117 protein-coding genes (2 of these 117 cut by a window edge) are annotated in these 112,664 nt (G+C 69.3%); 70 read left to right on the forward strand and 47 right to left on the reverse strand.

The features are described from left to right. Together AC2D10_RS14360 and AC2D10_RS14365 are read left to right on the forward strand one after the other, a co-directional pair. On the forward strand, window positions 1–120 hold the 3' end of the coding sequence (locus tag AC2D10_RS14360) for an arsenate reductase/protein-tyrosine-phosphatase family protein (protein ID WP_484708644.1). Its footprint begins 609 nt before the window's first position; the window shows 120 of its 729 coding nt (coding positions 610–729); its start codon lies beyond the left edge, outside the window; the stop codon is at window positions 118–120. Between the two features lie 21 nt (window positions 121–141). Then, on the forward strand, window positions 142–540 hold the full coding sequence (locus AC2D10_RS14365; RefSeq protein WP_484708645.1) for an arsenate-mycothiol transferase ArsC: 399 nt from the start codon (window positions 142–144) through the stop codon (window positions 538–540). A gap of 15 nt (window positions 541–555) precedes the next feature. Here AC2D10_RS14365 and AC2D10_RS14370 read toward each other — a convergent pair whose 3' ends face one another. Continuing rightward, complete coding sequence (locus AC2D10_RS14370) at window positions 556–1,872, reverse strand: NAD(P)-binding domain-containing protein (protein WP_484708646.1); 1,317 nt, start codon at window positions 1,870–1,872, stop codon at window positions 556–558. 81 nt (window positions 1,873–1,953) lie between these two features. Here AC2D10_RS14370 and AC2D10_RS14375 point away from each other — a divergent pair, with 81 nt between their 5' ends. Then, a complete protein-coding gene (locus AC2D10_RS14375) occupies window positions 1,954–2,295 on the forward strand; it encodes an ArsR/SmtB family transcription factor (RefSeq protein ID WP_484708647.1) in 342 nt (113 codons plus the stop codon). A gap of 73 nt (window positions 2,296–2,368) precedes the next feature. Continuing rightward, a complete protein-coding gene (locus AC2D10_RS14380; protein ID WP_484708648.1) occupies window positions 2,369–3,004 on the forward strand; it encodes a DUF1684 domain-containing protein in 636 nt (211 codons plus the stop codon). Here the strand turns inward: AC2D10_RS14380 and AC2D10_RS14385 are convergent. The 3 genes from AC2D10_RS14385 to AC2D10_RS14395 form a co-directional block, all read right to left on the reverse strand. Next, complete coding sequence (locus AC2D10_RS14385; RefSeq protein WP_484711855.1) at window positions 2,955–3,950, reverse strand: bile acid:sodium symporter; 996 nt, start codon at window positions 3,948–3,950, stop codon at window positions 2,955–2,957. The genes AC2D10_RS14380 and AC2D10_RS14385 overlap by 50 nt on opposite strands. Then, entirely contained in the window at window positions 3,947–4,411 is a 465-nt protein-coding gene (locus AC2D10_RS14390) for a hypothetical protein (RefSeq protein WP_484708650.1), read from the reverse strand. The genes AC2D10_RS14385 and AC2D10_RS14390 overlap by 4 nt, the downstream gene beginning before the upstream one ends. Before the next feature lie 95 nt (window positions 4,412–4,506). Next, a complete protein-coding gene (locus tag AC2D10_RS14395; RefSeq protein ID WP_484708652.1) occupies window positions 4,507–6,870 on the reverse strand; it encodes an Ig-like domain-containing protein in 2,364 nt (787 codons plus the stop codon). A gap of 246 nt (window positions 6,871–7,116) precedes the next feature. Between AC2D10_RS14395 and AC2D10_RS14400 the strand changes: the two genes are divergently transcribed. The 4 genes from AC2D10_RS14400 to AC2D10_RS14415 are packed head-to-tail and all read left to right on the forward strand — an operon-like array spanning window position 7,117 to window position 10,779. Then, on the forward strand, window positions 7,117–8,046 hold the full coding sequence (locus AC2D10_RS14400) for an ABC transporter ATP-binding protein (protein ID WP_484708653.1): 930 nt from the start codon (window positions 7,117–7,119) through the stop codon (window positions 8,044–8,046). Next, window positions 8,043–8,888 (forward strand): ABC transporter permease, encoded by an 846-nt coding sequence (locus AC2D10_RS14405; RefSeq protein WP_484708655.1) that lies wholly within the window; start codon window positions 8,043–8,045, stop codon window positions 8,886–8,888. The genes AC2D10_RS14400 and AC2D10_RS14405 overlap by 4 nt, the downstream gene beginning before the upstream one ends. Continuing rightward, window positions 8,885–10,114: a sensor histidine kinase gene (locus AC2D10_RS14410; protein ID WP_484708658.1), complete on the forward strand. Its 1,230-nt coding sequence runs from the start codon at window positions 8,885–8,887 to the stop codon at window positions 10,112–10,114. The genes AC2D10_RS14405 and AC2D10_RS14410 overlap by 4 nt, the downstream gene beginning before the upstream one ends. Then, window positions 10,111–10,779, forward strand: coding sequence for a response regulator (locus tag AC2D10_RS14415; RefSeq protein ID WP_484708659.1), 669 nt, complete (start codon window positions 10,111–10,113; stop codon window positions 10,777–10,779). The genes AC2D10_RS14410 and AC2D10_RS14415 overlap by 4 nt, the downstream gene beginning before the upstream one ends. 32 nt (window positions 10,780–10,811) lie before the next feature. On the opposite strand, the gene AC2D10_RS14420 is transcribed toward AC2D10_RS14415, so the two are convergent. Together AC2D10_RS14420 and AC2D10_RS14425 are read right to left on the reverse strand one after the other, a co-directional pair. Next, window positions 10,812–11,990: a 4-hydroxybenzoate 3-monooxygenase gene (locus AC2D10_RS14420; RefSeq protein ID WP_484708661.1), complete on the reverse strand. Its 1,179-nt coding sequence runs from the start codon at window positions 11,988–11,990 to the stop codon at window positions 10,812–10,814. A gap of 90 nt (window positions 11,991–12,080) precedes the next feature. After that, window positions 12,081–12,833, reverse strand: a complete 753-nt coding sequence (locus tag AC2D10_RS14425) for an IclR family transcriptional regulator (RefSeq protein WP_484708663.1) — start codon at window positions 12,831–12,833, stop codon at window positions 12,081–12,083. A gap of 117 nt (window positions 12,834–12,950) precedes the next feature. Here AC2D10_RS14425 and pcaH point away from each other — a divergent pair, with 117 nt between their 5' ends. From pcaH to AC2D10_RS14480, 11 genes are all read left to right on the forward strand, one after another. Beyond that, complete coding sequence (gene pcaH, locus AC2D10_RS14430) at window positions 12,951–13,769, forward strand: protocatechuate 3,4-dioxygenase subunit beta (RefSeq protein WP_484708664.1); 819 nt, start codon at window positions 12,951–12,953, stop codon at window positions 13,767–13,769. Window positions 13,770–13,771: 2 nt separating this feature from the next. Then, window positions 13,772–14,332, forward strand: coding sequence for a protocatechuate 3,4-dioxygenase subunit alpha (gene pcaG / locus AC2D10_RS14435; RefSeq protein WP_484708665.1), 561 nt, complete (start codon window positions 13,772–13,774; stop codon window positions 14,330–14,332). Next, window positions 14,322–15,662 (forward strand): lyase family protein, encoded by a 1,341-nt coding sequence (locus AC2D10_RS14440; protein WP_484708667.1) that lies wholly within the window; start codon window positions 14,322–14,324, stop codon window positions 15,660–15,662. The genes pcaG and AC2D10_RS14440 overlap by 11 nt, the downstream gene beginning before the upstream one ends. Further along, entirely contained in the window at window positions 15,659–16,135 is a 477-nt protein-coding gene (locus AC2D10_RS14445; RefSeq protein ID WP_484708668.1) for an alpha/beta fold hydrolase, read from the forward strand. The genes AC2D10_RS14440 and AC2D10_RS14445 overlap by 4 nt, the downstream gene beginning before the upstream one ends. Before the next feature lie 17 nt (window positions 16,136–16,152). After that, window positions 16,153–16,431: an alpha/beta fold hydrolase gene (locus tag AC2D10_RS14450; RefSeq protein ID WP_484708669.1), complete on the forward strand. Its 279-nt coding sequence runs from the start codon at window positions 16,153–16,155 to the stop codon at window positions 16,429–16,431. Continuing rightward, window positions 16,431–16,823, forward strand: a complete 393-nt coding sequence (pcaC, locus tag AC2D10_RS14455) for a 4-carboxymuconolactone decarboxylase (protein ID WP_484708670.1) — start codon at window positions 16,431–16,433, stop codon at window positions 16,821–16,823. Before AC2D10_RS14450 ends, pcaC begins: the two co-directional genes overlap by 1 nt. Then, the gene (locus AC2D10_RS14460) at window positions 16,820–17,572 is read left to right on the forward strand and encodes a 3-oxoacid CoA-transferase subunit A (protein ID WP_484708673.1); all 753 of its coding nucleotides are present in this window, start codon (window positions 16,820–16,822) and stop codon (window positions 17,570–17,572) included. Before pcaC ends, AC2D10_RS14460 begins: the two co-directional genes overlap by 4 nt. After that, a complete protein-coding gene (locus AC2D10_RS14465) occupies window positions 17,569–18,204 on the forward strand; it encodes a 3-oxoacid CoA-transferase subunit B (RefSeq protein WP_484708674.1) in 636 nt (211 codons plus the stop codon). Before AC2D10_RS14460 ends, AC2D10_RS14465 begins: the two co-directional genes overlap by 4 nt. After that, window positions 18,201–19,370 carry a thiolase family protein gene (locus tag AC2D10_RS14470; protein WP_484708676.1) on the forward strand — a complete coding sequence of 390 codons (1,170 nt, stop codon included), beginning with the start codon at window positions 18,201–18,203 and terminating at the stop codon, window positions 19,368–19,370. The genes AC2D10_RS14465 and AC2D10_RS14470 overlap by 4 nt, the downstream gene beginning before the upstream one ends. 114 nt (window positions 19,371–19,484) lie before the next feature. Beyond that, window positions 19,485–20,786 carry a C-glycoside deglycosidase beta subunit domain-containing protein gene (locus AC2D10_RS14475; protein ID WP_484708677.1) on the forward strand — a complete coding sequence of 434 codons (1,302 nt, stop codon included), beginning with the start codon at window positions 19,485–19,487 and terminating at the stop codon, window positions 20,784–20,786. 9 nt (window positions 20,787–20,795) lie between these two features. Further along, window positions 20,796–22,274 carry a C-glycoside deglycosidase beta subunit domain-containing protein gene (locus AC2D10_RS14480; protein WP_484708678.1) on the forward strand — a complete coding sequence of 493 codons (1,479 nt, stop codon included), beginning with the start codon at window positions 20,796–20,798 and terminating at the stop codon, window positions 22,272–22,274. Window position 22,275: 1 nt separating this feature from the next. On the opposite strand, the gene AC2D10_RS14485 is transcribed toward AC2D10_RS14480, so the two are convergent. Next, window positions 22,276–23,220 (reverse strand): LysR family transcriptional regulator, encoded by a 945-nt coding sequence (locus AC2D10_RS14485; RefSeq protein ID WP_484708680.1) that lies wholly within the window; start codon window positions 23,218–23,220, stop codon window positions 22,276–22,278. A gap of 223 nt (window positions 23,221–23,443) precedes the next feature. Here AC2D10_RS14485 and AC2D10_RS14490 point away from each other — a divergent pair, with 223 nt between their 5' ends. From AC2D10_RS14490 to AC2D10_RS14555, 14 genes are all read left to right on the forward strand, one after another. Continuing rightward, complete coding sequence (locus AC2D10_RS14490; protein ID WP_484708683.1) at window positions 23,444–24,742, forward strand: ABC transporter substrate-binding protein; 1,299 nt, start codon at window positions 23,444–23,446, stop codon at window positions 24,740–24,742. An 86-nt stretch (window positions 24,743–24,828) separates the two neighbouring features. Next, window positions 24,829–25,788, forward strand: coding sequence for a carbohydrate ABC transporter permease (locus AC2D10_RS14495; RefSeq protein ID WP_484708684.1), 960 nt, complete (start codon window positions 24,829–24,831; stop codon window positions 25,786–25,788). A gap of 1 nt (window position 25,789) precedes the next feature. Continuing rightward, on the forward strand, window positions 25,790–26,626 hold the full coding sequence (locus AC2D10_RS14500) for a carbohydrate ABC transporter permease (RefSeq protein ID WP_484708685.1): 837 nt from the start codon (window positions 25,790–25,792) through the stop codon (window positions 26,624–26,626). Window positions 26,627–26,715: 89 nt separating this feature from the next. Then, window positions 26,716–27,510, forward strand: coding sequence for a TIM barrel protein (locus AC2D10_RS14505; RefSeq protein ID WP_484708687.1), 795 nt, complete (start codon window positions 26,716–26,718; stop codon window positions 27,508–27,510). Then, complete coding sequence (locus AC2D10_RS14510) at window positions 27,507–29,027, forward strand: GMC oxidoreductase (protein ID WP_484708688.1); 1,521 nt, start codon at window positions 27,507–27,509, stop codon at window positions 29,025–29,027. Before AC2D10_RS14505 ends, AC2D10_RS14510 begins: the two co-directional genes overlap by 4 nt. Window positions 29,028–29,105: 78 nt before the next feature. Beyond that, entirely contained in the window at window positions 29,106–29,522 is a 417-nt protein-coding gene (locus AC2D10_RS14515; protein ID WP_484708689.1) for a C-glycoside deglycosidase beta subunit domain-containing protein, read from the forward strand. Next, window positions 29,519–30,646, forward strand: coding sequence for a sugar phosphate isomerase/epimerase family protein (locus AC2D10_RS14520; protein ID WP_484708690.1), 1,128 nt, complete (start codon window positions 29,519–29,521; stop codon window positions 30,644–30,646). Before AC2D10_RS14515 ends, AC2D10_RS14520 begins: the two co-directional genes overlap by 4 nt. Continuing rightward, on the forward strand, window positions 30,643–31,668 hold the full coding sequence (locus AC2D10_RS14525) for a sugar phosphate isomerase/epimerase family protein (RefSeq protein WP_484708692.1): 1,026 nt from the start codon (window positions 30,643–30,645) through the stop codon (window positions 31,666–31,668). Before AC2D10_RS14520 ends, AC2D10_RS14525 begins: the two co-directional genes overlap by 4 nt. 13 nt (window positions 31,669–31,681) lie before the next feature. Further along, window positions 31,682–32,098: a C-glycoside deglycosidase beta subunit domain-containing protein gene (locus AC2D10_RS14530; RefSeq protein WP_484708693.1), complete on the forward strand. Its 417-nt coding sequence runs from the start codon at window positions 31,682–31,684 to the stop codon at window positions 32,096–32,098. A 38-nt stretch (window positions 32,099–32,136) separates the two neighbouring features. Further along, a complete protein-coding gene (locus AC2D10_RS14535; RefSeq protein ID WP_484711856.1) occupies window positions 32,137–33,303 on the forward strand; it encodes a Gfo/Idh/MocA family protein in 1,167 nt (388 codons plus the stop codon). A gap of 50 nt (window positions 33,304–33,353) precedes the next feature. Then, window positions 33,354–34,370 carry a sugar phosphate isomerase/epimerase family protein gene (locus AC2D10_RS14540; RefSeq protein WP_484708694.1) on the forward strand — a complete coding sequence of 339 codons (1,017 nt, stop codon included), beginning with the start codon at window positions 33,354–33,356 and terminating at the stop codon, window positions 34,368–34,370. Continuing rightward, on the forward strand, window positions 34,370–35,239 hold the full coding sequence (locus AC2D10_RS14545; RefSeq protein ID WP_484708695.1) for a ThuA domain-containing protein: 870 nt from the start codon (window positions 34,370–34,372) through the stop codon (window positions 35,237–35,239). The genes AC2D10_RS14540 and AC2D10_RS14545 overlap by 1 nt, the downstream gene beginning before the upstream one ends. 628 nt (window positions 35,240–35,867) lie before the next feature. After that, window positions 35,868–36,074, forward strand: a complete 207-nt coding sequence (locus AC2D10_RS14550; RefSeq protein WP_484708696.1) for a hypothetical protein — start codon at window positions 35,868–35,870, stop codon at window positions 36,072–36,074. 36 nt (window positions 36,075–36,110) lie between these two features. Next, window positions 36,111–36,896 carry a hypothetical protein gene (locus AC2D10_RS14555; RefSeq protein WP_484708697.1) on the forward strand — a complete coding sequence of 262 codons (786 nt, stop codon included), beginning with the start codon at window positions 36,111–36,113 and terminating at the stop codon, window positions 36,894–36,896. A gap of 383 nt (window positions 36,897–37,279) precedes the next feature. Here AC2D10_RS14555 and AC2D10_RS14560 read toward each other — a convergent pair whose 3' ends face one another. Beyond that, window positions 37,280–38,092, reverse strand: coding sequence for a hypothetical protein (locus tag AC2D10_RS14560; RefSeq protein WP_484708698.1), 813 nt, complete (start codon window positions 38,090–38,092; stop codon window positions 37,280–37,282). A gap of 165 nt (window positions 38,093–38,257) precedes the next feature. Here AC2D10_RS14560 and AC2D10_RS14565 point away from each other — a divergent pair, with 165 nt between their 5' ends. Beyond that, the gene (locus tag AC2D10_RS14565) at window positions 38,258–38,395 is read left to right on the forward strand and encodes a hypothetical protein (protein WP_484708700.1); all 138 of its coding nucleotides are present in this window, start codon (window positions 38,258–38,260) and stop codon (window positions 38,393–38,395) included. A gap of 13 nt (window positions 38,396–38,408) precedes the next feature. Then, window positions 38,409–38,630 carry a hypothetical protein gene (locus AC2D10_RS14570; protein WP_484708701.1) on the forward strand — a complete coding sequence of 74 codons (222 nt, stop codon included), beginning with the start codon at window positions 38,409–38,411 and terminating at the stop codon, window positions 38,628–38,630. Window positions 38,631–38,725: 95 nt separating this feature from the next. On the opposite strand, the gene AC2D10_RS14575 is transcribed toward AC2D10_RS14570, so the two are convergent. The 15 genes from AC2D10_RS14575 to AC2D10_RS14645 all read right to left on the reverse strand — a co-directional run bounded on the left by AC2D10_RS14575 (window position 38,726) and on the right by AC2D10_RS14645 (window position 49,006). After that, a complete protein-coding gene (locus AC2D10_RS14575; RefSeq protein WP_484708703.1) occupies window positions 38,726–39,073 on the reverse strand; it encodes a hypothetical protein in 348 nt (115 codons plus the stop codon). A gap of 151 nt (window positions 39,074–39,224) precedes the next feature. Further along, entirely contained in the window at window positions 39,225–39,995 is a 771-nt protein-coding gene (locus tag AC2D10_RS14580; RefSeq protein WP_484708704.1) for a tyrosine-protein phosphatase, read from the reverse strand. Window positions 39,996–40,182: 187 nt separating this feature from the next. Further along, the gene (locus AC2D10_RS14585; RefSeq protein ID WP_484708705.1) at window positions 40,183–40,884 is read right to left on the reverse strand and encodes a hypothetical protein; all 702 of its coding nucleotides are present in this window, start codon (window positions 40,882–40,884) and stop codon (window positions 40,183–40,185) included. A 113-nt stretch (window positions 40,885–40,997) separates the two neighbouring features. Beyond that, the gene (locus AC2D10_RS14590; protein WP_484708706.1) at window positions 40,998–41,243 is read right to left on the reverse strand and encodes a hypothetical protein; all 246 of its coding nucleotides are present in this window, start codon (window positions 41,241–41,243) and stop codon (window positions 40,998–41,000) included. Between the two features lie 92 nt (window positions 41,244–41,335). After that, a complete protein-coding gene (locus AC2D10_RS14595; protein WP_484708707.1) occupies window positions 41,336–41,851 on the reverse strand; it encodes a hypothetical protein in 516 nt (171 codons plus the stop codon). A gap of 60 nt (window positions 41,852–41,911) precedes the next feature. Then, complete coding sequence (locus AC2D10_RS14600; RefSeq protein ID WP_484708709.1) at window positions 41,912–42,121, reverse strand: hypothetical protein; 210 nt, start codon at window positions 42,119–42,121, stop codon at window positions 41,912–41,914. An 11-nt stretch (window positions 42,122–42,132) separates the two neighbouring features. Then, the gene (locus tag AC2D10_RS14605) at window positions 42,133–43,284 is read right to left on the reverse strand and encodes a hypothetical protein (protein WP_484708710.1); all 1,152 of its coding nucleotides are present in this window, start codon (window positions 43,282–43,284) and stop codon (window positions 42,133–42,135) included. Further along, window positions 43,250–43,843: an RNA polymerase sigma factor gene (locus AC2D10_RS14610; protein WP_484708711.1), complete on the reverse strand. Its 594-nt coding sequence runs from the start codon at window positions 43,841–43,843 to the stop codon at window positions 43,250–43,252. The genes AC2D10_RS14605 and AC2D10_RS14610 overlap by 35 nt, the downstream gene beginning before the upstream one ends. A gap of 108 nt (window positions 43,844–43,951) precedes the next feature. After that, window positions 43,952–44,365 carry a GNAT family N-acetyltransferase gene (locus tag AC2D10_RS14615; RefSeq protein ID WP_484708712.1) on the reverse strand — a complete coding sequence of 138 codons (414 nt, stop codon included), beginning with the start codon at window positions 44,363–44,365 and terminating at the stop codon, window positions 43,952–43,954. A gap of 90 nt (window positions 44,366–44,455) precedes the next feature. Then, entirely contained in the window at window positions 44,456–45,193 is a 738-nt protein-coding gene (locus tag AC2D10_RS14620; RefSeq protein ID WP_484708714.1) for a nucleoside/nucleotide kinase family protein, read from the reverse strand. A gap of 23 nt (window positions 45,194–45,216) precedes the next feature. Then, entirely contained in the window at window positions 45,217–45,648 is a 432-nt protein-coding gene (locus tag AC2D10_RS14625) for a MepB family protein (RefSeq protein WP_484708715.1), read from the reverse strand. Window positions 45,649–45,670: 22 nt separating this feature from the next. Next, window positions 45,671–46,099 carry a hypothetical protein gene (locus AC2D10_RS14630; protein WP_484708716.1) on the reverse strand — a complete coding sequence of 143 codons (429 nt, stop codon included), beginning with the start codon at window positions 46,097–46,099 and terminating at the stop codon, window positions 45,671–45,673. Between the two features lie 44 nt (window positions 46,100–46,143). Further along, window positions 46,144–47,163, reverse strand: a complete 1,020-nt coding sequence (locus AC2D10_RS14635; protein WP_484708717.1) for a restriction endonuclease subunit R — start codon at window positions 47,161–47,163, stop codon at window positions 46,144–46,146. Window positions 47,164–47,178: 15 nt separating this feature from the next. After that, window positions 47,179–47,589: a hypothetical protein gene (locus AC2D10_RS14640; protein ID WP_484708718.1), complete on the reverse strand. Its 411-nt coding sequence runs from the start codon at window positions 47,587–47,589 to the stop codon at window positions 47,179–47,181. Between the two features lie 151 nt (window positions 47,590–47,740). Beyond that, window positions 47,741–49,006: an ROK family protein gene (locus AC2D10_RS14645; protein ID WP_484708719.1), complete on the reverse strand. Its 1,266-nt coding sequence runs from the start codon at window positions 49,004–49,006 to the stop codon at window positions 47,741–47,743. Between the two features lie 112 nt (window positions 49,007–49,118). Between AC2D10_RS14645 and AC2D10_RS14650 the strand changes: the two genes are divergently transcribed. The 10 genes from AC2D10_RS14650 to AC2D10_RS14695 all read left to right on the forward strand — a co-directional run bounded on the left by AC2D10_RS14650 (window position 49,119) and on the right by AC2D10_RS14695 (window position 60,554). Next, window positions 49,119–50,159, forward strand: coding sequence for a Gfo/Idh/MocA family protein (locus tag AC2D10_RS14650; RefSeq protein WP_484708721.1), 1,041 nt, complete (start codon window positions 49,119–49,121; stop codon window positions 50,157–50,159). Beyond that, the gene (locus AC2D10_RS14655; RefSeq protein WP_484708722.1) at window positions 50,156–50,947 is read left to right on the forward strand and encodes a hypothetical protein; all 792 of its coding nucleotides are present in this window, start codon (window positions 50,156–50,158) and stop codon (window positions 50,945–50,947) included. Before AC2D10_RS14650 ends, AC2D10_RS14655 begins: the two co-directional genes overlap by 4 nt. Before the next feature lie 105 nt (window positions 50,948–51,052). Beyond that, window positions 51,053–52,072, forward strand: coding sequence for a VOC family protein (locus tag AC2D10_RS14660; RefSeq protein ID WP_484708723.1), 1,020 nt, complete (start codon window positions 51,053–51,055; stop codon window positions 52,070–52,072). A gap of 80 nt (window positions 52,073–52,152) precedes the next feature. After that, window positions 52,153–53,124 (forward strand): fumarylacetoacetate hydrolase family protein, encoded by a 972-nt coding sequence (locus tag AC2D10_RS14665; protein ID WP_484708724.1) that lies wholly within the window; start codon window positions 52,153–52,155, stop codon window positions 53,122–53,124. Beyond that, window positions 53,124–54,122: a cyclase family protein gene (locus tag AC2D10_RS14670; RefSeq protein WP_484708725.1), complete on the forward strand. Its 999-nt coding sequence runs from the start codon at window positions 53,124–53,126 to the stop codon at window positions 54,120–54,122. Before AC2D10_RS14665 ends, AC2D10_RS14670 begins: the two co-directional genes overlap by 1 nt. A gap of 42 nt (window positions 54,123–54,164) precedes the next feature. Then, complete coding sequence (locus AC2D10_RS14675; protein WP_484708726.1) at window positions 54,165–55,301, forward strand: FAD-dependent monooxygenase; 1,137 nt, start codon at window positions 54,165–54,167, stop codon at window positions 55,299–55,301. After that, the gene (locus AC2D10_RS14680; RefSeq protein WP_484708727.1) at window positions 55,298–56,302 is read left to right on the forward strand and encodes an amidohydrolase family protein; all 1,005 of its coding nucleotides are present in this window, start codon (window positions 55,298–55,300) and stop codon (window positions 56,300–56,302) included. Before AC2D10_RS14675 ends, AC2D10_RS14680 begins: the two co-directional genes overlap by 4 nt. Then, window positions 56,299–57,276, forward strand: a complete 978-nt coding sequence (locus AC2D10_RS14685; RefSeq protein ID WP_484708728.1) for a fumarylacetoacetate hydrolase family protein — start codon at window positions 56,299–56,301, stop codon at window positions 57,274–57,276. Before AC2D10_RS14680 ends, AC2D10_RS14685 begins: the two co-directional genes overlap by 4 nt. Before the next feature lie 159 nt (window positions 57,277–57,435). Further along, on the forward strand, window positions 57,436–58,926 hold the full coding sequence (locus tag AC2D10_RS14690; RefSeq protein WP_484708729.1) for an MFS transporter: 1,491 nt from the start codon (window positions 57,436–57,438) through the stop codon (window positions 58,924–58,926). Between the two features lie 62 nt (window positions 58,927–58,988). Further along, window positions 58,989–60,554, forward strand: a complete 1,566-nt coding sequence (locus tag AC2D10_RS14695) for a GMC oxidoreductase (protein ID WP_484708731.1) — start codon at window positions 58,989–58,991, stop codon at window positions 60,552–60,554. Window positions 60,555–60,599: 45 nt separating this feature from the next. On the opposite strand, the gene AC2D10_RS14700 is transcribed toward AC2D10_RS14695, so the two are convergent. From AC2D10_RS14700 to aztB, 8 genes are all read right to left on the reverse strand, one after another. Beyond that, window positions 60,600–60,740, reverse strand: coding sequence for a hypothetical protein (locus tag AC2D10_RS14700; protein ID WP_484708732.1), 141 nt, complete (start codon window positions 60,738–60,740; stop codon window positions 60,600–60,602). Window positions 60,741–60,762: 22 nt separating this feature from the next. Continuing rightward, on the reverse strand, window positions 60,763–61,101 hold the full coding sequence (locus tag AC2D10_RS14705; RefSeq protein WP_484708733.1) for a DUF7882 family protein: 339 nt from the start codon (window positions 61,099–61,101) through the stop codon (window positions 60,763–60,765). Window positions 61,102–61,252: 151 nt separating this feature from the next. Further along, on the reverse strand, window positions 61,253–61,588 hold the full coding sequence (locus tag AC2D10_RS14710) for a DUF7882 family protein (RefSeq protein WP_484708734.1): 336 nt from the start codon (window positions 61,586–61,588) through the stop codon (window positions 61,253–61,255). A 215-nt stretch (window positions 61,589–61,803) separates the two neighbouring features. Continuing rightward, window positions 61,804–62,412: a hypothetical protein gene (locus AC2D10_RS14715; RefSeq protein WP_484708735.1), complete on the reverse strand. Its 609-nt coding sequence runs from the start codon at window positions 62,410–62,412 to the stop codon at window positions 61,804–61,806. 668 nt (window positions 62,413–63,080) lie between these two features. After that, on the reverse strand, window positions 63,081–64,700 hold the full coding sequence (locus tag AC2D10_RS14720) for a helix-turn-helix transcriptional regulator (RefSeq protein ID WP_484708736.1): 1,620 nt from the start codon (window positions 64,698–64,700) through the stop codon (window positions 63,081–63,083). Between the two features lie 274 nt (window positions 64,701–64,974). Beyond that, complete coding sequence (gene aztC / locus AC2D10_RS14725) at window positions 64,975–65,919, reverse strand: zinc ABC transporter substrate-binding protein AztC (RefSeq protein ID WP_484708738.1); 945 nt, start codon at window positions 65,917–65,919, stop codon at window positions 64,975–64,977. Window position 65,920: 1 nt separating this feature from the next. Next, entirely contained in the window at window positions 65,921–67,147 is a 1,227-nt protein-coding gene (locus tag AC2D10_RS14730; protein WP_484708739.1) for an ABC transporter, read from the reverse strand. A gap of 21 nt (window positions 67,148–67,168) precedes the next feature. Continuing rightward, window positions 67,169–68,014 carry a zinc ABC transporter permease AztB gene (aztB, locus tag AC2D10_RS14735; RefSeq protein ID WP_484708740.1) on the reverse strand — a complete coding sequence of 282 codons (846 nt, stop codon included), beginning with the start codon at window positions 68,012–68,014 and terminating at the stop codon, window positions 67,169–67,171. Window positions 68,015–68,069: 55 nt separating this feature from the next. Here aztB and aztA point away from each other — a divergent pair, with 55 nt between their 5' ends. Next, a complete protein-coding gene (aztA, locus tag AC2D10_RS14740; protein ID WP_484708741.1) occupies window positions 68,070–68,717 on the forward strand; it encodes a zinc ABC transporter ATP-binding protein AztA in 648 nt (215 codons plus the stop codon). Between the two features lie 7 nt (window positions 68,718–68,724). On the opposite strand, the gene AC2D10_RS14745 is transcribed toward aztA, so the two are convergent. Then, the gene (locus AC2D10_RS14745) at window positions 68,725–70,125 is read right to left on the reverse strand and encodes a threonine/serine exporter family protein (RefSeq protein ID WP_484708742.1); all 1,401 of its coding nucleotides are present in this window, start codon (window positions 70,123–70,125) and stop codon (window positions 68,725–68,727) included. 121 nt (window positions 70,126–70,246) lie between these two features. Between AC2D10_RS14745 and AC2D10_RS14750 the strand changes: the two genes are divergently transcribed. Beyond that, entirely contained in the window at window positions 70,247–71,254 is a 1,008-nt protein-coding gene (locus AC2D10_RS14750; RefSeq protein WP_484708743.1) for a hypothetical protein, read from the forward strand. Between the two features lie 4 nt (window positions 71,255–71,258). Here the strand turns inward: AC2D10_RS14750 and AC2D10_RS14755 are convergent, their stop codons facing one another. Continuing rightward, window positions 71,259–72,113: a helix-turn-helix transcriptional regulator gene (locus tag AC2D10_RS14755; protein WP_484708744.1), complete on the reverse strand. Its 855-nt coding sequence runs from the start codon at window positions 72,111–72,113 to the stop codon at window positions 71,259–71,261. A gap of 99 nt (window positions 72,114–72,212) precedes the next feature. Here AC2D10_RS14755 and hxlB point away from each other — a divergent pair, with 99 nt between their 5' ends. From hxlB to AC2D10_RS14775, 4 genes are all read left to right on the forward strand, one after another. Then, complete coding sequence (hxlB, locus tag AC2D10_RS14760; protein ID WP_484708746.1) at window positions 72,213–72,791, forward strand: 6-phospho-3-hexuloisomerase; 579 nt, start codon at window positions 72,213–72,215, stop codon at window positions 72,789–72,791. 38 nt (window positions 72,792–72,829) lie between these two features. After that, window positions 72,830–73,453 carry a 3-hexulose-6-phosphate synthase gene (gene hxlA / locus AC2D10_RS14765; protein WP_484708747.1) on the forward strand — a complete coding sequence of 208 codons (624 nt, stop codon included), beginning with the start codon at window positions 72,830–72,832 and terminating at the stop codon, window positions 73,451–73,453. 360 nt (window positions 73,454–73,813) lie between these two features. Then, a complete protein-coding gene (locus tag AC2D10_RS14770; protein WP_484708748.1) occupies window positions 73,814–74,668 on the forward strand; it encodes a hypothetical protein in 855 nt (284 codons plus the stop codon). A 79-nt stretch (window positions 74,669–74,747) separates the two neighbouring features. Next, window positions 74,748–75,653: a hypothetical protein gene (locus tag AC2D10_RS14775; protein ID WP_484708749.1), complete on the forward strand. Its 906-nt coding sequence runs from the start codon at window positions 74,748–74,750 to the stop codon at window positions 75,651–75,653. Between the two features lie 253 nt (window positions 75,654–75,906). On the opposite strand, the gene AC2D10_RS14780 is transcribed toward AC2D10_RS14775, so the two are convergent. Next, window positions 75,907–76,164 (reverse strand): hypothetical protein, encoded by a 258-nt coding sequence (locus AC2D10_RS14780; protein ID WP_484708750.1) that lies wholly within the window; start codon window positions 76,162–76,164, stop codon window positions 75,907–75,909. A gap of 136 nt (window positions 76,165–76,300) precedes the next feature. Further along, the gene (locus AC2D10_RS14785) at window positions 76,301–77,623 is read right to left on the reverse strand and encodes a right-handed parallel beta-helix repeat-containing protein (protein ID WP_484708751.1); all 1,323 of its coding nucleotides are present in this window, start codon (window positions 77,621–77,623) and stop codon (window positions 76,301–76,303) included. 68 nt (window positions 77,624–77,691) lie between these two features. Between AC2D10_RS14785 and AC2D10_RS14790 the strand changes: the two genes are divergently transcribed. From AC2D10_RS14790 to AC2D10_RS14800, 3 genes are all read left to right on the forward strand, one after another. Continuing rightward, window positions 77,692–78,858 carry a Dyp-type peroxidase gene (locus AC2D10_RS14790; RefSeq protein ID WP_484708752.1) on the forward strand — a complete coding sequence of 389 codons (1,167 nt, stop codon included), beginning with the start codon at window positions 77,692–77,694 and terminating at the stop codon, window positions 78,856–78,858. After that, window positions 78,855–79,601: a hypothetical protein gene (locus tag AC2D10_RS14795; protein ID WP_484708754.1), complete on the forward strand. Its 747-nt coding sequence runs from the start codon at window positions 78,855–78,857 to the stop codon at window positions 79,599–79,601. The genes AC2D10_RS14790 and AC2D10_RS14795 overlap by 4 nt, the downstream gene beginning before the upstream one ends. Window positions 79,602–79,707: 106 nt before the next feature. After that, entirely contained in the window at window positions 79,708–85,347 is a 5,640-nt protein-coding gene (locus AC2D10_RS14800) for an SdrD B-like domain-containing protein (RefSeq protein ID WP_484708755.1), read from the forward strand. A gap of 90 nt (window positions 85,348–85,437) precedes the next feature. On the opposite strand, the gene AC2D10_RS14805 is transcribed toward AC2D10_RS14800, so the two are convergent. The 4 genes from AC2D10_RS14805 to AC2D10_RS14820 form a co-directional block, all read right to left on the reverse strand. Then, on the reverse strand, window positions 85,438–86,295 hold the full coding sequence (locus tag AC2D10_RS14805) for an endo alpha-1,4 polygalactosaminidase (protein ID WP_484708757.1): 858 nt from the start codon (window positions 86,293–86,295) through the stop codon (window positions 85,438–85,440). Further along, entirely contained in the window at window positions 86,292–87,698 is a 1,407-nt protein-coding gene (locus AC2D10_RS14810; RefSeq protein ID WP_484708758.1) for an MFS transporter, read from the reverse strand. The genes AC2D10_RS14805 and AC2D10_RS14810 overlap by 4 nt, the downstream gene beginning before the upstream one ends. Before the next feature lie 66 nt (window positions 87,699–87,764). Then, the gene (locus AC2D10_RS14815; protein WP_484708760.1) at window positions 87,765–88,862 is read right to left on the reverse strand and encodes a carboxylate-amine ligase; all 1,098 of its coding nucleotides are present in this window, start codon (window positions 88,860–88,862) and stop codon (window positions 87,765–87,767) included. Between the two features lie 10 nt (window positions 88,863–88,872). Then, window positions 88,873–89,139: a DUF7218 family protein gene (locus tag AC2D10_RS14820; RefSeq protein WP_484708761.1), complete on the reverse strand. Its 267-nt coding sequence runs from the start codon at window positions 89,137–89,139 to the stop codon at window positions 88,873–88,875. Between the two features lie 121 nt (window positions 89,140–89,260). Here AC2D10_RS14820 and AC2D10_RS14825 point away from each other — a divergent pair, with 121 nt between their 5' ends. Next, on the forward strand, window positions 89,261–89,425 hold the full coding sequence (locus tag AC2D10_RS14825; RefSeq protein WP_484708762.1) for a hypothetical protein: 165 nt from the start codon (window positions 89,261–89,263) through the stop codon (window positions 89,423–89,425). Window positions 89,426–89,505: 80 nt separating this feature from the next. Here the strand turns inward: AC2D10_RS14825 and AC2D10_RS14830 are convergent, their stop codons facing one another. Continuing rightward, a complete protein-coding gene (locus AC2D10_RS14830) occupies window positions 89,506–89,712 on the reverse strand; it encodes a CsbD family protein (protein ID WP_484708764.1) in 207 nt (68 codons plus the stop codon). Window positions 89,713–89,994: 282 nt separating this feature from the next. On the opposite strand from AC2D10_RS14830, the gene solA reads away from it, so the two are divergent. The 8 genes from solA to AC2D10_RS14870 all read left to right on the forward strand — a co-directional run bounded on the left by solA (window position 89,995) and on the right by AC2D10_RS14870 (window position 98,657). After that, a complete protein-coding gene (gene solA / locus AC2D10_RS14835; RefSeq protein ID WP_484708766.1) occupies window positions 89,995–91,158 on the forward strand; it encodes an N-methyl-L-tryptophan oxidase in 1,164 nt (387 codons plus the stop codon). A gap of 37 nt (window positions 91,159–91,195) precedes the next feature. Further along, on the forward strand, window positions 91,196–92,146 hold the full coding sequence (locus AC2D10_RS14840) for an ABC transporter permease (protein WP_484708767.1): 951 nt from the start codon (window positions 91,196–91,198) through the stop codon (window positions 92,144–92,146). Then, window positions 92,143–93,132 (forward strand): ABC transporter permease, encoded by a 990-nt coding sequence (locus tag AC2D10_RS14845; protein ID WP_484708768.1) that lies wholly within the window; start codon window positions 92,143–92,145, stop codon window positions 93,130–93,132. Before AC2D10_RS14840 ends, AC2D10_RS14845 begins: the two co-directional genes overlap by 4 nt. Further along, window positions 93,129–94,703, forward strand: coding sequence for an ABC transporter substrate-binding protein (locus AC2D10_RS14850; protein ID WP_484708769.1), 1,575 nt, complete (start codon window positions 93,129–93,131; stop codon window positions 94,701–94,703). Before AC2D10_RS14845 ends, AC2D10_RS14850 begins: the two co-directional genes overlap by 4 nt. A gap of 124 nt (window positions 94,704–94,827) precedes the next feature. Next, a complete protein-coding gene (locus AC2D10_RS14855) occupies window positions 94,828–95,688 on the forward strand; it encodes an ABC transporter ATP-binding protein (RefSeq protein ID WP_484708771.1) in 861 nt (286 codons plus the stop codon). After that, window positions 95,685–96,497: an ATP-binding cassette domain-containing protein gene (locus AC2D10_RS14860; protein ID WP_484708772.1), complete on the forward strand. Its 813-nt coding sequence runs from the start codon at window positions 95,685–95,687 to the stop codon at window positions 96,495–96,497. Before AC2D10_RS14855 ends, AC2D10_RS14860 begins: the two co-directional genes overlap by 4 nt. Window positions 96,498–96,564: 67 nt before the next feature. Continuing rightward, window positions 96,565–97,752: an NAD(P)/FAD-dependent oxidoreductase gene (locus tag AC2D10_RS14865; protein ID WP_484708773.1), complete on the forward strand. Its 1,188-nt coding sequence runs from the start codon at window positions 96,565–96,567 to the stop codon at window positions 97,750–97,752. 131 nt (window positions 97,753–97,883) lie between these two features. Continuing rightward, window positions 97,884–98,657 (forward strand): hypothetical protein, encoded by a 774-nt coding sequence (locus AC2D10_RS14870; RefSeq protein WP_484708774.1) that lies wholly within the window; start codon window positions 97,884–97,886, stop codon window positions 98,655–98,657. A gap of 53 nt (window positions 98,658–98,710) precedes the next feature. Here the strand turns inward: AC2D10_RS14870 and AC2D10_RS14875 are convergent, their stop codons facing one another. The 7 genes from AC2D10_RS14875 to AC2D10_RS14905 form a co-directional block, all read right to left on the reverse strand. Continuing rightward, the gene (locus AC2D10_RS14875; protein ID WP_484708775.1) at window positions 98,711–99,121 is read right to left on the reverse strand and encodes an HNH endonuclease; all 411 of its coding nucleotides are present in this window, start codon (window positions 99,119–99,121) and stop codon (window positions 98,711–98,713) included. 171 nt (window positions 99,122–99,292) lie between these two features. After that, window positions 99,293–99,568, reverse strand: a complete 276-nt coding sequence (locus AC2D10_RS14880; protein ID WP_484708776.1) for a winged helix-turn-helix transcriptional regulator — start codon at window positions 99,566–99,568, stop codon at window positions 99,293–99,295. Next, on the reverse strand, window positions 99,565–99,969 hold the full coding sequence (locus AC2D10_RS14885; protein ID WP_484708778.1) for a VOC family protein: 405 nt from the start codon (window positions 99,967–99,969) through the stop codon (window positions 99,565–99,567). Before AC2D10_RS14885 ends, AC2D10_RS14880 begins: the two co-directional genes overlap by 4 nt. Window positions 99,970–100,000: 31 nt before the next feature. Further along, the gene (locus tag AC2D10_RS14890; RefSeq protein ID WP_484708779.1) at window positions 100,001–100,795 is read right to left on the reverse strand and encodes a hypothetical protein; all 795 of its coding nucleotides are present in this window, start codon (window positions 100,793–100,795) and stop codon (window positions 100,001–100,003) included. Between the two features lie 54 nt (window positions 100,796–100,849). After that, window positions 100,850–102,331: an HNH endonuclease signature motif containing protein gene (locus AC2D10_RS14895; RefSeq protein WP_484708780.1), complete on the reverse strand. Its 1,482-nt coding sequence runs from the start codon at window positions 102,329–102,331 to the stop codon at window positions 100,850–100,852. 142 nt (window positions 102,332–102,473) lie between these two features. After that, entirely contained in the window at window positions 102,474–103,091 is a 618-nt protein-coding gene (locus AC2D10_RS14900) for a class I SAM-dependent methyltransferase (protein ID WP_484708781.1), read from the reverse strand. Between the two features lie 35 nt (window positions 103,092–103,126). After that, a complete protein-coding gene (locus AC2D10_RS14905) occupies window positions 103,127–105,031 on the reverse strand; it encodes a helix-turn-helix domain-containing protein (protein WP_484708782.1) in 1,905 nt (634 codons plus the stop codon). A 210-nt stretch (window positions 105,032–105,241) separates the two neighbouring features. On the opposite strand from AC2D10_RS14905, the gene AC2D10_RS14910 reads away from it, so the two are divergent. The 7 genes in view from AC2D10_RS14910 to AC2D10_RS14940 are tightly spaced (at most 10 nt apart) and all read left to right on the forward strand, a layout consistent with a single transcriptional unit that may run on beyond the window. After that, window positions 105,242–106,522 (forward strand): hydroxymethylglutaryl-CoA reductase, degradative, encoded by a 1,281-nt coding sequence (locus AC2D10_RS14910; protein WP_484708783.1) that lies wholly within the window; start codon window positions 105,242–105,244, stop codon window positions 106,520–106,522. Further along, window positions 106,519–107,511: a hydroxymethylglutaryl-CoA lyase gene (locus tag AC2D10_RS14915; RefSeq protein ID WP_484708784.1), complete on the forward strand. Its 993-nt coding sequence runs from the start codon at window positions 106,519–106,521 to the stop codon at window positions 107,509–107,511. Before AC2D10_RS14910 ends, AC2D10_RS14915 begins: the two co-directional genes overlap by 4 nt. Beyond that, a complete protein-coding gene (locus AC2D10_RS14920; RefSeq protein WP_484708785.1) occupies window positions 107,508–108,737 on the forward strand; it encodes a CaiB/BaiF CoA transferase family protein in 1,230 nt (409 codons plus the stop codon). The genes AC2D10_RS14915 and AC2D10_RS14920 overlap by 4 nt, the downstream gene beginning before the upstream one ends. Continuing rightward, complete coding sequence (locus AC2D10_RS14925) at window positions 108,734–109,567, forward strand: FAS1-like dehydratase domain-containing protein (RefSeq protein WP_484708786.1); 834 nt, start codon at window positions 108,734–108,736, stop codon at window positions 109,565–109,567. The genes AC2D10_RS14920 and AC2D10_RS14925 overlap by 4 nt, the downstream gene beginning before the upstream one ends. After that, window positions 109,564–110,202, forward strand: a complete 639-nt coding sequence (locus tag AC2D10_RS14930; RefSeq protein ID WP_484708787.1) for an FMN-binding negative transcriptional regulator — start codon at window positions 109,564–109,566, stop codon at window positions 110,200–110,202. Before AC2D10_RS14925 ends, AC2D10_RS14930 begins: the two co-directional genes overlap by 4 nt. Continuing rightward, a complete protein-coding gene (locus AC2D10_RS14935) occupies window positions 110,199–111,227 on the forward strand; it encodes an ornithine cyclodeaminase (RefSeq protein WP_484708789.1) in 1,029 nt (342 codons plus the stop codon). The genes AC2D10_RS14930 and AC2D10_RS14935 overlap by 4 nt, the downstream gene beginning before the upstream one ends. A gap of 10 nt (window positions 111,228–111,237) precedes the next feature. Continuing rightward, a protein-coding gene (locus AC2D10_RS14940; RefSeq protein ID WP_484708790.1) for an amidohydrolase crosses the window boundary here: on the forward strand, window positions 111,238–112,664 show its 5' portion. It continues 40 nt past the right edge of the window; only the first 1,427 of its 1,467 coding nucleotides appear in the window; its start codon is at window positions 111,238–111,240; its stop codon lies off the right edge, out of view.

Below are 112,664 nucleotides of genomic sequence, written 5' to 3' on the forward strand. Positions count from 1 at the left end.
CGCCTGCACTGGTCCGTCCCCGACCCTGTGCGGGTGGGCACCGATGCCGCCTTCGACGCCGCCTATGACGAGCTGGAGCGCCGCATCGCGCAACTCGTGCCCCGCCTCGCCGCCCGCTGACCCCGCCTCAGAAAGATGCTCATGACCGACACCACTCCCACCGTCCTGTTCCTCTGCCAGCACAACGCCGGTCGCTCGCAACTGGGCGCGGCCCTCCTCGCGCATCTCGCCGGCGACCGGTTCGCGGTGGACTCCGCGGGCCTGTCTCCGGCGGCCGAGGTCAACCCGGCCGTGGCGGCCACGGTCGCTGAACTCGGCATCGACATCACGGACCGGGTCCCGCGCGCGGTCACGGCCGAGGACCTCGATGCGGCCGACATCGTCGTGTTGATGAAGCCGGGCCTCACTCTGCCGTCCACGCCGCGGGGCGAGGTGCTGGAGTGGTCGTTCCCGAACCCGGAGTCGTGGGATGCTGCGGCCGTGCGACCGCTGCGTGAGGCGGTCGCCGAGAAGATCCGCACGGCGCTGCTCGATCGCTGAGCGCGCGGGTCGCGGTCAGACGGTCGCCGGCGCGCGCCCGATCTGCAGCACCTGCACGGGAGGGGCGCAGCAGGATGCGCCGGCCGTCGCCCCGGGTGCGTCGAACAGGCCCGCTCCGCCGCAGACGCCGGTGTCGGGCAGCACGAGCTCCACGCGTCGGGCGGCCTCGTGGTCGCCGGCGAGTTCGGCGACCACGCTGCGCACCTGCTCGTATCCGGTGAGCGCGAGGAAGGTCGGCGCGCGCCCGTACGACTTGGCGCCGACGAGGTAGAAGTCGGGTTCGGGCTGCGCCAGGTCGGCCGCCCCGGTCGCGGCGACGGAGCCGCACGAGTGCAGGTTCGGATCGACCTCGGCCGCGATGCGCACCGGCGCCTGCAGTGTGGGATCCAGCTCGAGCCGCAGCTCCGACAGGAACGACAGATCGGGGCGGAAGCCGGTGAGCGCCACGACGCGATCGGCGCGAAGGGTGCGCCCGTCCTCGGCGATCAGCACCGGGCGATCGTCTTCACGGGTGATGCGCTCGACGCGGAACCCGGTGACGAGGGAGACGAGCCCCGAGTCGACGTACCGCTGTGCCGTGGCTCCGAGCGCTCCGCGGGCGGGCAGTTCGTCGGCCGCGCCACCGCCGAAGGCGTTCCCCGCCGAGGCGCGGCGCAGTGCCCACGTCACGGTGGTGCGCGGATCGCGGCGCGCCATGCGAGCCAGCGCCAACACGGCGGTCACCGCCGAGTGACCGGAGCCGATGACGACCGTGTGCCTGCCCTCGAAGCCTGCGCGGTCGCGCGCGTCGGGGATTCGGTAGGACAGCAGGTCGGCGGCCGACCGCTCGCCCAGGGCCGGCAGCCCGTCTGCTCCTGCCGGGTTCGGAGACGACCACGTGCCCGAGGCGTCGATGACCCCGCGGGCGTGCACGCGGTACTCCTCGCCCTCCGCGGGTCGGACGTGCACCGTGAACGGCTGCAGCGCCCGGTCGGCGTCGACGAGCCGGTCGCGGCCGAGCCGTGACACTCCCACGACCTGCGTGCCGTACCGGATGTGCTCACCCAGAGTCGCAGCGAGGGGTGCGAGGTAACCGCTGATCCACTGCGCTCCGGTGGGGTAGCCGGTCGTCGGCGCCGTCCACCCGGTGGGTGCGAGCAGGCGGGCGCTCGCCCCATCGATCAGCTCAGGCCACTCCGAGAAGAGCCGCACGTGCCCCCACTCCGCCACGGCCGCCGCCGGCGCGTTCCTCGCTTCGAGCACCATCACCGGGATGCCGCGTTCGACCAGATGTGCGGCAGCGGCGAGCCCCTGGGGGCCGGCTCCGATCACGACGACAGGAAGCTCGGGCATCACATCTCCTCGGATTGAAAGTCTTCAATGTGAACCCTCAACCATCTATCGATGAATGTCAATACGTGCGACACTGTCGGTGTGACCCTTCCCGCCACGATCGACCAGACCGGCTGCTGCGTTCCCCGCATCACGTCGACACTCACGGCCGAGAGCGCCGCGCAGGTCGCGCGTGTGTTCAAGGCGCTCGGTGACCCCACCCGCGTGATGCTGCTGTCGCTCATCGCCGCCGGCGAGGGCGGAGAAGCATGCATCTGCGACCTGACCGAGCCGGTCGGACTCTCGCAGGGCACAGTCTCGCATCACATGAAACTGCTCGCCGACGCGGGCCTGGTCACGCGCGAGCAGCGGGGCAAGTGGGCGTACTTCGCGGTCGACGCCGGTTCGCTGGAGGCCGCGGCGGACGCACTCCGCGTGGGCTGACCGCGGCACCCGCCCCGCCGTACCCGAACCCGACCCGCACCGCACCTGCACCGCACCCGCGTACTCTGGCGGCATGACGAACACGAACGCCCGCACCGCCGTCGAGGTCGTCGACTGGCGACGCCGCGTCTTCGCCCTGTACGACGCCGTGCGTCAGGAGGAGTCGCCCGAGGACGCGCACGAACTCTGGCGCATCGAACGCGACGACCTGATGATGCGGCATGCGGCGACGCCGATGCCGCCGGGCGATCGGCTGATGTTCGAGGGGCTGCCCGTCGCTCCGTACGACGCGGCCTGGCGGTTCGAGCTGCCGATCCTCGAGGCCGAGCCGGCGGAGTTCGAGTTCGCGACCGGGACCGACGGCGTCGTGCCGTTCGAGCGGATCGGCACGGTCGAGGTCCCCGACACCGGCTCGCTCGACGTCTGGCGGCTGCGGTCGTACGGCGGCGGCCTGTTCATCCCCGTGCGCGACGGGCTCGCGGGCCGCCCGGGCGGCACCTACGGGGGAGGGCGCTACCTGATCGATACGATCAAGGGCGCGGATCTCGGGTCGGATGCCGCGGGCGGCACGATCGTGCTCGACTTCAACTTCGCCTACAACCCCTCGTGCGCGTACGACCCGGCGTGGGCGTGCCCGCTCGCTCCCGCGGGCAATGTGCTCACGACCGCGGTGCCGGTGGGAGAGCTGTACTTCGGTCACGCGGAGTGAGGCGCGGAACGACCCGCACCAGCACGACCATCGCGACGAGTTCGACGAGCGTCTGCGTGACCACCGCCAGGGGTGCGATGCCGAGCTCTGCGGGCAGGGCGAGCGCGAGCGGCAGCACGACGAGGGAGTTGCGCGTGGTCGCCGAGAACATCACGGCGCGGGTCGCGGCGATGTCGAGCCGCGCGACTCGCGCGGCGAGCAGGCCGATGAACACCGCGATGATCACGAACGCGACGTAGAGCGGGATCACCCGCACCAGCGACGACAGCTCCGACCCCACGGCGGCGATCTGCGAGGCGACGACGACCGCCAGCGTGAGGCACATCAGCGGCACCATCGCGCCCGCCATGACCCCCTCGATCGCGCGGCCCGCACGATGCCGACGCGCGATCGCCTGCACCAGTGCCGCGGCGGCGAGCGGCACGACGATGAGCAGCACCAGCGCGCGCACGAACGGTGCGACGTCGACGACTGCGACCGCCTCCGCGCCCGCGAAGAGGAGCAGATACAGCGGAAGCAGCACGATCTGCACGAGCATCAGCAGCGGTGCCGCGGCGAGCAGCCGGGCTCGCGCGCCACCGGCGAGGCCCGTGAAGACGATCACGTAGTCGATGCAGGGCGTCAGCAGAACGAGCAGCACGCCGAGCAGCAGGCCGCGGTCATCGGCGACGAACCGCGACAGCGCCCCGGCGATCACCGGCACCACGACGAAGTTCGCCACCAGCACGGTGGCGAGGAAGCGGACGTCGAGGAACGCGCGGCCGACCTCGATCAGCGGCACGGCGAGGAAGGTCGCGAAGAGCAGCAGCGCGAGCACGGGCTCGATCGCGTGCTCGAACGCGGGCGCGGCCTGCGGCAGAGTCAGGCCGACCGCACCCCCGGCCGCGATGGCCAGGAGGTACAGCGCGACCTGGTGCTTCTGCCACCCGGCGACCGAAGCGGTCAGGGGCGGGTTCCGTTGCCGCCGCCCAGATCGTCGATGTACACGAGATACCCGGTGGTCGAGATGTGCGCAGTGCTGTCACGCAGCAGCAGATCGGTGAGTTCCTCGACGGTCTTGCCGCTGCGCTTCGCGGCGATCGCGATGTTCTCGCCGAGCGCGTCGATGGCTTTCTGACCGTTCATCGGCTCGGGGAGCAGGGGGCCGGTGGGGGTGCTGATGCCGGGCACGTCGTCGCCTTCCGTGGCAGGGGTGTCGGTGGGGGTGCCCGGGGGCGGGGGAGTGGAGGTCGCCGTCGTTGATGTGGCAGACGGCGACGGGGTCGAGACGGCATCGCCTCCCGTGCTGCGGTTGAACTGGAGCAGCGCCACGATGAGCACGGCGACGACAGCGGCGGCGGCCGCGGTCAGGATCAGGATGCGGCCCCAGCGTGGCTGCTGCGGCTGCTCGGTGGTGTTCTCGGTCATGCGTCCTCCTCAGCCGGATATGCGGATGGGGCGGGAATCACTCGCGTGATCCCCGCCCCATCTCATCAGAACATTCTCATGTCCGTCTCACGGATTCAGCTCTCGATGAGCTGCTTCCGACGCTGCTGGCGAAGGCCGAACGCTGCCGCGCCGCCGCCGAGCACGAGGATCGAAGCCACGAGGGCCGTGATCAGCATCGCGGACGAGTCGCCACCGGTGTTGGCGAGGTTGTCGCCGTCGCCGTCACCCGTTCCGGTGCCGGTGCCGGTGCCGTCTCCGCCACCGCCGCCGGTCGTGGGTGCGTTCACCGTGAAGGAGATCGCACCGGATGCGCCGGAGGTGGCGCCGTTGATGGTCTGGCTCGCCGAAACCGAGTGCGCGCCGTTGGGGAGCGCGTCGCCCGGGATGAGCTCCCAGGTGCCGCCGACGGTGACCGTCGCGGAGCCGGTCCACGTGGTGCCGTCTGCGAGCGTGACGGTCACGTTCACCGTCGCGCCCGGGATGCCCGAGCCTGCGATGGTGGGCGTGGTGTCCTCGGTGGTCGAGTCCTCAACCGGCTTGGTGATGGCGGGTGCCGAGACCGGAGCGGTCACGGTGACCGTGTCGGTCTCCGGAACCGGGGCGCCGTCGACAGCCTGCGAGGCGACGATCACGGTGTTGCCGTAGTCCTTCGCCGTGACGGTGCCGGTCCAGGCGCCGCTGGCGGCGACCACTGCGGTGTCGATGACAGTGCCGTCGACGGTCAGCGAGACGGTCGCCTCGGGGGTGGCCGTACCGGTCACGTCGACATCGGAGCCGCCTTCGACCGCAGCGCCGTCAGCCGGCGTCACGATGACGATGGGCTGCTCGGCGATGCCGGGCACTGCTGCGCCCGTCAGGGTGTAGTTGCCGAGGCTGCCGTAGTCGGTGTATCCGTTGGCGTTGACCGGGGTGGCGGTGGTCGGATCGCCCGAACCCACGCCGTCGACCGTCAGGTAGTAGACGCCCTTTTCGACCGTCGCGGTCACGGAGGCGTTCAGGCCTGCGGCGACGTCGGTGGAGGTCGCAGTGGCGGCCGGGTCGTTCTCGGTGACGACGACACCAGCGGAGTCCGTGAGGGTCAGCTTGGCGTCGAGGTTCGGTCCGACGTTCGCCACGGCGACCGTCGCGGTGAGCGGGCCACCGTTGGTCGAGACGCGGAAGACGTCGACATCGGCAGCGTTGATGATGACGCCGGCGCCGGTGAAGGAGCCCGTCGCGTTGTCGAGCGTCGCGGCCGTCTCCGGCGTGTTGCCCACCGTGTCAGCGGCGGCGTCAGCGCGGTCCACGAACGTGAACGTCAGGACGAGCTGTTCCGTGGCTCCGTTGCAGTTGCCGTCGACCGGGATCAGGAAGACGTCGCCCGGCTTCGGGTCGCTGGCGACTGCCGGGGGAACCGGGCAGACGTTTCCGGAGTAGGGAGTGCCGTCGGCGGTGGTCACGCTCAGCAGGTCGTAGGCGGCAGCCGAGCGATCCGTGATGACGGCGAGGTCATCCTCGGTGTTGGTCGCGCCGGCGTAGCTGCCGTTCGACCACTGGCTCAGCGGCACGTCGTAGGTGGCGCCCATGATCGGGCCCCAGACGCCGCCACGCGGGTAGTAGTACTCGCCGGTCGGCGAGTTCGCGATGCCGTCGTGCTCGAGGCCGAAGTTGTGGGCGGCCTCGTGCGATGCCGTGTCGGCGACGCTCTTGGCCGAGGCGTCAGCGGAGTTTCCGCCTCCGACGCCCTGGGTGAAGACGAACGCACCGGTCAGGTAGTCCGATCCGGTGCCGCCGCCGAAGGCGAGCCCGGAAGTGTTGTTCGCAGACGGAAGCACCTCGTCGTAGGAGTCGGTGATGATCACGTGCGAGGCGTAGCGAGTGTCATCGACGGCCGTCTTGTACAGGTCGTCGTCGCTCGGACGCGTGGTCGTGACGTTGACGTTGAACGGCGCGAAGTCCTCGGCGACGGCGGCCCACACCTGGGCGCGGAATGCCGCGTCGGCCGCTGCAGCGCCGACGAAGTTGAGCGAGGCGGAGCCTGCGTCCTCGTTCCAGGCGGTGTTCGTGAGAACCTCGCCGTCGAAGTCGAGGTACACCGTGACGGGGGCCTCGGGCTTGGAGCCGTCGGTCGGCGTGCCGGGGATCGCCGCTCCGGAGGGCGCGGCGCGGAGGCTGAAGGTCTCGGCGGTCACGCCGGACTTCGCGTCATCGATGTGGAGGACGAAGCCCCGCTCGGTGACCTTGATGGCACCCGCGGCCTCGAGCTGCTTGAGCTCGTCGGCCGAGCTGTTCGTGTAAGCCTCAGCGGCCTCGTACTTGTTGGCCGCCGCGTTGATCGCGACCGGCCCGTTCGGCGATTCCTCAGCGGCAGCGGGAAGAACCGCTCCACCGAAGGTCAGCGCGCCTGCGCCGATGGTCGCCACGGCAGCACTGAGCCACCGACGCTGTGTATTTCTCACTTCGTTTATCCCCCGTATCGATATATGGATATATCGGTCACGCTAACAGTTCTCAGGAAAATGACAGGGTGCCTCTCAGCTTTTTCCCAGGAAAGGTTCACGCCACCGTCGAAGGCCCCGATCAAAAACCGGTTCTCTTCGGAGTCAGTACCTGGGTACCGGTCGCGCCCGGAGGTGTGGACGTGCGTCCGATGTGCCGCCCTCGCCTCCCGCCATAACGTCTCGGCAGAGACAGAGAGGCTGGACATGATCAGAGCAGAAGCGCTCACCAAGCGCTACAAGGAGAAGGTGGCCGTCGATGGCATCGACTTCGCGGTGGAGCCGGGCAGGGTGACCGGATTCCTCGGGCCCAACGGCGCCGGGAAGTCGACGACGATGCGCATGATCGTCGGGCTCGATCGCCCGAGCGGCGGCGCGGTCACGGTCAACGGACACCCGTATGCGGAGCACGCGGCACCGCTGCGCGAGGTCGGCACACTGCTCGATGCGAAGGCGGCTCATCGGGGTCGGACGGCATACAAGCACCTGCTGTCGCTCGGGGCCACGCACGGCATCGGTCCGCAGCGGGTGCGCGAGGTGATCGGCATGGCCGGACTCGACTCCGTCGCGCACAAGCGCGTCGGCGGCTTCTCGCTCGGGATGGGGCAGCGGCTGGGCATCGCCGCGGCGCTGATCGGCGACCCGGCGACCGTCATCCTCGACGAGCCGGTGAACGGGCTCGACCCCGAGGGCGTGCTGTGGGTGCGCACGCTCATGCGCCGGCTCGCCGCCGAGGGGCGGACCGTGCTGCTCTCGTCGCACCTGATGAGCGAGATGGCGCAGACGGCCGACCACCTGATCGTGATCGGTCGCGGGCGGATCCTCGCCGACGGACCGCTGGCCGAGGTGATCGCCGGCGCGACGCGCTCGGTGGTCCGCGTGCGCACGCACGACGTGGCGCTGCTCTCGCAGGCGCTCGCGGCACCGGACGTGGTGATCACCACCCTGCCCGACGGCGCGGTGGAGGTCGCGGGCCGGAGCGCGGAGCAGATCGCGATCGCCGCATCCGGTGCCGGCGTCGTGCTGCACGAGGTCGTCGCCCTCACCGGCAGTCTCGAAGACGCCTACCTGGCCCTGACCTCGCACGAGGTCGAATACCGAGCGACGAACGCCGGAACGATCGGAGCAGACCGATGAGCGCGCCCCTGACCCAGCGGACCACCTTCGTGCAGAGCCCCGACCGCCTGCGCTTCGCGCACATCGTGCGATCCGAGATCATCAAGCTCACGAGCCTGCGCTCGACCGGATTCCTTCTCGCAGCGCTCCTCGTCTTCGGCATCGGGGTGAGCGTGCTGTTCGCGATCACCGCGGAGCAGGGCGGCATCCCCGACGCTCCGTCGACGCGGTACTCGCTCGACGCCGTCACGATCGGCACCGTGCTCTTCGGCCAGATCATCGCCGGGGTGCTCGGTGTGCTGGCGATCACCGCGGAGTACTCGTCGGGCACGATCCAGCCGACGCTCGCGGCCGTCCCGCGACGGATGCCGGTGCTCGCCGCCAAGGCACTGGTGCTGTTCCCGCTGACGGCCGGAACGGCGCTCGTCGCGCTGGTCGGGTCGTGGGCGCTGACGTATCCGTTCTTCCAGCAGCTCGGCATCCAGACCGAGCTCATCGCCCCCGGCTTCCTGTTCGCCCTGGTCGGAGGCGCCGTCTATGTTGGAACGTGCTCCGTGTTCGGGCTGGGTATCGGGACCCTGCTCCGCTCCGCGGCGGGAGGGTCGATCGTGGTCATCTGCACGACGCTCCTCGCGCCCGTGCTCACGTCGGTGCTCCCGACGTCGGAGGTCGTCCGCACGATCCGCCTGTACCTGCTCTCGCACGCCGGCGACTCGATGGTGCGGCTCGGCGAACCGGCGCTGGGGTTCGCGAATGCCGCGCAGCAGTACCTCAGTCCTGCGGGCGGGTGGGTGACGGCGATCCTCTGGGCGGTCGTCGCGCTGGCCGCCGGTGCTCTGGCGCTCCGTCGGAGGGATGCGTGACCGCACCCCGCCCGCTGCCTCTGCGCAGGCCGTGGCTCGCCGACGCATTCGCGTTCGCGGGCTACGGCCTCGTGGCCCTCTGCCTCGGGCTGATCTCGCTCGAGCCGCGCTTCGGCACGCCCGGGTGGATCCCGCTCGTGCTCGGCGTCGCCGGGGTGGCGGTCCTCGCAGTGCGCGCCCGACTCCCGCTCGTCGCTCTGGGCGCCGCCATCGCCGTCGCCCTGCTCTCGCTGGCCGTCGGCACCGGAGCGGAATGCCTGCTCGTGCTGATCGTGCTGTCGGGGATCGGGGTGCGGCGCTCGCCGATGACCGCCTGGGTGTCGGCCGTGGTCACGGTGGCGTTCGGCGTGCTCGGGGCGTGGATCTTCACGATGCGTCTGTCGCGGGGGCCGTCGCTCTGGGGATCGCCGCCGGTGACCCCGCGCGACCTGACGCTCGACTGGGCGCTCGCATCGGCGGTGGTGGTGGTGTTCGTGCTCGTCACCGCGCAGCTCGCGACCGCGGCGGGGCAGCGTCGGCGGTCGGTTGCGGCGTTGCAGGAGCGGGCCGCGCAGCTCGCCCGCGAACGCGATCAGCAGGCCGAGATCGCCGGCGCCCGTGAGCGCGAGCGCATCGCGCGCGAGATGCACGACGTGATCGCCCACAGCCTGTCGGTCATGATCGCGATCGCCGACGGCGCCCACGCCGTGGCCGACGAGCGCCCCGAGGAGTCGAAGGCCGCGATCGCCCGCGTCGCCGAGACCGGGCGTCGCACGCTGGGTGAGGTGCGCCGCCTGCTCGGGTCGGTCCGCGGCGACCTCGCAGCGGGCGACCGGGCGCACGCGCCCCAGCCCGACGCGACACAGCTGCCCGCGCTCGTGCAGGAGTTCCGCGACGCCGGCCTTCCGGTGCGGCTCACCGCGAGCGGCATCCCCTCCGCTGACCCGGCGATCGGCCTCACGGTGTACCGCCTCGCGCAGGAGTCGCTGACCAACGTGCTCCGCCATGCGCGCGGCGTCGAGGAGGTGACGGTCGCCGTGTCATGGACTGCGACCGATGTGCGCATCACGGTGCGCGACCGCGGCGGGGTGGCGAGCGGGGTGGCGAGCGGGGGCGGGCAGACCGGCCGTGGCATCCTCGGAATGAGGGAGCGGGTGGCCCTCTTCGACGGATCGGTCGAGGCCGGCCCGCACGCCGAGGGCGGGTGGCAGGTCGCCGCACATCTGCGAGGGGAGAGCACCCGATGACCACGGACACCGTTCGCGTGCTCCTCGTCGACGACCAGGAGCTCGTCCGCTACGGACTGCGCCTGGTGCTCGAGGCTTCGGTGGGGCTGACCGTCGTGGGTGAGGCCGGCGACGGTCTGCAGGCGATCGGGGCCGCCGAGCGGCTGCGGCCCGACGTCGTGCTCATGGACGTGCGGATGCCGGGCATGAGCGGCATCGACGCGACTCGACGCATCACGACGCTGGTGCCCGAGGCCCGCGTGCTGGTGCTCACGACCTACGACCTCGACGACGCGGCGTTCGGGGCGCTCGATGCCGGAGCCGCCGGGTTCCTGCTCAAGGACACCCGCCCCGACGACCTGGTCGCCGCGATCCACGCGGTCGCCTCGGGCGATGCCGTCGTGTCGCCGCGGCTCACCGCCAAGCTCATCGAGATCGCGGCCCCCCACCTCGGCATGCGTCACCGGGGCGATGCCGCAGCCGCGCTGGCCGAGCTCTCGCCGCGCGAACGTGAGATCTTCGTGCTCATCGGGCGGGGGGAGACGAACGGCGAGATCGCCGCCGCGCTCCACGTCAGCGAGTCGACCGTCAAGGCGCACGTGGGCAAGGTGCTGCAGAAGCTCGAGCTGCGCAACCGCGTGCAGGCGGTGATCCGGGCGTACGAGCTCGGTCTCGTCCGTCCCTGAGCACGCGGAGCGCCCTGAGCGCCGGAGCGGGCTCACGCGTCGTGCGGCCAGCCCGTGTACGCCTCGGCGAGGAACGTGCGCCCGGCCTCGGACTCGACCACTGAGCGGAGCTCGCCGACCTGGCGGCGGCGGTCGAAGTCGCTCGCGTCGGTCGCGGTGTGCAGCATGCTCGTCATCCACCACGAGAAGTGCTGCGCCTTCCAGATGCGGCGCAGCGCGGTCTCGGCGAAGGTGTCGATCAGGCGCGCGTCGTTCTCGAGCAGCAGCGCGCGCAGCGCCCGGTCGAGCAGCACCACGTCGGCCACGGCGAGGTTCATGCCCTTGGCTCCCGTGGGCGGCACGGTGTGGGCCGCGTCGCCGGCGAGCACGGCGCGTCCGCGGCGGAGCTCGTGGGCGACGAAGCTGCGGAACCGCAGCACATCGCGCTGCACGATCGGGCCCGGGGTCAGGGTCGTGCCGGGGACTCGTGCCTGCAGGGCATCCCAGATCTGCGCCTCCGACAGGGCCTGCGGATCGGCGTCCGGGTCGCACTGGAAGTACATCCGCTGGATCGTGGGGCTGCGCTGACTGATCAGGGCGAAGCCGTCGGGGGAGTTGCTGTAGATCAGCTCGTCGGAGCTGGGCGGCGCCTCGCAGAGGATGCCGAACCAGGCGAACGGGTACTCGCGGAAGTATCCGCCGCTCGACCCGGTGACCGCCGGGCGCACGACGCTGCGCGAGCCATCGGCGCCGACCACGAACTCGGCCTCGATGCGCAGGTCCGCTCCGTCGGCCGTGGTGGCCGTGACCCAGGGTCGGTCGGTCTCGACATCGCCGACCCCGGTGACCGTGGTCTCGAACCGCACGTCCTGGCCGGCGGCGAGACGCGCGGCGACGAGGTCCTTCAGTACCTCGTGCTGCGGGTAGAGCCACACGCTGCGGCCCACGAGTGACGGGAAGTCGATGCGGTGGCCCTCGCCCTCGAAGCGCAGCTCGATGCCGTCGTGACGGTTCCCGGTGGTGAGTACGCGGTCGCTGGCACCCGTCTCGCTCAGTACGCGCACGGTCTCCTGCTCGAGGATGCCGGCGCGGATCGTCGATTCGATCTCGGCCCGGCTGCGACGATCCAGGACGATCGAGTCGATCCCGGCGTCGGCCAGCAGGTGCGACAGCAGCAGGCCGGCGGGTCCTGCGCCGACGATGGCGACTCGGGTGCGGACGGTGAGGGTCATGGCGTCTCCTTCGACGGACGTGTGTCGTCAGTCAGTGTCGACGGGGGCCTCTCTCCTCAGGCGATGTCTCCCGTTGAATGGGAGGTGGCGTCAGCGGCGCCCGCCGAGTGCACGCTCGATGTCGCGGGCGGCGGCGAGCAGTTCGCGCAGCGCCGGCTCGACGGCATCCTCGCGGCGGAGCACGACCGAGAGCGCCGCGGCGACATCGCCCGTCTCGTCGTGCACGGGCACGGCCACCCCGGTCGACACCGTCTCGATGTACCCGGGTGCCCTCGCATGCCCGATCGCGCGCACCTCGGCGAGCTTGCGGCGAAGGGCGGCGGGGTCGGTGATCGTCTCGGCCGAGACAGCCCCGAGCGGGCCTGCCAGGATGCGCTCCTGCAGGGCGCGCTCCGCGTAGGCGAGCAGCACGAGGCCCGACGACGAGGCGTGCAGGGGGAGTCGGCCCGCGACCCGGGTGACGTTCGAGCCGGAATCCGGGCTGCTCAGCCGCTCGAGGAACAGCGCCTCGTCCTGCTCGAGGATCGCGAGCTGCGTGTGCTCGCGCACGCGGGCCTGCACCCGCTCCATGAACGGCAGCGCGGCCTGGCGCAGTCGCAGGGCGTGGGATGACCTGGTCGCCAGTTCCCACAGGCGCATGCCGATGCGGATGCGGCGGTCGTCGTCGCGCTCGAGCATGCCGGCATCCACCAGCTCCCCGACGATGCGGTGCGCCGTCGAGGCGGGCAGGCCCGCACGGCGACCGATGTCGGCGGCGCTCTGCACCGTGCGCGCGGGCGTGAACGTCTCGAGCACGCGGATCAGCCGTTCGGTGACCGAGTCGCCGGAGGAGGAGTTGGCCATGCGGCGATCCTCCCACACGAGGTGACTGGATTCCCATTGAGTGGGAATCGACGTCCGTATCGGCATCGGCGAGGTGAGAATGCTGTGAACGCCCGCTCCGTGTCGAAGGAGACGCACATGACCGCCACGTCCGGAACCCTCGCCGCGGCGCCCGAGACGCTGCTCGCCCCGCCCGTGCAGGTCGCGCAGTCCGTCATCACGGCCGAGATCACCGATCTGCACGCGTCGCTCGCGCGCCGAGAGGCCGCGGGGGAGCCGCTGCCCGCGACCGTGCACGACTTTCCGCCGTACCGCTCGAGCCTTCTGCGGCATCCGACCAAGAATCCGAAGCTGGTCGACCCCGAGACGATCGAGCTGCTCTCCCCGGCGTTCGGGCAGCGCGACGTCGCCGCCATCGAGTCCGACCTGACGATCCAGCACGCCGGCGAGCCGCTGGGCGAGCGCATGACGGTGCGCGGACGACTGCTCGACTCGTGGGGGCGGCCGATACCGAACCAGCTGATCGAGCTGTGGCAGGCGAACTCCGCTGGCCGCTACATCCATCAGCGTGACCAGCATCCGGCTCCGCTGGACCCGAACTTCACCGGGGCGGGTCGGGCGATCACGAACGATCGCGGCGAGTACCTCTTCACGACGATCAAGCCCGGACCGTACCCGTGGAAGAACCACGTCAACGCCTGGCGCCCGGCGCACATCCACTTCTCGGTGTTCGGATCGTCGTTCACGCAGCGCCTGGTGACGCAGATGTACTTCCCGGGCGACCCGCTGTTCGCGCTCGACCCGATCTACAACACGATCTGGCGTCAGAAGGATCGCGACGCACTGGTCGGCGTCTACGATCACGAGCTGACATCGCCCGAGTGGGCCACCGGGTACCGGTTCGACATCGTGGTCGACGGACCCGATGCCACCTGGTTCGAGCAGGAGGAGGACTGACCATGCCCGCACCCGCCAAGACGCACCGGCCCACACCCGGGCAGACGGTCGGCCCGTTCTTCGCCTACGGCGTCGAGTATCCGAAGATGCACGAGATCGCGTTCCCGCACTCGCCCGGCGCTGTCCTGCTGGGCGGCACCGTGCGCGACGGTGCCGGACACCCGATCCCGGACGCCTTCATCGAGATCTTCGGAGCGGATGCCGACGGCTCGGTGCCCCGCGCCCGCGGCTCGTTCCGCCGTGATGATCACACCTTCACCGGCTTCGGTCGGGCGTTCACGAACGATGAGGGGCACTACGAGTTCTGGACGCGCGACCCCGGCGCCGCCGCCGGACGTGCCCCGTTCTTCGCCGCGATCGTCTACGCCCGCGGCCTGCCCGACAAGCTGCACACCCGCATCTATCTGCCCGACGATTCCACAGCGCTCGCCGCCGATGCGTTCCTCGCGTCACTGACGCCCGCCGAGCGTGCCACCCTCATCGCCACGCGCACACCCCGCGGCGATCTCACGCACGACATCCGGCTGCAGGGCGACGATGAGACGGTGTTCCTTGTCTATTGAGCGCGCGACCCCCGCACCCCGCACGACCGCCTTCGACACCGGACTCCTGTCGCCCGTGTCGGCGGGGCACGATGACCTCGTCGACGACGCCGCCTCCCTCGACGCGCTCGTGCGCGCCGAGCACGCACTCGCCGCGGCCTACGGTGACATCGGGATGCTGTCGTCGGCGGACCTCACCCGCATGGAGCCGGCGTTCGACGCGGCGGACATCGACCTGCCTGCGCTCGCGGCCGCGGCGGTGCCGGGCGGGAACCCCGTGATCCCCCTGGTCGCGCACCTCCGGGAGCGCGTGCCCGATGACCTGCGAGTCTGGGTGCATCGGGGCGCGACGAGTCAGGACATCGTCGACACGGCCCTGATGTCTCTCGCGCAGGGCGCCGTCGCGCGGATCCGCGTCTCGCTCGACGAAACGCTCGTCGGCCTGGCGCGTGTGACGGCCGAGCACGGCGACGACGTGGTGGCTGCCCGCACGCTCACGCAGCACGCGGTGCCGACGACCGTGGGTGCGCGCGTCGCCTCGTGGACGGCGGGCATCGTGCGCGCCGGGGAGCGCCTCGACGGGCTGCGGCTGCCGGCACAGCTCGCCGGAGCGGCGGGCACCCGGGCCTCGTTCGTCGAGATCACCGGGTCGGCTTCCGCCGTCGGCGAGCTGGTCGCGGCGTTCGCTCGGCGCACGGGGCTGTCGGCGCCGTCGGACTCCTGGCACGTCGTGCGCTGGCCGGTGACGGAACTCGGCGATGCCCTCGTGCAGACGCTCGACGCGCTCGGCAAGCTCGCCACGGATGTCGCGACACTCAGCCGTACCGAGATCGCTGAGGTCGCGGAAGGTGCGGGCGGAGGGTCGTCGGCAATGCCGCAGAAGCGGAACCCGGTCGCGGCGACGCTGATCCGCTCGGCCGCGTTGCGCGCGCCGCACCTCGGAGCCACGCTCCACCTCGCCGCAGCGCTCGCGGCGGACGAGCGGCCGGACGGCCCCTGGCACGCCGAATGGCCGACCCTGCGCGAGCTGCTGCGGGTGGCGCTCGGCGCATCAGCGCAGGCGGCCGCGCTCACCGCGGGGCTGCAGGTCGATGCGGACGCCGGTGCCCGCAACCGCGCGCTCACGGGCGGCCTGCTCGTGAGCGAACGTCTCGCGATCGTGCTCACGCCGCTCATCGGACGGACGCGCCTCGATGAACTCGTGGCGTCCGCATCGGCGGGGGCCGACCTCGCCGCGCTCGTCCGCGCGCTGCCCGAGGCGGCCGACCTCGACGTCGGCGCGCTGCTCGACCCGGCGAATTACACCGGCGACGCCGACGAGCCGCGGATATCGTCGAAGGACGTCCGGTGATCACGCTCTCGTTCACCGAACCTGTGGGCCCAGCCGATGCGCCGGTGCTCGTGCTCGGGCCCTCGCTCGGCACCTCGACGATACTCTGGGAGACGGTGATCCCGGCGCTCGCCGCCTCGCATCGGGTGGTCGCGTGGGATCTGCCCGGCCACGGCGCATCGGCGGCCGCATCCGACCCGTTCTCCGTCGACGACTTGGCCGACGCGGTCGCCGCGGCCGCAGAGGAACTCAGTGCCGACCGCATCCGGTACGCCGGGGTCTCGCTCGGCGGGGCGGTCGGACTCGCGCTGCTGCTGCGGCATCCGTGTCTCGTCGAGCGCGCCGCGATCCTCTGCTCCGGCGCCGCGATCGGCCGTCCCGACGACTGGCATGCCCGTGCGGCCCAGGTGCGGGCGCAATCGACCTCGTCGCTGATCGTCGGGTCCGCGCAGCGGTGGTTCGCCCCGGGTCGATCGCCGAGCATCCTCATCTGACGGGACGCCTGCTGCACGTGCTGCAGAACACCGACGACGAGAGCTACGCCCGGTGCTGCGAAGCGCTCGCCGCGTTCGACGTGCGCGGGCGGCTGGGAGAGATCGCCGCACCCGTGCTCGCGGTGTGGGGCGAACACGATGCGGTGACGCCCGAGGCGTCTGCCCGCGAGATCGCCGACGGGGTGCGCGCCGGGCGGACGGCGCGGATCGCGGATGCCGCCCACCTCGCCCCCGTCGATGCTCCTGCCGCGGTCGCCGCCGCTGTGCATGACTTCCTCACCGAGAGGAACCGCTGATGACCGGTCTCACCGATGACGAGCGTCGCGCGCAGGGCTTCGCCGTGCGCCGGGAGGTGCTGTCGGACGCCCATGTCGACCGGGCCATGGAGGCGACGACCGAGTTGACGGCCGACTTCCAGGACTTCATCACCCGCGTCGCCTGGGGCGATGTGTGGTCGCGCCCCGGACTCGACCGACGATCCCGCTCGATCGCGGTGCTCTCGTCGCTGATCGCCCACGGGCATCACGAGGAGTTGGCGATGCACCTGCGCGCGGCGCGGCGCAACGGCCTGACGATCGACGAGATCCGTGAGGTGATCCTGCAGTCCGCGATCTACTCCGGCGTGCCCGCGGCGAACACCGCGTTCCGTATCGCCGGTGACGTGTTCCGAGAGGAGGGCGAGTCATGATCGACAAGACGGTGCCGGATGCCGCGGCTGCCGTCGCGGGCATCGCCGACGGCTCGACGGTCATGATCGGCGGATTCGGTCGGGCGGGGCAGCCCGTCGAGCTCATCGACGCCCTCATCGCGCAGGGGGCGGGGGAGCTGACGATCGTCGCCAACAACGCGGGCAACGGCGACACCGGTCTGGCGGCATTGCTCGCCGAACGCCGTGTGCGCCGCATCGTCTGCTCGTTCCCCCGCCAGCACGACTCCTGGGTGTTCGACGGGCTCTATCGCGCCGGCGAGATCGAGCTCGAGATCGTGCCGCAGGGCAATCTCGCCGAGCGCATCCGTGCCGCGGGCGCCGGGATCGGCGCCTTCTTCTCGCCCACGGGCGTGGGGACTCCGCTGGCCGAGGGCAAGGAGGAGCGGACCATCAACGGTCGCCGCTACGTGCTCGAGTACCCGATCACCGCCGACGTGGCCCTGATCAGTGCGCGCTCGGCCGACCGATGGGGAAATCTCGTCTATCGCGAGACCGCCCGAAACTTCGGGCCGGTGATGGCTTCCGCAGCCGCGACCACGATCGTGCAGGTCGACGAGGTCGTGCCGCTCGGCGCGATCGATCCCGAGACGGTGGTCACGCCCGGGCTCTTCGTCGACCGCGTCGTCGCGGTGGGGCGGCGTGCGTGGCTCGACGCCGACGGGTTCATCGGCGGCGTCGACATCGAGGGACGCCCGCTGGCCGGAGCGGATGCAGAGGGAACACGATGAGCACCCGGATCACCCGCGACGAACTCGCCGCCCGCGTCGCCGCCGACATCCCCGAGGGGGCCGTGGTCAACCTCGGCATCGGAGCGCCCACGCGGGTCGCCGACTTCCTCCCCGCGGGACTCGAGATCATCCTGCACACCGAGAACGGCCTGCTGGGTATGGGCCCCTCGCCCGCATCCGACCGCATCGACCCCGACCTCATCAACGCCGGCAAGCAGCCGGTGACCGCTCTGCCGGGAGCGGCGTACTTCCACCACGCCGACTCGTTCGCGATGATGCGCGGCGGTCACCTCGACATCTGCGTCCTCGGAGCCTTCCAGGTCGCCCAGAACGGCGACCTCGCCAACTGGTCGACCGGGGCGCCGGGCGCGATCCCCGCCGTCGGCGGTGCGATGGACCTCGCGATCGGCGCGAAGCAGGTGTTCGTGATGACCGACCTGCTGGCGAAGGACGGATCATCGAAGCTGGTGGGCGCGTGCTCGTATCCGCTCACGGGCGTCGGCTGCGTGACCCGCGTGTACACCGACCACGCGATCTTCGACGTGTCGGACGGACGATTCCGTGTTCGCGACGCGTTCGGCGACAACACCCTCGCGTCACTGCGATCGCTGACTGATCTGGAGCTCTCATGACCGCATCCTTCATCTACGACGCCGTCCGCACCCCGTTCGGCCGCGCCGGTGGTGCGCTCGCAGGCGTGCGACCCGACGACCTCGCAGCCATCACGCTGCGTGCGATCGTGGACCGCGTCGGCATCGACCCCGCGCGCATCGACGACGTGCTGCTGGGCGACGCCAACCAGGCGGGGGAGGACAACCGCGACGTCGCCCGGTTCGCCGCGCTCCTGGCCGGATTCCCCACCTCCGTTCCCGGCGCGACGGTCAACCGCCTGTGCGGATCGAGCCTCGAAGCGGTCATCCAGGGCTCGCGGGCGATCGAGGTCGGCGATGCCGACGTCATCCTCGCCGGCGGTGTCGAATCGATGAGTCGAGCGCCGTACGTCGTCGAGAAGTCGGCCAAGCCCTGGCCCGCCGTCGGCAACAGCACGATGTGGAACACGGCCATCGGCTGGCGGATGACGAACCCGGCGCTGCCCGCGGAGTGGACGATCTCGAACGGCGAATCGGCCGAGAAGCTGGCCACGCTCTTCGAGATCACGCGCGAGGAGCAGGATGCGTACGCGCTCCGCAGCCACCGCCGTGCCGCCGACGCGTGGGCGGCCGGGGTGTTCGATGACGAGATCGTCGCCGTGCCGGGCGTCACGCTGTCACGTGACGAGGGCATCCGCGACGACACGACGCTCGAGAAGCTCGGTGGACTGCGCGCTCTGTTCGCGACGGACGGCACGGTCACCGCTGGCAACTCGTCGTCGATCAACGACGGCGCCTCGGCCGTGCTGCTCGGCGCCGAAGGCGCGATCGACACCGAGCCGCTCGCGCGCATCGCGGGCCGCGGGGTCTTCGGCAACGACCCCGACGTGTTCGGGATCGCGCCGGTCGAGGCCGCGAACCGGGCACTCGCGCGCGCGGGCCGCACCTGGGCCGACGTGGATCTGGTCGAGCTCAACGAGGCGTTCGCCGCGCAGACCCTGGCCTGCCTCGCAGGATGGCCGGACCTCGATCCCGAGCTCCTGAACGCGCACGGCGGGGCCCTCGCGATCGGCCACCCGCTCGGCGCCTCGGGCGGTCGGGTCATCGCTCGCGCCGCGCACGAGCTGCGTCGTCGCGGTGGCGGGGTGGCCGTGGTCGCGCTGTGCATCGGTGTCGGGCAGGGCATCGCGCTCGTGCTCGAGCGCTAGACAACGCACGTCAGCATCGCTTATGCCCGCATACGCATCGCTTATGCATGAATCAGGCTAAAGCCCGGTAGCCTCGAGGTGCGGCGCAAGAGCGCGCCCGGGAAGGAAGCGCTGATGCTTCTCGAGAGAGACCTGATCCAGTCCGTCGGATTCCGCAACGTGCACGACGGCGACGAGATCACCGGGTTCCAGTTCCGGGTCCGCATGCCGTCGTACCGGGGAATGGCCGCCTCGCTGATCGACGGCATCGCCGTCTCGATCCCCGGCCTCGTCGATGTCGCGGCCGACGTGCCGACCTGGACGCTGCAGGGGACCACCTGCACGCTCGCCGAGCTGTGGACGAGCGAGAACGTGCGCTGGCAGCTCGACGAGGCCGCCGTCGTCACGGTGCCGCTCGCGGGCGGTCTGCCCGACGGCATCCATGAACTCTCGATCGACCTGCGTCTGCGCATGTCGTACATTCCGCAGGAGCATCAGCCCAGCCGATATCAGGTGACACGGGCGATCACGCTCTCACCCGAGGCGTCCGGGGCGCCCTTCCGCTACGGCGTCTCGCTCTACAGCTTCATGGGTGACTACGGCACCTGCCTCGACCTCGAGACCGCGCTGCACCAGATCGCCGACCTCGGCGCGACCGGCGTCGAGATCCTCGGCGAGGGGCACGTACCCAACTACCCGGATCCGCCGCAGGAGTGGGTGGATGACTGGTTCCGCCTGCTGGAGAAGTACGGCCTCGAACCGACCAACATGGGGTCGTGGATCGACACGCGGCTGCACTCGAGCGGACCCAACGCTCGCGAGATGACAGCCGAGGAGGGCGCGGCGATCCTGCAGCGCGACCTGCGACTGGCCCAGCGGCTGGGCTTCCGGTTCCTGCGACCCAAGATCGGCGTCGTCTCGAGCGACCTCGTGCCGCACCCGATCTGGACCGAGGCGGTGGAGCAGAGCCTCGCGCTCGCCGCCGAGCTCGACGTGATCATCTGCCCCGAGATCCACTCGCCGACCCCGATCAAGCACGAGGTCGTCGACGACTACATCGACCTGATCCGCCGCACGGGCACGAAGCACTTCGGGCTGCTGCTCGACACCGGCATCTTCCAGGACCGACCCATCCCGCTCAAGCCGGGCGAGCTGCCCGGGCGGCGACCGGCGTTCCTCGATGGCATCGGGGTCGACCCCGCCGACGTGTTCGACATCATCGAGCACGTGGTGTTCATCCAGGCGAAGTTCCACGACATCGACGACGCGCTGGTCGACCAGCAGATTCCGTGGGAGCCCGTGCTGCGGGCGCTCCGCGACGCGGGCTACACCGGCTACCTCTCGAGCGAGTACGAGGGCGACCGCATCCCGTGGCGCTCGGTCGAGCAGGTCCGTCGTCAGCACTCCCTCATCCGCCAGACCGTCGACGCTCTCTGAGGAGACATCATGCCCAACGGACTCATCCACGCCGACAGCCTCCGCCCCCACCCCGACGGGCTCGCGCTGCGGCTCACCCTTCCCTGGTACCGGAGCCTCTGGCTGTCGTCGGTCACGAGCCTCGCCCTCACGGTCGACGGCGAAGAAGTGGCTCCCGACGATCTGCGGTTCGAGCTGCACGGCCGCTCCTACGCGCTCGACGAGCTCGGCGCGCAGAGCGAGACCCTCTGGTTCCTGCAGGAGCACCCGCTGCTGGTGGCGCGCCGCGAGACGCCCGTCCTGCTGGGCGAACAGCACGAGGTGACGCTGCTCGGCCAGCTGCGGCTCCCGTATATGCAGATCGCTCCGGGCGACGACGGCGGCCCCGGCATGTACGTGCCGAACGTGGTGCGCGACGTGCACACGCTGACGGTGACCGATGCCGACGCCCCACCCGCCGCGCTGGTGACCGACGTGACGGCTCCTGCGCCCGCGACCGCCGAGGACCCGTTCCAGCTCGGCCTCACCCTGTACTCGGCCAGCGCCGAGTTCCGCGCCGGCTGGTACGACTTCGACGGTCTGCTCGACCGCGTCGCCGAGCTGGGCATCGGGCCCGGCATCGAGATCGTCGCCTCGCAGATGGTGCCGACGTATCCGGTCGTGTCGGATGACTTCGTCACCCGGTGGCGTGCGGCGTTCGACCGGCACGGGTTCGATGCCAGCTCGTTCGGTGCGAACCTCGACATGGGGCGTCGCCGCGACCGCGACATGACCCCGGACGAGGAGTTCGAGTTCTCGCAGCTCATGTCCGCCGGGGCGAAGCGTCTCGGTTTCCCGCTCGTGCGCATCCAGTCGGCGAAGCCCGAGCTGCTGCGTCGCCTGCTGCCCATCGCTGAGGACCTCGAGCTGAAGCTCGCCTACGAGATCCACGCCCCGATGGGGCCGAACTCCGAGCCGATCATGAAGGTCCGCGAGACCTACGCCGAACTCGACAGCCCGTTGCTGGGCTTCGTCGCCGACTTCTCCTCGACCATGCACGCGATGTCGCCGACGCTGCTGCGCGCGGTCCGGCGTGCCGGGCTCGACGACGAGGCGATCGCCCGGTTGCAGGAGATCTGGGGGACGGATGCCACGATGCGCGAACGGCAGGAGGAGTTCATCGGCTACCTCCGCGGGCGCGACTTCGACCCGGGACGCCTCGGCTCCTTCGCACACCTGGCCTTCAACATGCACGGGCACGTCCCGACGCGGGAGTGGGCCGACGTCATGCCGCAGATCTTCCACGTGCACGCGAAGTTCTACGACATCGACGAGCACGGCCAGGAGCCGGCGATCGACTACCCCGACCTCGTGCGGGTGTTCGTCGAGGGCGGGTACCGCGGCTACTGGTCGAGCGAGTGGGAAGGTCACGCGTTCGCGGAGCTGGGCGAGGTCGACCCGCTCGTTCTGGTGCGCCGTCAGCACGACCTGATCCGCGCGAGCATGCGCGCGGTCGCAGCCCCCGTCTGACTCAGTCGTCGGCGTGCGCGCCCGACTCGACGATGCGCCCGGCCTCCTCGAACAGCTCCACCATCCAGGCGTGCTCGGGGTCGCGGGCGTGCACGGGGTGCCACCACAGCGCGTGCACGAGCGGCGTGGGCTCGAACGGCAGCTCCACGATGCGCACCCCGCCCAGGCGTGCGGCGAGCGGGGCGAGCGCGCGCTGGATCAGGCCGATGCGGCGCGTGCCGGCGACGTACAGCGGCAGTGCCAGGAAGCTCTCGACCACAGCGTCGATGCGTGGCTCGACGCCCAGCTGCTGGATCTGCCGGCTGGCCGAGGTGAACGCCGTGCGCGACTGATACGTCATCACGTAGGGGCGGTCGGCGAGATCCTCCATCGTGAGGTCGCCCTCGATGCCGTGCTCGCCGTCGGCCACGAGCGCCACCCACTCGTCGCGCCAGAGGTCGGCGTACGACAGGTCGGTGAGGAAGCCGTGGGGGATGATCATGCCGTCGGCGGAGCGCAGGCGGTTGGGAGCGTCTTCGACGACCGTCGGGTTGTGCAGCATGAAGCGGAAGCGCACCCCGAGCCCGCGTTCGGCGGCGAGCCGTGAGACGACCGCGCCGATGGTGGCGAAGCCGTAGTCCGAGCCGTAGATCGAGAACTCGCGCGTCGACTCGGCGGGGGTCCAGGTCGCCTGGCTCTCGAACACCCGCCGCGCGGCCTCCAGCGCGGTGGTGGTGTGTTCGGCGAGGCGCAGCGCGAACGGGGTCAGCTCGTACGTGTTGCCGCGGCGGGCGAGGATGGGGTCGTTGAAGTGCGTGCGCAGGCGCGAGAGCGAGGCGCTGAGCGCGGGCTGGCTCAGGTGCAGCCGCTCGGCGGCCCGCGTGACGCTGCGCTCGGTGAGCAGGGCGTCGAGGGAGACGAGCAGGTTCAGGTCGAGTCGAGACAGCAGTGCATGGTCGGTCACCACGGTGTGATCCTTCGGCGTCGGTTCGGGTGACTCGATCCTATCGACGCCGCCTATCCGACGCACCGGTGTCATTCCCCCGGTGGATGCCGATGCAGGCCGTCAGGGCGACTTATGCCATGCATCCAAAGCACTTATGTGTGTTTCCGGCCAATCCGGTCGATACTGGCAGAACAGCACGGACTCAGGCCCTGAGTCCCCGACAACGTAGTCAGAAAGGCTGGACATGTCACAGCACTCTCGATCTCGCGTCCTTCGCACCGGCATCCTCGCCGCAGCGACCGCGAGCGTCGTCCTCCTCGCCGGTTGCTCCGGGTCCGCACCCGAAGGAGGCTCGGGCGGCTCCGATGGCGAGGCGTTCAGCTTCACCTTCGCCACCTCCAACAACCTCGAGAGCCCGTACGAATCGCTCGCGAACGCGTACATGGAGGCGAACCCCGACACCAAGATCACGCTCAACCCGACGCCGAACGACAAGTACGGCGAGACGATCCGCACCCAGCTGCAGGCGGGCAACGCCTCTGATGTCATCCAGACCACACCCGGCTCCGGTGACGCGCGCGGCCTCATCCCCCTCGCCGAGGCGGGCTTCCTCGAGCCGCTCGGCGACACCGCGACCGGCCTCGTCCCCGCAGGCAGCGAACTGATCTTCGAGATCGACGGCGAGACCTACGGACAGCCGATGGACTTCACCATCGCCGGCGTCGTCGCCAGCATGGGCACCGCCGCGCAGAACGGGCTGGAGGAGTGGCCGACCGACGAGGAGTCGTTCTTCGCCGCATGCGAGGCGCTCGCCGCCGACGGCAAGTCGCTCCTCGCGCTCGCCGGCGCCGCCGGTCCGAACGCCGGTCTCACCGCGCAGGGCATCGCAGCGACGCGCGTGTACGCCGAGGACCCGGACTGGAACACCAAGCGCGCCGACGGCGACACCACGTTCGCCGAGTCGGAGGGCTGGAAGGACACCCTGCAGACCCTCGTCGACCTGAAGGACGGCGGCTGCTTCCAGCCCGGTGCCGAGGGAGGCGGTTTCGACGCGATCACCAACGGTCTCGCCCAGGGCATGTCGGTCGGCAGCTTCATCCCGTCCGGATCCGCGGTCGAGATCGCCACGGCCGCCCCACCGGAGGCCGACTTCAAGGTGCAGCCGTTCCCGGCAGCCGATGGCGGCGACCCCTACATCCTCGCCAGCTCGAACTACACGATCTCCATCAACGCGGCCTCGAAGGTGAAGCCGGCGGCGGAGGCCTTCGTCGAGTGGCTCGCGACCGACGAGGCACAGGAGCTGTACTACGAGAAGTCGGGACTGCTCCCGATCTCGGGCTACCAGAACCTCGAGCTGGATGACACGATCTACTCGCCCGTGGTCGACCTGATCGCCGACGGCTCGTACGCGACGCTGCCGAACAACATCTGGCCCAACCCGTCGGTCTACGAGGCGCTGCAGGTCGGCGTCCAGGGACTGCTGACCGGTCAGAAGACCATCGACCAGGTGCTCCAGGACATGGACAACGCCTGGGGCGACTGACACCGAGGGCCGTCCGGGTGGAGCTTCGGCGCACCCGGACGGCCACTCCCATTTCTCGCACGACGACGTACGAACATGAGGGAATCATGAGCCTGAGGACAGAGTCCGAGACCGAGTTGGTGATCGTTCCGAAGAGCTCGCCGACGCGCCGACGCCGCCCGCCCGCACCGCGGCGCCCCGGCCTGCTGAAGTTCGGCCACTGGTGGTGGGCGCTGCCCGGCATCATCCTCGTGCTCGCGGTGCACTACGTCGCCACGACCATCGGCGGGTTCTTCGCCTTCACCGACTGGTCGGGCATCGGCTCGTTCGCGTGGATCGGCCTCGACAACTTCGTGAAGATCTTCGGGGATCCCACCCAGATCGGCTCGCTGGGCAACACGCTGTTCCTGGCCTTCGTCTCGGTGATCCTCAGCAACATCGCCGGCCTCGGGCTCGCCCTCGCGCTGAACCGCGGACTCAAGACCCGCTACGCGCTGCGGGTGCTGTTCTTCATGCCGGTGGTGCTCAGCCCGCTGGCCGTGGCGTACGTGTGGAAGTTCATCTTCGACTACAACGGACCCATCAACGCGTTCCTGCGGGCCCTCGGGTTCGACGAGTTCGCCCGCGCCTGGGTCGCCGACCCGATGTGGGCCATCTGGACCATCCTGATCGTGGTCGTGTGGCAGAACATCGGCTTCGCGATGGTCATCTACATGGCCGGCCTCGCCGCCGTGCCGGTGGAGATCGAAGAGGCCGCCGCCATCGACGGCGCGAACCTGTGGCAGCGCTTCTGGCATGTCACCCTCCCGTCGATCCGACCTGCCGTCGCGATCGCCACCACACTGGGGCTGGTCAACGGCCTCCGCATCTTCGACCAGATCATGGCGATGACCGGGGGAGGCCCCGCCGGTGCGACCGAGACCCTGGCCACCCAGGTCTACAAGGAGTCCTTCGCCCTCGGCAACTTCGGCTACGGTGCCGCGCTCGCGCTGCTGCTCACCGTCATCATCCTGGTGTTCGCCATCATCCAGCAGCGCCTGACCAACGGCCGCCCCGAGGAGGACTGAGATGTTCCGCTACACGAAGTTCACCGCACTGCGCGAGGTCGTCATCTGGCTGATCGCCATCGTCTTCCTCGCTCCCTTCTACTTCCTCGTCACCACGGCGCTGAAGTCGGATCAGGAGGTCATCACCTCCTCCAACCTCGCCCCGCCCACCAGCCCCGACCTCGGCAACTTCGTCGAGGTGCTCACCGCACAGGGCAACTCGAACGTGGTGCTCGGGCTCGTCAACAGCATCGTCATCACCGCCGGCAGCATCCTGTGCCTGGTGCTGCTGGGCGCGATCACCGGGTACGTGATCTCGCGCAGCACCCGCCGCTGGAGCCGCACCGCGTACATGCTGTTCCTGATCGCGATCGTGCTGCCGACGCAGCTCGGCACCGTGCCGCTGTACATCGGCGCCCGCACGCTCGGCCTCACCGGCTCGCTGTGGGGCATGGTCATCCTCTACACCGGGATGCTGCTGCCGCTGTCGATCTTCCTGTACGCCGGCTTCTTCCGCAGCCTCGGCACCGAGTACGAAGAGGCGGCGACGATCGACGGGGCATCGCGCACGCAGATCTTCTTCCGCATCGTGCTGCCGCTGATGTCACCCGCCACCGGAACCGTGGCGATCCTCGCCGGCCTCATCGTCTGGAACGACTTCTTCACGTCGCTGATCTTCCTCGGCGGCTCGGCCAACCAGACCCTGCCGGTCGCGATGTACTACTACATCGGTTCGCTGGTGTCGTCGTGGAACAAGATCTTCGCGATCGTCATCGTGTCGATGATCCCGATCCTGATCTTCTACCTCTTCGCCCAGAAGCGCTTCATCCAGGGCTTCGCCGGCGGCCTTAAAGGCTGAGCCGCGCGGGGTGCTCCGGCATCCACCGCCCTTCATCGACCCCTCTTCACCGATTCCTCTCCCCGACGTCACGTCGAGAAACGAGCATCATGTACGTTCTTGCGCCCAACATCGAGCTGCTCTTCACCGAGGCCGGCGACTACCACGACCGGGTCCGTGCCGCCGCGGCGGCCGGGTTCACCGCCGTCGAGATGTGGGGTCCGACCGGGGTCGACGCTCCCGCGAAGCCGAAGGACATCCCCGCCCTCAAGGCCGCGCTGGACGAGACCGGCGTGCAGCTGACCGCACAGCTGGCCGAGCCCCGCACGCAGTTCATGATCCCGCCGTGGGACCACACCGAGTTCTTCCGCAAGCTCGACGAGGGCGTCGAGATCGCCCACGCGCTGGGCACTCCGCGCCTCGTCGTCGGCAGCGGCACCGGCTTCGGCGGATGGAAGCGGCAGGTGCAGCTCGACAAGCTCGTCGAGATCTACCAGAAGGCGATCGCGCAGATCGACGGATCCGGGATCACCCTCGTGCTCGAGCCGGTCAACGTGCGGGTCGATCACCCCGGCTCCCTGCTCGACCGCACGGCCGAGGCCGTGTTCGTCGCCCGCGGCGTCGACTCGGAGCACTTCGGTGTGCTGTACGACATCTACCACTCCGCGGTCGAGGGGGAGGACATGGCCGCCGAGCTCGAGAACGCCGGCGACATCGTCAAGTACGTGCAGCTGGCCGACGCTCCCGGTCGCGGCGAGCCCGGCACCGGCACCCTGGACTGGACTGAGCGCCTCGGCATCCTCCGTGCCTCCGGCTACGACGGCCCGATCGGTCTCGAGTACTACCCGCAGACCGTCTCCGAGGAATCCGTCCGACTCATCCGAGAGGTCGCGGCGACGGCATGAGCGAGCGGAGCTATCCCGTATCCGCCGACGTGGTCATCGTCGGCAGTGGACCGAACGGCGCGGCCTACGCCCGCATCCTGAGTGAACTCGCGCCCGAGGCGTCGATCGCGATGTTCGAGGTGGGGCCGACCGTGTCGAACCCGCCGGGTGCGCATGTGAAGAACCTCGAGGATGCCGCGTTACGGGCCCAGGCCCAGGCGCAGTCCGAGGGGCCTGGGGAGCGCGCGGCGACGATCACCGATCCCGGCGCGGCGAAATCCGGGCAGCGCCGCGGACGTGCGGGCACCTATCTGCTGCCCGACGGCTACCGCGTCGACGGCGAGGACGGCATGCCCGTCGCCGCCTTCTCGAGCAACGTCGGAGGGATGGGAGCGCACTGGACTGCCGCGTGTCCCCGCCCGAACGACAGCGAGCGCATCGACTTCCTCCCCGACCTCGACGAGCTGCTGACGCAGGCCGAGCGTCTGCTGGGCGTCACCACCGACGCCTTCGACGCCTCGCCCTTCGCGACCATCGTGCGCGAACGGCTCTCGCGGGCGGTCGACGCGCAGCGCGATCACGCCCATCGCGCGCAGCGGATGCCGCTGGCCGTGCACCGGCGCGAGGACGGGCGCCTGGTGTGGTCGGGCTCCGACATCGTGTTCGGCGACGTCACCCGCGACAACCCCCGGTTCCACCTGTTCGACGAGTCGCTGGTGACGCGGGTCCTCACCGACGGCGGGCAGGCCTCGGGCGTCGAGGTGCGCGACCTGCGCACCGATCGCGTCCACACCGTCGCCGCCCGCTTCGTGGTAGTGGCGGCCGACGGTCTGCGCACCCCGCAGGTGCTCTGGGCCTCGGGCATCCGACCGGCCGCGCTCGGTCGCATGCTCAACGATCAGACCCAGATCGTGTTCGCCTCACGGCTGCGCAACGTGCACGCGGGCGGCGAGGACCCGGTCGCCGCATCGGGAGCGCTGAGTGAGCAGAGCGGCGTCACCTGGGTGCCGTTCACCGACGAGATGCCCTTTCACGGGCAGATCATGCAGCTCGACGCTTCTCCGGTGCCGCTCGCCGAGGATGATCCGGTCGTGCCGGGCTCGATCGTGGGGCTCGGTCTCTTCTGCGCAAAGGAGCTGCAGTGGGAGGACCGCGTGGAGTTCTCGGATGACACGCGTGATGCCTACGGGATGCCGGCGATGACCATCCACTACACGCTCACCCCGCGCGACCACGCGGTGATGGATCGTGCGCGTGAGGAGATCGTGCGACTCGGCCGCGCGGTGGGGGACCCGCTCGACGAGCGCCCGTTCACGATGCCTCCCGGGGCGTCGCTGCACTATCAGGGCAGCACTCGCATGGGCACGAGCGACGACGGCACGAGCGTCTGCTCGCCCGACAGCGAGGTCTGGGGAGTGCCGGGTCTCTTCGTCGCGGGCAACAACGTGATCCCCACGGCGACGGCCTGCAACCCGACGCTCACCTCGGTCGCGCTGGCCGTGCGCGGGGCCCGACGGATCGCGCAGAAGCTCGCCTGATCCGCATCCGATTCTTGCTTATGTAGGAAAAAGACATTAGTCTGTCTAAACAAGGACAAAGTAGTCAAGGAGAAGCACGTGATCCCCGATCGCATCATCGAACAAGGCACGCTCGTCACCGACGGCGCCCGTGCGTCCGTCGAGGTCCGACTGCCCTGGTACCGCGCGCTTCCGGGCTCGTGCATCGCCGGCGCGACGCTCACCGTCGACGGCGTCACAGCGCCGACCGACTCGCTGCGCTGGCGCATGAACGACCGTGAGTTCCGCTTCGACGAGCTCGTCGACGAGACCGTGGAGTGGTGGTTCCCCGTCGACTCCGCCGTGCTCTCGGGCGAGGTGGCTGTGACCGGCGACGGCGAGCACGAGGTGCGCGTCGATCTCACGCTCTACATCCCCTACATCATCATCTCGGACTCCGAGACGCTCCACATCGAGGAGCACGACACCAAGACCATGACCGCTCGACAGGTTCAGGAAGCACAGGTGACGGCATGACCGCTCAGGGCACACTCGGGAAGGGCACGCCCATCCAGGGCGTCACGCTCTACAGCTACACCCGCGCGTTCCACGGACGCGAATACGACCTCGAGCAGCTGATCCGCAAGGTCGCCGCCGAGGGGCACGGCCCGGGACTCGAGATCATCGGGTTCTCGAGCTTCCGCGGCTTCCCGCACATCGACGACGCGTATGCCGGCCAGTTCCGCGACCTCGTCGACGAGGTCGGGCTGGTCACCACGTCGCTCGCCGTGAACGCCGACATCGGCATCCACCGCGACCGCCTGCTGACGCAGGACGAACTGATCGACTACATGACGCTGCAGATCAAGGCGGCGGCGAAGCTCGGGTTCCCGATCGCCCGCGTGCAGATCTCCATCACGCCCGACTCGATGGAAGCTCTCGCGCCCATCGCTGAAGAGCACGGTGTCACGCTCGCCCTCGAGGTGCACGCCGACCAGTACGCCTCGCACCCCCGCATCCTGGCGCTCCGCGACCGGTACGAGAAGGTCGGATCGCCCTTCCTCGGCTTCACCATGGACTGGGGCGCGACGGTCTCGGGCTTCGCGCCGTCGCTGATCGAGGCCTACCGCCGTCGCGGCGCCTCGGAAGAGCTGCTCGGCAAGGTCGTCGACCTCTGGAACACGTACTACGAGCAGGGACCGCCCGCCGACCAGGCGGTGCACGGCCAGCGCTTTGGATCGTTCATCGGCCTCGCCGCCCAGAACGGCCGCCCGGACCTCGGCATCGACTTCGGCATCAACGGCACCGGCCTGTTCGGTCCGGCCCGCGTCGACGACTGGCTCGAGATCATGCCCTGGGTCAAGCACGTGCACGGCAAGTTCTTCGGCATCGACGAGAACGGCGAAGAGCCCTCCGTCCCCGTGCGCGACCTCATCACCCTGCTCGTCGAGAACGGCTACTCCGGCGCCGTGTCGAGCGAGTACGAGGGGTGGCACTGGAACCACTGGCAGAGCCCGTTCGACATCATCGCCGGCGAGCAGGCCGTGCAGCGCTCCGCCGCCGAGAACGCCGGCAGCCGCATGATCACCGATGCGGCCGAGGCGCAGCGCGCGCTGGCCGCCCACCTCCCGCACTCCGTCTCGAAGGGAATCCCCGCATGAGCGATGGCATCGCCGGCACCGGCATCAAGCTCGGCATCACCCTGTACTCGCTGACCTCCGAGTTCGCCGCGGGGCTGTACACGCCCGAGACGCTCATCAAGGCGGCCGCCGACCACGGTCTGGGCCCCGGCATCGAGTTCAACATCGCGCAGATGCTGCGCAGCTACCCCGACGTCGACGACGACTTCGTGCGTCTGTGGCGCGACAGCATGGACCGCTACGGGTTCGAGCCGAGTGCGATCGGCACGAACCTCGACATGGGCCGGCGCAAGGATCGCGACATGACGCCCGACGAGGAGCACGAGTTCCTCGCCCGGCAGCTGAAGACCGCGCACACGCTCGGCTTCAAGAACATCGTCATCCGCTCGCACGGCAAGGAGCTGCTGCGCAGCCTGTTGCCGCTCGCCGAGAAGTACGACCAGAAGCTCGGGTACGAGATCCACGCACCGTCGGGTCCGAACAACCCGCAGGTGCTGCAGATGCGCGAGATGTACGACGAGCTGCAGTCCGATCGTCTGGGCTTCACCGCCGACTTCTCGTCGACGATGCACTCGCTCTCTCCCACACTGCTGCGCACGATGCGGCAGATGGGCATGCCCGAGGAGTACTTCACGGTCATGGACGAGATCTGGCACGAGCCGACGCCCATGCATGTGCGCAACCAGAAGTTCGAGGACTTCCTCACCTCTGAGAACTTCGACTTCGCCCGGCTCGGACCGTTCACGCGGCTCGCGTTCAACATGCACGGGCTCGTGCCGCCCGAGGAGTGGCTCGACATCATGCCGCAGATCTTCCACGTGCACGCGAAGTTCTACGACATCGCAGCCGACGGTGAGGAGCCGGCCATGGACATCCCGCGCATCGTGCGGCAGTTCGTCGTGGGCGGATACCAGGGCTACCTCTCGAGCGAGTGGGAGGGGCATGCGTTCTCCGACCTCGGCGAGAGCGACCCGATCGACCTCGTTCAAAAGCAGCACGACCTCATGCGTCGTGCGATCGAAGAGACCGCAGTCGCGGTCTGAACCGGAGACAGTCATGGCCACTCACAACTCCCTGTTCTCCGAGAAGGACGTCCGCCGCACCGACACCGGCATCGCCGTCTCGGTGCAGCTGCCCTGGTACCGGAGCCTCTGGCTGTCGGCCGTCGACGGCGTCGCCGCCACAGTCAACGGCGTCGCCATCCCGACCGCCTCGCTGCGATTCGAGCTCGAGGGGCGCACCTACCGCGTCGACGAGCTGCCCGAGCAGCACGAGACCCTGTGGTTCGTCGCCGAACGGCCCGAGGTCCTCATCGACCTCGATCCGGTGCCGCAGGCCGGCGACACGCTCACCGTCGAGGTCGTGCTGACGATGCGTCTGCTCTACATGCAGATCATGCCCGGGGTCGACGGCGGACCCGGTCGGTACGTCACCAACCGTGTTCCCGTGCAGCGCGAGGTCGTGCTCGCATGAGCCTCGGCGCAGGTCACGGCAGGCCCCTGCGGGTCGCGATGATCGGCCACGGCTTCATGGGCGCGGCGCATTCGGTCGGATGGCGGCAGGCGCCGCACGTGTTCGACCTGCCCGCGGGCGTCGAGATGGCCGTGCTGGTCGGCCGAAAGCCCGACGCCGTGCGCGACGCCGCGGATCGGTGGGGGTGGAGCGAGACGTCGACGGACTGGCGTGAGGTGATCGCGCGCGACGACATCGACATCGTCGACATCGTCACCCCCGGCGACTCGCACGCCGAGATCGCGATCGCCGCGCTCGACGCCGGCAAGCACGTGCTGTGCGAGAAGCCGCTGGCGAACACGGTGGCCGAGGCAGAGGCCATGGCGGATGCCGCGGCGCGCGCCGCCGCGCACGGCGTGGTCTCGATGGTCGGCTTCACCTACCGCCGCGTGCCCGCCGCCACGTTCCTGCGTGACCTCATCGCCGAAGGGGTGATCGGCCGCGTGCAGCAGGTGCGGGCCGCATACCGGCAGGACTGGCTCGTCGACCCCGAGATGCCGCTCGCCTGGCGGCTGCAGAAGGAGCACGCCGGCTCCGGAGCGCTGGGCGACATCGGTGCGCACATCATCGACCTGACGCAGTTCGTGACCGGTCAGACCGTCGACTCGGTGACCGGCGTCGTCGAGACGATCGTGTCGCAGCGGCCGCTCAGCGCCGGGGGCTCCGGCCTCTCGGGCACCGCCGCGGCCGGCTACGGCGACGTCACCGTCGACGATCTCGCGCTGTTCACGGGCCGACTCTCGGGCGGGGCGCTGGCGTCGTTCGAGGCGACGCGTTTCGCGACCGGTCGAAAGAACGCCCTCACGATCGAGGTGTCGGGCGACAAGGGCGCGCTCGCCTTCGACCTCGAAGACCTCAACAGTCTGCAGTTCTACGACCGCACGGTGGCCGATGACCGGCAGGGATTCACGAAGATCCTCGTCACCGAGGCATCCCACCCCTACGTCGGCGCCTGGTGGCCCGCCGGACACATGCTCGGCTACGAGCACGGCTTCACGCACCAGGTCGTCGACCTCGTGCGCGCGATCCACGACGGCACGACCCCGCACCCCAGCTTCGCCGAAGGTCTCGGCGTGCAGAGGGTGCTCGACGCTGTCGAGCGCAGCGCCGCCGACGACTCGGCCTGGGTGCGCGTGCGCACCGAGGCGCCGGTCGGCGTGCGCTGACCGCTCATCCGCATCTCAACGCAGCGCCAGTTTCTACGAAGGAGTCGATCATGGCACGACCGATCACGCTGTTCACCGGCCAGTGGGCCGACCTCCCGTTCGAGGAGGTCGCCCGGCTCGCGGGGGAGTGGGGATACGACGGATTGGAGATCGCCTGCTGGGGCGATCACATCGACGTGTCCCGCTGGGACGACGAAGCCTACGTGCAGAGTCGGCGCGACATCCTCGCGCGTAACGGCCTGCAGGTGTGGGCGATCTCGAATCACCTCACCGGTCAGGCGGTCTGCGATGACCCCATCGACGTGCGTCACCGCGACATCCTGTCGGACCGCGTCTGGGGTGACGGCCACCCCGAGGGCGTCCGTCGCCGCGCGGCCGAAGACCTGAAGGACACCGCGCGGTTCGCCGCGAAGCTCGGTGTGACCACGGTCAACGGATTCACCGGGTCGAGCATCTGGAAGGCCGTCGCGATGTTCCCGCCGGCCTCCGACGAGTTCATCGCGGCCGGGTACCAGGACTTCGCCGACCGCTGGAACCCGATCCTCGACGTGTTCGAGGAGGTCGCGGTGCGGTTCGCGCTCGAGGTGCACCCCTCCGAGATCGCGTACGACTACTGGACGGCGAAGGCCACGCTCGAGGCGATCGGGCATCGGAAGAGCTTCGGCTTCAACTTCGACCCCTCCCACTTCGTGTGGCAGCAGCTCGACTCGGTCGCGTTCGTCCTCGACTTCGCCGACCACATCTTCCATGTGCATGTGAAGGAGTCGATCACCAATCTCGACGGGCGCAACGGCGTGCTGGGTTCGCACCTGCCGTGGGCCAATCCCCGCCGCGGGTGGACGTTCGTGTCGACCGGTCACGGGGCGGTGAAGTGGGAGCCGCTGTTCCGCGCCCTCAACGCGATCGGCTACTCCGGGCCCACCAGCGTCGAGTGGGAGGACGCCGGGATGGATCGTCTGCACGGCGCGCCGGAGGCTTTGGCGTTCGTGCAGAAGCTCGCCGCGATCACGCCGCCTGAGGCCGCGTTCGACTCGGCATTCTCGACGAAGACCGACGAGGCCGTCTGATGGCCGGTGTGCTGAACGTGCTGATCCTGTCGGGGCACATGACGATCGAGCACGACAACGCGCATCGCAGCTTCCGCACCCACAACCAGTGGCTCACGACGCTGCTCGAGGACACCGGGCGTTTTCGCGTGCGCGTCGTCGAGGACCCGCGGGGGCTGGGCGCCGAGATCATCGACAAGTACGACGTGATCATCGTGGTCTTCGAAGGACGCGACGGCTACCACGACAAGGCGGTCGGCTTCGGCACTGAGACGGATGCCGCGCTGCTGAGGTTCGTGCACGACCACGGCAAGGGCATCGTCTGGTTCCACGGCTCGGCCGTGCAGGAGGACGACTGGGGTTACCCCGAGGAGTACAACGTCATGCGCGGCGCGAAGCTCAGCGTGCCCACCGGCATCCGTCCCCGCCCGTGGGGCGAGGCGCAGCTGCGCACGACTGAACCGCGCCACGCGATCACCGAGGGCATCAACGACACGTGGACCGTCACCGGCGACGACATCCTCGTCGGCGTGGAGTTGTACGACGGCGCGCAGGTGCTGCTGACGACATTTGACGATCTCGAGTCGTATGAGAAGGCGCCCGTCTGGCCGATGTCGCACTACCCCGTGGCGATCCCGCCCGCGGGCATCGCGGCGCTTCCCGGTATGAACACCGATCAGCCCATCGCGTGGATCAACGAATACGGCGCCGGCCGCTCCTTCACGATCACGATCGGCCACGACATCGACACGTTCCGCCGCATCGAGTTCATCCGCATGTTCCCCCGCGGCGTCGAATGGGCCGCCACCGGAGAGATCACGCTCGAGGGGCCCGATCGCCGCGGCGAACGGCGCTTCCTGCCCTGGCCGTACTACAACGGCGAGGGGTAGACGGGGCAGGCGAGTGCCTTGCCGGAAACGCGTCGGCGGGGGTTCCGGCGGGTGCGGTTTCGGCAGGGGGTTTCGGCGGGTGGGCGTCGGCGTGTCGAGGGAGGCTTTGTCGATGCTGGGCGGGTTGCCGGAAACGATCGTTTGCGGTGGACGCGCTTATAGACCGGAAAAGAACGCGTGGACTGAGTCGGCGACGCCTGGATGATCCTGCGGTCTGTGGTTCGTGCCGGCAAGCTGAACGTGTTTTGCACCTTCTCCTGGTCGCTCGAGGACGAGCCTCGGTGGGCGCAGGCCCCGTGCCCGAAGTGCGAGCTGATGGCCGTCCGTGTTCAGCCTGGCAGCAACGGTCGCCCGAGCCGCTACCGCTGCACGACCATGACGTGCGACTGGGAGGCGAACTCGTGGGGTGACGACGGCCTGTGTGCGTCGGTGTTCGCCGAGCCCGCGCCGCCAGAGACCCGCGCTCACGACCCGCGATGGCTGACCCTCGTCGATGCGGCTCGCCTGGTTGAGAGGACCACGGGCACGGTGCGCGGTTGGATGGCGCAGGACTCCTCGAGCCGCAGCTCGGCCGCTACTGGCAAGACGACGTGCTCGCCGTCGCGGCGGCCAAGAGGGGAGAATTCACATGAAGACGTGGCTGACTCTCACGGAAGCGGCGGAGCGTATCCGGGCAGAGGACACGGCGATAGCGTCGGCCGAGCGCCGCATCCGTCGGTGGGTGGAGGCAGGCGAGCTTAGCTCGCTCGCCGGCCGCTACCGCCTCGCCGATGCCCTAGCAGCAGAGAAGACGATGCGGAGCCGCCGCGGGCGCCCGAGCAAGAGCGCGCGCTGACCAAACCTTCCGGGGTGATGGCGATACAGTTCGAGAATGGATGTTGGACGAATTTTCGGGCTCAGGTACCGGGAAATACCGGCAAGCGCGGGGCTGCATCTCCGGGGAATAATCCTAGATATCGAGGATCTCCTAGACGCTCTCAATGCAACGATCGATCGCTGGGACCCGTCGGCAGCGCTTCGGAGCGAAGGTGCGGTCGTGCGCGATATTCATTCGTCCCTGATTCGCGGTCCAGTTTCGGAGGAGCAGGCGATGGCGTTCGGTGTTTATGATCGAAGCCATCTGGAGCTGGGGCGTGTGCTTAAGTTGCCCGAGGGCACTGAACGTAGGGTCACGATCAGCTGCGCAGATGCGGCGGTGCGAGTTTCCGTGAGCGGGATGGGGCAAGATGTCATTGCGCTGACGGAGCAGAGCTCTAGTGACGAGCGGTTCATTGCCGACTTCCTGCTCAAGAGCGGGACATCGCGCCCCACGTGGGGCCGACTTCGCTTTCTGCTTCCCCTCATTGCAGTGCCGTTCATCATGATCGGTTACGTTGGCGTGCTGGTCACGACCCAGCTCAATGGTTTCGCTCAGCTCCTTCTCCTTGCGGGGGTGGTGCTCTCGCTCACGGGCGTTGCTGTCTGGTCGAGAAAGCTCGCGACCGGCTTCGCGTACATGCGGAGCACAATCCTTGTGCGAGGACAATCCAGGCGCGAGACGTACGCCGATCGAGCGAACAGGAACGCCAACTTCAAGGTGGCGGTTATCACAGCGCCCGTTACGATCGTCGCTACGTTGATTGCTGCTTGGCTCACAGGGCTAGTGCGGTTGGGGTGAGTCTCATGAACTAACTGTCAAATGTGTCCGCGCGGCATGTTAAGGTGTGCTTGCAGCTGAACTATGACCGAAGCCTCGCCGATACGGCGGGGCTTTCGTCGCGTCTGGTGTCGATTCGGAGTGGGCGGCGCGGCCTGGAAAGGGCCCGGGTGCGCGGTACCCAGCCCGCAAGGGCGCCCCGGCATGAGTAAGCCGCCGCTCACGTCCGATTGAGTCCTTCGCCCCGCGGCCACACGCTCACATCCCTCTGCAAGCGGCGTGCTGCCATGACCTCGCATGGATAGTCCCGCTGAGATCGGGTCGGTGTCTGAGCGAGCAGCCTTAGGCGGCCGAATGATGCGCACACTCGAGCGGTGATGGGCGGCGGGCGTAGTCTTCCTCGCTTACGGAGCGATAGACTCGCTGACGCGGACACGATGTTCGTGGAATCCTGACAGCGTTGCCGATGACGGTGCGCACTGGTCGCCCGTGAAGATCAGTGTGCCGCCCAGATGCCCACGAAAGTCATCAATCCAGTACGTAGAATCGCCAGGTGCAACCCACTGCGCTGGGAACGAACGTTCTTGGAGAGTCGAACTCGAACTGTTCTTGTCGACCTCCAGCCGGAGCACGCGAATCGATGGCGCCGCGCGCAGGTTTGGATCAGGCTTTCCTATGTTTCGTACTCCGTGGGCGTACGAATGCCGGTACTTAAGGCTCTGGTAGGGACCTGAAATGGCGACATCGCGGAGGACTTGTGGTTTCAACATTGCGCCCGTCCACATCGGCCCAATCCCCTTGTCCACCCATGAATGGCCGTTGAGTGCCTGGTCGCCAGGATCTGGCGTGCTCGGCCCGGCCACAAGCTTGTTCACCGAAGCGATCCCAAGTTCGGCGAGGATAGTACCGGCCGCTGCCTGACCGATCCTCTCCAGATCCTTCTGGCCAGCAAGCAACGTCGCCGCATCACTCACGACAGCATCTAGCTCATCGAAGTGAGCCTCCCACCAGTTCATCACCTGGCGCTGTTGGGCCCGCGACAACTTCGGCCCGGCACCTAACTCCGAATCAAGCCACGCTTGCATTATGCCGACTTGGTAGGCGATATCTTGCCGGTGCGTCGCCGAGCGAGAGATGACCTTAAGCGCGTCTATGCCATCCGTGACAGGGGACTTCCGACGAATAGCCGCTACGACGGTACGGCTTGGCGACTCCATGGCCGAATTCTATCGGTCAGGTCTCTGATGTCTTCACTCGCAATCGGCGCCAGCAGGGCGTGCTGAAGCGTCGCACGCGAGCGCATGACCTCCCCTGCGGTCACGGGTCTCCTTCGGGATGGGCTGTGGGAGAGCATCGACACGACGTTGCCCGACACTCACCGGATGTCGTTCACCGCTGACCAACACCAGGCGATCGCGAACGGCGGCCGCCTGGTCGGCCAAATTCTGGTCCCGATGCACCGCTCCTGCAACAGCCGCAAGTCGAACCACGCAGCGACCGAGATCTGGTCCGCGTCCTGACCGAGAAGGCACCATGGCCCGCGAGGTAGGCACAAGCACCACGACGGCCGTCCGCCTCCTCCTGGCTGTCGGCTATGCGATGAAGCCGATTGAGATGGCGACCGTCGAGCTGCCGCTCGTCGCGGTCGGCGATGGTCGCCTGCCGGATGGGTCAGTGGGTGTACTCCGCGTGGGTAAGCGTGGCCTGCGGCGGGAGCTGAGGCGGGCGCTCCGCAAGGCCGCACGAGCGCTCTGATCGTCACGCAGGCCATCGCACGTCGCTCGCATACGTCGAGGCCCGCACGGGCGAGCTCGCGCTATTCACCCAAGATCGGGGCCCGCCCTGGATCGTCAGAAACTGGGTCGGCCCCAGGCTGCCAGCATCCCGCTCGGGATCTTCTGCGCGATCCCCGCTATCTCCCCACTCGAGAACGGCGCCCCGAGCGCCACGCGTGGCGTCTCCTCGGTCCTGATTGCCGCATAAGCAACGGAACGACCAGCCAGAATACGACGTCCACGGGGCGGCCCCGGAACGTCTGGCTCGCCCTCGCAGTCGTCGCCTTCTATGTCGCTCTCGCGGCTCTTTTTGGTAACTTTCTGAGCGGACTCGTCGATGACGACCAGTTCGTCACACAATTCGCGCTCGGACACTTCATCCCTCTCGCTATCGGGATCACCATGCTGCTCCTCTTCATCCACTGGACCGGATGGGGCATGGACGTTTGGCGGGAGAGCCCCACACCGACGCTCACCTCGCGCCGGTGGTGGTTGCTGTCCATCCCGATCCTTGCCTGCCGGCAACGATCGATATCGGCGGCCCGCAATGGGCGCTCATGAGCCTGCTGGGTGATCAGCTTCGGTCGGCTGAGGCAGCGGCTCCGCGCCATGTCTCGATGGCCACTCGCGTCGAGGGTTCGACATTCGATTCACTGAACCAAAGATCGAGGTCCAAGTTCGCGTACATATCCCGGAACGCTGACTCTGCGGTATGTCCGAAGCGACTGAGGATCTGCTGCCGTTCTTCGACCTCGAAGGACCGTTCATGTAGCGCTGACATGGCGTCGGCGTTCGCGAAGGAGTCAAGGTAGTCGGCTACTGCGGCGTCCTCGGTGACATCGAGCGCGCGCAAGAGGACCGCGGCGACGAGGCCGGTCCGGTCCCATCCCGCCGCGCAGTGAAACAGAATCGCACCTTCATCAGCGGCGGCGATCGCGTCCAGCACAAGCGCAAGGCGGTGTGGAAGTGCCTGGAGGTGGGCGCGATAGTAGAGCGGCGTCGCCCACCGTCCATCTGCTTCGTACTCGGCCCAGAAATCCGTCTCGTCGCCGCCGTCGAGGTCTACGTGAACATGCGTGATCGAGGCGGGGACCTGTCCCGTGCGCTCATCTGGCCGACGAAGATCGATCACCGTGCGCACTCCGTACGCGTGGAGCGCTTGCCACCCGTCGGAATTCACCCGTTCCAGCCGTTCCGATCGAACAAACACGCCCTCCGGCGAGGAGGTTCCGTCCGTGCGGTCTCGACCACCGAGATCGCGGATGTTCGCGAGGCCGTCGATGTGGATCGCGCGTTTCATGGTTACCAGTCTCGCCGAAGTGAGACACGCGGCGATCGGCTCCACGCGAGGCTCCTCGGATCAGCGAAACGCTCGACTGATCGCGCCGGCCGTCGAGTGCAGGGTCACCCACAGGAGGAACTTCTGGGCGGGGCGCAGCGGCAGTGCAACGAGCCTCCGCCATCCCTCGCGTCGAGCCCAAGACGTGGTGATGCGCACCCGCGTGCCGCCGGTCGTTTCGACCAGGAACAGTTCATTTGCGGACCGGGGCGCTTCGGGGCGCATCGGGGTAGGTGAAGCTCCACACGATGCTCTCCGGTCTGCGTGCTGCGACCAGTTGGATGCTGCGGCGCTGGAACTCGGCTTTGCGCTTCACCGGCTTCCCGTTGGGGTGCCTCACGGGCGCGAGGCCTTGCCACATCGTTCCCTCCGTCGCGTCTGGGCCCGGGAGTTCAACGGAGCCGACGCTCAACTCCCAGTCGGGAATGCGCATCGGATCCGACAGGAACTGCCACACCTGTTCCCGTGGTGCAGGGACGAACGTGTCCATCGACCCGAACGCTCGCCCTTTCACTTCGGCTGCGGTGGGGGCTGTCGCTTCCCCGGGGGAGTCGAGCTCGCTGAGGCGGTCGAGCACGGCATCGGGTGTCGTATCCAGACGTTCCAGGATCTCGGCGATCAGGCCGCTGGGCTCCGAAACGAGTTCGCGAAGCACTGCCGCGGCATCCCCGGCCTTGTGTCGGCTGACAGAGCGGGCGATGAGGTCGGAAGCGCGCGTGCTCCACTCGTAGCCGTCCGTCTCGTGAAAGACGATGCGCCCTGCCTCGGGGAAGGATGTCGCGATGCCCAACGACGTCAATTGCGCTTGGTGCTGTTCCTCAACGGCACGTCGGGCGACGTCGAGATCGATGCCGATATCGCGCAGCGCGCGTCCGGCGGACTGGTCACTGACCACGAGAGCGAGGAACAGGTGCTCGATGTCTGCTGTGCGAAGCCCCAGCCGAGACGCCTCCTCCATGGCGACAAGGGAGAGCGATTGACTGGTCTGAGCGGCGCGAACGAACTTGCTCATGCGTTCCTCCTGAGGATGGGGATCGTGGGGTCGATGCGTTTGGCGTACTTCTTGTGGACGGCTTGGCGCGTCACCCCGAGCGCGTCGGCGATGTCCTGCCACTTCATTCCTGCACGCAGTGCGGCCTCGACTTGTCGGAGCTCCAGGGTGTCGGCCAGCACGCGCAAGGTCGCCACCGCTCGCAACCCCGCTCTCGGGTCGCTGGTGTCGGCTGCCACCGCCGCGATCTGTGAGGACTCCATGTCCGTCAACCTACGTTGCTTACAGACGCTGTGTCAACCTAGGTTGCGCTCCCGGTGGCGGTGGGAGTGCGCTGCGCCCGGTCAGGGTGACGTCAGGGCAGGACCTCTACCGAGTACGTATTCGTCGCCGTGTCGCACATGGTGACCTGCCAGCTGCTCTCGCTGCCTTCCCTCGTTCGCACCATCTCGATGATCAGTGGACTCGGCCACTCTTCACCTGAACGCTGAGCTGCATCGAGGATGCCGCTTCCGGAGAGCTGCTCGGCCTCAGTGAGCTCCACCTCGTGTGAGGCGAGGGTCTCGAGGGTCCGAACATCGACGATCGACTCTCGGCCGTCACTCGGGTCGCTTTCCTGCTCGCCGAACATGTCGTGTCGGGAGTCGACGCTGCGAAGTCGCCAGACCCATCGCGAATCGACGTACTCGAGTCTCAGACCGACGATGCTCCCACCCACAGCGTCCGACTCGCTCGGCAGGGACTCCAAGAAGTCCGTCGGCCACGAGAACTCGGGCGGCAGGCAGGTCCCGGGGTAGTTCTCGCCAACGGTCGTCGGAGCGGCGGGAACTGTCGCGCATCCGGAGCATCCGACGAGTACCGCCACAGTCACAGCAACGGGAAGAATCCTTCGGCTGATCATCGTTCCCCCTCTCATCGTGCGAATGCGAGCCTACCCACGCTGGTCGATGTCGCTTTCTTGCGCTGTGCGACCGTCGACGTCTTGCGATTGGATAGTGCCACCGGCGTGGTCCAGTTCTGTATAACAGCTCGATCTGGTGTGGGAGGCGTCGAGGTGGAGCTCGTCGAAATGTGGCGTGATCTTGATGGATTGGGTCGGTGGCAACACGAGTGCGGCTGGGTCGATCTCGTAGACGTTCACGTCGTTGCTCCTTAGCCGTCGCATGTTGCTGTGTCGGTCGGTGCGGACTCGACGACTGATGTGGTCACGGCAGTCCAAGCCGTGATGGTGCCCGCGGGGAAGCTGGCGTACCCGTCCATGGTGATCGCTCGCTCTCCGATGAACTGCCCTGTCTCGGGGTCGATGATGATGTCGTAACGGACGTTGTCGGCCGGTTCCAGCCGTCCGATCGCGATACCTGTCGTTCCGTTGAGTGTCGCCTGTTGGTCCGTGATCTTCACGCCGGGAATTCCTGCGGCTGCTTTGTAGAGCGCCGCGCGAAAATCGGCGGGTGCTGTCCCGTGTCGGAGGGCACTGGTGATCCATTCGAGAGCCTGCCCATCGCGAGATTGCCCCGAGTTGCCGTTCAGCTCGTGGATCTCGTCAAGAAGCTCGGCCGGCTCACGCGGAAGGGCGTCATAATCGACGCTCGTGCTCGTCGGCGTCTGGTAGCCCGTGAAGTTGCGATCGCCGGGGGTGATTCCCCCCGGGAATCGCCGGACAATATGCGAACCGTGCTCGTCGTAGGTCGCTGTCTGCTGCTGCGCGAAGGCTACCGAACGGGGCCCGAATGTTTGGACCGGCTGTCTTTCGCACTGGATCCATATCCACTCTTCGTGACGGTCGGCTGGCACGTAGAGTTCGTCGTGATAGTCCTCGATGATGGAGACGTCGTCGGAGGGCTGGATCTCCCCACCGTTCGCTCTTATTCTCGCGGCGTCGATTTCCAGGGTTCCCACGGTGCTGAATGTTCCGTCGGTGCGAATGGACAGGTACTGGCCGGGGCCGACGATCGGGTCGCTGACCTTCACGGTGGCGTCCGCGGCGGAGTGGAGCACGCTCGCCGCGGCTGGATCGGCTCCGCCGTTCCAGTCGGCAAACCCCAATACGTCGGTGGCCGCAAGCGCGACGGTCAAACTGGCTGCACCGAGAGCGGAGAAGCCAGCCCACGCGACCGCGCGACGGCGACGTCGACGTGCTGGTGTGGGGCGAAACGTGATTCCCTCGCCCAACTGTGAGAAGAGCGCGACCGGCGTTTCGCTATCGATCCGTGCGGCGAGGGTGGCTCGTCCGCGAGCCAGGACCTCGGGGTCCGGTTCGCGGGAATCGTCACGCGTGTTGCGGAGCAGCGTCAGTTCGTCCATGATCCGTCTCCTTTTCGATCGATGTCAGTGCAGCGGCGTGGCGTAGTTTTCGCCGCGCGCGATTGAGTCGCGAACGCACGGTGCCGATCGGCACCTGCATGGCGTGCGCGATCGACGCATAGTCGAGATCTCCCCACGCGTAGAGCAGGAGGGTGTCGCGGTCTGCCTCGGGCAACCGCCGGAGAGCCTTCGTCAACCGTCGAGTGAGCCGCGCGGCATCGATACGCGCACCGGCCTGTTCGATGAAGTCCGGGGTGATCTGCGCAGCGAGATCCGCGGACGCGCCCTTCCAGGCGGTCGCTTCCAGGCGGGCATGTTTGTGCATGAGCCGCGTCGCGATGCCCAACAGCCAGGGCCTCGCGTTCGGCACTGTCACGTCGTATGCCGAACGTCGGTCAAACGCCACAAGGAACGTTTCGGACATCACGTCTTCTGCGGCATGGTCGCCCAGTCGTTGGGCGACATAGCGATACACCGACGTCGCATGTCGGGCATACACGGCTTCGAACACAGCCGGTTCGCGGACCGAGCGTTCAATAACTTCGTTATCGGGGCTCACATCCGTATTGCTCGATTCCTTTGATTGGGTTCACGCCAATACTGCAAGACGCGCCACCTACCGACGCTGTTGGCCGACGCAGACGGCCGCGAGGCCGATAGGGGTTCTTCAGATCAGCGTGAGCAACATCGTGTCGGAACCTCCGTTGCGTCCGACGACCTCGAAGCCGGCTCGCTCGTAGATGCGCCGCGCGCTGTTGCCGTCTTCAACGCTGAGGCTGATGCCGATGAGGCCGCGGCTGCGGGCCTGGCTGATCAGCTCCGAAAGCAGTGCGCTACCGCTGCCCTGCCCGCGAGATGCAGCGAGTGTCGTGATGCTGAGTTCAGGCGTGTCCGCGTCGACAAATCCGTATCCCGGGTCGTCGGCGGGGAGGAACACCAGCCAGGCCACGGCTTTGACCACACCTTGGGATTCGTACGCGAGCCCGAAGTCGCGGCCGGATGGAAAGCTCGTGAAGTAGTGCGAGATTTCGGGGGCATCGTCGACGTCTTCGAACGTGAAGCGCGGTTCGTTCCAGTTCATGTTCGCGAGAGTGGCCTCCCGGAGAAACGGCCGGTCGGCTACCGAAAGAGGGCGCATCGTCATAGCGATACCGTATCGAGGCACGCGGTGCTAGGCGTCGGTATCCGAGGCGTCTCGGTGGAGGGTTTCATCGAGGGTCGAGTTGCAGGCGACCCATGTCTGCGCAGAGCTTCGGCGCAGTGTCGGCTGGTCGAGAAGCGTATTGTTCACGATCCACGTCGCCCGTTCGTCAGGTCGAGCTTCGGCAAGATAGAGACGCTGCCCACCGACGTATCTTCGGTTGGAAAGAGCCTCAGGATCGGGGTCATGATCGCCCGCAAACCGAGCATTGCCGCGCGGAACGCTGACCTCGAAGGGCGCATGGACCCAAACCGTTGCATCCCATACCGCGCTGAGTTCCGGGCGCTGGAGAAAGATCCCGTCCACGAGGACGATCCCCCTCGCAGGTACTTCGATCTGCGGAGGGTCGACGGGTTGGTCGCGAGCGACATCCCAGATAGCCGGGGTGATTGAACCGCGAGCTCGGAGAGAGTCCACGACGTAGCTGCGGAAAGCTTCGTACCGGTAGGAACCCTTGTAGAACCCTTCAGGCCCCGAGCCAGCGGCTACTCGCTCTGCTTTCGGTCGGTGGAAACCATCGATGCTGACGCGAACGACAGGCCTTCCTTCGCGTGTGCGAGCGAGGTCCGCGAGTTCCGCAGAGAGATGAGTCTTCCCGGCGCCGTCGAAACCGTCCAGCGCGACGAGGATCCGACTCTTCGGCCGAATGCGCTCGATCTCCTGAAGCAGCCTCGTCAACACCGATGAGCGCGATTCCTCAGACCCCACGATTCAACCTATCCATCCCCAGCTCAGTACTCCCGAAACGCAGACGCCTGAGCACGTTGTGTGGTGGTGGCTTGACGATTCAATCCCGTGCACCAGGTCGGATACACGCGGAACCCCCGTTTGCCCGCTCTGCGTCCGGATGTGATCCCGAGTTCGGCGAGATGTGCGGCGGTGAAGCGAAACACGCCACGCCTTCCCTGCTGCTCCACGAATACGAGGAGACCTGCCGCGGGATCGTCATTGCGGAACGGTGTCGTCGTTCCGTCCACATCGCGCCGCCAGAAGGCCACGAAGGCGCCGGGCTTGGTCGGGGTGTTTCGCGCGGTGCGGATGTGCCACGCCTCCCCGTCGATATGCGCGATCCCTGATTCATAGTCGCTGTTCTGCGCCTCGGCGGTCACCGTGACGGTCGTCCCCACCTCGGCCGCATAGGCCCCCACCGCACTGAACTGCACCCGCCCGCGCTACCCGCCCACGTCATCCTTGGGACTCGAGGGTCGCCCACGCGACGTCGATCACGCAGAGGCCCTCATCGGTCTGGCGGTAGAAGATGTCGCCGGAAAACTCGTCGCCCGGAACCGCGCCCTCGGGAAGGCCTTCGAGGTTGATGTTCCACTGGGGGTCGAGCGGAGCCTGCTCATCCCAGTAGTCCGCGTGGAACCGCTCCGGCTCGCCTGCGGACAGGCCCTGCCAGTCTTCGGCGGCCCCGAAGTCCGCCACCGCGTCGTCGCAGATGAGGTCGGATGCATCGCCCGACGACATGTCCTGAACCAGGCTCTCCGTCGAACGAATCACCGCGGCGCCACCGGGTCCCCAGATCACCGCGTCGACGACGGAGCATCCGCCGAGGGTCACCACGCCCGCCGTCACGATCCCGGCGACAGCGACCAGGCGAAGAGTCCTCATCTCGCGAGGGTACAAGACGCGGGTCCGGCCCGGCGCGCTTTCCGTCAGCGAACGCCAGGGCCAAACACCGTCGCGGCAACCCCGGCGCCCAGCGCATCTCGAGCCAGCGCGAGGTGCGCCCGCGTCATCACGCCCGCGTCGTCGTCGAGCCACTCGAGGCCGCCCCACTCGCTCGTGAACGTGCCCGTGAAGTCGCGCCCCGCCAGCTCGGCGCCGAGGTCGCGGATGGGGGCGGAGACCCGGGAGTCGGTGTCGTCGAGGTCCCAGAACTTGAGGTGGAATGCGCCTGTGAGCGGCAGGACCTCGCGTAGCTCCGCGGCGTCGGATCGCCCGAACCGCACGAGCATGTTCATGTACAGCGTGTGCACCGAGGCGGGCACCGCGCCGGGGCGCAGCAGCGCGACCACGGCGTCGAGCGTGGCGGGATCCTGCCATTCGTGCGTCAGCCGTGCGACGAGCTCGGCGGGCACACCTCCCCGCGACAGCTGCTCCAGGTACGACGGCGGCAGTTCGGGCATGAGCATGCTGATGTCGATCAGCAGCCGCACGTGCGGGTCGTCGATCGCGGCGACGGCGTCGTACTCGGCAGCCTGCGCCGACGGAGTCTGACGGCCCTGGGCCTCTTCGAACAGCACGAGATCGAGGTCGTGCAGGTGGGGGAGCAGCTCCGCGAGAAGGGCGGGCCCCGCCTGCCCGATCGGCAGGCGCACACCGATCGCGCCGAGTCGGTGCGCGGCGCGCAGCTGGGGGAGGAGGAAGGCGAGCCGCTCCGCCTCGGTGCGGCGGCGGGACGGCAGCTCCCAGTCGTCGATACTGGCCCCGACGATGCCGACCCAGCCGCCGGCGGCAGCGAGGGCGTCGCGCAGCGCCTCGGCCTCGGCATCCGTCGGCGCCGGGTACGAGCGCCACAGCTGGCCGAGCTCGACCTCGATGACCGAGGCGATGCCGTCGGCGACGATGCCCGTGGCGATGTCGCAAGCCGCACGCTCCGCGCGGATGACCTCGGAGGTCCAGTTGAACGCGCTCGCGGCGAGGGTCCAGCCGGCGGGAAGGGTGATCGTCATGGTGGTGGCTTCCGATCAGGCTACATCGCGGGACGCGACTGCGGCGGAACGAGGCGCGGTGGCGACGAGGTCGCGTGCGAAGTGAAAGGGAAGGATCAGCGGGCCGTCGGGCCGGACCTGCAGGTACGGGACGGCGAGGCGGAACGAGAGGTCAACCGCATGGATGCCGGCGGCGAGTACTCGGTCGACGTGCAGCGGCAGGCGGTCCTGCACGAACCACCAACCCGTCTCGTGCGACAGATCGGGCAGGGCGATCCGTCGGTCCCCGAGGATCACCGCCGGATTCACGATCTCCTCGTCGTCGATCCGGAGCTCGACGTCGGTCACGGCCGCGAGCGGCAGGGAGCGGATCCACGGCAGAGCGATCCGCAGCGTCACGCCGGTGTCGGTCCGTGCGAGCGCGTCGTCGAAGAGGGCCTCAAGCATCGCGCGCCGTGCGTCCGGGTCGCGGGGCGGTCGTCCACCGGTGCTGCGGTTCGTGCATCGTCTTCGACGCCCTCTCGTTCGACTTCAGATCAGACCATACCGGCTTATGTCTGATTTAGGAAGAAGTGCGGGAAGGCGTGAAGGAGCAGCGTCAGTCGGTCGCGCGGATGCGCGCCACCGTCGGGCGTCCCTCCGCGAACCACCGGGGGAAGGTCTCGTCGAAGAGCTCCTCGCGCGCCAGAGCCGCACCGCCGCGCAGGGGCTCCTTCGGATCGTTCTGCGAGTTGACGATCGACAGGTCGCGGGTGGCCAGGGGGAGCGACAACTCGTACACCCGCTGTCGCACCTCTGCGAGAAACAGCTCGCCTGCCGCCGCCACGGCGCCGCCGATGACGATGACGGCGGGGTTGAACACGTTGACGAGCGTGGCGATGGACTCACCCGCCACGCGCGCCGACCTCTGGATCAGCGAGATCGCGAGGGCGTCGCCGTCCTTCGCCGCGCGCGAGATGGCCTCGGGCGTCACCGATTCGCCCGCGGCGACCTGCTGCGCGAGGAAGCCCGATGCCCCGTCGGCGATGGCCCGTTCGGCATCGCGCACCAGCGCCCATCCACCGGCCACGGCCTCGAGGCAGCCGATCTTGCCGCAGCGGCAGGGCTCGTCCGAATCGCGTACCCGCACGTGTCCGATGTCGCCGGCGCCGCCATTGGCCCCACGGTGCACGCGCCCACGCGAGAGCAGGCCGGCCCCGACGCCCGAGCCGATCTTGCAGTAGATGAGGTCGATCTCGACGTTCGCACGGTGTTCGCGCTCGCTGAACGCGAGGATGTTCACGTCGTTGTCGACCCACGTCGGGGCGTCGAAGCGCTCCTCGAAACGGGCGCGGATGTCGTATCCGTCCCAGCCGGGCATGATGGGCGGCGCGACGGGGCGGCCCGAGGCGAAGTCGACGGGGCCGGGCACGCCGACCGTGATGGCCCAGACCGGGGTGTCGGTGTCGTTCGCGAGCAGCCCGTCGATCATCGACATCGCCTCATCGAGGGTCTTCTCGGGGCCGGTCGCGATGTCCCACGCGCGGTGCGAGTCGTCGAGGACCACCCCATCGAGATCGGCGATGCCCACGTGGATGTGCAGGGCGCCGAGCGCGCAGACGATCACCCGGCCGCGTTCGGCGCGGAATCGCAGGGTGCGCGGCGCTCGGCCGCCCGACGACGGCGCGAACTCGCCGTCCTGCAGGAACCCGACCTCGATCGCGTGATCGACGCGCTGAGTCACCACGCCGCGGCCGAGACCCGTGAGCCGACCGATCTCGGGGCGAGTGGTCGCCTCGCCCGTCCGCACCAGATTGACGATGCGCAGAAGACTCGTCATCTCGTCGGTCTGCGCGCCGAAACGGAGGGTGGACTCACTGGCCATATCTGATCTTCACACGGCCCCGCGGGTTTCCGCGTTCATCGCGCCGTCTATTGTCGCCGACGAAAGCACTTAGGTATGGTTTGAGCAAAAGTCACGACGAGGGGCGAAGCGCATGATGTACGGGGTCGGAGTCATCGGCGCGGGACCGGGGGTGTCAGCGCTGCATCTGCCCACGCTCGATCGCCTCCCGGAGCTGTTCCGGGTCGTGCACGTGGCCGACGGGGGGAGCGGTCGGGCGTCTGCGCTCGCCGCGCGGTCCGCCGCGAGCAGTTCGTCCGGTGTGGACGAACTGCTCGCGGATGCCCAGGTCGACATCGTCGCGATCTGCTCGCCGCCCGCCCAGCACGCCGGCCAGATCCTGGCCGCGGTCGCCGCCGGCGTTCGCACCATCCTGTGCGAGAAGCCGATCGCGCTCACCCACGACGACGCCGACGCGGTGATCGAGGCGTGTCGACGCGCGGGCACCGCTCTCGTGGTCGGCACGAACCATCTGTTCGACCCGGCGTGGGGGCGCGCGCGGCACCACATCGCCGCTGAGCGGGCACCGGTTCGGGCTGTGTCGATCACAGTCTCGCTTCCTCCGAACGGGCGGTATCACGACGTCGTCACCGAGTCGCTGCCGGGGGCGGCGCCCGCACGTCCGGCCCCGGACTGGAGCGATCCCGACGTCTGTGCCGGAGTCGTGCGGCAGCTGCTTCTCGGCCTCGGCATCCACGATCTGCCGCTGCTGCGCGACCTCGCCCCGCGGCTCGACCGCGTGGTGTTCGCCCGCCCGGTCGCTCCCATCGGCTACTGCGTCGGCTTCCTCGCAGGCGGCGTGTTCGTGCGCCTCACGGCTGTCATGGTGCCGTCGGGGGCTGAGGCGCTGTGGCGATTCGCCGTGTCGACCGCGCGCGACCTCATCGACATCGAGTTCCCGCCGGCATTCGTGCACGACGGCAGTGCGCGCGCCCGCGTGCGCCACGTCGACGGCCGGGTGTCGGAGTACCCACCCCTGCCCGACGACGGGTACGTCGCAGAGTGGAGGGCGGTCGCGGCACTCGTCGACGGCGCCGAGGCCGTCGAGTACGACGAGATGCTGGCCGACGCGCACTATGCGATCGAGTTGGCGGATGCTGCGGCCGAGGCCGTACGCGAGGGGATGCGGTCATGATCGGCGTGCACGCGACCCTGCCGCGCTACCGCACGGCGACGGCCGAGCTGCCGCTGAGCACGTGCACGGTCGAGGCGGCGACCGGAGCGATCGTTGTCGTCGACGGCTCGCGCGGCTGGCCGGAGCGCTGCCGGCGAGCCCTGCAGGCGGGGGCGGTCGCCCTCGTGGTCGCTGATCCGACGACCGTCGACGATGCCTCACTCGCCGCGCTCAACCAGGCGACAGGTCGGATTCCGATCCTGCTCGACCGGCCCCGGCTGCGACCCGACCTCGTCGCGGATGCCGTTTCCGAAACCTCCGTGTCCGAAAAGAATGGGCACCACCCCGCGCGGCACGTGACGGCGGATGCGGTGGCCCCAGCATCCGAACTGCCCGACGTGCTGCGTGACGCCATCGGCTGGCTCCGCCTCCTCGCCGGGGGTGACCTCGAGCTGCGCGCCGCAGCGAGCTCTGCCTACGGCATGCTCGCCCTGCTCGAGGAGCCGGTCAGCACGCGCGCGGCGTCGGTGACGGCATCCGTCCTGATCGGCAGCGGGGGTGCTCGACTGCGCGCGCTGGCAGTCGGCGAATCGCGCGTCGAGGTCGAACTCGATGCGGCCAGCGACGTCGCGACCGTCGAGATCGCAACGGGCGACGGTGTGCTGCGCCGACCTCGACGGCGCGAATCGTCGGAGCGTCAGGCGCTGCGCCGGGCGCTCGCCGCGCTCGCTGCGCCGACGCCGCCGACGGACCTGCGGGACTTCCGGCACGACGCCGCGCTCGCGGCTGGCGTGACCGCGGCGGGATAAACGAGGCTGATCCCGCGCATAGCCACATCGGGATTCCTGAATAGTCAGCATCCGACGAAAGTAGAGCGCGGGGCAGGTCCCAGAGCCCCCACGAAAGGATCGAAGATGATCAAGCTGCTCTCCCACCTCTCTTACGTGGCGATCACCACCCCCGACGTCGAAGCGTCGGTGAAGTTCTACGAGGACCAGGTCGGACTGACCGTCGTGGACCGTGTGGACGGTGCCGTGTACCTGCGCTGCTGGGGCGATTACTACGCGTACTCGCTCGTGGTCGTGCCGGGCGACGAGCCCTCGCTGGCCACGATGGCCTGGCGCACCTCGAGTGCCGAGGCCCTCGACGAGGCCGCGAAGCGCATCGAAGCCGCCGGCATCGACGGCGAATGGCTCGACGACGTGCCCCACATCGGCCGTGCGTTCCGTTTCACGGGCCCCTGGGGTCACTCGATGACTCTGCACTGGGACGTCACGCGTCACCAGGCCGCCGGGTCCACCGCATCGATCTACCCCGACCGCCCCGAGAAGCGCTCGAAGGTCGCCGGTGCTCCGCGTCAGCTCGACCACGTGACGATCGCGACCAGCAGCGTCGACGACTTCGCCGCCTGGTACAACGAGGTCCTCGGCTTCCGCATCATGGCGAAGACCATCCTCGACGAGGCGCCGATCTCGGTGTTCTCGGTGCTCACCACCAACGAGAAGTCGCACGACCTCGGCGTCGTGCTCGACGGCTCGACCCGGGCCGGACGCATCAACCACTACGCGTTCTGGGTTGACACCCGCGAAGAGCTGCTGATCGCCGCCGACACGCTCATGGAGAACGGCATCCCGATCGAATACGGCCCCAACATCCACGGCATCGGCGAGCAGACCTTCCTCTACTACCGCGAGCCGTCGAGCCTGCGCATCGAGCTCAACACCGGCGGATACCGCAATTACGTGCCCGACTGGGAGCCCAACACGTGGAAGCCCTCGCTCGGCTCGAACAACTTCTATCGCAACGGCGCCATGCCGATGTCGATGACGGAGTCGTTCCCCGCAGCCGACGGCCCGAGCGCGACCGAGGAGGGCGTGCCCGACGAGATCAAGGACGCGCTCTTCAACCCCTACGCCAAGCACGGCCAGGGCTGAGCGCTCCGCCGGGGCGGACGCCGCCGTCCGCCCCGGCACCCTCCGCGACGCCATACTGAACGACAGAGGATCGACCGACGATGACGACGACAGCCCCCGACGCCCCCTTCGCCCTGGCACGCTACCGCGAGGACGGGCGCGCGCGCCTGGGTCTCGCGGCGGGCGACCGCATCCGCCCCCTCTCGCCCGAGGATCTCGGCGCCGACGGGCTCAACGCCTTCCTCGCCGCCCCCGACTGGGACCGCCTGCAGGCGCTCGTCGATGCGGACGGCCCCTGGGTCCCGCTCGCCGACGTCACCCTCACCGCGCCGGTCGAGCCGCGCCAGGTGCTGCAGACCGGCGCCAACTACCGCGAGCACGTGATCGAGCTGGTCGCTGCGGGGCTCACGCAGAACACTGAGCGCACCCCCGACGAGGCCCGCGCCTTCGCCGCGAAGATGATGGACGACCGCAAGGCCAACGGCGAGCCCTACTTCTTCATCGGGCTGCCGGCCGCGGTGGTCGGCCCCGACGTGCCGCTCGTGCTGCCCGCCTACAGCGAGGTGCACGACTGGGAGCTCGAGCTCGCCCTCGTCATCGGCAGGGAAGCGTTCCAGGTGTCCCGCGAGGACGCGTGGGATCACATCGCCGGATACACGATCGTGAACGACGTCACCACCCGCGACCTCGTGTTCCGCAAGGACATGAAGGAGATCGGCACCGACTGGTACCGCGCGAAGAACGCTCCGGGGTTCCTGCCGGCGGGTCCCTTCCTCGTTCCCGCCCCGTTCGTCTCGCCGAGTGACGCATCCGTGCGCCTCGACCTCAACGGGCAGACGATGCAGGATGCCTCGACCAGCGACCTGCTCTTCGACATCCCCGCGCTGCTGTCGGGCGCATCGCAGACCCACCCGCTGTACCCGGGCGACCTGCTGCTCACCGGCAGTCCCGCCGGCAACGGCCAGCACTGGAAGCGTTTCCTGCGCGACGGTGACGTCATGACCGGCACGATCGCCAACCTGGGCACGCAGGTCGTGCGCTGCGTGGCGCCGAGCACCGGCGCGGAGTCCTGATGTCGGCGCCGTCCGAGAACCCCGCAGACCTCGACCGCCACGACCCCGAGGCCGAGATCGTCGCGCGCGCCACCGCCTACCGCAACTGGGGGCGCTGGGGCGACGACGACGTGCTGGGCACGCTCAACTTCATCGACGCCGCGAAGCGCATGCAGGCGGCGTCGCTGGTGTCGTCGGGTCGCGTCATCTCGCTCTCGCAGCGCTTCGACACCGACGGGCCGCAGAAGGGGTGGCGCCGCCGCACCAACCCCGTGCACACGATGACCGACACCGGGGTCGACGCCGAGCGCGGCAACCAGGGCTTCCCGCACGGCATCGGCGGTGCCGACGACGTGATCGCGATGCCGCTGCAGTGCTCCACGCAGTGGGACGGCCTCGGCCACATCTTCGACCACGGCAATGCCTGGAACGGGCGACGGGCGGGCAACGTCGTCACGAGCGAGGGCGACCTGGTGACCGGCATCGAGCACGCGGCAGCCGTCATCGTCTCGCGCGGAGTGCTGCTCGACGTCGGCCGTCACCTCGCACCCGAGACGGGTGAGCTCCCCGACGGGCACGCGGTCACCGTGGCCGACCTCGAAGCCACCATCGCAGCGCAGGGCGCGTCGAGCGCCGTCGGCCGCGGCGACATCGTGGTCGTGCGCACAGGGCAGTACGCGCGCACCCGGCGCGACGGGTGGGGCGAATACGCGGGCGGACCCGCGCCCGGACTCTCGCTCACGACCGCGGGGTGGCTGCACCGCACCGAGATCGCCGCGATCGCGACCGACACCTGGGGCTTCGAGGTGCGTCCCAACGAGTTCGACGTGCCCGCATTCCAGCCGCTGCATCAGGTCGTCATCCCGAACCTCGGCCTGACGATCGGTGAGATGTGGAACCTCGACGAGCTCGCCGAGGCCTGCGCGGAGCGCGGACGGTGGGACTTCCTGCTGTCGGCGCCGCCGCTGCCGATCACCGGAGCCGTCGGCTCGCCGGTCAACCCCGTCGCCATCCTCTAGACCCGCATCACATCGCTCACTCAGAACAGGGAGGTTCTGCTCATGACCGCAGTCCGAAAGGTCGCGATCGCCGGCACCGGCGTCGCCGGACTCGCCACCGCCATCCAGCTCGCCAAGGCCGGGGTGGCGGTCGATGTCTTCGAGGCGAAGGCCGAGCCCTCCATGCTCGGCTCGGGCATCTCACTGCAGGGCAACGCTCTGCGGGTCTTCGACGCCCTCGGCGCGTGGGAGGACATCCGCGCCGCCGGCTACCCGTTCGAGGGGCTCACGCTGCGGGCGCCCGGCCCCGGTGCGCCGGTGGTCGCGGCTCTGCCCGACGTGAAGACCGGCGGCCCGGACTATCCGGCCGCCATGGGGATGCCGCGCGCCGACCTCACACGCATCCTGCTCGACCACGCCAGGGCGGCCGGGGCGAGCATCCGCTTCGGTGCGAAGGTGACCGGCGTCGACGCGCGGGGAGCCGAGTCGGTCGAGGTGCACGTGAACGGCGAGTCAGCGGGGGAGTACGACCTGCTGGTCGGTGCCGACGGGCTGAACTCCGCCGTCCGTGCCCTGGCCGGGATCGAGACGAAGCCCCAGCCGACCGGCATGGGCATCTGGCGCGCGTTCGTGTCGCGTCCGGCCGAGGTCGAGCGCTCCGAGCTCTACTACGGCGGACCGGTGTACATCGCGGGCTACACGCCCACCGGCGAAGACACGATGTACGCGTTCCTCGTGGAGGACGCGCAGGACCGCGTCGGGGTCACCGACGAGGAGGCCGCGCGCATCATGCTCGAGGCATCGCGGGGGTACGAGGGCCCGTGGGCCTCGATCCGCGCCGACCTCGAAGCCGGCGCTCCCGCCAACTACACCTGGTTCACCCAGCACGTGGTGCCGGCGCCGTGGAACCGTGGCCGCATCGTGGTGATCGGCGACGCCGCGCACTCCTGCCCTCCCACCATCGCCCAGGGCGCGGCGCAGGGGCTCGAGGACGCGTTCGTCCTCACCGAGCTGCTGACCACGCGGGATGCCGTGGACGAGGCGCTCTTCGATGAGTTCCACGCCCGACGCGTGCCGCGAGCGCAGGCGGTGGTCGACGCCTCGGTGCAGCTCGGCCAGTGGCAGCTCGACCACGACCGCGACGCCGATGCCGGCGGGCTGATCTTCCGCATCGCGCAGCAGATGGCGACGCCGGCATGATCACCGATGTCCACGCGCACGTCCTGCTGCCCTCGCTGCAGGCCGAGATCGAGCGACGTGTGCCCGACCTCGTCCGCGAGGCCGCCGCGCTCGAACTCACGCGCAACGGGGCCGAGAGCCTCGCGGTGTCCGGGCCCATGGTCGGCTCGCGCATTCCGAAACTCACCTCGGTGGCGCAGCGGCTGTCCGACATGGACGCACAGGGCGTCGACGTGCAGTGGGTCAGCGCCTCGCCGAACCATTTCTCTCCGTGGGCTCCGGAGGGACTGGCCGTCTGGGCCGCGAACGAGGCCAACCGTCTGGTGGCCGAGCACGTGGCGCAGGCGCCGGAGCGACTCATCGGCCTCGGGCTGGTGCCGCTGCAGCATCCGGAGCGCATCGTCGAATGCCTCGATGACGCGGTGCTCGGTCGCGGACTCGCGGGCGTCGAGATCTCGTCGTTCGCCGGCGACGTCGAGCTCTCTGACGAGCGGCTGGAGCCGTTCTGGGCGCGGGCGGCCGAGCTGGGCGCCGTGATCTTCCTGCACCCGTTCGGCTGCAGCCTCGACGAGCGGCTCGACCGGTTCTACCTTTCGAACACGGTCGGGCAGCCGGTCGAGAACGCCGTCGCGCTGTCGCACCTGATCTTCGCGGGGGTGCTCGATCGGCATCCTGCACTGAAGATCGTCGCAGCGCACGGCGGCGGCTACCTGCCCTTCGCGATCGGTCGCTCCGACCACGCCTGGCGGGTGCGCCCCGAGGCGCAGCGGTGCGCGCACGCCCCGTCGACCTACCTGTCGAAGATCTGGTTCGACACCGTCGTGCACGATCCGGAGGCGCTGCAGCGACTCGTCGCGGTCGCGGGTGAGTCCCGCGTGCTGCTCGGCAGCGACTACCCGTTCGACATGGGGCTCGACAGCCCGGTCGAGGTCGTGCGCGACGCCGGGCTGGCCCCGGATATCACCGAACGGATCCTCAGCACGAACGCGGCGAGCCTGCTCGAACACCGGGTGCGCGCATGAGGATCGCACGCTGGCGCGCGGGGGAGCAGGTGGGCGAGGGGTTCGTGGAGGGCGACCGCGTGCTCGCCTTCCCCCGCGGGCTGGGGGTGGCCGACGTGCTCGCTGCAGGACTGGATGCCGCGCACGCGCTGCATGACGAGATGCGCGGATCCGCGGGTCGGCCTCTCGCCGAGGTCACGCTGCTCGCGCCGCTCGTGCCCGCCTCGGTCCGTGACTTCGTGGCGTTCGAGGAGCACGTCGAGGGCGTGAGCGCAGGCGTCGAAGGCACCAGCCACGTCGCGCCGGAGTGGTACGACGCCCCGACGTTCTACTTCGCCAACCCGCACACCGTTCTCGGACCCCACGACGTGATGCATCCGCCCGTGACCGCACGCCTCGACTTCGAGCTGGAGCTCGCGGTCGTGATCGGCGGTGCCCCGGGCGTCGGCGAGTCGAACCTCGACCCGGAGGCGGCGGCATCCGTCATCTTCGGCTACACGATCATGAACGACTGGTCGGCGCGCGATCTGCAGGCACGCGAGATGAAGGTGCGTCTGGGGCCCGCGAAGGGCAAGGACTTCGGCACGAGCCTCGGCCCGTGGATCGTCACCGCCGACGAGCTCGCACCCTTCCTCGATGACGACGGCTTCCTCGCCGTCCGTGCCGAGGTCTTCGTCAACGGCGAGCTGATCGGCGAGGACCTGGTCTCGAACGCCGGGTGGCCGTTCCCCGAGTTCGTCGCCTACGCGTCGCGGAACTCCCGGGTCGTGCCGGGCGATGTGCTCGGCAGTGGCACGGTCGGCAACGGTGGATGCCTCGGCGAGCTGTGGGGGCGCAACGGCGGACTCACACCGCCTCCGCTCGCCGAGGGCGACGAGGTGCGCATGGTGGTCGAGGGCGTCGGCGAGCTCGTCGGACGCGTGGGGAGCGCCGTCGCGGCACCCGTGCTGCCCCGGGCCCGGGAGCGCTCGCGGGCGCGACGCCGCTCGCTCTGAGCCCGCTCGCTTGACGAAACCGCTCTTTAGTTGAAAATCGACAAAAGTACGGGTATGATCGAGATGGCGCCGGGGTTCCTCGAACCCGTTCCCGCTCGTGACGTTGCGAGCGGGGCACACGAAGTCGCGTCGACTGCCCGATCGATCGGGCCATCGGTCATGCCCCCACTCTCGACGCTGCGATTGCGTCTGCTCGTCGTCTCCCTGCTCACCGTGTCGTTCCTCGGCGCCCTCGACCACACCATCGTCTCGACCTCGCTCGCCACCGTCGCGGGAGAGCTCGGCGCCCTCGAGCACATGGGCTGGGTGGTCGTGGGCTACACCCTGGCCAGCACGGTGCTGCTCCCCGTCATCGGAAAACTCGGCGATGTGGTGGGACCGCGCGCGGTGTTCCTCACCTCTCTCGTGGTCTTCCTCATCGCCTCACTCGCCTGCGGATTCGCGCAGAGCATGCCGTGGCTGATCGTCGCCCGCGTGCTGCAGGGCATGAGCTCAGCCGGACTGCAGCTGATGTCGCAGACGATCATCGCCCAGGTCACCTCGCCCCGCGAGCGGCCGAAGTACATGGCGATCATCGGCGCCGCCTTCCCGATCGCGATCCTCATCGGTCCGGTGGTCGGCGGTCTGATCACCGACTTCTGGGGCTGGCAGTGGGTCTTCTGGGTGAACATCCCCGTCGGCCTCGCCGCTCTCGCACTCGCGATCGTCGCGGTGCCGCGCATCGCGCCGGGCGTGCTGCGCCGCTTCGACGTCGCGGGTGCCATGGCGTTCACGGCGGCGCTGGTCGCCCTCGTGCTCGCCGTCTCGTGGATGGCCAACCCTGAGCTGCGCACCGCGACCGTCGTCGCCTTCGTCGCCGCGCTGATCTCGTTCGGTGCCTTCCTGCTCGCCGAGATGCGCGCCGAGGAGCCGATCGTGCCGCTGCGGTTCTTCGCGAACCGCACGATCGCGGTCGGCACAGCCCTGTCGGCCATCATCGGCGTCGGCTTGTTCTCGATCACGGCGTACCTGCCGACCTACGTGCAGATGGCGTATCAGACCACCGCGACGGTATCTGGTCTCGTGCCCATCGCAACGGTCTTCGGGATGCTGCTGAGCAACCTCGGCACCGGCTTCCTCGCCAGCCGCACCGGTCACTACCGCGTCTACCCGATCATCGGCACGGCGCTGGGCGCTGCGGGGCTGGCCGTGATGGCAGCGCTGCCGGTCGGGCTGCCGCTGTGGGTGCCGATGATCGTCATGTTCATCGTGGGCATCGGCACCGGCGCGTTCATGAGCCTCATCGTCGCGGTCGTGCAGAGCGCCGCACCGCGGTCGGCGACCGGCGCTATCACCGCCACCGTCAACATCGTGCGCCAGGTCGGAGCGACCGTCACCACGGCCGTCATCGGCGGCGTGATCGGCTTCGGCGTCGCGGCTCTGCTGCCGGCGGGGCTCGATGCCACGGCGCTGACGCCTCAACTCGTGCAGGCTTCGGACGCTGCCGTGCAGACCCAGGTCGCCGAGATCTACCGCGACGTCTTCGCTCCGGTGTTCGCCGCCCTCGCGATCGCCTACGCCGTCGGCTTCGTCATCGCGCTCCTCATGCCCGCCGGCCGCCTGGCCGACGAGCACGAACCGGTCACCGCCGCAGAACCCGCTGTCGCCTGAGTCCAGAACCGCCCGCAACCGCCACCGCCTGAATCCGCACCGCCTGAACCCGGGAGAAGATCATGTCCCAGCACCCCACCGTCGCGATCGTCGGCAGCGGTCCCATCGGCGCCGCCTATGCCCGCACGATCCTGCAGAGCCATCCGACCGCTCGGGTCGTGATGTTCGAAGCCGGTCCGCAGATCACCGAGCGCCCGGGAGCCAGCGTCCGCAACATCGCCGATCCCGACGAGAAGGCCCGGGCACGCGAGCGGGCACAGGGGCCGCAGGCCGGTGCCTTCCGCGAGTCGCTCGGCATTCCGGCAGGGGCGGTCGTGGAGGGCATGTTCACCGCACGGCAGGGGACGCATCTGCTCGACTTCGGCGGCGAGGGCTCGGCCCATGCGCCGACCTTCCCGGCTGCGGCTGCGGCGACCAACGTCGGGGGTCAGGGCTCGCACTGGACGTGCGCGATCCCGCGCCCGGCGTTCAGCGAGAAGCTGCCATTCATCGCCGACGACGAGTGGGAGGAGCTGATCACGACGGCGGAGGGACTGCTGCACCATCAGGCCGCGGCCTTCGCTGACTCGCCGATCGGCGGGGCCATCCGCTCGCTCCTCGAGCGCGAGTTCGCCGACGAGCTCCCCGAGGGATACGGCGTCAGCACCCTGCCGGTCGCCGGTGACCCGCAGCCCGACGGGTCGATGGTGTGGGCCGGGGCCGACATGGTGCTCGGACCGCTGATCGACGACGGCACCGACGAGAGCGCCCGGTTCGAGCTGCGCGATCTCTCCTTCGTGCGCCGGGTGGAGCACGAGGGTGGGCGCGCGACCGGAGTCACGGTCGAAGACCTCCGCACGAAGCAGACCTCGGTCGTGCCCGCCGATCTCGTCATCGTCGCCGCCGACGCCTTCCGGTCCCCGCAGCTGCTGTGGGCCTCCGGCATCCGCCCCGCCGCCCTCGGCCGCTACCTCACCGAGCACCATGTGGTGATCTCGACCGTCTCGCTCGACGGCGACCGCATGGCCGCGCTCGTCACCGACGAGGAGCTGCAGGGCGAACTCGCGCGTCGCGCGAAGCACGCCGCCGACCCCGTCGCCGCGGTGAACCGCATCCCGTTCTCCGAGCCCGACCACCCGTTCTCGGCGCAGGTCATGTACGCCGAGAACCCGCCGTTCCCCCTCGACCCGGCGCACCCCCACGCGGGCAACCGCTGGGGCTACGTCAACATGGGCTATGGCGTGCGCAAGCATCCGCGGGTCGAAGACGGAGTGCGCTTCGACGACGACGAACTCGACTATCGCGGACTCCCGAACATGACCATCGAGTATGCGTTGACCGAGGTCGAGGAGGCCGAGATCGCGGATGCCACGGCGCACCTCCGTCGCGCCGGAGCAGCGCTGGGCACGTTCATCGCCGAGCCGCGGCTGCTGCCGAACGGGTCGAGCCTGCACTACATGGGCACCATGCGCGCCGGTGTCGAGGATGACGGCACGTCGGTCGCCGACCCCTACTCGCGCGTGTGGGGCTTCGAGAACCTGCTGGTGGGTGGCAACGGGCTGATCCCCACCGCGAACACGATGAATCCGACACTCACGAGCGTGGCCATCGCGGTCCGCGGTGCGCGCGCGGCGGCCGCAGCGCTCTGAGGTGGGGGCGCAATCACCCCACCGCTCAGAGCGACAGCCGCCGGGTCACGACCTGCTCGGCGATGTCGTGCAGGCGGGTGCGTCCATGGTGTCGATCACGTCGTAGCTCGGGTCCAGTGCGTCCGCCAGGCGGGCGAACGCGGCGGGCAGCTCGTCGCCGCCCGCCGCGTTTCGATCGTCAGTCATTCCGGCCCTTTCGGTCAGTGCCTCAGGCGGGCACGCTCACGCGCATGTCGTCGGTCAGCGCGCCCTCCGGTGGCTCCGGCACGAAGTACAGCCCGGTCGGCGAGTTCGCGGTGAACGCGAGGGCATCCACCCACCGGCGGTTGATCGCCGGCTGCCGACTGCCCGAGTACTTGAACACCATGCTGCTTCCCTGATGCACCCACACCGTGGTGCGACCGCCGCCGATGCTGGCGTCCTCTTTCCACGAGAACGCGAACGGCTCCCCACGGCGGAGTTTCGCCGTCATCACGATCTGCAGGTGCGTGAGCGCCCGATCCTCGATCTCAATCTTCGGTCCACCCTCGTAGATGAACTTTCCCATGCTGTGTCTGTCCCTTCCGGACCCGTGTCCATGACGGAAGAGAATTATTCTGCTGAGGCTCGGTTGTGCGCCAGCGAGTCTTTATGACTCCCGCTGTGCACCTGAATACCGAACGAGGATCGAGTCCGCAACCCCCTTGCGAGACGCATGCTCAGACCGGAATCGACACGCGCATATCCTCGGCCGGCGCCCCCTCGGGCTCGGGGACGAAGTACAGGCCACCGGGGGAATTGGCGGTGTACGCGAGCGCCTCGATCCACCGTCGGTTGATCGCGGGCTGCCGGCTGCCGGAGTACTTGAAGACGAGATTGCTGTGTGCGTGGATCCATACGGTGGTGCGTCCGCCGCCGATGCTGGGGTCCTCTTTCCAAGAGAATGCGAACGGTTCCCCGCGTCGGAGCTTGGCCGTGATGACCAGCTGCAGATGAGTGAGCGCCCGATCCTCGATGTCGATCTTCGGTCCGCTCTCGTACATGAACTTGCCCATGATGCAACGCCCCTTCCCGGTGATCGCTCAGGACAGAGAGGGGGACGGGTTCCGCTGGAGCCTGCCGGATGCCACAGCGGGACCACGACCCGCTCCCTTCATGCCTACCCGGGTACGTGGGCACTCGCAAGGGCTTGTCGAGCGGACCCGTGCAGCGTGCGGTGGGATGAGTGCCGTGACCGGTCGTGCGGGTGCTGCGAGCGGGGGCGCCGGGCTCAGGGAACGCGCGAGCCCGAGGTCTTCTCGCTGATGAACTCCGACGACAGCGAGGTGTTGACGTAGGTCGGCGTGAGCGAGCCGCCCGCGGTCGGGTAGAGCCAGACGACGGGGAGCGTGACGATGTTCGCGCTGCCGTTCAGGATGCCGGAGTACGTGTACTCGACGACGCCCGAGACGCCGGCGTCGGGAAGGGCGCCCACGCGGGTCCAGCCGTTGAGCGTGCGCTCCTCGATCCGGTAGCTCTCGGGCGTCGGCACGCCGTTGCCCGCACCCCACTGCACCGTCACGGTGACGACGCCGGAGCGATAGGTGCCCGCAGGGACCGTGTCGCCGGACTCCGGGTCGAAGGCCTCGAAGCCCAGGCTCTGACCGGTGTTGATCTGCACACGGTTCGGCTGGCTGACGGTCCAGGTCTGCACCGAGGTGCCGCCCTGCCACACCGACAGCCCTCCGCCGGGCGCGGGCTGCGGCTCGGGGGTGACGCTCGCCGCGGCCAGCGGCACGGCGACGGCGGCGGCGACGACCGGCACCGACCAGGCGGCGGCCTTCAGCACGGTGCGGCGCTCGACGGCGCCCTTCGCGGCGGGGGTGGGGGAAACGGTCATGACTGCTCTCCGATGATCAGATGGGCGCACTGCGGAGGAGCGCAGGCGCGCGCGAAGCCTCCGGCGCGACGCGGGGTCGACGACGGGGCGGGGACGGATGCGAGGCGCCGGCGAACACCCCCGGAACAGGGGACGGCGCCCGACCCGTGACGACGCTAACAACGCCGCACGCCCCGATCGGGCGAGTGCGCCGAAACCCACCCGGGTGACACCCGGGTGAACTGGGGCGGCGGGCGCATGGCGGTGCCGCGGCGTCGCGCTGTCGGAGCGGCGCGCGGCGGCGGCGCGGGGCGGGGCGGCGCGTCGGGGGCGGCGGCCGTCGTCCCCACAACGACAGCCGCGCGGCCCTCCCCCTGCGAACGGCTCGACATCCTTCCCCCTGGCGTCGAGTCCTGCATCGCAGCCGTCCGTCGCCGCGGTGCCCCCCGGAATCACGAGAACGGACCTCTCTATGACATCAAGCGCAGCGCCCGCCGTCGCGCCCGACGGGGATGAAGCGGGGGTGAAATCTGCTCGGGCAGGTTCGTGGTGCGGGCGGTCGGTCGTTCACAATTCAGCAAGAACGTCGACAGAGCCGCCCTGCAGGCCGGTGCGGGCGCCGCGTCTCGCAGTTCTTGCTGAGTTGTGAACGCGCGGCGGCCGAGGGCTCCGGGTCGCCCGGCTCCGGGTCAGAGCAGCCCGACCTCGTAGGCGCGGGCGACGGCCTCATCTCGGGTGGCGACGTCGAGCCGACGGTAGAGCGCGCGGGCGTGCGTCTTCATGGTGTTGAGCGACAGGTGCTCCCGCAGGCCGATCTGCCGGAGCGTCAGCCCCTGGGCGAGCCCCGTCAGCACCAGCCGCTGCTGCGGGGTGAGTGACACGCGTCGGGTGCTCGGCGGGATGGTGTCGCGGGCTCCGTGCTCGTCCTCCACGACCGGGGCGCCGAGCGCCTGTCGCTCCCCGTGCGGCACCGCCAACGCCGACAGTCGCAGGCCGTTCGCCTGCACCGATTCACGGAAGTGCAGGTAGGGCTCCGCGGCGTCATCGGGCCCTGAGCGGCGCAGGTTGGCCACGGCGTGCACGCCCAGCGCCTCGGTGCGGTACCGCGTGGAGTGGCTCTCCGCGAGCGCGGTCGAGGCGTGGCGCGCCGCGGCGTCGTCATTGCCGGCGACCAGTTCGACCCGTGCGCGCACGACACGCGTGACAGGGTGCTCCCCGTGCGCGGCGAGCGCGTTACGGGCCGGCTCCTCGCGTCCGACCGAGATCAGCAGATCGGCCTCGGCTGCGGCGAGCAGGGGTCCGAACGTCGTTCCTTCGCCCAGCCAATCGGCGTAGCGCACGCGATCCTGCCGCACGCTCTCGATCTGCCCCAGCCGGTCGCCCCACGCGAGCGCATGACGTGCGCGGGCGTAGGTGACGCCGGCGCCCCAGCTCTGCTCGGTGTTGACGGGCTGCTCGACCATGCTGAGGGCGGCCTCGGCGGCGGACCGGTCCAGCGACTCGATCGCGATCAGAGCCCGCGCGATGTCGGCCGTCAGCGCGATGCGTGGCACATACCAGGCCGATGCCGTCGGCGACTCGTCATGCCGCCGCAGCCACTCCTGTGCATGCGGCATGTCTCCCGCAAGGGCGTGGAACAGGGCGGCCTTGCCCGCGGCATCCCGCTGCACGTGGCCGGAGCGGGCGTCGGGTCCGCGCTCGTACGCGTCGCGGAGGGTGAGCAGCGCGCCCGGGATGTCGTCGGCGAGGCCCCGCGTGATGCCCGCCTGCAGCAGCGCGGACGGCAGACGCGGCACCACCAGCGTCGGCTGATGCACGACCGCGATGCGCCCGAACCGCTCCACGAGCGCGGCGAGCTGCACCGCGGGGAACATCTTGCCCCGCAGGCGGAACGCGATCATGCGTGCGGCGGCCACGTTCAGCAGGTTCAGGGCGCCGTCTGATCGGGCGATGTCATCCAGGGCCCCGAGGTCTTCGATCGCCGGAAGCGGGGCGACGCCCAGCATCCGATCGACCGCGTCGTCGAAGGCATGCAGCCGGATGTCGCGCACTGCTGCGGCCCGGGGATCCTGCGCGATGGCGCTCAGCGGGATCGTGCGCAGTGCTTCGTCGAGATGCTCTGCCGGGTTGTCGAGGAGCACGGGCCAGTGCGTGCCGACCAGCCCGACGGCCTTCGCCCAGTCCTTCGCGGCGAGGGCGGCGCGGAGCCGCGCGGGCACGTCGTCGACCCCGGGGCGTGGCGCAGGCGCAGGCGCGGGCGCGGGCGCGACGGAAGCCGGGGTCGGGGTCTCGGAGGTCTGGTTCGTCATGAGGGGTGCGGAGGTCGGGCTGCCGCTCGTCCATACTGCCCCACGAGACTGCCCCAGGGGCGGATGCTGCGGCGCCTCGCGCGCGTGCTCGCCTCGCGTGGGGCGGGGTGCATGCCTCAGCGGGTGTCACATATGGCCGCCTCCGCGCGTTGGTTGCGGCCATCTGCGACCCCCGCGACAGCCGCGCGCCCCAGCAGGTGTCACAGATGGCCGCTCCCGCGCGCCGCATCCGGCCATCTTCGACCCCCGCGCCAGCCGCGCGAAGCGCACAACCTCAGCGCGTCAGCCCCTCCGTGATGCGCTCGGTGTTCACGCGCATCATGGTCAGGTAGTCCGGGGCGCCCTCGTCGGGGCCGGTGAGCGATTCCGTGAAGAGCTCCACGACCTGCACGTGCACACCGGCCTCACTCGCGAGGGCCTGCACGAGGCGATCGGGCGACGACGACTCCGCGAAGATCGTCGGCACCCCCGTCTCCTGCACGGCGTCGACCAGGTCGGCGAGGTCGGATGCCGAGGGGGCGGCGAGTGTCGTCCCGCCGGGGATCACCGCGCCGACCACCGTGAAGTCGAACCGCTCCGCGAGGTACCCGAACACGTGGTGGTTGGTCACCAGCGCCCGGCGTTCGTCGGGGATGCCGGCGAACGCCGTGGTCATCTCCTCGTCCAACTGCTGCAGCTCGGTGCGGTACGCGTCGACCGTCGTCTCGAGGGCCGCCGCGTCGATGCCCTCCACGTCGGCGAGCACCGGCTCGAGGGCGTCGACGACGTCGATCATTCGGGCGGGGTCGGTCCAGAAGTGCGAGTCGGGCATGCCCGCGGCGTCGCCCTCGCTGTACTCCCGCACCTCGATCGCGTCGCCCGCCACGAACGAGGTGACGTCGGCCGCGACCGCCCCGTCGAGGTGCTGCTGCAGTCCCTCCTCGAGACCGAGTCCGTTCGACACCAGCAGATCTGCTCCTCGCAGCGTCGCCGCCTCCTGCGCCGAGATCTCGAACGAGTGCGGATCGGCGTTCGGCTTCATCAGCGTCACCACCTGTGCCTGATCTCCGACGAGCTCGTCGACGACGTCGCCGAGGATGTTCGTCGACACGACGATCATCGGCCGGTCATCGCCCGCCGCCCCCGCACAGGCGGTGAGTCCTGCCACCGCCACCCCCGCGATCACCAGGCCGGCGGCAGCCCGCAGCATCCGCCCCCGCAGCATCCGATCCCGCACCATCTCAGCGTCCCGTCTCGGCGACGAACGCCGGCTCGGTGTCGGTGTCGAAGGTCCGCGCGACCCGCGCACCGTCGGCGTAGTCGATCTCGAACAGCTTCTGCTCTGTCGGCGCGTTCAGGTAGGCGCGGTGCTGGTCGGCGATCAGCGTCGGCACCGCATCCGCGGCGAGCGAGTCGGCGACGAGCGGAGCGGTCTCGGCGAGCACGGCACCGTCGACGTCGCTCAGCACGAGCACCCGGCCGTCCTGCGCGAGGGCGAGCAGGTGTCCGTCCTCGTCATCCACGGCCGTCACCTGAGCGAGCGGGGTGGGGGCGGGCAGCAGCGTCCAGGCGCGCTCGCGGGTGTCGAGCATCCAGATCCCGTCGCTTCCGGCGAGGCCCGCGACCGTGGGCCGCCCCTCCCGATTGGCGAACGAGGTCGCCGGCGGTGCCGTCGTTCCGGCGGGGTAGGGGATGCGCTCGACCTGCAGCTCGTCGTCGGTGATGTGTGCGAGCAGAGCGCCGTCCTGGCATCCGATCACCGCACCGACCCGCGTCGTGACGGTTCCTGCGGGAGAGAGGCACGCCTCGTCGAGGCCGGTCTTCTCGCCGTCCGCGGTGTATCCGACGACCCTGGTCCCGACGCCGTCCGTCGCCTCGGTCACCAGGGCGAAGCCGCCCACCGGCATCACGAGGCCGTCATGCGGCTCGCGCTCGACGCGGAAGAGCTCGGCGATCTCGCCCTTCGAGAGCGCCTCGGTGTCGAGCAGCACTGCGTCGCCGGAGCCGGCGAACGAGATGCCGGTGCCGCCGATGGTCGACAGGTTCGTGGTCGCCACGGTGGCCGCGCCGTCGCCCGCGACCGAACCGAGCAGGGCGGATGCTGCGCGGTAGTAGTGGAAGTGATCGCCGTGATCCCACGTCCACAGTCCGCTGTCGACGATCTCGACGCCGTCTTCCGTCTCGGCGAACAGATAGCGGCCGTCGGTGGCGAGCGCGGTGGGCGGGGCGATCTCGCCCCACTCCGACACGCTCTCGTCGAGCAGGTCGAGGTGGGTGACGAGGCCGTCGGCGTCGACCGTGGTGAGTCCCAGCGGGGGCTCGGCGACCTCGGCCGCGCCGGCGACCGCGCCGTGGCCGTCACCCTCGGACTCTGCGGGTGCGGGTTCGGCGGCGGGTGTGCTGACGCACGAGGCCAGGGTGAGTGTGAGAGCGCCGGCGAGGGCGAGGGTGACGATGCGGGAGCGCACGGGGTCCTTCCGATTCGGGGTTCAGGTGCTGCGCGTCCGGCGCCGGGCCGCGGTGAGAGCGGTGCGGACGATCCAGGAGACGCAGGTGAGCAGGATGGCGGCGGCCGCGACGGATGCTCCGGCTGCGGTCGCGGCGTACCACGACGCGACGAGGCCGAGGAAGACGGCGGCGATGCCGAAGAGCGAGGCGAGCACCATGCGGCTGGGGATGCGCGCGGTCCAGTGTCCGGCGGCGACGGCGGGCGCGAGGAGCAGCCCGACCACGAGCATCGACCCGACCGCCTGGTACGAGGCGACGACGGCGAGCGTGACGAGTCCGACCAGTGCGCCCTGCGCGATCTGCGGACGCAGACCCAGCACCGACGCGATGCGCACGTCGAGCGAGAGGGCGACGAATGCGCGATGGAACAGTGCGGCGACGGTGACGCCGACGATCGCGGCCCCGGCGAGCAGGAGCAGATCGCTCTGCGTGATGGCCAGGATGTCGCCGAAGAGGATGGCGGTGGCATCCGTCGCGAAGCTGCCGGAGTGGGAGATGATGATGACCCCCAGCGCCAGCATCGAGACGAACAGCAGACCGATGCTGGTGTCGTACGACAGCTTCGCGCGGCGCTGGAGTGCGCCGATGCCCAGGCTCATCGCGATGGCACTGAGTGCTCCGCCGACGAGCACGGGCAGCGACAGCACGGTCGCGAGGGCGACGCCGGGGAGCATGCCGTGCGCGAGCGCCTCGCCCAGGAACGCCATGCCGCGGATGACGACCCACGTGCCCACCACGCCGCACAGCACAGCCACGAGCGCGCCGCCGAGGAGTCCGCGCTGCAGGAAATCGAGCGCGAACGGTTCGAGCCAGGCGGAAGCAGTCACAGTGAGCGAGCCTAGACGTTGTTGAGAATGATTATCAAACTCGTAGGATGGAACCATGAGTTCTTCCGCACCGACCACCGCGCACCCCGCGAGCCTGACCGGCGTGCACGTGTCCTTCGACGGACGCGAGGTGCTCACCGCGGTCGACGCACATGTCCCCGCCGGTGCCCTCACGGTCATCGTCGGACCCAACGGTGCGGGCAAGTCCACGCTGCTCGAGGTCATCGCCGGCACGCTCGCCCCGGCATCCGGTCAGCGCGAGGCGCGGGGGCCGATCGCGTTCGTGCCGCAGCGCGCGGCGATCTCTCCGCGGCTTCCGGTCTCGGTGCGCGACGTCGTGAGTGTGGGCGCGTGGGGAAGGCTCGGCCCGTGGCGCCGGATGGATGCCGCGGCGCGTGCTGTCGTGCACGGATCGATGGAGCGCCTCGACATCCAGGCGCTCGCACGGCATCCGTTCGCCTCGCTCTCGGGTGGGCAGCAGCAGCGCACCCTGCTCGCTCAGGGGCTGGCGCGCGAGGCCGAACTGCTGCTGCTCGACGAACCCACGACCGGGCTCGATGCTGCGAGCAGCCTGCGCATCCGGACGGTGCTGCGCGAAGAGGCCGACCGCGGCGCCGCGGTGGTGTGCGTCTCGCACGACTCGGCCGTGATCGACGACGCCGACCGCGTGATCGCGCTCGCCGACGGCCGCGTCGTGGCCTGAGTCCGCCTCAGCGCCGCGCCCGAGCCCGCGTCTTCGTCACACTCTCCAGCGTCGCGCGCACCGGGGTGCCGAGGTACAGGCCCAGTGACGCTCCCGATGCGAGCCCGACGCCGATGACCGCCGCGAAGATGAGCGAGTTGCCCGCGCCCATCACATCGCTCGCTGATCCGCCGGTATGCACCATCTCGAGCAGCCCCTGGAACACCGCGACTCCGGGCACCAGCGGCACGATCGCCGCCGTCGTCACCGCCACCGACGGCACGTGCAGGTTGTGCGCGATCAGCACCCCGACGAAGCTCGCCAGCAGCGCCCCGATCGCGCTCGCCGCGGCCGGATGCAGCTGCAGTGCCGTCGCGAGCGTGTACGCCGCGATTGTGATGGCGCTCAGCAGCGCGCTGACCAGGATGATCCGGATGCCGGCGCCGTTGAACACCGCGACCGCCACCGCGATGATGATCGCCCCGACGAACTGATTCAGCAGCGGACCGAACGGTGCCGGGTCGTCGGGCAGTTCCATCGCGAATCCCAGCACGCTGCCCAGCTCCAGTCCCACCAGGATTCCGATCACCACGCCGAGCGTCTGCATGGTCAGGTCGAGGATGCGTCCGCTCGCGGTGAGCGCGAACCCGTCGATGGCGTCCTGTGCTGCGCCGACCACGGTGAGCCCGGCGAGCATGAGCACGATGCCCGAGGCGACGATGATCGAGGGGCGGATGTCGACGAACGGCTCGATGCCCGCCGCTCCGAGCGCCGACACCACCACCGCCACGACGGTCGTGACGAAGCCTCCGGCGATCTGACTGAAGAACAGCGGAACGCGCCAGCGCGCGAGCCCCGCCTGTGTGAGTGCGGCGCCGAGCGCGGCGAGGAACGTGAGGCCGACGATGAGCGGCGAGGCGCCGAGCATGATGCTGACGCCGACGGCGAGCATCGCGCGGGCCACCACGACCACGGGCTGCTGGTACCGGAACGGCACGCGTCGGATCACGCGGAATGCGGTGCGCGCGGACTCCAGGTCGAGGCCTGCACGGATGTCCGACACCAGCGCCTGCACGCGCTGCAGCTTGGCGTGGTCGGGGGCGGCGACCCGCACCACGCGCACCAGCGTCTCGGGCCACACCTCGCCGCTCAGGTGGAACGACACCGTGATCGAGTTGTAGGTGACGTCGACCTGCACGCCGCGCAGCCCGTACGCATCGCAGACGCGGGTGATCGCGAGCGTCACCTCGTGGGCGGATGCTCCGACGGCGAACATCGCCTCGCCGATGCGGGTCGACAGGTCGAGCACCCGCGGCACCATGCGTTCGTCGATCACCGGCATCGCCTCGGTGGGGGCGACGTTTGAGGGGTCGGTGTGCACGATCCGTCGCACGGAGGCGAGCAGTCGCCGCGGGGAGTTCCGGGACATACATCCATTCTTCCGGCTCCCGGTATATCGAGTCGCCGGACGAACTGTGCGGTTCCGTGGCAAGGCCGTGATCAGCAACCCCTGAGCCCGTCACATCGACCGTACGAATCCCCCTGTTCGGGTGGTCGACGCCGACGAGCGGCGACGTCTACAAATGAGCGATGTTTCTTTCAGGAAGCGCGGGACGGCGAGGCGCCATGAGGATATCGGCCGCATTCGTATGAACAGGCATGGCGCGGCTCGGCGGTGGATCTCCGGAATCGGCTCCGCTCTTATCAGCGTTTTGGTGATTTCGGGGTGCGCGGCTTCGCCCGAATCGACCGCGACTGCGGGTGCAGCGAAGAACCGGTCGCAGTGGGCGATGCCGCTGGACGAATTCGCTGTCTACCCGCCGGAGCTCGACACCTACGCCGACAACCTGCTCATGTCGGAATGCCTCGCCGAAGACGGCTATGAGTGGCCGGTGCCGTGGCAAGACACGGAGTTCCCACCGCCAGCGGATGTGAACCGCGTGAATCTCCGATTGTTCAACACGGAGATCGCCGAGCGCTGGGGCTACCATTTCGGTGCGCCAGCTGACCCGGCAATCTCGGAAGCCGTGTGGGAATTTCACGAGTACGTCCGCACGTACAACCCGGACTCCGGATACGACAGCTCATATGAAGACTGTTCGGATCAGGCTCGAAATGCTGTGTCGACCGACCCGACAGATTCCGTCAACTACATCAGCTCACTGGCCATTCAGGCAGAGCAGATCACGCAGCAGAAGGCGGAGGTGGTCTCGGCGTTGGCTCGATGGCGCGAATGCGTGGTGAGACAGGTCGATTTCGATGTGCCCGAGGACCCGATGGAAATGCCGCCGGTTCCGCTTCCGGAGAAGTTCGGCATGACTGGTCCGGGAAGCACGGCGACGGCCTCACCTGAAGAGATCGCTCTGGCCGTGTTGGATGCGGAGTGCCGGGAGTCGAGCCGATGGAGCGAGCTGCAGTACGACGGGGAGTGGGAGGAGCAGCTGAAGCTGATCGACAAGAACCGCGATCAGCTGGACCGGAGTCGCGCGATCGACCTCGAGCGCGAGAAGGAGCTCCTTCAGATCGTCGCCGAGCACGCTCCGCCGGCGCCGCGATGAGGCGCTACCGCGCCAGAGCGGCGAGTTCCGCGCGGTTCCGCGCCCCGGTCTTGCGCAGCAGCTTCGACACGTGGAACTTCACCGTGTGCGGACTGACCTGAAGTTCCGCGGCGATCTCGGCGTTGCGCGCCCCGGTGCTCAGGTGACGCAAGATCTCTCGCTCGCGGTCGCTCAGGTCGACGTCCTCTTCGACCGAATGGGTGGATGCCGGGGGCGGATCCAGCGGCAGCACGATGCTCAGGTCGCTGCCCCAGCCGGGGGTCGACGAGACGCTGAGCGTGCCCTCGGTCGCGCTGACCTGCTCCGCTATGCGGCGGAGGGCATCGTCGTGCGCGGTGAGCTCGCCGCGACCGTCGTCGCGGATTCCGATGAGCAGATTCAGGCCGTCGCAGTCCCACTGGATGCGCACGCGGCGGGCGTCCTCGGCGTCGGCGAACGCCAGCACGGCGTTGCGCACGATCGCGCGGGCCGAGCGCGCCACGGCGCCGGGCAGCGCGCGCCCGTTCGCGGGTGGCTCGACGAACTGCACGTCGAGCTCGCCGAAGCGCACGAGCGGGCGCAGGTCGCTCTTCAGCCGCTGGAACGCGCCGACCACGGGCTCGAAGAAGTCGCTCTCGCGCACATCCGACGCGGTGCGCAGCTCGACCAGCGCGGCCGCGGCGACGTCGATCGCGGTCTGCCGCGCCGCCTGATCGCCCAGGCGCGTGGAGCGCAGCACCGCGAGCAGTGATTCGAGCGTCACGGCGTGCCGATCGGACTGCTCGGCGAGGATGCGGGCGTGCTCTGGTGTGGGCACGCGTGCGGCCTGCGAGGTGACGACACCATGGCGCGCAGCGGCGTCGGATGGAGGCGTGGACATGGTGTGAGGTTAGCCGATCGGGCAGCGCTAGCCGAACGGCTAGTCCTTCCAGACGTTCGGCGGGGGCCGACGGCATCCGAGCTTTTCGATAATCAGGAGATGAGCGCTGCCGACACGACCCCCTCCGACGCCGTCCGCACCGTGCGTGCCGAGACGGATGCCGCGCTCGCCGCACTCGCCGACACCCAGTCCGCGGCGATCGAGGCGTTGGCCGAAGCCGTGCGCGACGCGGATCGTGTGTTCGTGCTCGGCGCCGGGCGTTCAGGGCTCGCGCTGCGTATGACCGCCATGCGGCTCATGCACCTCGGCCGCACGGTCTTCGTCGTCGGCGACACCACGACGCCGGCGATCGCTCCGGGCGATCTCTTGATCACCGCGACCGGGTCGGGAACCACGACCGGCATCGTGCGCTCGGCCACCACCGCGCAACAGGTCGGAGCCACCGTCGCCACCATCACGACCGCCCCGGAATCCCCGGTCGCCGCGCTGTCATCGGTCGTGGTCACTGTGCCCGCCGCCGGCAAGCTCGACCGTTCCGGGGCGGCATCCGCTCAGTACGCGGGCGGGCTCTTCGAGCAGGCCGTGGTGCTGCTCGGCGACGCGCTCTTCCACCTCCTGTGGCAGCGCAGCGGCCTCTCGGCCGATGAGCTCTGGCCGCGGCACGCGAACCTCGAATGACCCCGGCCGTCCGGCCGGCATCTCACGAAAGCAGGAACATGAAGATCCAGTTCGCCATCGACACCCTGACCACCGCCGCGGCGCTCGACCTCGCGGCGGCCGCCGCCGAGCACGTCGACATCCTCGAGCTCGGCACCCCGCTCATCAAGAGCGAGGGCCTCTCGGTCGTCACCGCCATGAAGAAGGCCCACCCCGACAAGATCGTGTTCGCCGACCTGAAGACGATGGATGCTGGCGAGCTCGAGGCCGAGATCGCCTTCGCTGCCGGCGCAGACCTCGTCACAGTTCTCGGTGGGGCCGACGACAGCACCATCGTCGGGGCGGTCAAGGCCGCGACCAAGCACGGCAAGGGCATCGTCGTCGACCTGATCGGTGTGAGTGACAAGGCCGCACGTGCGAAAGAGGTCATCGCGCTGGGCGCCGAGGTCGTCGAGATGCACGCCGGACTCGACGAGCAGGCGCAGGAGGGCTACTCGCTCGACGGGCTGCTCGAAGCCGGCCGTGCCGCGGGTGTCCCGTTCTCGGTCGCCGGTGGCGTGAACGCCTCGTCGATCGCTGCCGTGCAGGCTTCGGGCGCGCAGATCGCCGTCGCCGGGGGAGCCATCTACGGCGCCCCGGACGTGGGAGCCGCGGCCGCGGATCTGCGGGCAGCGCTGGCCTGACGCTCACATTCGCCGCATGCCCGTCAGGTTCTCCTGGCGGGCATTTCTTCGCCTAGGCGGAGGAATCCCCCATATCTGGGGGCACCCATATGAAAGCGGTATTGGTACAAATGGGGACAGAGCGGTTCGTCGGAACCATGACCACGATCTGGAGGTCTCCGTGTCTGCATCCCGAGTTGGCTTCTCTTCCCTTCGACGACGCGTCGCCGATTGGGCGCAGAACGGATCGACCCTGCCCTTTCACGATCGAGCCTTCAACGACATCATGTCGTCCGCGTATTTTCAGTCGCAGCTGTCGTACAGCCGCTCCGTTCGATGCTCATGAGCCTTTTCTTGAGGCCGCGAGTGGCGATAGCTATCGTGCTCCTTGTCGCGGCGTGCCTTACTGGTTGCTCCCAAGGCGTCGAGCCTCGCGACGAGCTGCCGCAGAAGAACCGCGAGCAATGGGCGATGCCGCTGGATACCTTCTACGTCTACTCGCAAGAGCTGGACAACTATGCAGAGCAACTTCTGATCGGTCGTTGCCTCGCGGCAGTGGGGTATGAGTGGCCGGTCCCGTGGCAGGATCCCACGTTCTCGCCCGCGCCGGACTTCAACCGAGTCGGCCTCAGGCTCTTCAATCGTCAGACCGCTCAGCGTTGGGGATATCACCTCGCTCCTGCACGCAACGCGGCCGAGGGGCAGGCTTGGTACGAGTTCACGGTCTTCGCGAATTCCTATGACCCGGACTCGGGTTTCGACAAGAAGTTCGACGATTGTTCGACCCAGGCGCGCGATGAGGGGACGATCGCGTTCACCGATGCGAACAACTGGATCACCTCGCTCGCGATCCAGGCGAACGACGTCGCCGAACAGAACCCGGACGTCGTCGCGGCACACGACAGGTGGCAACAGTGCCTCCAGACGAGCGTGGACTTCGCTGTTCCGGATGATCCGTGGCAGATGCCGCCGTCGCCCCTCGACGAGAGCTTCGGCATTTCAGGGCCGCAGGCCACCCCCTCACCTTCGGCAGCCGAGATCGACCTTGCGGTGAGCGATGCGGACTGCCAGGAGTCCAGCGGGTTCAGCGACGCGCTCTATTCAACGGAGTGGGACGAGCAGGTCAAGCTCGTCCGGGCGAACCGAGACGAGCTGGACAGGGTCCGGGCCGAAGGCGTGAAGCGCCAGAAGCACATGCTCGAGATCGTGGCTGAACACTCGCCGGCGGCGCCGTGAGGACGATGGCGACCATGTCTCACGAGGGACGCGGGCGTAGCAAACCTCGGCAGCCGCGACTTCAACGACCTTGCTGCGCATGACGATGACGCCATCCATGTCACGCGCGCCGTCCGCCGCAGTGGCAGCAGTGCTCTTGCTCGGCGCGCTCAGTGGGTGCGCGGCGATGCCGGACGCGGCAGGAGTTCCGCAGACGGCAAAGAATCGCATGCAATGGGCGATGCCGCTCGACGAGTTCTGGGTCTATTCGCCATCACTGGACAATTATGCGGAACAGCTCACCTTGGGCCGCTGCATCACAAGCGCGGGCTATGAGTGGCCGGTTCCCTGGCAGAACCCCGAGTTCCCAGAGCGTGACGACGTCAATCGTGTGGGTTTGAGTCTGTTCAACGAACAGACCGCGTCTCGGTGGGGGTACCACGACGCTCCCTCTCGCGACGAGGCAACGGACAGGGCCTGGCTCGACTTCACCGTTTTCGTGAACTCCTATGACCCGGATAGTGAGTTCGAGGGTGTTTACGAAAAGTGCTCGCTTGCTGCCCGCGATGACGCTACTGCTGAATTCGCGAGTTCACTGAGCTATTTGAACGAGCTTGCGATGCAGGCCGAAGACGTGGCCGAGCGAGATCCGGCGGTGATCGCGGCCCGGTCGGCATGGCGCGAATGCCTGTCTGCGCGGGTCGAGTTTCCTGTGCCGGATGACGTGTGGGCGATGCCACCCGAGCCGCTGGATGAGGAATTCGGCATCATCGGTCCGGGTGCCACGAAAGAGGCCTCAAGTGAGGAGATCGCCGTCGCCGTCGCAGATGCCCAGTGCCGCGAGTCCAGCCGACTCAGTGAGCTGCAATACGAGAAGGAGTGGGCGGAGCAATTGAGTTTGATTCATGCCAATCGCGATCAGCTCGACCGAAGTCGGGTCATTGATCGCGAGCGAAAGAAGGAACTGCTCCACACCATCGCCGAATACTCACCGTCGGCGCCGTGATGACGATGGCGACCACGCCTTGCGTCATCGCGTGCGCGGGATAGCGCCGGCATCCCGCGCGAAATATCGCATCGCCCGCGGGAGCGCAAGACCCTCGTCCCAGATCGCCCGCGCGCCGTAGATTCATGGTGCGGCGTCGACGAAGCACTCGGGGGTGCGACTTCTCGACCATAGTCCGCGCGCCGGTGGTCTGCCGCCCTCTCTCGGGGTGGAGCGGACCGCCGGCGTCTTCCCTCCCGAGCGTCTGAGACCGCTACTGCGAGATGCCCAGATCCGGGTCGACGTTCGACTCGTCGCCCTGCGCCAGCGGGTCGAGTTCGACGTTGTCGCCCTGCTCGAGCTCGTCGGGCTCATCGGAGAGTCCACGATCGGCATCCTGGATGTCGGCGTCGTACTGCACGGCGTCGGGAGCCGCGGGGTCGTCGGCCGTGAAGGTCTTGTCGCCCGGCTCCGTCTCGGCGGCAGCGTCGAACGGGCCCTGGTCCTCGGGGTACGAGCGGGGGTCAGACATGGAGAGTCCTCTCTGGTCGAATCCGGATCCGGAGAACGGATGCCGGCTGCGTTCAGCTTCTCGCATCCCGCCGCAGCTCGCGCGGGCTTGACAGTGCCTCCGCGACGTGGTTTGAGCGCCTGGCCTCCGGGCAGGGCTACTCCCAGCGGATCGCGGCGTTCTCGGCGAGCAGCGAGGCTTCGGGCACGACGATCGAGGCGAGATCGATGGTCGGCACCGCGGACTTCCCGGCCCACGGCTCGAGCGGCTTGTCGACGGGCCCGAGGTCGGGCTGCGCGGGCGGCGGCGCGACCTCCGAGAACGGGATGCCGGCGGGGCCGGGCGCACTCGCGAACGTGCCCGCGGCGACGTCTGCGGGTGCAGCGCACGGCGACACGGTCTGCAGGTCGGCCGGCACGGTCGAGTCGATCACGTTGTCGGTCCAGCAGTTGCCGCCTCCGACCGCCCGCGCAGTCGGCGTGTACGCGACGTCGACTCCGTTCCGGGCGAAGGTGTTTCCTGTGGTGCGGTTGCCCGTCGGGCCGATGTCCTCCGCCGAGGTGATGATCATCCCGGCTGACGCGTTGCCCTCCACCCGGTTCGCTCCGATCACGTTCTCGGTGCCGCCGGCGATCCCGATGCCGATCCCGTACCCGCCCTCGGCCTGTTCCGGGGTGTCGGGCTGCGCGTTGGCAGCGATCACGTTGCCGACCAGCGTCGCCGCCGTCTGGGGCACGTACGCCTCCTGGTAGTCCGACGCGATCGTGGCGCCGACCCGGTTGCCCGCGAAGCGGTTGCCCGTCACGAACAGGTCTCCGCCGGCGTTGGCGATCTCGAAGCCGACGGCGTTGCGTTCGGCGACGTTGCCCGACGCGACGGTGTCGCACTGATCGCACTGTCCGACGTAGATGCCCGAGTCCGCGCCTCCCGAGGCGTAGGAGTCCGTGATCACGCCGTGCGACGCATTGAAGGCGTAGATGCCGTAGAGGCCGTTGTTCGACGCCGTCACATGATCGATGCGGAATCCGTCGAGGAGCGGGAAATCCCCCGGTTCAAGGGGATGGTACCCGTCGTGCCCACCGACCGGTGCGCCGGCGTCATCGCGCATCCCGGTCACCAGCACGCCGTTCTGCGTGGCATTGCGCACCGTCAGATTCTGCACGGTCACGCGTGGAGCCGACACGACGATCCCGTTCCCGCGCCGGACCTCCCCGTCGATGATCACGCCGTTTCGCGCGGCTCCGCGCAGCGTGAGGCCGGCGGTGTCGATCGCCACTGTCTCGGTGTAGACGCCGGCGGCGACCAGCACGGTGTCGCCTTCGTGTGCTGCCTTCACGGCGGCCGAGATCGTCGGGTACTGCTCGGGCACGGTGAGCAGCTCCGCTGCCTCCGACCCCTGGTTCTGGGGGCTAGGAGCTGTGCATCCGACGAGAGAAAAAGCCGTGATGAGGAGCAGAAAAGCAAGGATTCGGACGCGCATCGCCCCATCATAGGCAGATGCTCCGACACGCGTGATCGGGCCGCCCTCGCCGTGGCTATCATCGGACGGTGGACGGCGACGAACGAGGGGCCCTGTCGCGTCGGGCCCTGCTCGGGGCGGGCGGTCTGGCGGCCGTCGGCGTCGCATTCCTCGCCGGGGAACACGTGCAGTCCTCCCGGTCCGCCGCACCGCCCTCCGTCGATACCACAGCCCTCTCGGCCGAGCCCGCACGCGTGCCGGTCGGCGGCACGCACCAGGCCGGCGTCGCCCGGCCGCGCACCGCGCAGGCCCAGCTCCTCGTCGGCGTCTACGACCTCGAGGGTGATCCGGCCTCCGCCCTCGCCGCGATCGGCGACACGATCCTCGCCCTCGTCGAGGGGGACCCCGATGCCAGGGCGGGCATCCCGAGCGGCGACCTGACGATCACCGTCGGCGTCGGGCCGCGCCTCATCGCCGAGCGCCACCCGGGCGGTCCGGGTGCGATCCCGCTTCCCGCGTTCGCGCGCGAGGAGATCGACGATCGCCACCGCGGGGGCGATCTCGTGATCCAGGTGTGCGCGTCCGATCCGCTGCTGCTCCCGCTGGCCCTCGCGCACCTCGTCGCGAGCACCCCGGGGCTGACAGAGCACTGGCGTCAGCGCGGCGTGCGGGGCCCTGCGATGCCGGTGCGAGCCGATCACACCGCGCCGCGCAACGTTCTCGGGTTCATCGACGGGATCGCCATCCCGACATCGGAGGCCGATGTCGCCGACGCGGTCTGGATCTCCACGGGGCCGATGGCCGGCGGCACGATTATGGTGATCCGACGCATGGTCATCGACATGCCGTCGTTTCAGGCACTGCCCGTGTCGGCGCAGGAGGCGACCGTCGGTCGTCGTCGCTCGAGCGGGGCGCCGCTGTCGGGCGGAGGCATCGCCGACGACGTGAATCTCCAGGCAAAGACGCCGGACGGACGCTATCGCGTTCCCGGCGACGCCCACGCCCGCCGCGCACATCCCGGCCCGAGCGGCGTGCCTCTGATGCTGCGTCGCTCCTACTCGATGGAGGATCCCATGGGACTTCTGTTCATCAGCATGCAGGCGGAGCTGCGCACATTCACGCGCACTCTGGAACGGATGTCGGAATCCGACGCGCTGCTCGGCTTCACCCGCACCACGGCATCCGGGAGTTTCCTCGTCCTGCCGGGCTTCGACCGCGACCGTCCACTGGGCTCGACGGTCTTCGGTCTCGCATGACGCGCACGAGGTGGGCGCTGGTCCTGGTGGCCGTCCTGCTGCTGCTCGTGGGGGCCGGTGTCGCCGTCGCAGTGCTCCGAGATGACGGACGGGCAGCGGATGCCGCCTTGCCGTCAGCCGTCGCGACCGCCGGGCCGCGCGCGCTCACGACCGAGGAAGCGGAGCGCCTCGCGGTCGCCCGGTTCCTGGCGTATCAGGACGGCAGCCGAGAGTTCCGCACACAGGTGTTGACCGGTGGCACCGCGCTGTCGCTGCACGGACGCGTCGACTACCGCGCCGGGCTCGGCATCGCGGCGGTCGCGACCGGTGCGGAGTCGGCCGTCGTCGCCTGGAACACGACCACGTTCATCGGGTGGGATGCCACGGGCGACGGCGAGAGCGTGCCGACGCAGGCGCCCGTCGAGCCCGGCGGGTCGCGTCCGCTCGATCCCCGGAGCGCCTCCGTCGACACGGTGCTGCTGCTTCTGCTCGGGCTCGGTGCCGACCGACCCGACAACGCGCAGCTGCTGCAGCAGTCGGATGCCGCGTGGATGCGCTCAGACCAGATCGGGGGGATCTCGGTCGACGTGTTCTCGGGCCCCACCGACGCAGGCAGTGCCGGTCAGGCGGGCACCACGCGCTTCTGGATCGATCGGTCTGGCGCCCTCCTGCGGTTCGAGGCGGATCTGCCCGCGGGAACCGTCGCGATCGACCTCATTCAGGAGAAATACGTCGCCGTTCCGGGTAGCCCCCAGTTCGGGTAGTCGAGTCTGAGAGGCTGCTCGCCAGCGTGTTAGCTTTCGGCCGGGAACGGGAAGCTACTGAGGTGTTTTTCGCCGTGTGCGAGACGCCTCCCATAGGGGGAAATCCGTGGGTTGTGAAACTGCTGCGCGTCCACGCGCAGGCTGGTTCTTCGTCGCGCGCTCGACGATCGCGACGTTGACGGTGGGCGCCATCGCGCTCGCCGGCGTCGTCATGGGCGGCACCGCGGCATCGGCCGTCGACGGCACCATCGCCGGCGCGGTCTACCAGGACTTCGATGACGACGGCACGCGTGATGCCGCCGCCGGGGACTTCGGCGGCGATGCCGGGGTGCGCGGCGTCAGGGTCACGGCGACCGACTCCACCGGCACCGTGGTCGGCACGACCACCACGGGCGCGGACGGAGCGTATTCGCTTCCCGCGTCAGGGGCGGCGACGTCCGCCGTGCGGGTCGACTTCTCGGTTCCCGCGGGCTACCGCTCGGCCCGTGTCGGCGCCGACAACGGCAGCACCGTGCAGTTCGTCGACCTCGGCGCGACCGACGTCGATCTCGGCGTCACCCAGGAGGGCATGGTCCGCACCGACACCGACGTGCCTCTCGTCGTCGTGCCGACGCAGCGTTCGCGCGTCAGCACTGATGCCAGCCAGACCACCACCTCGCCCACGCGGAACATCGGGGCACAGGCTGCCCTGCTCGGGCTGCCCTACGACTCGACCGGTACTCCGGCGGCAGGGCGCACCACGCTGGCCCGGCAGGATCAGGTCGGAACCGTGTGGGGAACCGCGAACTACGGCAACGACCTCGTCTTCAGCGCCGCGTCGTATCGGCGCGGTACCGAGGTGGGGCCGGCCGGACTCGGTGGTATCTACCTGACGAACGCGCGCTCGGGCACGCCGAACGCCGGCACGTTCGTGCAGATCCCCAACGCCGGCACCGACCCGCGCGGGAACATCGACCCGGCAACGTACGACTGGTTCCATGACTCCGCAGCTTTCGACGCCGTGGGCAAGGTCGGCCTCGGTGACATCGAGATCTCTTCCGACCAGCGCACGCTCTACGCCGTCAACCTCAACGACCGCTCGCTGTACGCGGTGTCGCTGACCCCCGGCGCGGGGCCGAACGACGCTCCGACGGCCGGGACCCCGGAACGCATCGAGATCCCGTTCGACGCCACCGACTGCGCCAGCGATCAGGTGCGGCCGTACGGTCTCGGAGAGTTCCGCGGGCAGATCCACGTCACGCTCACGTGCACCGGACCCACGACCGACGATCTGCGTGCGTACGTCGTGCCGATGAACGAGAAGACCCGCCAGTTCGGCTCCCCGTCGCTGGACATCCCGCTGGACTTCCCTCGCGCCGCTGCCTACGCAGCGTTCGGTCCGGCGGGGTCCGATCCCTACAGCCCGTGGAGGAGCACCTTCGCTGCGTCCGAGTCCAAGCCCACCTGGTCGGCTGGCCCCACTCCGGTCGCGTCGTCCGTGGTCTTCGACTCCGCCGGCAACATGGTGCTGTCGATCAAGGACCGCACCAGCGACCAGAGCGGCGCCGCCCTCGGCAGCACCGACCCGGCCGACGGCCGCGTCTACACCAACATCGGTGCGGGCGACCTGCTGCGCGCCTGCCTCGACGATGCAGGGTCCTACGTACTCGAGAACGACGGCTCGTGCGGCGGGGCGACCAGCTCCCAGCGCATCAACGACTACGGGCCCGGGGGCGGCAAGTTCTACGAGACCGTGTACCCGACCGCCGGCGGCTTCAACTTCCACGGCAACCTCGCTCTGGGTTCTGCCCTGCAGATCCCGGGATACAGCGATGTCATGGCCACCACGCTCGACTCCGCACGACTCTTCAGCGACGGCGTACGCGTCGTGCGGCACAGCGACGGAAGCACCGCGCGCAGCGCCACGCTGACGTTCCTCGGCGAGCAGGCGGCAGCAGGAGTCTTCACCAAGGCGGGCGGCCTCGGCGATCTCTCCACGCTCGCGTCCCTGCCTCCGGTCGAGATCGGTGACCGGCTCTGGTACGACAGCGATGCCGACGGCATCCAGGATGCGGGAGAGGACCCGATCGCCGGAGTGACGGTGCGTCTGTTCGACACCGAGGGCAAGGTCATCGCGACCGCCGTCACCGACGCGCAGGGGCGATACGTCTTCTCCTCGTCGCCGGGTGCATCGACCGATTCTGCGATCCTCGGCCTCGCGCTGACCCCGGAGACGCAGTACGAGATCCGCCTCGACAACGCGGCGGACTACGCCGACGGAGGTCCCCTCGACGACGTCGTCCCGACGCAGACGACACAAGGCACCGACACCGCGGTGGACTCCAACGGTGTGCGGCAGAGCCCCGTGCGGGTCACGGCGACGGTGACGACGCCGAGCGCCGGATCAGCAGATCACAGCTTCGACTTCGGCTTCTCCCCGGCTCTCTCGCTGGGAAACCGGCTGTGGTTCGACACCGGTGACGCCGGCGACACGAACAACGGGCGATTCGACGCGGGGGAGGACCCTGTGGTCGACGCCACGGTCGAGCTGCTCGACGGCAACGGCGCAGCGGTTCTCGACGCGGACGGTGAGTCGATCACCGCGACGACCGACGCCGCGGGCTACTACCGCTTCGACGGCCTCGCACCCGGCGACTACCAGGTTCGCGTCGCGGCGTCGAACTTCGCCAAGGGCAAGCCTCTCGCGGAGTGGGTGTCATCGACGGGAGCATCGTCGGCTTTCGACGGCGCGAGCAACAACGCCGACAAGGGCATCGATGCGGGCGACCCGGCTGCGACCGGCATCACCTCCGCGACGATCACTCTGGCACCGGGGGTCACGGGTGACGCCGACGCCGGTGCCACCGGCCGAGGGGCATCCGGTCCCGGAGGCGATCGCTTCGACAACCTGACGGTCGACTTCGGGTTCGTGCAGCTGTACGACCTGACCATCGACAAGAAGCTCACCTCGGGCGACGGGCCGTACCGGCTCGGCGACGAGGTCACGTTCTCGGTGACGCCGAAGAACAACGGCCCGGCCACCGCTTTCAGCGGGTTCCTGGTGTCGGATCGCCTTCCGGACGGTCTGGAGTACGTCTCGGCGGAAGGCGATGACTGGTCTGCGCCGACGGTCTCCGGTCAGGTGATCACGCTCACGTGGCAGGGCGACGATCTCGACGCCGGCGATTCGGCCGAGCCGATCGAGGTGACGGCACGCGTGACGTCCACCACAGCCGGATCACTGCGCAACTTCACCGTGGTCGTTCCTTCGCCCGAGCAGCGGACGGTCGAGACCATCCCTGTCGGCACGAAGCCAGACCTCTATGAGAACGGCGACCCGACTCCGGACGACGAGAACCCCTCGAACAACGACGACAGCGTGCCGGTCACCGTCGCCGCTCCCACTCTGAGCCTCGGCAACCGGCTGTGGCGCGACACGGGTGCGGGCACGGCGTTCGACAACGGCCGCTTCGACTCCGGCGAGACTGTCGTCGCCAAGGCGCTGGTCGAGCTGCTCGACGAGAACGGAGAGCCGGTCCTCGACGGTGACAAGAAGCCGATCACCGCGACGACCGACGCCAACGGCTACTACCGTTTCGACGGACTCACCGCCGGCAAGTACATCGTGCGGGTCGCGGCGAGCAACTTCGCCGATGACGGCGTGCTCGAGAACACGCTCTCGAGCACGGGCAGCGGAAGCGCTTTCGATTCCGCGTCGAACAACTCCGACAAGGGAGTGGACTCCCGGTCCCCGGCCGACGACGGCATCCGTTCCTCCGTCATCGACCTGCAGCCCGGAGTGACGGGTGATGTCGACACCGGTGCAGCCGATGCCGGCGCGAACGGGCCGTTCGGCGATCGGTTCGACAACCTGACGGCGGACTTCGGGTTCATCCCCGGGCTTTCGCTCGGGAACCGACTGTGGTTCGACGACGGAACGAAGGCGGGCGAGGCCAACAACGGCGTGCTCGACTCGGGTGAGAAGCCCGTGACGAAGGCGGTCGTGGAACTGCTCGACGGCGACGGCGCTCCGGTGCTCGACGCCGACGGCGACCCGATCACCACCACCACGGATGACGCGGGGTACTACCGCTTCGACGGTCTTCCCGCGGGCGACTACCGCGTGCGGGTGGCGGCGTCGAACTTCGCCGACGACGCTCCGCTCGACGGCTGGTTCTCCTCCTCGCCGACCTCGACGGACTTCGCATCGAACAACTCCGACAAGGGTCAGAACACGGCGAACCCTGCGGGGACCGGCATCACGTCCGGCGTCGTGACGCTCAGCCGGGCGAACGCTCTGGATGACGGCGAAGACGGCGCCACGGGTGCCGGCGGGCACGGTCCGAACGGTGACGCCGCCGACCTCCTGACGGTCGACTTCGGCTTCACCCAGGCGTTCGCTGTGGGCGACTACGTGTGGATCGACAACGACGGCGACGGTCAGCAGGACACGGGCGAGCCGGCCGTGGAGAACGTGCTCGTCACGCTGCTCAACGCCGACGGCAAGCCCGTCGTCGACCTCAACGGCGTCACCGTGCCGCCGGTACGGACCGATGCGCGCGGACACTACGTGTTCGACAACGTGCCGCCTGGAACCTACACGGTGTCGTTCAGCGAGCTGCCGAACGGGTACACGATCACGACGCCGAAGAGTGGCGACGCGACGAGCGACTCGAACCCGAAGTCGGACGGCGTCACCCCGCCGTTCGTCGTGGGGCCGGCCGGCGACCACACCACCGACGTGGTCGACTCGGACGGCGTGACGATCGCTCAGCGCATCGACCGCACCATCGACGCCGGCATCGTGCCGCTGCTCGCGGTCGGCGACTACGTCTGGATCGACACAGATCGTGACGGTCGGCAGGACGCCGGCGAGACGCCGGTGGCCGGAGTGACGGTGACCCTGCTCGACGCGGACGGCAAGCCCGCACGCTCCGCAGACGGCACACCGGTGCCGCCCACGACCACGGATGCCGCCGGACACTACGTGTTCGACGGGCTGCGCCCCGGTGACTACCGGGTGCAGTTCTCCGGATGGCCGAAGGGGTACATGCCCACGATCCAGTCCGCTGACGGCTCGTCGTCGGCCGAGGACTCCAACCCGGATGCCACCGGCCTCACCCCGGTGTTCACCCTTGCCGGAAGCGGAACGGACATGCGTCCGGTCATTGCTGCCGACGGGACCGTGATCGCCCTGCAGATCAACCCGACGATCGACCTCGGTCTGGCGCCCCAGCTCTACGGCGTGGGCGACTACGTCTGGCTGGACTCCGACCGTGATGGCGTGCAGGACCCCGGAGAGAAGCCGTTCGCCGGCATCACCGTCACGCTGCGCAACCCGGACGGAACGCCCGCACGCGACTGGCAGGGCAACCCCGTGCCGCCGGTGAAGACGGACCGCAACGGTCACTACGTGTTCGACGGGTTGCCCGCGGGCGACTACTTCGTCGACTTCACCGGGGTGCCGTCGGGCTTCACCTTCACGAAGCAGGGAACGGGCGGCGAGTCCGACTCGAACGCGAACGCGTCCGGCCGGACGCCGGTGTTCACGCTCGGACCGGATGCACCCGGCATGCGCACCGTGGTCGCGGCAGACGGGACCGTTCTCGCCTCGTTCCTCAACCCGAGCATCGACGCGGGGCTTATCGAGATCGACTCACCGCTGGCCGCGACGGGTGGAGCGCTGCCGTGGATCCTGGTGGCCCTGAGTCTGGCACTGCTCGGCGCAGGCGGAGCGCTCCTGGTGGTGAGGCGCCGCCGGAGCTGACGGGAGTCCGTCGTTCGAACACGCGACGAGACGATGCGCGGGGAGTGCGCCTGAGAGATCAGGGGCACTCCCCGCCGTCGTGCGGCGGGGTCAGTCCGCGCAGGTCTCGAACACGTACGCGGCGTCATCGGGGGTTACCAGGTCGCGGTCGCGGAGCACCATCGACGCGGGAGAGTCGGGGTCAGCGCACATCTCCGCGAACGGTCGCGGGAGGGCATCGCTGTACTCGATGTCGATCACGTACGTTCCGTATACCTCGGTGTAGGCCCCGCACTCCTCGAAGACCGCGCACTCCTCCGTCACCGCGAAGTCGAATCCCGCGCGCTCGTGCAGCATCCGAGCGTCCTCGGCGGCGTTCTTCTGGCCCGCCGCGAGCCCGGCGTCGTGCGCAGCATCCACCAGCATCGTCGCCAGCGCGAGGTTGTCATCGAGTGCGAGGGCCCCATGCGACCGGGTGTACGAGTCGAGGTTGTCGAACTCGACCGCGTCGAAGCCGGCTTCGGCGCACCCCTCGATCCACGGGGTCACCAGCGCGGCGATGCGGTCGCGGCGGTCGGCGGTCGAGGTGTCGACGAGCACCTCGTCGGGCCAGTCCGGGTCGTACAGCAGGTCGCCGTCGCGGTGCAGCAGCAGATCCTCGGGCCAGGTGTCGAGCTCGCCGGGCTGCGTCTGGAACCCGTTCACGTAGCAGATCGAGTACACGTCATCCGCGGGGTCCGCCCCACGGTCGCGGCCGACGATGCCCACCCCGGGCGCGGGGTCGTACGCACCGCCGAGCTGATAGTCGGGGACAGCGCCGGACGGGAAGCCGGGGGCGTCGCCGGAGGCAGAACCGGCCGGACTCGAGGAAGCGGCGGCGGCGCATCCGGCGAGAGCCAGTAGCGTCAGCGCCAGTGCAGGGGCGAGTGCCAGGTGACCGGCGGCTCGTGGCGAGCGGTCCAGGGTCATGCCTCCGTCGGCGTGGGTGTCGGCGCGGTGGCCGGCGCGGCATCCGTCTGATCGGCCGGGTTGCGGCGGATGCCGATCCACGACACCACCCCGCCCAGCACGAGCAGCACCGCGGTGACCCAGGCAGCGTTGTGGAAACCGTCGAGGTCGAGCGAGCCGCCCACGATCGTCGAGAGCATCGCGACCACGAGCAGCCCTGCAACCCGCGAGACCGCGTTATTGACGGCCGAGGCGATGCCGGAGTGCGACTCGTCGATCGCGCCGAGGATCGCCGAGGTGAGCGGCGCGACCGTGAGCGAGAGGCCGAGGCCGATCACGATCATGGCCGGCAGCACCTGCCACCAGTAGTCGAAGTCCTCGGAGACGAACAGCAGCAGGAGCGACCCGGCAGCCATCAGCAGCGGCCCGACGGTCATGAAGATGCGCGGACCGTAGCGACCGGCCCAGCCGCCTGCGCGCGAACTCAGCAGGATCATCAGGATCGTCATCGGCAGGCTCGCGAGTCCGGCGGCCGTCGCACTGAGCCCCGCGCCCTGCTGCAGATACACGCCGATCACGAAGCCGTTCAGAGACAGCGCCGCGTAGACGAAGAACGTGGCGATGTTGCCCCATCCGAAGTCCCGCACACGGAACAGCCACAGCGGCATCAGGGCCTTCTCTGCCGCCTTCTGACGCCACAGGAACCACGCGAACAGCACCGCGCCGACAACGCCGGGCAGCCAGATCGCGGGGGAGGACCAGCCGAGGTTGGGCTGCTCGATCAGCGCGAACACGACCGCGCCGAGGCCGATCGCGCACAGGATGCCGCTCCACCAGTCGACCTTCACGCCCTTCGGATGCTCGGGCAGGTGGAGCCGGGCGAGCAGCAGCAGCGTCACGCCGATCGGGAGCACGTTGATCAGGAACACGAAACGCCAGGACAGGAAGTCGACAAACAGGCCGCCCAGGAGTGGTCCGACCAGCTGCGCCGCCGTGGTGAAGGCCGTCCATACGCCGATCGCCCGGGACTGCGAGTCCGCCCGCATGGTCGCGGTGATGAGCGCCAGCGAACTCGGCACGAGCAGAGCGCCGGCCGCGCCCTGCGCTGCGCGCGCGATGATCAGGCTGAGCGGATCGAATGCCGCGGCGACCGCGATCGAGGCCACGCCGAATGCGATGAGCCCGACCCGCATCACCACGACCCGGCCGTACGCGTCGGAGACGGAGCCGGCGAGCAGGATCAGCGCGCTCAGAGTGATCAGATACGCGTCGACGACCCACTGCTGAGTGGTGATGCCGCCGCCGAGCTCCTCGCTGATCGCGGGAAGGGCGACGGTCACGACCGTGCCGTCGAGGAATGTCACGAAAGAGGCGAGCACCGCGACCGAGATCACGAGTCGCTGCACGGGGGTGAAGGTTGTCACAGCCTGACGATACTCCCGGCGTGCGACTGCGAGGGCGGCCGCCGGTGTCGGTATCGGTGCAGGGAGTCAGTCGTCGAGGATGCCGGGGTGGGACGCCTGCGCGCGCGTGCCCGCGAGGTAGAGCTCGCGGAGTCCCGGCATCCCGCCCTGCGCGAAGGCACGCCGCTGTCGATCGGCACCGGTGCCGTCGCGCCGCATCCGCTCCTGGTGCTCCTCGACGAACGCCAGGTCGCCGAGCTCCTCGAGCGCGGGGCGGACCGCGTGCAGCAGGCGCCGGGCGACGTCTGCCGCGTGGGCGATCTCTCCCGAGCGGGGGTCGACGATGCGCGCATCCATCCCGCGGCGGGCCGCGGTCCAGAGCGAGGCGTCGAGCTCATCGACGCCGACGACCGAGCCGTCATCGTCGTCCGACATCACGATAGCGCGAGTGAGGGCGGCGGCGAAGAGGGTGTCGGCAACATCCAGCTGTGCATCGAAGACGCGGGCCTCGACCGTCGGATAGCGCTCCGAGATGCGTGCGGCCCACGAGAGTGAGGCGGCCGCCGAGATCGCATCCATGTCGACGAGTCGGTCGACGTGACTGCGGTAATCGTCGAAGTCATGGAATCGCGGCGGGCTCCACGACGCGGGAAGCCGGCGGATGACGACGGTGCGCCAGCTCGCGAACCGGGTGTCGAGGCCGTCGGAGAAGGGGCTGTTGCCGGTGAGGGCGAGCAGCACGGGCAGCCAGCCGCGCAGACCGTTGAGCGCTCGCACCCGGGCCTCGTCGCCGGCGACCTCGACGTGCACGTGCACGCCGTTCACCTCGTGCCCACGGGTGAGGTGCGCCAGGTGCGCGGCGACGTCGTCATAGTGCGGGGCGGGGAAGACCGCCAGGGAGCGCGTCATCGCGAACGGGGTGCCCGACGGGGCGACCACCCCATGTTGCCCGATCGCGTGGCGCGCGAGCGATTCACGCATGCGCCGGAGCTGCAGATCCGCCTCGGCGAGCGTGTGTACGGGGGCCGTCACGCATTCGAGCTGGCAGGTGAGGTACTCGGCTGTCACCTGACCGGGTGGCGCGAGCGCGGTCGCGTCGCGGCGCATCGCGTCGCTGATCCCGAGGGGCACGAGGCTCGTGCCGTCAAGGAGGACGAACTCCTCCTCCACGCCGAATCGTGCCACCGGGCGTCGCCTAGTGGTTCCGCAGCGCGGAGATCAGCTCGGCCTTGCGCTTGCCGCTGTAGCCGGTGAGACCCAGTTCCTTGGCGCGATCGCGCAGCTCGGGAACGGTCCAGTCCTCATAATCGCCGTGCTCGCCGCCGCGTCGTCCGACGGCACCGCGGCCCTCTTTGGCGGCGGCATTCGAGATCCGAGCGGCCTTCTCCTTGGAGGCTCCGTCGTCGCGGAGCTTCTCGTACAGCTCCGGGTCCTTGAGCGCACTGTTCTGTCGGTTCGGCATGATTATCTCCTGTCATCCCACTGTGAAGACGTCCCCGTCAACCCCCTCCGGTTCCGGGCGGCCCGACGCTAATGTGAGGACCGCTATCGGGGTGCCCACCCCGAGAAAGAAGGGAAGACCGATGAACATCCTCCTCATCATCGTCATCGTCGTCGCTGTGATTCTCGCGATCACCGGCGGACTGGTCCAGTCGCTGCAGTTCCTGCTGTGGGTCGGACTCGTCCTGCTCGCGATCGCTGTGATCGCCTGGTTGATCCGATCGATCAGCAGCAACCGCAAGGTCTGACCTCTGGACGTGAGGTCCGCGTTACGCGGGCCTCACCCCCGAACGGAATCCAAGGAGTGGGGCCCGCATAAGGCGAGGTCTCACTCCTTGAATGCGTCCCGGATGTTCTCGCCCGTCTTCCCGGCGGCATCCTTCACGTTCTGACCGGCCTGCTTGGCCGACGCCTTGGTCTGGTCCGTGCGACCCTCGGACTCGAGGCTCTCGTTGTCGGTGGCCTTTCCGGCCCCCTCCTTGACCTTGCCTGCGGCCTTCTCAGCGGCATTCTTCATGTCGTCTCCGGCGCTCATGGCGTGCTCCTCTCCCTAGGGATCGATGGAGATGCCACCCTCGCATCGCGCCGGCGTTTCGTGCGACGGGATTGACAACCACCGGACGGCGTGACAGCACCGGAACAGGCTCGTGCGGTCCGACCGCGGCGTGGATGCACGGTGTTCACCGCACATTCATCTTTGCCCGGCATGGGTGATCGACCTATGGCTGTGCCGTGGAGCGGGTGCCCACACTGAGCTATCGCGAATCACGGCTATCGCGAATCACGGCTATCGCGGAACACGAGGGAACGGGGCGGCATGGAGAGCTTTGAGGTGGCAGTGGTCGGGATGGGCGCACTCGGGAGTGCGGCCGCCTATCACCTCGCCCGACGCGGAGCTCGGGTCGTCGCCTTCGAGCAGTACGAACTCGGACACGTGCGCGGTGCATCGCACGACACCTCCCGGATCGTCCGCACCTCGTACGGCGCCCCGGAATACGTGCGGCTCGCGCAGTCCGCCTACCGCGACTGGGACGACCTGCAGCAGGAATCGGGCGAACGTCTGCTCACGATCACCGGCGGCGTCATCTTCATCCCCACCGATGGGCCGTACGCGGCCGCCGACTTCACGGCCGCTCTGACCGAGTGCGACGTGCCCCACGAACTGCTCACCCCCGCCGAGGTGCACGCCCGCTGGCCGCAGTTCCGGCTACCCGAGAACGTCGAGACCGTTTACACACCCGATTCCGGCATCGCGCACGCATCGCGCACCGTCGCCACACTGCAGCTGCGGGCCCGGGCGCTCGGCGCCGACATCCGCGACCGCACCGCCGTCGAGGCTCTCGTACCCGACGGTGACGGCGTGATCGTGCGCACCGCGAACGGCGACGTGCGCGCGGCCAAGGTCATCGTCGCAGCGGACGCTTGGACGAACATGCTGCTCGAACCGCTCGGTGCCGCGATCCCGCTCGACATCATGCAGGAGCAGGTGACGTACTTCGGTCCCGCCGACGCGGCCCCGCTCGGCGCCGACCGCCTGCCGGTGTGGATCTGGGAGCACGAGGAGTGCTACTACGGCTTCCCGACGTTCGGCGAGCCCACGGTCAAGGCCGCACGCGACGTCTCGAACAACCGGATGACGCCGGCGGAGCGCACGTTCGTGCCGTCCCGCGAACTCGCCGCCGAGCTCGGAGCCTTCGTGCACGGACTGCTCCCGGACGCCGGGCCGGAGCTGCGCACCGTCACCTGCCAGTACGCGCTCACGCCGGACCGCCGGTTCGTGCTCGGCCCGCTGCCGCAGCATTCCGACGTCATCGTGGCGCTGTCGGCCGGGCACGGATTCAAGTTCACCCCGGCGTTCGGGCGCATCCTGTCGGAGCTCGCGCTCGACGGCGAGACCTCCGACGACATCGCCGCCTTCGCAGTGCCGGGCCCGCGTTCCGAACCGCTCGTCGGCGCCGGACCGATCCCGACGCACGGATGACCCCGTGATGTCCACGGCCACGACGACGGGATCCTGAATGACCCGCTACATCATCACCCGCGTGCTGTCGTCGCTCTTCGTACTGTTCGTGCTCTCGGTCATCGTGTTCTCGATGGTGCGGATCATCCCGGGCGACCCGCTGGCCTCGTTCGCCGACCCCGCGAACCCGGACCCCGCGAAGCTCGACGCCCTGCGGCAGAAGCTCGGCCTCGACCAGCCGGCGATCACGCAGTACTTCATCTGGCTCGGGGGAGTGCTGCGGGGCGACTTCGGTGCCGCCATCACGCTCCCCGGCGAGGTGTCGGACATGATCGCGAACCGGCTGCCGCTCAGCCTCACCCTCGCGGTCATGGCCACGCTGTTCGGCGTCGTGCTGGGGCTGCCCGCCGGCATCCTGGCCGCCACCCGCTGGCGCCGACCGAGCGATCACATCGTGCGCGGCACCTCGTTCGTGCTCCTCGCGACACCGCCGTTCGTGCTCGGGGCCGTGCTGATCCTGATCAACTCGCTCACCCTGAAGCTGCCGCTCGTCGGGTACGCCGGGGCCGCGGGCAACCCGCTGCGCGCGATCGGGGTGCTGGTGCTGCCGGCGCTGCTCATCGGCATCGTGCTCGCGGCGATCATCGCCCGGTACACGCGCGGCACGCTCCTCGACACCCTCGGGCAGGACTTCGTGCGCACCGCGCGGGCGAAGGGCGCCTCACCCTCACGACTGGTCGGTCGGCATGCGCTGCGCAACGCGCTCATTCCCGTGACGACCGTCGTCGGCATCGAGCTCGCCGCGCTCGTGGGCGGCACAGTCGTCATCGAGCAGGTGTTCTCGCTCCCCGGCATGGGGCAGCTGCTGCTCACCGGCATCCGCAGCTCGGATTACCCGATCATTCAGGCGACCGTGCTGCTGATCGGCGCCGTGTACGTCGGCATCAACTTCATCGTCGACCTGATCTATCCGCTGATCGATCCCCGAGTGAGAGTGCACACGCGATGACCGTCACCCGCGAACTCGCCCTCGTCGCCGCCGTCGGTCAGCGCCGGCGGCGCCCGAAGCTCGGCCCGTCGTTCTGGGCCGGTGCCGGCATCCTCTCCTTCATCCTGCTGCTCGCCGGATGGATGAGTCTGTGGCCGCCGTTCGATCCGCTCGGCACGGCCGGTCCGGCGATGAGCCCGCCCTCGGGCGACACCTGGCTGGGCACCGACAACCTCGGCCGCGACACGTTCACCCGCCTCGCGCTCGCCGCCCGCACCAGCCTGCTCATCTCGGGCGCCGGAGCCCTGCTGGGCGCGGTGGTCGGCACCACGCTCGGACTCATCGCCGGGTACGTGGGCGGATGGGTGGATGCCGTCATCATGCGCATCGTCGACGCGCTGCTCGCCCTGCCCGCGATCCTCGTGGCCCTGGTGGTCGGCGTCGTGATCGGCAACGGCGCGTGGCCGCTGATCCTGGCACTCGGACTGGTCTTCGCTCCCGGCTTCGCCCGGGTGATGCGGGCCCCGGTGATCGCCCTGCGCGACCGGGACTTCGTGCTCGCCGCCCGCCTCTCGGGAGTCCGCGGCAGCCGCATCATCGCGGAGCACCTGCTGCCGAACGTGCTCACGCCGCTGTTCGTGCAGTTCGCGTCGGTCGCGTCGCAGATCGTGCTGATCGAGGCGGCGCTCAGCTACCTCGGCCAGGGCGTGCAGGCTCCCGAGCCCTCGGCCGGCCGCATGATCAGCGAGTTCACGCGCTTCATGCAGATGCAGCCGCTGCTGATCATCCTGCCGTCGCTGGTGATCATCCTGCTGTCGGCGGCGTGGAACCTGCTCGCCGACGGATTGCAGGACTGGCTCGCGCCCCGGCGGGAGCCCGCGTTCTCGCTCGGCCGTGGTGGCGGACGACGCGCCCCGAAAAACGGTACGACCAGCACGACCAGCACGACCCTCACCACAGAGAGCACGACCCGAGGCACCACCCACACAGAGAAGAGTCAGCGATGAAGAGGTCATATCTTGCGGGCGCGGCGGTCATCATGGCCGGCGCCCTGGTACTCACCGGATGCGGAACAGGCACGGGGGAGACCACCGGCACCGTCGCCGACGGCGAGCCCGTCGCCGGCGGCACCCTGACATGGGGCGTTCCCGCCGAGCCTTCCGCCGGCGGCGTCGACCCGATGGTCGCCTCCGCGATCGCGGCCGAGGTGATCAACTCGATCGCCTACGACACCCTCCTCACTCGTGAGAACGACGGCACCGTGAACCCGGCGCTCGCCACCGAATGGGAGCAGACCGACGAGCTCACGTGGGTCTTCCAGTTGCGCGACGATGTGACCTTCGCCGACGGCAGCCCGTTCGACGCGTCGGATGTCGTCTACTCGTTCGAGACGCGCAAGGACGGCGGCACCAACGCCACCTACCTCGTGAACATGGAGAGCGTCGAGGCGACGGGCGACCACGAGGTCACGTTCCACTTCAGCCAGCCCGACGGCACCTTCCTCGATGCGGTCTCGGCACGTCAGACGTTCTTCATCGTCAGCGAAGAGGGGTACGGCGCGGCATCCGAAGAGGAGCGCCAGACCACGACGTTCGGCACCGGCGCCTTCCAGGTGACCGAGTGGTCGCAGGGCGTGAGCGTCACGATGGACAAGAACGAGAGCTACTGGGGTGAGGAGCCGAACCTCGACCAGGTCGTGTTCGAGCTCTACCCCGACGAGAGCACCCTGCTCGCGGCCGTGCAGCAGGGGAGCGTGCAGGCGGCGTCGTTCATCGATGGCAACCTCGCGAGTCAGGCGGAGTCCGCCGGGTTCACACTCGGTGAAGCGGCGTTCCGCCAGAACCTCGCGATCTACATCAACCCCGAGGCCGGGCCCCTCGCCGACGTGAACGTGCGCCGTGCGTTCTCGCTCGCGCTGGACCGTCAGGCCCTGGTCGACACCGCGATGCTCGGCAATGCCGGGATCTCGTTCGTGCCGCCGGCCGGCGACCCCGGAGCCCCGGACGCCTCGGACCTGCCGTACTACGAGCGCGACGTCGACGAGGCCAAGAAGCTGCTGGCCGAGGCCGGTCAGACCGACCCCGAGATCACTCTCGCGTACATGGGTGACGTGGCGCAGTCGCACCACCCGGTGTACGAGATGATGCAGCAGCAGTTGGCCGAGGCGGGCATCACGCTCAACCTCGAGGCCACGCCGCTGTCGGAGATCGCCCCGATCTTCACCACGGGCGAGTCCTGGACCGACCTGGTCGCGATTCCCGGCAGCCCGCGCGCCTCGGCCGCGTTCTACCTGCAGCCCGTGCTGCTCGAGGGTGGCGTGTACAACCACTGGGACGGCAACCCCGACGCCGACAAGGCGCGCGAGCTGCTGAACCAGGCCATGGCCGCGGCGACTCCCGAGGAGTACAACGACCTCGTGGCTCAGCTCGCGGAGGAATCCGCCGAGCAGGTGCTCGAGTTCGTGCCGGCCGCCGTGCCCGTGTACTTCGAGGTCTGGGACGCGAACAAGCTCAAGGGCTACGAAGCCGACGCGTTCTACTCGCGCTACAAGCTCGACTCGGCCTGGTTGACCGAATGAGCAGTCGTCGCGGCTCCTTCACCGCGCGGGTCCGCGCGGGCTCGCGCGGTGAAGGGTCAGAACTTGTCGCACGCGGATGCTTCCGCGCGGCGTGTCTTGACCTCTCACCGGGAAGGTCGCACACATGACTGACGCGCTCCGCGTGGAAGACCTGTCGATCGCATACGGCACCGCCCCGCCGTCCGTGACGGGAGTGTCGCTCCGGGTGCGCGCAGGGGAGATCGTCGGCGTCATCGGAGAGTCGGGCAGCGGCAAGTCCAGCGTCGCATTGGCGATGATGGGGCTGCTGCCCGACTCGGCCACGGTCACCGCCCGGACGATGACCGTGGCCGGGTCCGAGATGAAGGAAGCCTCGGAACGCGACTGGGGTACCGTGCGGGGCGTGCGCGCCTCGATGGTGTTCCAGGAGCCGATGTCGGCACTGAATCCGTGCATGCGGATCGGCGCGCAGATCGCCGAGGTGCTGCGGATCCACGGCGTCGGCGACAAGAAGGCGGCAGATGCGAAAGCCCTCGACATCCTCCGTCTGGTGCGGATGCCGGAGCCGGAGCGCCGCATGCGGTACTACCCGCACCAGCTCTCGGGCGGGCAGCGACAGCGGGTGGTGATCGCGATCGCGGTGGCCGCCGACCCGACACTGCTCGTCGCCGATGAGCCCACCACCGCGCTCGACGTCACCGTGCAGGCGCAGATCCTCGACCTGATCCGCACGCTGCGCGACGAGACCGGCATGGGCGTGCTGTTCATCAGCCACGACCTCGGCGTCATCGGGCAGCTGTGCGAGCGGATCGCGGTGATGTACCGCGGGCGGATCGTGGAGTCCGGCACCACCCAGCGCGTGCTCGAGAATCCCCAGCATCCGTACACGCGGGCGCTGCTCGAGAGCATCCCGCGGCCGTCCGTGCCGGTGCGCTCGCCGCTGGCGGTCATCCCGGCCGACAACGACTTCGACGCGGTTCCGGCCGTTCTGGAGGAGGCATCGTGAATTCATCGTCGACGGTCTCTGCGGCTGAGGAGGCGCTGCCGGATGACGTGCTGCGGGTGAGTAACATCACCCAACGCTTCGGTCACGGCGACAATGCCCTGCTCGCGCTGGATGACGTGAGCCTGAACGTGCGGCGCGGCGAGACGCTCGGGCTAGTCGGCGAATCGGGATCCGGCAAGAGCACGCTGGCCCGCGCGATCCTGCTGATGCGCAAGCCGACCTCCGGCAGCATCGAGTTCGACGGCGGAGACGTGACCGGGCTGCGCGGATCGGCGCTGCGCCGTCACCGCCGCCGCGTGCAGATGGTGTTCCAGGACCCGAACGACTCGCTGGATCCGCGCTTCGCGATCGGACGGTCGGTGGCCGAACCGCTGGTCGCCGCCGGGATGCCGAGTGCCGATCGGACCATGCGCGTGTACGAGTCGCTGGAGCAGGTCGGCATCCCCGCTGATGCCGTCAACCGCTACCCCCACGAGTTCTCGGGAGGACAGCGGCAGCGCATCGCGATCGCCCGCGCCATGGCGGCGGATCCGGAGTTCATCGTGCTCGACGAGCCGACCTCCGCGCTCGACGTGTCGGTGCAGGCGCAGGTGCTGAATCTCCTCGTGCGGCTGCAGGAGCGGACCGGCGTCACCTACCTCTTCATCACGCACAACCTCGCCGTGGTGCACCACCTCGCGCATCGCGTGGCCGTGATGCACGACGGGAAGATCGTTGAGGAGGGCACCGGCGAGCAGGTCATGAACGCGCCGCAGCATCCGTACACGCGCACCCTGCTGGATTCCATGCCGGTGCTGTACCGGACGTAAGCGCGGTTCCTCGGCCCATCAATCAAGGGGATGGTGCAAATTCGGCGGTTCGAGGATGCTCGGGAGCATGACGAGCTCTTCGACACGAAGCGGACGACCGATCCTGATTATCGGCGGAGGGAACGGCGGTGTCGCGATCGCCGCGCGGCTGCGTCGCCGCGGGGTCGACGACGTGATGATCGTCGAGCCGCGAGACGAGCACGTGTATGCGCCGCTGCAGTCGCACATCGCCGGCGGGGTCGCGGATCGCCGGCCGGTGGTGCGCCCTCAGGCCGCGGTCACGCCGCGCGGGGTGACGTGGGTGCAGGATCGCGTGGCTGCCGTGTTCCCCGACGAGAGCATGGTCGAGCTGTCATCCGGCAGGCGGATCGAGTACGAGCAGCTCATCATCGCGGCCGGGATCGAGCAGCACTGGGACGCGGTCCCGGGTCTGGAAGAGGCGAAGAGCAGCCCGACGCTGGTCTCGAACTACACGCTTGACCTGGCGGAGGAAGCATCCACCGCTCTGCAGAACATCCGCTCCGGGACGGTCGTCTTCACGCAGCCCGCCGAGCCGGCCTCGTGCGCCGGCGTCTCACAGAAGCCGATGTACCTCGCGTGCGATCGGTGGAAGCGCCTCGGGCTGCTGTCCGGCATCCGGGTGGTGTTCGTCACCGCCGAAGACGCGCCCTTCGGCATCCCGGAGGTGGCGTCGGAGCTGTCTCGCAAGCTCGACGAGTACGGCATCGAGACGCTCTTCGGGGCGGAGGTCGTCGAGGTGCGCTCCGATCTGCGGGAGGTCGACGTCGAGCGCGACGGCCAGTGGACCACCATCCGGTACGACCTCCTGCATGCGGTGCCGCCGCAGCGCGCGGCCGACTGGATCCGCGCGAGCGGGTTGAGCGGAGCGGACGGGTTCGTCGACGTCGATCCCGAGACGCTACGTCACGGTCGATGGGCCAACGTCTGGGCGCTCGGCGACGCCACGTCGGTCACGCCGATCCGCTCGGGCGGGGCGCTGCGGCCGCAGGCGAAGGTCATCGCCGACGCGCTCACCAAGCCCGCGAAGAACACTCGCTACGACGGCTACAGCGTGACCCCCTTCACTGTCACCAGGCGCACGGCGGTGTTCGCGGAGTTCGACCGCTCCGGTCGCCTGACGCCGTCGATCCCGTTCTGGAAGAAGCTGTATCGCGAACGCCGCTTCACGTACCTGCTGGATCGGTGGGTGCTGCCGTGGGTGTACTGGAACCTCATCCTGAAGGGGCGGGCGTGACGGAGGGCGCACGAGCGGCTGCTCGGACTCTGAGTGCATTGGTCTGAGGGTGGCTCCGGTTCGACTGCGCGGCGGTCGGGTCGCACATCCGCTTCTGGTGATGAATCCATCCGGCCGATATATTCGGCCATATGGACCGTCGCACCAAGATCACCATCGGAGTGTCTGCTCTCGTGGTCGGAGGTCTTGTCGCCCTTGCGGTGCCTGCGCTCTCGGTCACGGCGGACGTCATTCGTGCAGCAGCGCAAGGGGTCGGGAATCTGACTCGAACGTCGACTCCGTCGCCCACGCCCACGCCCACGCCATACGCGGAGGAGCAGATCGAGTTGGCGGATGCCGGGGTGCCGGAGGGCTACGTCGAGATCTCGAAGGGCACCTGGATCCCTGCGGGAGGGCCGGGCGATTGCTCCACGACGGCGGTGATCACGATCGAAGACGGGGTACCCGCGGTTCTGGGTGGCGGCGTGACGGACCAAGGAGCAAGGGATGGCGCACGTGGCGAGGTCGTGTCCGACGCGGCCGGCGTCCGCTCGTATGTCGTTGCGCCGAACGACAACCTGATCGCGATCGGGGAGCGTCTGTGCGTCTCGTATCCGACGCTGATGACCTTCAATCACGTGCTGGGCGCCGCGATCCAACCCACCCAGGAGCTCATCCTTCGTCCGGATCCGTCCATTCCCTGGATCGACCCCTACGCGCCTTTCGAGGCACCTCCGGGGACCAACACCGTGGCATACAACACCGCGATCTACGAGATGGGGACGTTCGTCCGAGCCCGGGACCTGACAGCCGCCCGCGCCCTGTGGACGCGCTTGGCGCCTGATGTCTCTCCGGAGGCGTCAGCCGTCGCGACCCGAGCCTTCGACGACGTGGATTGGTACGTGCTGGGGCATCTCTTCCCCTGACCTGCGGCTGACCTGTGCGGCTGACCTCTGCGCCTGATTTCTGCGCCGCCGGGTCATGCGTCGTCGTGGTCTTCTGCCGGGTCGTGATCGTCTTCTGCAGAGACGAGTGCAGTGAGTATCGTCGCGTGCCGGACGAGGAACGTTCTCTCGTCGAGCCGCTTGCGACGAAGCCACGCGGTGACCTCGCCATTGTGTTTGCTCGCGTTGCACGACGCGCAGGCCGGAACAACGTTCTGAAGCGTGTAGCGGCCACCGCGCGAAATCGGCATGATGCAGTCGCGTTGCAGGGCGACATCCGCCGCCTGGCAATACGCGCAACCGCCCCACGCCTCGCGGATACGACCCCATTGTTCGGGCGTGAGGTCGTTGTCGACGCGAGCTAAGCGTTGCTTTCTGCGCTTGGCGTACCGAGCCGCAGTCGCAGCGGACCTCTTGGCGGTGGGGAACTTGCGACCAGGAGGCACATCATCACCGTACTGCGCGCTGCGCGGTGTCTCGACGCGGCGGCACCGCTGCCTAGAGGTTCAGAGCATTCATCGATGGGGAGAGTGGAGCGCGGCCCGTGCGGGCGCGCGTTCGGGGGACGTTGATCGCGCACGAGTGGCAAGCTGCTGCGTGTCGTGCTGACCGCACCGTTATTCCGCGCCCCAGCGTCCGAGCGCGACGATCGCCTCGCGCAGGGCCGCGCCTCGGTCGGTGAGTGCGTAGGCCCGAGTGTTGTGCCGGAGCGGGAGGCGGGACAGGATGCCGGCGGCTTCGAGCTCGCGCAGACGGGTCGCGAGCATGTTCGTCGGCGCTCCGAGCTCCCGCTGGAGGTCGCCGTATCTCTTCGGTCCCTCGAGCAGCTGTTCCACGATGAGGAGGGCCCACCGTGCTCCCACGATGTCGAGAGCGGCAGCGAGGTTGCTCACGCGCTCTGATCGTCGTCCGGCTTCATCCAGAACGGGGAGTAGTGGTAGCCGTCGGGATCGTCGAACTGGCGCTGATACATGAACGGGTAGTCGTCGGTGTCGCCGATCCTGCCTCCGGCCGCCTCGGCGCGCTCCACCAGCGCGTCAACTGCTTCCCGGCTGGCGAGGTCGAACGACACGGTGACCTTCGAGGGCGTGTCGGGTCCGCCGATCAGCTCGTCGACGCCGCCGACGCTGGCGTACATCTCGCGGCTGCCGAGCATGACGTATTGCTCGGGCGCGATCGCGAAGCAGGAGACGTTGTGGTCCGACATCTCGGTGTTGAGGGTCCAGCCGAGGGCCGTGTAGAAGGCGGTCGCGCGTTCGACGTCCGCGACGGGGCACGTGATGAAGAGGCTCATGCGGTGATACTTGCAAAAAGCAAGTGAGGAGTCAAGTGGTGGGGACGGATCCCTCCCAGCCGCGCACCTCATGCACGGACGCCCGTTTCGGGTAACCGCCGCCGGTGCGTCGCAGCTCGAAGAGGTCGATCATCAGGAAGAGAGAATAATCGGGGGCCTGGGCGATACGCCGCACCACGCTCCCTTCGCACCCGATGATCGTCTCTCCTTCGCCCCAGATCACCGTCCAGGTGTGGGGGCGCGACGCGCCGAGGGGAGTCGTCACCTCACTCATGTCGTCGACCAGGCGAGGATCATGATGTGCTTTGATGCCCGCGCGGGCGGTGGTGCTGCTGTCGCGGATCGCTTCCGCGTCTATCTCGAACACGCAGATCTCGCCGGATTCGTCGGTGGAGCGATGCTCGGTCCCCACGAGCCACGCTGCAGTCATGCATCCCTCGTCTGTGCTGGCGGAGACGGTGATGTCGAAGCGTCCGGATGATGGAGCGAACAGCAAGCGCGTGGGCGTAGGAGTGCGCACGACGAGTCCGTCGGGGCGGTGGCGGTGCGTGCCGCGAGTCGACCCGATAGGGCCCGAGAAGACGCCCGTCTGCAGGTTCGAAACTCGCAACGGCGCGTCTTCGGGCCGCCAGTCTGGCTGGGCCTCGTCGATGCGGAGATGGATGCCGTCGACGCCGGGCTCGATCCGCGCCGCGGACCGCTCCGGCGTGGACCACTGCGGGAGATAGTGCGCGACCCACAGCGCGGGGTTCGGTCCGTCCGCGAAGTCGTCGGCGAAGTCTGGCGGACGCGTGGGCGTCGGCGGGAGAGGCTCAAAAGGCGACATGACGCCATGGTGGCATGACGGGTGCGCGCACTGACAGCGCATGAGCTCGACCTGTCATGCCTGCAGCGGCATGTGCACGCGGGGCCGCGGAGCGCGCCAACGGCGCAGAGGGTCCCACCACGCCGGACCACGCACCTCGGGCGCGCCGTTGTGCATGCGGATCTCCCACCCGCTGGTCTCCAGCGTGCGATGGTGGTGCCAGCAGAGCGCGATGCCGTTGTCGGTGCTGGTCGGCCCGCCGCGGGCATACTCCTGCACGTGGTGGATCTCGCACCACGACGCGGGCACGTGGCATCCGGGAATCAGACACTCGCGGTCGCGGAGGGCGATCGCTCGGCGCTGATGCACGGTGAAGATGCGTTCGGTCGCACCGATGCCGATGATGCGGCCTTCCGGATCGAAGAGCACGCGCTGCACCGTGCCGCCGCAGGCGGTGTGCCGGGCCGTGGCGACCGAGACGAGCGCGTCGACACCCTCGACGCGCGCCCACCCGCGGCCGGTCGCGTAGTCCTCGGCCGTGACGGACACCACGACCGTGGGGGCGGCGCCACCGAGGCGCGGCATCTCGTCGTGCCGGGCAGCGATACCGAGTGCGGCGGCGAGAGCATCGTGCTGCTTCTGCGACCGGGAGCGCGTGTCGACCATGCCGCCGGGGTTGTCGCTGGGCAAGGTGCCGTCGTCGAGAGCCTCGTCATCGCGCCACTGATCGTCGCGACCCTGGTCTTCACGACTCGACGGGGCGAAGCGCACGCCGGGCAGCGGTGGACCGTTGACCTTTGGATTCAGGTACGCGTCCCAGATGCGCTGCAACTGCGCGGCCACTTCGGGCAGCAGGGTGCCGCGGATCGGGATCACGCCGTCCTTCGCGCGCCCGAGCACGACGCCGCGCGCCTTCATGGCGCGCTCTTCGGTCGGTGCAGCGCCGTCGGCATCGAGGTACGCGGCAATCGCCTGGGCGAGCAGGCGCAAGTCTTCGGGGGTGGCCGGGGGCGCGGTGTCCGCAGCATCGGCATCAGCATCAGCCCCCGCGCACCCGCGGGCGAATCCGGCCAGGTCAGCGTCGGCCCGCAGCCGATCCGCGGTGCCGATGCGCGAGCCCGCGCGCTCGATCGGCCACGTCGCCGCCAGCAGTCCTGCCACGCCGATCACTCCGTCGAGGAGCGCGCCGCGCAACTGCGGCCAGCGCGCGGGCAGTGGTGCCCCGGTGGTGATCTCGGTGTCGCGGCGCATGAGCTTCGCGGCCTTCACAACGCGCCCGGCCCCAGCGGCATCGGTCCGCAGCGCGCGCTCGAGCAGCTCGCCCACCGACCCGCGTCCGAACTGCGAGCAGAACGTGACCGTGCCTGATCCGGCGCGCCGCTCGTCGACCGACGCGACGGTCTCGACGATCAGCGCCTCGGTCGCCCGCTGCACCTCGCCCAGTGCGCGCAGAAGCTGCATCTTGTCGGCGTCGGGAAGCAGTGCCACCGCGTCTGAGGACAGCAGATCGCGCAGGCCGGAGGCGGCCTGATCGACGATGTCTGCGGGGCTGTTCATACCCCTCAGTCAACTCGGGGCCATCGACATTCAGAGCAGATAAGCCCAGTTCACGCAATAAATCCTCGCAATCTGTGAACAACTTCCCGAAGGCCTTCGCTCGTGCAGACAGAGTGGCACCGCACCCCCGCAGGCGCCCGGGTCACCCCTCGCCGAGCCCCAGCCGGCGCTCGCAGATGATCGCGCCCACCGGACGCTGCCCCCGCGCCTCGCGCAGATACGTTTCCTGAACCTCGAATCCCACCGCGTCCAGAAGTTCGCGAAGCCGCTCCGCCGGCCACCGGTAGGCCCGCGTCACGGCGTGGTCGAAGGGCTCGATCTCCGAGCCGCTGAAGAACCCGAGCAGAAGTCGGCCGCCCGGCCGCAGCACGCGCGCGAACTCCGCGAACGGCACCAGAATCCCGTCCGGGTCGTGGTGGATCGTCGAGAACCATGCCAGCACGCCCCCGAGGGATCCGTCGTCGGCGTCGATGTCGTCGATGCTCCCGAGGTCGAAGCGGATCCCGGGATACGCAGACCGAGCATGATCGATGAACGACGGGACGAGGTCGATCCCGCGGGCGTCGAGTCCGAGCCCGAGTCCGTTCAGATGACTCGTCCAGTGCCCGGGGCCGCAGCCGGCGTCGAGGACATCTCCGTCGATGTCGGCCGCCCAGGTCTCGACGATCTGGCGGTCGGACGGATGCACCGACGCCATCGATCCGAGAAGCTCGACGTACTCTGCGGCGCGAGCCGAGTACGCGCGGGTCGTGGTGGTCACCGTGCGAGGCTACCGGGCGCGGGGCCCGCCACCCCTCACCGCATCTGCAGCCGATCACGCAATTCGTCGAGCCGCACCGCGATGCCGATGCGGAACATCCGCTCGTCGTCGCGCCACGATGCGCCGAGCACCTGGTCGAGCCGGTCGAGGCGCTGCAGGATCGTGTTGGTATGGAAGTTCAACGCGCGAGCCGTGCGCGTGGGGCTGCCGTTGTGCCGCACGAACGCGCGCAGCGTGCCGAGCAGATCGGCCCCGCGCTCGCGGTCGTACTCGCGCACGGCGCCGATCGTGTCGCGCAGGAACGCGCTGAGCGCCCGCACGTCGGTGTCGAGGATCGCCGAGTACGGCAGGAAGTCGTCGACCTGCGCGGTGATGTCGGAGATCTCGAGCGCGGCGATGAGTCGGGCGGTGCGCATCGCCGTCTGGAACGCCTCGGGCAGCGCGCCCGAGGCGGGCCGCGGAACGACGACCGAGACGGGATGCTGGATCGCCGATGCCACCCGTCGGCGCAGCCGCTCGGTGTCGACGGCCCCGCGTTCGGCGCTGTGCACCGCCACGACGAAGCCGCGGTACTCGCCGACGAGCGAGCGGTCGTCGAGCTGGCGGCTCAGTTCGCGCAGCACGGTGGTCTGCTGATCGCCCGGCACGGCCAGCAGGATCAGCGAGTCGAGCACGGTCAGGTCGACGCCCAGTCGCCGGGCACGCCGTTCGACGTCGCTGCGCCGCTCGGGCACGTCGTCGAGCAGATCGGCGACGAGCTCGCTGCGGATGCGCAGATCGGCTCCGGATGCCGCCTCCTGCTGCAGCTCCAGCAGCGCGCCGACCTGCGCCGCGCGCTCGATCGTGCGCAGGTCCACGGCGCCCAGCTCGAAGTCGCCGTCACCGAGCAGCAGCGCGCCGAAGTGGCGACTGCCCGCCGACAGTGCGGCGACCGCCCGCACCCCCGCGCCCGGCACGGTGACGCAGTAGCCCGAACGACGGCTCTCGGCGATCGCATCGCGCACCGGCTGCTGCAGCGTCAGCATCCCCGGCGCCAGCGGCAGACCGGCGGCGGCGATGATGTGCTCCTGCGCGTCGATGATGGCGACAGCCCGACCGAGCGCCGACGCCAGGGTCTCGGCGACGGGGCCGAATCCGCCGCCGGCGAGCACGGCCTGCACGAGCTCCTGGTGCACGGTGTTGGCGCGGTCGCGCTCGACGAGGTGCGCGGTGAGGTTCGCGAGGTTCGTGCGGCTCTCGTCTTCGGACTCCTGCAGGTCGCGCATCGTCTGCGTGGTCTGCAGGATGATCGAGGCGTGATCGGCGACCGCGGTGAGCAGCGCGACCTGGTCGGGGGTGAAGCTGCGCGCCTCGCGGTTCGCGACGAACAGCACGCCGAGCACGTCGTCGGAGGTCACCATCGGCACGCCGAGCAGCGACACCAGCCCCTCGGACGACACGGCGTCGTCGATGCCCGAGTCGTGCCGCTCCCTCGCGTACTCCGAGTAGTCGGCGACCCAGTGCGGCATCCGCGACTCGACGACGACGCTGGCGAGTCCGCGCCCCGGCGGCACGCGCAGCGTCTGGAACGAGGCGCTCACCGAACCACTCGTCTCGCGCACCCGCAGCTCTCGGGTGTCGGGGTCGAACTCCGAGAGGTAGGCCAGGTCGACGCCCATCATCTCGTGTGCGCGCTGCACCAGCCGGGCGAGCACGGCGTCGCTGTCGCGCAGCTCGGCCAGCTCGCGGGCGCTCGAGAACAGGGCCGAGAGTTCATGTTCGCGGCGCCGCAGCCGTGCGATCTCGCGCTGGGCGCGGTGCACGCGCTCGGCGATCTCCGCGGCATCCGCCTCGGCCGCGCCCAGCTGGGCGAGCGCGTCGCCGACCGCGGTGGGCCCGACGAGGTCGCTGTCGTGTGCGGCATCGAGCAGTGTGGCGATCGCGTCGGATGCGCGGCTCATGAGAGCTCCTTCGGCGGTCGGGGGCGCGGGGCAGAGCGGGGGTGCCTTCAGTGTCGAGCATGGAGGACGTCGAGCGGATGTGTCAATCACATACACCGTTGCCGGTTCGCTGAGTGATCCGTCCATCGCCGCGAGCGGATGCCGCTTCTAGTGTCATTCGAAGAACCGCGGTGCCGAGGATCCGGCGACCGCCCGTCAGGAAGGCCGCCGATGCCGATCAACAGCCGAATCCCCGGTCTGCGCGACCACACCCCCGAGAAGCGCCTCTCTCTGGTGGCAGACGGAGCGGGACTCGGCGCGGGCGACCTCGACGCCCTGCAGCCCGCGGCCGGGCTCTCGCTCGCGCAGGCCGACCACATGATCGAGAACGTCGTCGGTCTGATCGCGATCCCGGTGGGCGTCGCCACGAACTTCCGCATCGACGGCGTCGACCGTCTGGTGCCGATGGCCACCGAGGAGCCGAGCGTTGTCGCCGCCGCCTCGAACGCCGCCCGCATGGCCCGCGGCCTGGGCGGCTTCACCACCTCGTACACGGGCGACGTGATGATCGCGCAGATCCAGGTGCTCGACGCGATCGACCCGCACGGCACCCGCTTCGCGCTGCTCGAGGCGAAGGACGAACTGCTCGCGCTCGCGAACGAGCAGGACCCCGTGCTCGTCTCGTTCGGCGGCGGGGCGTTCGACATCTCGGTGCGCGTGCTGCCGACCCGCGCCGGGGTGCAGGTCATCGTGCACCTGCACGTCGACGTGCGCGACGCCATGGGCGCCAATGCGGTGAACACCATGGCTGAGGCCATCGCCCCGCGCATCGCCGAGGTCGCCGGCTCCCGCACCCTGCTGCGCATCCTCACCAATAAGGCCGAGCTGCGACTGACCCGCGCCCGCGCGGTGTTCGACGCCGAGATGCTCGGCGGCGCGCAGGTCGTCGACGACATCGTCGCGGCCAGCGCCTTCGCCGAGGCCGACGCCTACCGCGCCGCCACGCACAACAAGGGCATCATGAACGGCATCAGCGCGGTCGTGCTCGCCACCGGCAACGACACCCGGGCGGTCGAATCGGGATGCCACTCGCACGCGGCCCGCGCCGGCGGATACACCGCCCTGTCGCAGTTCGAGAAGGATGCCGACGGCAACCTGGTCGGCACGCTCGAGGTCCCGCTCGCGGTCGGCCTGGTCGGGGGAGCGACCCGCGCACACCCCACCGCCCAGGCCGCGGTGCGACTGCTGGGCATCGACACCGCCCGCGAACTCGCCAGCATCATCGCCTCGGTCGGACTCGCGCAGAACCTCGCGGCGTGCCGGGCGCTCGCCGCGGAGGGCATCCAGCGCGGACACATGACCCTGCACGCCCGCACCGTCGCCGCGAGTGCCGGCGCCGAGGTCGACGAGATCGGCGAGGTCGCCCGCCGCATCGTCGCCGAGCGCCGCATCCGCGTGGAGTACGCCCGCGAGGTGCTGGCCGCACTCCGCGCCGAGAGCAGCGCGTCGTGACCGCCGCTCCGCGCCCGCGCGTCGAGCGCGAACCGGGGCTGCCCGCCCGCGTCACCGTGTACGAGGTGGCGCCGCGTGACGGACTGCAGGCCGAGACCGACATCATCCCCGCCGCGGTCAAGGCGGAGCTCTGCCGCCGGCTGTATGCCGCGGGATCCCGCGACCTCGAGATCTCGAGCTTCGTGCCCGCGACATGGGTGCCGCAGCTCGCCGACGCCGCCGAGGTGTTCGCCGACGTCGAGGTGCCCGCGGGCGCTCGCGCCGTCGCCCTGGTGCCGAACCTGCGGGGACTCGAACGCGCTGTCGAGGTCGGGGTGCGCGAGGTCGCCGTCGTGGTCAGCGCGACCGAGTCGTTCGCGAAGGCGAATCTCAACAACACCCGACGCGGGGCGATCGACCGCGCCGTCGACGTGATCGCGGCGGCCACCGCGCAGGGCATCCCGGTGCGCGGGTACGTGTCGATGGCCTTCGGAGACCCCTGGGAGGGCCAGGTCGACATCGCCGCCGTGACCTCGGCGGCCGCCGACCTGCACGCGGCCGGCGCGCACACGATCGCGCTCGGCGACACGATCGGCGTGGCCACCCCCGGACTCACGAGCCGCGTCGTCAGCGAGACGCTGGCCGCCGGCATCCCCCTCGATTCCCTCGCCCTGCACCTGCACGACACCTACGGCCAGTCGCTCGCGAACGTGCACGCGGCCCTGCGCCTGGGCGTCGCCGAGTTCGACGCCTCGGTCGGCGGACTGGGTCGCTGCCCGTACGCGAAGGGCGCGACCGGTAACCTCGCGACAGAGGACCTGGTGTGGATGCTGCACGGGCTCGGAATCGAGACCGGACTCGACCTCGGGGCCCTCGCGGCGACGACCGAATGGCTCTCGCGCGTGCGCGGCATCCGCGCGCCGTCGGCCGTGGCACGCGCCCTGATCGCCGCCGGACTCGACACGTCAGACATCCGCAGGCCCGACACCGCACTGGAGGCGACCTCATGACCGACTTCTCCCTTCCCGCTCCGGGCGCGCTCGCCGGAATCACGGTGCTCGACCTCTCGCGCGTGCTCGCCGGTCCCTACGCCGCCCAGATGCTCGCCGATCTCGGCGCGACCGTGATCAAGATCGAGAACCCGCGCGACCCCGACGTGTCACGCGGGTTTCCGCCGTACCTCACCCACGGCGACGAGGAGTTCAGCGCCTATTACGCGCAGTACAACCGTGGCAAGCTCGGCGTCGGACTCGACCTGTCGAACCCCGCCGGCGTCGAGGTGCTGAAGGACCTCGTGCGCTCGGCCGACGTGCTCGTCGAGAACTTCCGCCCCGGCACGATGTCCAAGCTCGGCGTCGGCTACGACGTGCTGCACGAGATCAACCCGACGCTCGTGTACGTCGCGATCTCGGGCTACGGGCACACCGGATCGCGCACCCGACGCCCCGCGTTCGACAACACCGCGCAGGCGGCGGGCGGCCTGTGGTCGATGAACGGCTACCCCGATCAGCCGCCGGTGCGCGTGGGCGTCACGATCGGCGACGTCTCGGCGACGCTGTTCGCCGTGATCGGAACCCTGGCAGCGCTCCGCCACGCCGAGGCCACGGGCGAAGGCCAGCTGGTCGACGTCGCGCAGGTCGACAGCATCCTGGCCCTGACCGAGACCGCCGTGGTCGACTACACCGTCACCGGAAAGGTGGCGACCCCGGCGGGCAACGAGCACGCCTGGGTGCGCCCCTACGAGCTGTTCGACTGCGCCGACGGGCAGGTGTTCTTCGGCGCGTACACCGACAAGCTCTGGAACGCGAGCTGCGACCTGTTCGGCACCCCCGAGCACAAGGCCGACCCCGAGATCGACACCATGCGCAAGCGGTTCGACGCCGAGGTCTACGACCGCCGCGTCAAGCCGATCGTCGCGGCCTGGCTCGCCGACCGCACCAAGGCCGAGCTCGAGGAGTTGGCCGGCGACGTCGTGCCGCTGACCGCGGTGAAGACGATCGCCGAGGTGGTCGACGACCCCGGCACCGCCGAGCGCGACATGATCGTGTCGGCCGACTACGGCGACCTCGGCGTGCTGCGCATGTTCGGCCAGCCGATCAAACTCTCGGCCACCCCCGCGAACCCCGGGCGGGTGGCCAACCGGCTCAGCGAGCACGCGGATCAGGTGCTCGCCGACCTCGCCGGCTACGACGCCGAGCGCATCGCGGCGCTGCGGGCCGACGGCGTGCTGCCGTGAGCGTGGTGCGCCGCGAGACCGTGCGTGCCGCGACCGTCGAGGCGTACCGCGGCACCTTCGCCGCCGGCGAGACGGCACTCCGCGACCGCGCCGAGCTGCCCGCCGCGTGGGAGGGCGTGCTATTCCCCTTCGCCGTGCCGCTCGCCGATCTGCGACCCGACGGCACCCCGGCGCGCGACGGCGTGATTCCCGAGATCGACCTGCCCCGCCGCATGTACGCGGGGGAGACGACCGAGTTCCTGCGCCCGCTGCATCTGGGCGACGAGGTCACCCAGACCACGCGCCTCGGCGAGGTCGTCGAGAAGAACGGCTCGCGTGGACGCCTGATGTTCGTCGACGTGGAGCGCGAGTACGCGGTCGACGGCGAGGTCGCGATCCGCAGCGTCTGGCACGACGTGTTCCTCGAGGCGGCGGAGGCGGCGGATCCGGATGCTGCGCCGCGGCCCCCGCGCACCGACCCGGATGCCGCGACCGACGCCGACTGGAGCGAGGAGTTCGTGCTCGACGCGCGGCAGCTGTTCCGCTTCTCGGCGCTGACGTTCAACACGCACCTGATCCACTACGACCGGGCCTGGGCGCGCGACGTCGAGGGGCTGCCCGACCTGCTCGTGCACGGCCCGCTCACCCGCATCCTGCTGATGGACGCAGCCCGCCGTCACGCTCCCGATCGCCCGGTCGCGACGCTCGACGTGCGCGCGATCGCCCCCGTGCTGGTGGACCGCACGGTGCGCCTGTACGGTCGGTCGCAGGGCGATCGCACCCTCGTCACCGCGCTCGACGACGCCGACGTCGTGCTCGCCACGGCCGAGATCACCTGGAGACACGCATGAGGCACACCCCCGACTACGCCCTCGACGACGTCGAGGCCGTCCGCGCGCTCGTGCGCGAGAACCCGTGGGGCACGATCATCAGCTTCGTGCCCGGCAAGGGACTCGTCGCCTCGCACTATCCGCTGCTGCTCGAAGAGGATGCCGAGGGCATCGTGCTCGTCAGCCACGTCGGCCGACCGGACGAACGTCTGCACGAGCTCGGCGCGCACGAGGTGATGGTCATCGTCTACGGACCGCAGGGCTACGTCTCGCCGAGCTGGTACGACACCTCGCCGGCGGTGCCCACCTGGAACTTCGCGGTCGCGCACTTACACGGCACCCCCGAGCTCCTGTCGGACGACGAGAACCTGCGCGTGCTCGACCGGCTGGTGGCGCACTTCGAGAACGCGCTGCCCGAGCCCTACCTGATGCACCAGACCCTGGAGAACACCGCCTACGCCGAGCGCATCGTGCACGGCACGGTCGGCTTCCGGCTGCGGGTCGACCGATTCGAGGCGAAAGAGAAGATGAGTCAGGACAAGCCGGTCGAGATCGTCAACCGTGTGATCGAGGCGCTCGGCGAGCCGGGCCCGTACCGCAACCCCGCACTGGCGGCCCGCATGGCCCGTGTGCACGGAAGAGAGCAGGGCGCATGACCGCGTTCGTGGGTGTCGCCGACATGGTGACCTGGATCGCGCGGCACGGTGCGGAGCGGATCATGGCCGAGATGGCCGACACGATCGAAGAGGACTTCCGGCGCTGGGAGTCCTTCGACAAGAGCGAGCGGGTGGCCAACCACACCCCGTTCGGCGTGATCGAGCTGATGCCGATCAGCGACCCCGACCTGTACGCGTTCAAGTACGTCAACGGACACCCGTTCAACCCGGGGCGCGGGTTCCAGACCGTGACGGCGTTCGGCGTACTCGCCGACGTGCACAACGGCTACCCCGTGTTCCTCGCCGAGATGACGGTGCTCACGGCGCTGCGGACGGCGGCCACCTCGGCGATGGTGGCGCGGGCGCTCGCCCGCCCCGACTCGCAGGTGATGGCGATGATCGGTGCCGGCAGCCAGGCGGAGTTCCAGGCGCTGGCGTTCCGCGCGGTGCTCGGCATCCGCACCCTCCGGATCTTCGACGTCGACGAGGGGGCGTCCGCCAAGCTGGTGCGCAACCTCGCGCCGCGCGGCTTCGACGTGACGGTGTGCTCCTCGGCATCCGAGGCAGCGCGGGGAGCCGACATCGTCACCACCTGCACCGCCGACAAGGCGGTCGCGCAGGTGCTCACCGATGCGGATGTCGCCCCCGGCATGCACATCAACACGATCGGCGGCGACTGCCCCGGCAAGACCGAGCTCGACCCGCGCATCCTCGAGCGCGGTCCGGTGTTCGTCGAGTACACGCCGCAGACCCGTGTCGAGGGCGAGATCCAGAACGTCGCCGCCGACTTCCCGGTGACCGAGCTCTGGCGCGTTTTGAACCAGATCGCTCCCGGGCGCACCTCGCCCGAGCAGGTCACCATCTTCGACTCGGTCGGATTCGCCATCGAGGACTTCTCGGCGCTGCGGCACCTGCGCGCGAGCGTCGAGGGCACCGACCTCGGCCGCGAGATCGACCTGGTCGCGACGCCCGAGGATCCCAAGGATCTGTTCGGCTTCACCACTCACCCCGTCCCCGTCGCCTGACCGGAGCCCCATGAGCGCCCTCACCCTGCAGAACGTCCGCCCCTATGACGGCGGTGCACCCATCGACCTCGTCGTGCGCGACGGATTGATCGCGCAGATCGCGCCGGCCGGCACGACCCCGGCCGAGGGCGAGAGCGTCGACGGCGGCGGGCGCTGGATCGGACCGGGGCTGTGGGACGCGCATGTGCACTTCACGCAGCACGTGATCGGTCGTCGCCGGATGGATCTGACCGAGACGCACAGCGCCGCCGACGTGCTCGACGTGGTCGTGCGTGCACGCGCCAACGGGTGGCCGCTCGTGAACGGCATGCTGATGGGCTACGGATTCCGCGACGGACTCTGGCCCGAGCCGACCTCACTCGCGGCGCTCGACGCCGCGATCAGTGACATCCCCGTCGTGCTCGTGAGCGGCGACCTGCACTGCGGATGGATGAACCGTGCGGCCGAAGCGCGCTTCGGTCTGCAGCTCGACGAGACGGGGCTGCTGCGCGAGGGACCGTGGATCGAGCTCATGCACGCGTTCGACGAGGCCGGGGACCTGCCGCTGTCGGCCTACCAGGACGCGGCGAACGCCGCGGCCGCCCGGGGTGTGGTCGGCGTGGTCGAATACGAGAGCACCGACAACGTCACCGAGTGGCCGCAGCGCATCGCGCAGGGACTCGACGCGCTGCGCGTCGACATCGCCGTGTGGCCCGACCGGCTCGACGCCGCGATCGCCCAGGGCCTGCGTACCGGCGAGATCATCGACGTGCGCGGCCTGGTCGAATTCGGACGCCTCAAGGTCGTGGTCGACGGGTCGCTCAACACGCGCACCGCCTGGTGCTGGGACCCGTATCCGAGCATGGACCCCTCGCACCCACACGCCTGCGGCCTCGAGAGCGTGCCGATCGAGGAACTGCGGCGCCTGCTCACCCTCGCCAGAGGTGCGGGGATCGAGGCGGCGGTGCACGCGATCGGCGACCGCGCCAACACCGAGGTGCTCGACACCTTCGAGCACCTCGACATGCGCGGCGTGATCGAGCACGCGCAGCTCGTGCGCGAAGACGACTTCGCCCGTTTCGCCCGCCTCGGACTGATCGCCAGCGTGCAGCCCGAGCACGCCATGGACGACCGCGACGTCGCCGACCACCACTGGGCCGGGCGCACCGGACGCGCCTTCGCGTTCGGCTCTCTGCACCGCGCCGGAGCGGCACTGCGCCTGGGATCGGACGCCCCTGTCGCACCGCTCGACCCGTGGATCTCGCTCGGCGCCGCGACCGCCCGCAGCCGTGGAGACCGCGACGCCTGGCATCCCGAGCAGCGGCTGCCCCTCGACGTCGCGCTGGCCGCATCGGTGCGCACGTCTCTGGCGGTCGGCCAGCCCGCCGACCTGGTCATCAGTGACGGCGACCCGTACGCGGCCGATCGCGACGAGCTGCGCGAGATGCCGGTGGCGGC

The organism is Microbacterium sp. PI-SA-G (genome assembly GCF_057215335.1).

Coding starts and splice junctions, on each gene's coding strand:
- AC2D10_RS14365 (WP_484708645.1), top strand. CDS start 142: ATGACCGACACCACTCCCACCGTCCTGTTCCTCTGCCAGCACAACGCC.
- AC2D10_RS14370 (WP_484708646.1), bottom strand. CDS start 1,872: ATGCCCGAGCTTCCTGTCGTCGTGATCGGAGCCGGCCCCCAGGGGCTC.
- AC2D10_RS14380 (WP_484708648.1), top strand. CDS start 2,369: ATGACGAACACGAACGCCCGCACCGCCGTCGAGGTCGTCGACTGGCGA.
- AC2D10_RS14390 (WP_484708650.1), bottom strand. CDS start 4,411: ATGACCGAGAACACCACCGAGCAGCCGCAGCAGCCACGCTGGGGCCGC.
- AC2D10_RS14400 (WP_484708653.1), top strand. CDS start 7,117: ATGATCAGAGCAGAAGCGCTCACCAAGCGCTACAAGGAGAAGGTGGCC.
- AC2D10_RS14405 (WP_484708655.1), top strand. CDS start 8,043: ATGAGCGCGCCCCTGACCCAGCGGACCACCTTCGTGCAGAGCCCCGAC.
- AC2D10_RS14415 (WP_484708659.1), top strand. CDS start 10,111: ATGACCACGGACACCGTTCGCGTGCTCCTCGTCGACGACCAGGAGCTC.
- AC2D10_RS14420 (WP_484708661.1), bottom strand. CDS start 11,990: ATGACCCTCACCGTCCGCACCCGAGTCGCCATCGTCGGCGCAGGACCC.
- AC2D10_RS14425 (WP_484708663.1), bottom strand. CDS start 12,833: ATGGCCAACTCCTCCTCCGGCGACTCGGTCACCGAACGGCTGATCCGC.
- pcaH (WP_484708664.1), top strand. CDS start 12,951: ATGACCGCCACGTCCGGAACCCTCGCCGCGGCGCCCGAGACGCTGCTC.
- pcaG (WP_484708665.1), top strand. CDS start 13,772: ATGCCCGCACCCGCCAAGACGCACCGGCCCACACCCGGGCAGACGGTC.
- pcaC (WP_484708670.1), top strand. CDS start 16,431: ATGACCGGTCTCACCGATGACGAGCGTCGCGCGCAGGGCTTCGCCGTG.
- AC2D10_RS14460 (WP_484708673.1), top strand. CDS start 16,820: ATGATCGACAAGACGGTGCCGGATGCCGCGGCTGCCGTCGCGGGCATC.
- AC2D10_RS14465 (WP_484708674.1), top strand. CDS start 17,569: ATGAGCACCCGGATCACCCGCGACGAACTCGCCGCCCGCGTCGCCGCC.
- AC2D10_RS14470 (WP_484708676.1), top strand. CDS start 18,201: ATGACCGCATCCTTCATCTACGACGCCGTCCGCACCCCGTTCGGCCGC.
- AC2D10_RS14475 (WP_484708677.1), top strand. CDS start 19,485: ATGCTTCTCGAGAGAGACCTGATCCAGTCCGTCGGATTCCGCAACGTG.
- AC2D10_RS14480 (WP_484708678.1), top strand. CDS start 20,796: ATGCCCAACGGACTCATCCACGCCGACAGCCTCCGCCCCCACCCCGAC.
- AC2D10_RS14490 (WP_484708683.1), top strand. CDS start 23,444: ATGTCACAGCACTCTCGATCTCGCGTCCTTCGCACCGGCATCCTCGCC.
- AC2D10_RS14495 (WP_484708684.1), top strand. CDS start 24,829: ATGAGCCTGAGGACAGAGTCCGAGACCGAGTTGGTGATCGTTCCGAAG.
- AC2D10_RS14500 (WP_484708685.1), top strand. CDS start 25,790: ATGTTCCGCTACACGAAGTTCACCGCACTGCGCGAGGTCGTCATCTGG.
- AC2D10_RS14505 (WP_484708687.1), top strand. CDS start 26,716: ATGTACGTTCTTGCGCCCAACATCGAGCTGCTCTTCACCGAGGCCGGC.
- AC2D10_RS14510 (WP_484708688.1), top strand. CDS start 27,507: ATGAGCGAGCGGAGCTATCCCGTATCCGCCGACGTGGTCATCGTCGGC.
- AC2D10_RS14520 (WP_484708690.1), top strand. CDS start 29,519: ATGACCGCTCAGGGCACACTCGGGAAGGGCACGCCCATCCAGGGCGTC.
- AC2D10_RS14525 (WP_484708692.1), top strand. CDS start 30,643: ATGAGCGATGGCATCGCCGGCACCGGCATCAAGCTCGGCATCACCCTG.
- AC2D10_RS14530 (WP_484708693.1), top strand. CDS start 31,682: ATGGCCACTCACAACTCCCTGTTCTCCGAGAAGGACGTCCGCCGCACC.
- AC2D10_RS14535 (WP_484711856.1), top strand. CDS start 32,137: ATGATCGGCCACGGCTTCATGGGCGCGGCGCATTCGGTCGGATGGCGG.
- AC2D10_RS14540 (WP_484708694.1), top strand. CDS start 33,354: ATGGCACGACCGATCACGCTGTTCACCGGCCAGTGGGCCGACCTCCCG.
- AC2D10_RS14545 (WP_484708695.1), top strand. CDS start 34,370: ATGGCCGGTGTGCTGAACGTGCTGATCCTGTCGGGGCACATGACGATC.
- AC2D10_RS14550 (WP_484708696.1), top strand. CDS start 35,868: ATGAAGACGTGGCTGACTCTCACGGAAGCGGCGGAGCGTATCCGGGCA.
- AC2D10_RS14555 (WP_484708697.1), top strand. CDS start 36,111: ATGGATGTTGGACGAATTTTCGGGCTCAGGTACCGGGAAATACCGGCA.
- AC2D10_RS14560 (WP_484708698.1), bottom strand. CDS start 38,092: ATGGAGTCGCCAAGCCGTACCGTCGTAGCGGCTATTCGTCGGAAGTCC.
- AC2D10_RS14565 (WP_484708700.1), top strand. CDS start 38,258: ATGTCGTTCACCGCTGACCAACACCAGGCGATCGCGAACGGCGGCCGC.
- AC2D10_RS14570 (WP_484708701.1), top strand. CDS start 38,409: ATGGCCCGCGAGGTAGGCACAAGCACCACGACGGCCGTCCGCCTCCTC.
- AC2D10_RS14590 (WP_484708706.1), bottom strand. CDS start 41,243: ATGGAGTCCTCACAGATCGCGGCGGTGGCAGCCGACACCAGCGACCCG.
- AC2D10_RS14605 (WP_484708710.1), bottom strand. CDS start 43,284: ATGGACGAACTGACGCTGCTCCGCAACACGCGTGACGATTCCCGCGAA.
- AC2D10_RS14615 (WP_484708712.1), bottom strand. CDS start 44,365: ATGAACTGGAACGAACCGCGCTTCACGTTCGAAGACGTCGACGATGCC.
- AC2D10_RS14630 (WP_484708716.1), bottom strand. CDS start 46,099: ATGAGGACTCTTCGCCTGGTCGCTGTCGCCGGGATCGTGACGGCGGGC.
- AC2D10_RS14635 (WP_484708717.1), bottom strand. CDS start 47,163: ATGACGATCACCCTTCCCGCCGGCTGGACCCTCGCCGCGAGCGCGTTC.
- AC2D10_RS14640 (WP_484708718.1), bottom strand. CDS start 47,589: ATGCTTGAGGCCCTCTTCGACGACGCGCTCGCACGGACCGACACCGGC.
- AC2D10_RS14645 (WP_484708719.1), bottom strand. CDS start 49,006: ATGGCCAGTGAGTCCACCCTCCGTTTCGGCGCGCAGACCGACGAGATG.
- AC2D10_RS14650 (WP_484708721.1), top strand. CDS start 49,119: ATGATGTACGGGGTCGGAGTCATCGGCGCGGGACCGGGGGTGTCAGCG.
- AC2D10_RS14655 (WP_484708722.1), top strand. CDS start 50,156: ATGATCGGCGTGCACGCGACCCTGCCGCGCTACCGCACGGCGACGGCC.
- AC2D10_RS14660 (WP_484708723.1), top strand. CDS start 51,053: ATGATCAAGCTGCTCTCCCACCTCTCTTACGTGGCGATCACCACCCCC.
- AC2D10_RS14665 (WP_484708724.1), top strand. CDS start 52,153: ATGACGACGACAGCCCCCGACGCCCCCTTCGCCCTGGCACGCTACCGC.
- AC2D10_RS14670 (WP_484708725.1), top strand. CDS start 53,124: ATGTCGGCGCCGTCCGAGAACCCCGCAGACCTCGACCGCCACGACCCC.
- AC2D10_RS14675 (WP_484708726.1), top strand. CDS start 54,165: ATGACCGCAGTCCGAAAGGTCGCGATCGCCGGCACCGGCGTCGCCGGA.
- AC2D10_RS14680 (WP_484708727.1), top strand. CDS start 55,298: ATGATCACCGATGTCCACGCGCACGTCCTGCTGCCCTCGCTGCAGGCC.
- AC2D10_RS14685 (WP_484708728.1), top strand. CDS start 56,299: ATGAGGATCGCACGCTGGCGCGCGGGGGAGCAGGTGGGCGAGGGGTTC.
- AC2D10_RS14690 (WP_484708729.1), top strand. CDS start 57,436: ATGCCCCCACTCTCGACGCTGCGATTGCGTCTGCTCGTCGTCTCCCTG.
- AC2D10_RS14695 (WP_484708731.1), top strand. CDS start 58,989: ATGTCCCAGCACCCCACCGTCGCGATCGTCGGCAGCGGTCCCATCGGC.
- AC2D10_RS14700 (WP_484708732.1), bottom strand. CDS start 60,740: ATGACTGACGATCGAAACGCGGCGGGCGGCGACGAGCTGCCCGCCGCG.
- AC2D10_RS14705 (WP_484708733.1), bottom strand. CDS start 61,101: ATGGGAAAGTTCATCTACGAGGGTGGACCGAAGATTGAGATCGAGGAT.
- AC2D10_RS14710 (WP_484708734.1), bottom strand. CDS start 61,588: ATGGGCAAGTTCATGTACGAGAGCGGACCGAAGATCGACATCGAGGAT.
- AC2D10_RS14715 (WP_484708735.1), bottom strand. CDS start 62,412: ATGACCGTTTCCCCCACCCCCGCCGCGAAGGGCGCCGTCGAGCGCCGC.
- AC2D10_RS14720 (WP_484708736.1), bottom strand. CDS start 64,700: ATGACGAACCAGACCTCCGAGACCCCGACCCCGGCTTCCGTCGCGCCC.
- aztC (WP_484708738.1), bottom strand. CDS start 65,919: ATGGTGCGGGATCGGATGCTGCGGGGGCGGATGCTGCGGGCTGCCGCC.
- aztA (WP_484708741.1), top strand. CDS start 68,070: ATGAGTTCTTCCGCACCGACCACCGCGCACCCCGCGAGCCTGACCGGC.
- AC2D10_RS14745 (WP_484708742.1), bottom strand. CDS start 70,125: ATGTCCCGGAACTCCCCGCGGCGACTGCTCGCCTCCGTGCGACGGATC.
- AC2D10_RS14755 (WP_484708744.1), bottom strand. CDS start 72,113: ATGTCCACGCCTCCATCCGACGCCGCTGCGCGCCATGGTGTCGTCACC.
- hxlB (WP_484708746.1), top strand. CDS start 72,213: ATGAGCGCTGCCGACACGACCCCCTCCGACGCCGTCCGCACCGTGCGT.
- hxlA (WP_484708747.1), top strand. CDS start 72,830: ATGAAGATCCAGTTCGCCATCGACACCCTGACCACCGCCGCGGCGCTC.
- AC2D10_RS14775 (WP_484708749.1), top strand. CDS start 74,748: ATGACGATGACGCCATCCATGTCACGCGCGCCGTCCGCCGCAGTGGCA.
- AC2D10_RS14780 (WP_484708750.1), bottom strand. CDS start 76,164: ATGTCTGACCCCCGCTCGTACCCCGAGGACCAGGGCCCGTTCGACGCT.
- AC2D10_RS14785 (WP_484708751.1), bottom strand. CDS start 77,623: ATGCGCGTCCGAATCCTTGCTTTTCTGCTCCTCATCACGGCTTTTTCT.
- AC2D10_RS14795 (WP_484708754.1), top strand. CDS start 78,855: ATGACGCGCACGAGGTGGGCGCTGGTCCTGGTGGCCGTCCTGCTGCTG.
- AC2D10_RS14805 (WP_484708757.1), bottom strand. CDS start 86,295: ATGACCCTGGACCGCTCGCCACGAGCCGCCGGTCACCTGGCACTCGCC.
- AC2D10_RS14820 (WP_484708761.1), bottom strand. CDS start 89,139: ATGCCGAACCGACAGAACAGTGCGCTCAAGGACCCGGAGCTGTACGAG.
- AC2D10_RS14825 (WP_484708762.1), top strand. CDS start 89,261: ATGAACATCCTCCTCATCATCGTCATCGTCGTCGCTGTGATTCTCGCG.
- AC2D10_RS14830 (WP_484708764.1), bottom strand. CDS start 89,712: ATGAGCGCCGGAGACGACATGAAGAATGCCGCTGAGAAGGCCGCAGGC.
- solA (WP_484708766.1), top strand. CDS start 89,995: ATGGAGAGCTTTGAGGTGGCAGTGGTCGGGATGGGCGCACTCGGGAGT.
- AC2D10_RS14840 (WP_484708767.1), top strand. CDS start 91,196: ATGACCCGCTACATCATCACCCGCGTGCTGTCGTCGCTCTTCGTACTG.
- AC2D10_RS14845 (WP_484708768.1), top strand. CDS start 92,143: ATGACCGTCACCCGCGAACTCGCCCTCGTCGCCGCCGTCGGTCAGCGC.
- AC2D10_RS14850 (WP_484708769.1), top strand. CDS start 93,129: ATGAAGAGGTCATATCTTGCGGGCGCGGCGGTCATCATGGCCGGCGCC.
- AC2D10_RS14855 (WP_484708771.1), top strand. CDS start 94,828: ATGACTGACGCGCTCCGCGTGGAAGACCTGTCGATCGCATACGGCACC.
- AC2D10_RS14865 (WP_484708773.1), top strand. CDS start 96,565: ATGACGAGCTCTTCGACACGAAGCGGACGACCGATCCTGATTATCGGC.
- AC2D10_RS14870 (WP_484708774.1), top strand. CDS start 97,884: ATGGACCGTCGCACCAAGATCACCATCGGAGTGTCTGCTCTCGTGGTC.
- AC2D10_RS14885 (WP_484708778.1), bottom strand. CDS start 99,969: ATGAGCCTCTTCATCACGTGCCCCGTCGCGGACGTCGAACGCGCGACC.
- AC2D10_RS14890 (WP_484708779.1), bottom strand. CDS start 100,795: ATGTCGCCTTTTGAGCCTCTCCCGCCGACGCCCACGCGTCCGCCAGAC.
- AC2D10_RS14895 (WP_484708780.1), bottom strand. CDS start 102,331: ATGAACAGCCCCGCAGACATCGTCGATCAGGCCGCCTCCGGCCTGCGC.
- AC2D10_RS14905 (WP_484708782.1), bottom strand. CDS start 105,031: ATGAGCCGCGCATCCGACGCGATCGCCACACTGCTCGATGCCGCACAC.
- AC2D10_RS14910 (WP_484708783.1), top strand. CDS start 105,242: ATGCCGATCAACAGCCGAATCCCCGGTCTGCGCGACCACACCCCCGAG.
- AC2D10_RS14920 (WP_484708785.1), top strand. CDS start 107,508: ATGACCGACTTCTCCCTTCCCGCTCCGGGCGCGCTCGCCGGAATCACG.
- AC2D10_RS14930 (WP_484708787.1), top strand. CDS start 109,564: ATGAGGCACACCCCCGACTACGCCCTCGACGACGTCGAGGCCGTCCGC.
- AC2D10_RS14935 (WP_484708789.1), top strand. CDS start 110,199: ATGACCGCGTTCGTGGGTGTCGCCGACATGGTGACCTGGATCGCGCGG.